106 protein-coding genes and 1 riboswitch (2 of these 107 only partly in view) are annotated in these 115343 nt (G+C 68.7%); of the genes, 43 read left to right on the plus strand and 63 right to left on the minus strand.

Translation table 11 applies throughout. From position 1 onward, the window contains the following. The 4 genes in view from RHA1_RS05085 to RHA1_RS05100 are tightly spaced (at most 54 nt apart) and all read left to right on the plus strand, a layout consistent with a single transcriptional unit that may run on beyond the window. Positions 1–529, plus strand: the end of a protein-coding gene (locus tag RHA1_RS05085) for an adenosylmethionine--8-amino-7-oxononanoate transaminase (protein ID WP_009473705.1). The gene continues 767 nt to the left of window position 1, outside the view; 529 of the gene's 1296 nt are visible here — the last part of the coding sequence; the start codon falls outside the window, past its left edge; it ends in the stop codon at positions 527–529. A 51-nt stretch (positions 530–580) separates the two neighbouring features. Then, the gene (glgX, locus tag RHA1_RS05090; RefSeq protein WP_011594204.1) at positions 581–2842 is read left to right on the plus strand and encodes a glycogen debranching protein GlgX; all 2262 of its coding nucleotides are present in this window, start codon (positions 581–583) and stop codon (positions 2840–2842) included. 13 nt (positions 2843–2855) lie between these two features. Beyond that, entirely contained in the window at positions 2856–5213 is a 2358-nt protein-coding gene (treY, locus tag RHA1_RS05095) for a malto-oligosyltrehalose synthase (RefSeq protein ID WP_011594205.1), read from the plus strand. A 54-nt stretch (positions 5214–5267) separates the two neighbouring features. Beyond that, positions 5268–6209 (plus strand): NADP-dependent oxidoreductase, encoded by a 942-nt coding sequence (locus RHA1_RS05100; protein WP_011594206.1) that lies wholly within the window; start codon positions 5268–5270, stop codon positions 6207–6209. A gap of 17 nt (positions 6210–6226) precedes the next feature. Here RHA1_RS05100 and RHA1_RS05105 read toward each other — a convergent pair whose 3' ends face one another. Further along, positions 6227–6853 carry a TetR/AcrR family transcriptional regulator gene (locus tag RHA1_RS05105; protein WP_011594207.1) on the minus strand — a complete coding sequence of 209 codons (627 nt, stop codon included), beginning with the start codon at positions 6851–6853 and terminating at the stop codon, positions 6227–6229. Positions 6854–6944: 91 nt separating this feature from the next. Then, complete coding sequence (locus tag RHA1_RS05110; protein WP_005563004.1) at positions 6945–7133, minus strand: DUF1918 domain-containing protein; 189 nt, start codon at positions 7131–7133, stop codon at positions 6945–6947. A 109-nt stretch (positions 7134–7242) separates the two neighbouring features. Here RHA1_RS05110 and RHA1_RS50365 point away from each other — a divergent pair, with 109 nt between their 5' ends. Both RHA1_RS50365 and treZ read left to right on the plus strand, forming a co-directional pair. Next, on the plus strand, positions 7243–7392 hold the full coding sequence (locus tag RHA1_RS50365; protein ID WP_005260252.1) for a hypothetical protein: 150 nt from the start codon (positions 7243–7245) through the stop codon (positions 7390–7392). 40 nt (positions 7393–7432) lie between these two features. Beyond that, entirely contained in the window at positions 7433–9166 is a 1734-nt protein-coding gene (gene treZ, locus RHA1_RS05115) for a malto-oligosyltrehalose trehalohydrolase (protein WP_011594209.1), read from the plus strand. On the opposite strand, the gene RHA1_RS05120 is transcribed toward treZ, so the two are convergent. After that, positions 9133–10698 (minus strand): MFS transporter, encoded by a 1566-nt coding sequence (locus RHA1_RS05120; RefSeq protein ID WP_011594210.1) that lies wholly within the window; start codon positions 10696–10698, stop codon positions 9133–9135. The genes treZ and RHA1_RS05120 overlap by 34 nt on opposite strands. A gap of 125 nt (positions 10699–10823) precedes the next feature. Here RHA1_RS05120 and RHA1_RS05125 point away from each other — a divergent pair, with 125 nt between their 5' ends. Beyond that, entirely contained in the window at positions 10824–11348 is a 525-nt protein-coding gene (locus RHA1_RS05125) for a TetR/AcrR family transcriptional regulator (RefSeq protein ID WP_009473713.1), read from the plus strand. Between the two features lie 4 nt (positions 11349–11352). On the opposite strand, the gene ilvA is transcribed toward RHA1_RS05125, so the two are convergent. The 3 genes from ilvA to RHA1_RS05140 are packed head-to-tail and all read right to left on the minus strand — an operon-like array spanning position 11353 to position 15010. Then, positions 11353–12705 (minus strand): threonine ammonia-lyase IlvA, encoded by a 1353-nt coding sequence (gene ilvA / locus RHA1_RS05130; RefSeq protein WP_009473714.1) that lies wholly within the window; start codon positions 12703–12705, stop codon positions 11353–11355. 43 nt (positions 12706–12748) lie between these two features. Continuing rightward, entirely contained in the window at positions 12749–14524 is a 1776-nt protein-coding gene (locus tag RHA1_RS05135; RefSeq protein ID WP_009473715.1) for a pyruvate dehydrogenase, read from the minus strand. A 51-nt stretch (positions 14525–14575) separates the two neighbouring features. Next, positions 14576–15010 (minus strand): nitroreductase family deazaflavin-dependent oxidoreductase, encoded by a 435-nt coding sequence (locus tag RHA1_RS05140; protein WP_009473716.1) that lies wholly within the window; start codon positions 15008–15010, stop codon positions 14576–14578. A gap of 171 nt (positions 15011–15181) precedes the next feature. Between RHA1_RS05140 and RHA1_RS05145 the strand changes: the two genes are divergently transcribed. After that, a complete protein-coding gene (locus tag RHA1_RS05145; RefSeq protein WP_011594211.1) occupies positions 15182–15418 on the plus strand; it encodes a hypothetical protein in 237 nt (78 codons plus the stop codon). 3 nt (positions 15419–15421) lie between these two features. On the opposite strand, the gene dnaE is transcribed toward RHA1_RS05145, so the two are convergent. The 5 genes from dnaE to lspA all read right to left on the minus strand — a co-directional run bounded on the left by dnaE (position 15422) and on the right by lspA (position 22169). Continuing rightward, complete coding sequence (gene dnaE / locus RHA1_RS05150; protein ID WP_009473718.1) at positions 15422–18958, minus strand: DNA polymerase III subunit alpha; 3537 nt, start codon at positions 18956–18958, stop codon at positions 15422–15424. Between the two features lie 98 nt (positions 18959–19056). Then, positions 19057–19974, minus strand: coding sequence for an EamA family transporter RarD (gene rarD / locus RHA1_RS05155; RefSeq protein WP_011594212.1), 918 nt, complete (start codon positions 19972–19974; stop codon positions 19057–19059). After that, entirely contained in the window at positions 19971–20648 is a 678-nt protein-coding gene (locus tag RHA1_RS05160; protein ID WP_011594213.1) for a hypothetical protein, read from the minus strand. The genes rarD and RHA1_RS05160 overlap by 4 nt, the downstream gene beginning before the upstream one ends. Before the next feature lies 1 nt (position 20649). Further along, on the minus strand, positions 20650–21576 hold the full coding sequence (locus tag RHA1_RS05165; RefSeq protein WP_029537355.1) for an RluA family pseudouridine synthase: 927 nt from the start codon (positions 21574–21576) through the stop codon (positions 20650–20652). Beyond that, positions 21573–22169, minus strand: a complete 597-nt coding sequence (gene lspA / locus RHA1_RS05170) for a signal peptidase II (protein WP_009473722.1) — start codon at positions 22167–22169, stop codon at positions 21573–21575. The genes RHA1_RS05165 and lspA overlap by 4 nt, the downstream gene beginning before the upstream one ends. Positions 22170–22220: 51 nt before the next feature. Here lspA and RHA1_RS05175 point away from each other — a divergent pair, with 51 nt between their 5' ends. Next, complete coding sequence (locus tag RHA1_RS05175; RefSeq protein ID WP_011594214.1) at positions 22221–23174, plus strand: hypothetical protein; 954 nt, start codon at positions 22221–22223, stop codon at positions 23172–23174. Continuing rightward, complete coding sequence (locus RHA1_RS05180) at positions 23174–23926, plus strand: sensor domain-containing protein (RefSeq protein ID WP_011594215.1); 753 nt, start codon at positions 23174–23176, stop codon at positions 23924–23926. Before RHA1_RS05175 ends, RHA1_RS05180 begins: the two co-directional genes overlap by 1 nt. Before the next feature lie 99 nt (positions 23927–24025). Here RHA1_RS05180 and RHA1_RS05185 read toward each other — a convergent pair whose 3' ends face one another. The 24 genes from RHA1_RS05185 to RHA1_RS05300 all read right to left on the minus strand — a co-directional run bounded on the left by RHA1_RS05185 (position 24026) and on the right by RHA1_RS05300 (position 51506). Beyond that, positions 24026–24526 (minus strand): WKL family lipoprotein, encoded by a 501-nt coding sequence (locus RHA1_RS05185; RefSeq protein WP_005247603.1) that lies wholly within the window; start codon positions 24524–24526, stop codon positions 24026–24028. 152 nt (positions 24527–24678) lie between these two features. Then, positions 24679–26028, minus strand: coding sequence for a DNA polymerase IV (locus RHA1_RS05190; protein WP_011594216.1), 1350 nt, complete (start codon positions 26026–26028; stop codon positions 24679–24681). Positions 26029–26059: 31 nt separating this feature from the next. Next, positions 26060–29227, minus strand: a complete 3168-nt coding sequence (ileS, locus tag RHA1_RS05195; protein WP_011594217.1) for an isoleucine--tRNA ligase — start codon at positions 29225–29227, stop codon at positions 26060–26062. A 261-nt stretch (positions 29228–29488) separates the two neighbouring features. Beyond that, a complete protein-coding gene (locus tag RHA1_RS05200) occupies positions 29489–29740 on the minus strand; it encodes a hypothetical protein (protein ID WP_011594218.1) in 252 nt (83 codons plus the stop codon). Positions 29741–29789: 49 nt separating this feature from the next. After that, positions 29790–30635 carry a DivIVA-like cell division protein Wag31 gene (gene wag31 / locus RHA1_RS05205; RefSeq protein ID WP_011594219.1) on the minus strand — a complete coding sequence of 282 codons (846 nt, stop codon included), beginning with the start codon at positions 30633–30635 and terminating at the stop codon, positions 29790–29792. A 102-nt stretch (positions 30636–30737) separates the two neighbouring features. After that, positions 30738–31040, minus strand: coding sequence for a YggT family protein (locus RHA1_RS05210; RefSeq protein WP_005247609.1), 303 nt, complete (start codon positions 31038–31040; stop codon positions 30738–30740). A 133-nt stretch (positions 31041–31173) separates the two neighbouring features. Next, positions 31174–31851 carry a cell division protein SepF gene (locus RHA1_RS05215; protein ID WP_005574458.1) on the minus strand — a complete coding sequence of 226 codons (678 nt, stop codon included), beginning with the start codon at positions 31849–31851 and terminating at the stop codon, positions 31174–31176. A gap of 85 nt (positions 31852–31936) precedes the next feature. Next, positions 31937–32662, minus strand: coding sequence for a YggS family pyridoxal phosphate-dependent enzyme (locus tag RHA1_RS05220; RefSeq protein ID WP_011594220.1), 726 nt, complete (start codon positions 32660–32662; stop codon positions 31937–31939). Between the two features lie 46 nt (positions 32663–32708). Further along, complete coding sequence (gene pgeF / locus RHA1_RS05225; RefSeq protein WP_011594221.1) at positions 32709–33452, minus strand: peptidoglycan editing factor PgeF; 744 nt, start codon at positions 33450–33452, stop codon at positions 32709–32711. Next, positions 33449–34648 carry a cell division protein FtsZ gene (gene ftsZ / locus RHA1_RS05230; protein ID WP_009473734.1) on the minus strand — a complete coding sequence of 400 codons (1200 nt, stop codon included), beginning with the start codon at positions 34646–34648 and terminating at the stop codon, positions 33449–33451. Before ftsZ ends, pgeF begins: the two co-directional genes overlap by 4 nt. Before the next feature lie 217 nt (positions 34649–34865). Further along, positions 34866–35753, minus strand: a complete 888-nt coding sequence (locus RHA1_RS05235; protein WP_237726847.1) for a cell division protein FtsQ/DivIB — start codon at positions 35751–35753, stop codon at positions 34866–34868. After that, positions 35750–37261: a UDP-N-acetylmuramate--L-alanine ligase gene (gene murC, locus RHA1_RS05240; protein WP_009473736.1), complete on the minus strand. Its 1512-nt coding sequence runs from the start codon at positions 37259–37261 to the stop codon at positions 35750–35752. Before murC ends, RHA1_RS05235 begins: the two co-directional genes overlap by 4 nt. Next, positions 37258–38406, minus strand: a complete 1149-nt coding sequence (murG, locus tag RHA1_RS05245) for an undecaprenyldiphospho-muramoylpentapeptide beta-N-acetylglucosaminyltransferase (protein ID WP_011594223.1) — start codon at positions 38404–38406, stop codon at positions 37258–37260. Before murG ends, murC begins: the two co-directional genes overlap by 4 nt. Beyond that, positions 38403–39938 (minus strand): putative lipid II flippase FtsW, encoded by a 1536-nt coding sequence (ftsW, locus tag RHA1_RS05250; protein ID WP_011594224.1) that lies wholly within the window; start codon positions 39936–39938, stop codon positions 38403–38405. The genes murG and ftsW overlap by 4 nt, the downstream gene beginning before the upstream one ends. Beyond that, entirely contained in the window at positions 39935–41434 is a 1500-nt protein-coding gene (murD, locus tag RHA1_RS05255) for a UDP-N-acetylmuramoyl-L-alanine--D-glutamate ligase (protein ID WP_011594225.1), read from the minus strand. Before murD ends, ftsW begins: the two co-directional genes overlap by 4 nt. A 4-nt stretch (positions 41435–41438) precedes the next feature. Then, the gene (gene mraY / locus RHA1_RS05260; protein ID WP_005247625.1) at positions 41439–42518 is read right to left on the minus strand and encodes a phospho-N-acetylmuramoyl-pentapeptide-transferase; all 1080 of its coding nucleotides are present in this window, start codon (positions 42516–42518) and stop codon (positions 41439–41441) included. Then, complete coding sequence (locus RHA1_RS05265; RefSeq protein ID WP_011594226.1) at positions 42515–44029, minus strand: UDP-N-acetylmuramoyl-tripeptide--D-alanyl-D-alanine ligase; 1515 nt, start codon at positions 44027–44029, stop codon at positions 42515–42517. Before RHA1_RS05265 ends, mraY begins: the two co-directional genes overlap by 4 nt. Next, the gene (locus RHA1_RS05270; RefSeq protein ID WP_011594227.1) at positions 44026–45639 is read right to left on the minus strand and encodes a UDP-N-acetylmuramoyl-L-alanyl-D-glutamate--2,6-diaminopimelate ligase; all 1614 of its coding nucleotides are present in this window, start codon (positions 45637–45639) and stop codon (positions 44026–44028) included. The genes RHA1_RS05265 and RHA1_RS05270 overlap by 4 nt, the downstream gene beginning before the upstream one ends. A gap of 169 nt (positions 45640–45808) precedes the next feature. Further along, positions 45809–47659, minus strand: coding sequence for a peptidoglycan D,D-transpeptidase FtsI family protein (locus RHA1_RS05275; protein ID WP_011594228.1), 1851 nt, complete (start codon positions 47657–47659; stop codon positions 45809–45811). Beyond that, positions 47656–48333, minus strand: a complete 678-nt coding sequence (ftsL, locus tag RHA1_RS05280) for a cell division protein FtsL (protein ID WP_009473743.1) — start codon at positions 48331–48333, stop codon at positions 47656–47658. Before ftsL ends, RHA1_RS05275 begins: the two co-directional genes overlap by 4 nt. Beyond that, positions 48330–49346, minus strand: a complete 1017-nt coding sequence (gene rsmH, locus RHA1_RS05285; protein WP_009473744.1) for a 16S rRNA (cytosine(1402)-N(4))-methyltransferase RsmH — start codon at positions 49344–49346, stop codon at positions 48330–48332. Before rsmH ends, ftsL begins: the two co-directional genes overlap by 4 nt. 196 nt (positions 49347–49542) lie before the next feature. Next, positions 49543–49974: a division/cell wall cluster transcriptional repressor MraZ gene (mraZ, locus tag RHA1_RS05290; RefSeq protein ID WP_011594229.1), complete on the minus strand. Its 432-nt coding sequence runs from the start codon at positions 49972–49974 to the stop codon at positions 49543–49545. 490 nt (positions 49975–50464) lie between these two features. After that, on the minus strand, positions 50465–50893 hold the full coding sequence (locus tag RHA1_RS05295; protein ID WP_009473745.1) for an SCO2097 family morphological protein: 429 nt from the start codon (positions 50891–50893) through the stop codon (positions 50465–50467). Between the two features lie 232 nt (positions 50894–51125). Next, positions 51126–51506 (minus strand): SAV_6107 family HEPN domain-containing protein, encoded by a 381-nt coding sequence (locus tag RHA1_RS05300; RefSeq protein ID WP_009473746.1) that lies wholly within the window; start codon positions 51504–51506, stop codon positions 51126–51128. 253 nt (positions 51507–51759) lie between these two features. On the opposite strand from RHA1_RS05300, the gene RHA1_RS05305 reads away from it, so the two are divergent. From RHA1_RS05305 to RHA1_RS05325, 5 genes are read left to right on the plus strand one after another with little or no spacing between them, the layout of a single operon-like run. Next, positions 51760–52371 (plus strand): GNAT family N-acetyltransferase, encoded by a 612-nt coding sequence (locus tag RHA1_RS05305; protein WP_009473747.1) that lies wholly within the window; start codon positions 51760–51762, stop codon positions 52369–52371. Further along, positions 52368–53942: a phytoene desaturase family protein gene (locus tag RHA1_RS05310; protein ID WP_011594232.1), complete on the plus strand. Its 1575-nt coding sequence runs from the start codon at positions 52368–52370 to the stop codon at positions 53940–53942. Before RHA1_RS05305 ends, RHA1_RS05310 begins: the two co-directional genes overlap by 4 nt. Further along, complete coding sequence (locus RHA1_RS05315; protein WP_011594233.1) at positions 53939–54751, plus strand: carotenoid biosynthesis protein; 813 nt, start codon at positions 53939–53941, stop codon at positions 54749–54751. The genes RHA1_RS05310 and RHA1_RS05315 overlap by 4 nt, the downstream gene beginning before the upstream one ends. 31 nt (positions 54752–54782) lie before the next feature. Next, the gene (locus RHA1_RS05320) at positions 54783–55496 is read left to right on the plus strand and encodes an LppM family (lipo)protein (RefSeq protein WP_011594234.1); all 714 of its coding nucleotides are present in this window, start codon (positions 54783–54785) and stop codon (positions 55494–55496) included. Further along, a complete protein-coding gene (locus RHA1_RS05325) occupies positions 55493–56653 on the plus strand; it encodes a glycosyltransferase family 2 protein (RefSeq protein WP_011594235.1) in 1161 nt (386 codons plus the stop codon). Before RHA1_RS05320 ends, RHA1_RS05325 begins: the two co-directional genes overlap by 4 nt. Here RHA1_RS05325 and metF read toward each other — a convergent pair. Further along, positions 56646–57653, minus strand: coding sequence for a methylenetetrahydrofolate reductase [NAD(P)H] (metF, locus tag RHA1_RS05330; protein ID WP_009473752.1), 1008 nt, complete (start codon positions 57651–57653; stop codon positions 56646–56648). The genes RHA1_RS05325 and metF overlap by 8 nt on opposite strands. Before the next feature lie 147 nt (positions 57654–57800). Here metF and RHA1_RS05335 point away from each other — a divergent pair, with 147 nt between their 5' ends. From RHA1_RS05335 to RHA1_RS05350, 4 genes are all read left to right on the plus strand, one after another. Next, positions 57801–58898 carry a polyprenyl synthetase family protein gene (locus tag RHA1_RS05335; protein ID WP_192815030.1) on the plus strand — a complete coding sequence of 366 codons (1098 nt, stop codon included), beginning with the start codon at positions 57801–57803 and terminating at the stop codon, positions 58896–58898. 10 nt (positions 58899–58908) lie between these two features. Further along, a complete protein-coding gene (crtI, locus tag RHA1_RS05340; RefSeq protein ID WP_011594236.1) occupies positions 58909–60534 on the plus strand; it encodes a phytoene desaturase family protein in 1626 nt (541 codons plus the stop codon). A 112-nt stretch (positions 60535–60646) separates the two neighbouring features. Next, positions 60647–62251, plus strand: coding sequence for an alpha-(1->6)-mannopyranosyltransferase A (locus tag RHA1_RS05345; protein WP_011594237.1), 1605 nt, complete (start codon positions 60647–60649; stop codon positions 62249–62251). Between the two features lie 7 nt (positions 62252–62258). Continuing rightward, on the plus strand, positions 62259–63200 hold the full coding sequence (locus RHA1_RS05350; protein WP_011594238.1) for a phytoene/squalene synthase family protein: 942 nt from the start codon (positions 62259–62261) through the stop codon (positions 63198–63200). A gap of 7 nt (positions 63201–63207) precedes the next feature. On the opposite strand, the gene RHA1_RS05355 is transcribed toward RHA1_RS05350, so the two are convergent. Further along, the gene (locus tag RHA1_RS05355; RefSeq protein WP_011594239.1) at positions 63208–63576 is read right to left on the minus strand and encodes an Rv2175c family DNA-binding protein; all 369 of its coding nucleotides are present in this window, start codon (positions 63574–63576) and stop codon (positions 63208–63210) included. A 110-nt stretch (positions 63577–63686) separates the two neighbouring features. Between RHA1_RS05355 and pknB the strand changes: the two genes are divergently transcribed. Next, complete coding sequence (pknB, locus tag RHA1_RS05360) at positions 63687–65705, plus strand: Stk1 family PASTA domain-containing Ser/Thr kinase (RefSeq protein WP_011594240.1); 2019 nt, start codon at positions 63687–63689, stop codon at positions 65703–65705. Positions 65706–65752: 47 nt separating this feature from the next. On the opposite strand, the gene RHA1_RS05365 is transcribed toward pknB, so the two are convergent. Both RHA1_RS05365 and RHA1_RS05370 read right to left on the minus strand, forming a co-directional pair. Next, positions 65753–67138, minus strand: coding sequence for a class II 3-deoxy-7-phosphoheptulonate synthase (locus RHA1_RS05365; protein WP_005247669.1), 1386 nt, complete (start codon positions 67136–67138; stop codon positions 65753–65755). Positions 67139–67180: 42 nt separating this feature from the next. After that, on the minus strand, positions 67181–67672 hold the full coding sequence (locus tag RHA1_RS05370) for a polyadenylate-specific 3'-exoribonuclease AS (RefSeq protein WP_011594241.1): 492 nt from the start codon (positions 67670–67672) through the stop codon (positions 67181–67183). 67 nt (positions 67673–67739) lie between these two features. Here RHA1_RS05370 and RHA1_RS05375 point away from each other — a divergent pair, with 67 nt between their 5' ends. Further along, the gene (locus RHA1_RS05375) at positions 67740–69062 is read left to right on the plus strand and encodes a glycosyltransferase 87 family protein (protein WP_011594242.1); all 1323 of its coding nucleotides are present in this window, start codon (positions 67740–67742) and stop codon (positions 69060–69062) included. Positions 69063–69075: 13 nt separating this feature from the next. Here the strand turns inward: RHA1_RS05375 and RHA1_RS05380 are convergent, their stop codons facing one another. The 6 genes from RHA1_RS05380 to RHA1_RS05405 all read right to left on the minus strand — a co-directional run bounded on the left by RHA1_RS05380 (position 69076) and on the right by RHA1_RS05405 (position 73631). After that, positions 69076–69834 (minus strand): lysophospholipid acyltransferase family protein, encoded by a 759-nt coding sequence (locus RHA1_RS05380; RefSeq protein ID WP_005260161.1) that lies wholly within the window; start codon positions 69832–69834, stop codon positions 69076–69078. 130 nt (positions 69835–69964) lie between these two features. Then, positions 69965–70978, minus strand: a complete 1014-nt coding sequence (locus RHA1_RS05385; protein WP_009473761.1) for an ROK family protein — start codon at positions 70976–70978, stop codon at positions 69965–69967. A 52-nt stretch (positions 70979–71030) separates the two neighbouring features. Beyond that, positions 71031–71432, minus strand: coding sequence for a hypothetical protein (locus RHA1_RS05390; protein ID WP_011594243.1), 402 nt, complete (start codon positions 71430–71432; stop codon positions 71031–71033). Then, positions 71429–72670: an ArsA family ATPase gene (locus RHA1_RS05395; protein ID WP_081437412.1), complete on the minus strand. Its 1242-nt coding sequence runs from the start codon at positions 72668–72670 to the stop codon at positions 71429–71431. Before RHA1_RS05395 ends, RHA1_RS05390 begins: the two co-directional genes overlap by 4 nt. Then, entirely contained in the window at positions 72667–73104 is a 438-nt protein-coding gene (locus tag RHA1_RS05400) for an SRPBCC family protein (RefSeq protein WP_009473765.1), read from the minus strand. The genes RHA1_RS05395 and RHA1_RS05400 overlap by 4 nt, the downstream gene beginning before the upstream one ends. Positions 73105–73256: 152 nt before the next feature. Beyond that, a complete protein-coding gene (locus RHA1_RS05405) occupies positions 73257–73631 on the minus strand; it encodes a hypothetical protein (protein WP_005260151.1) in 375 nt (124 codons plus the stop codon). Between the two features lie 168 nt (positions 73632–73799). On the opposite strand from RHA1_RS05405, the gene RHA1_RS05410 reads away from it, so the two are divergent. Then, on the plus strand, positions 73800–75611 hold the full coding sequence (locus RHA1_RS05410) for an AMP-dependent synthetase/ligase (RefSeq protein ID WP_011594244.1): 1812 nt from the start codon (positions 73800–73802) through the stop codon (positions 75609–75611). A 58-nt stretch (positions 75612–75669) separates the two neighbouring features. Here RHA1_RS05410 and RHA1_RS05415 read toward each other — a convergent pair whose 3' ends face one another. The 4 genes from RHA1_RS05415 to RHA1_RS44465 all read right to left on the minus strand — a co-directional run bounded on the left by RHA1_RS05415 (position 75670) and on the right by RHA1_RS44465 (position 80229). After that, a complete protein-coding gene (locus RHA1_RS05415) occupies positions 75670–76797 on the minus strand; it encodes a glycosyltransferase family 4 protein (protein WP_016880034.1) in 1128 nt (375 codons plus the stop codon). Positions 76798–76840: 43 nt separating this feature from the next. After that, positions 76841–78202, minus strand: coding sequence for a hypothetical protein (locus RHA1_RS05420; protein WP_011594246.1), 1362 nt, complete (start codon positions 78200–78202; stop codon positions 76841–76843). A 49-nt stretch (positions 78203–78251) separates the two neighbouring features. Further along, positions 78252–79304, minus strand: coding sequence for a C40 family peptidase (locus tag RHA1_RS05425; protein ID WP_011594247.1), 1053 nt, complete (start codon positions 79302–79304; stop codon positions 78252–78254). Positions 79305–79683: 379 nt separating this feature from the next. Then, entirely contained in the window at positions 79684–80229 is a 546-nt protein-coding gene (locus RHA1_RS44465; RefSeq protein WP_029537328.1) for an NlpC/P60 family protein, read from the minus strand. Positions 80230–80243: 14 nt separating this feature from the next. Beyond that, positions 80244–80408: riboswitch (cyclic di-AMP (ydaO/yuaA leader) on the minus strand. 466 nt (positions 80409–80874) lie between these two features. Between RHA1_RS44465 and RHA1_RS05435 the strand changes: the two genes are divergently transcribed. Both RHA1_RS05435 and RHA1_RS05440 read left to right on the plus strand, forming a co-directional pair. Then, the gene (locus RHA1_RS05435; protein WP_011594249.1) at positions 80875–82641 is read left to right on the plus strand and encodes a DEDD exonuclease domain-containing protein; all 1767 of its coding nucleotides are present in this window, start codon (positions 80875–80877) and stop codon (positions 82639–82641) included. Further along, positions 82638–82913, plus strand: a complete 276-nt coding sequence (locus RHA1_RS05440) for an Lrp/AsnC family transcriptional regulator (RefSeq protein ID WP_005247708.1) — start codon at positions 82638–82640, stop codon at positions 82911–82913. Before RHA1_RS05435 ends, RHA1_RS05440 begins: the two co-directional genes overlap by 4 nt. Positions 82914–82922: 9 nt before the next feature. Here RHA1_RS05440 and trpD read toward each other — a convergent pair whose 3' ends face one another. Then, positions 82923–84011, minus strand: a complete 1089-nt coding sequence (gene trpD, locus RHA1_RS05445) for an anthranilate phosphoribosyltransferase (RefSeq protein WP_011594250.1) — start codon at positions 84009–84011, stop codon at positions 82923–82925. Between the two features lie 43 nt (positions 84012–84054). Continuing rightward, positions 84055–84525: a ribonuclease E inhibitor RraB gene (locus RHA1_RS05450; RefSeq protein ID WP_011594251.1), complete on the minus strand. Its 471-nt coding sequence runs from the start codon at positions 84523–84525 to the stop codon at positions 84055–84057. Positions 84526–84652: 127 nt separating this feature from the next. On the opposite strand from RHA1_RS05450, the gene ctaE reads away from it, so the two are divergent. From ctaE to qcrB, 4 genes are all read left to right on the plus strand, one after another. Next, a complete protein-coding gene (gene ctaE, locus RHA1_RS05455; protein WP_005260123.1) occupies positions 84653–85264 on the plus strand; it encodes an aa3-type cytochrome oxidase subunit III in 612 nt (203 codons plus the stop codon). A gap of 64 nt (positions 85265–85328) precedes the next feature. Continuing rightward, positions 85329–86180, plus strand: coding sequence for a cytochrome bc1 complex diheme cytochrome c subunit (qcrC, locus tag RHA1_RS05460; protein ID WP_081437413.1), 852 nt, complete (start codon positions 85329–85331; stop codon positions 86178–86180). After that, the gene (gene qcrA / locus RHA1_RS05465; protein WP_009473777.1) at positions 86177–87319 is read left to right on the plus strand and encodes a cytochrome bc1 complex Rieske iron-sulfur subunit; all 1143 of its coding nucleotides are present in this window, start codon (positions 86177–86179) and stop codon (positions 87317–87319) included. Before qcrC ends, qcrA begins: the two co-directional genes overlap by 4 nt. A gap of 29 nt (positions 87320–87348) precedes the next feature. Continuing rightward, positions 87349–88998 carry a cytochrome bc1 complex cytochrome b subunit gene (gene qcrB / locus RHA1_RS05470; RefSeq protein ID WP_050787461.1) on the plus strand — a complete coding sequence of 550 codons (1650 nt, stop codon included), beginning with the start codon at positions 87349–87351 and terminating at the stop codon, positions 88996–88998. Here the strand turns inward: qcrB and RHA1_RS05475 are convergent. Further along, positions 88995–89951 (minus strand): DMT family transporter, encoded by a 957-nt coding sequence (locus RHA1_RS05475; RefSeq protein WP_011594253.1) that lies wholly within the window; start codon positions 89949–89951, stop codon positions 88995–88997. The two genes, qcrB and RHA1_RS05475, sit on opposite strands and share 4 nt — an antisense overlap. Positions 89952–90020: 69 nt before the next feature. Between RHA1_RS05475 and RHA1_RS05480 the strand changes: the two genes are divergently transcribed. Further along, on the plus strand, positions 90021–90623 hold the full coding sequence (locus RHA1_RS05480) for a TetR/AcrR family transcriptional regulator (protein WP_011594254.1): 603 nt from the start codon (positions 90021–90023) through the stop codon (positions 90621–90623). A 68-nt stretch (positions 90624–90691) separates the two neighbouring features. Here RHA1_RS05480 and RHA1_RS05485 read toward each other — a convergent pair whose 3' ends face one another. Together RHA1_RS05485 and ctaC are read right to left on the minus strand one after the other, a co-directional pair. Beyond that, positions 90692–91108 (minus strand): cytochrome c oxidase subunit 4, encoded by a 417-nt coding sequence (locus tag RHA1_RS05485; RefSeq protein ID WP_009473781.1) that lies wholly within the window; start codon positions 91106–91108, stop codon positions 90692–90694. A 41-nt stretch (positions 91109–91149) separates the two neighbouring features. Next, positions 91150–92217 carry an aa3-type cytochrome oxidase subunit II gene (gene ctaC, locus RHA1_RS05490; RefSeq protein ID WP_011594255.1) on the minus strand — a complete coding sequence of 356 codons (1068 nt, stop codon included), beginning with the start codon at positions 92215–92217 and terminating at the stop codon, positions 91150–91152. A gap of 261 nt (positions 92218–92478) precedes the next feature. On the opposite strand from ctaC, the gene asnB reads away from it, so the two are divergent. Then, complete coding sequence (asnB, locus tag RHA1_RS05495; protein WP_011594256.1) at positions 92479–94404, plus strand: asparagine synthase (glutamine-hydrolyzing); 1926 nt, start codon at positions 92479–92481, stop codon at positions 94402–94404. Positions 94405–94475: 71 nt separating this feature from the next. On the opposite strand, the gene RHA1_RS05500 is transcribed toward asnB, so the two are convergent. From RHA1_RS05500 to RHA1_RS05510, 3 genes are all read right to left on the minus strand, one after another. Beyond that, complete coding sequence (locus RHA1_RS05500; protein WP_009473784.1) at positions 94476–95450, minus strand: carbohydrate kinase family protein; 975 nt, start codon at positions 95448–95450, stop codon at positions 94476–94478. Between the two features lie 179 nt (positions 95451–95629). Next, positions 95630–95980, minus strand: a complete 351-nt coding sequence (locus RHA1_RS05505; RefSeq protein ID WP_005247725.1) for an iron-sulfur cluster assembly accessory protein — start codon at positions 95978–95980, stop codon at positions 95630–95632. Between the two features lie 141 nt (positions 95981–96121). Then, positions 96122–97195 carry a glycerate kinase family protein gene (locus tag RHA1_RS05510; RefSeq protein ID WP_011594257.1) on the minus strand — a complete coding sequence of 358 codons (1074 nt, stop codon included), beginning with the start codon at positions 97193–97195 and terminating at the stop codon, positions 96122–96124. 88 nt (positions 97196–97283) lie between these two features. On the opposite strand from RHA1_RS05510, the gene RHA1_RS05515 reads away from it, so the two are divergent. Continuing rightward, complete coding sequence (locus RHA1_RS05515) at positions 97284–97940, plus strand: DUF3043 domain-containing protein (RefSeq protein ID WP_009473786.1); 657 nt, start codon at positions 97284–97286, stop codon at positions 97938–97940. A gap of 3 nt (positions 97941–97943) precedes the next feature. On the opposite strand, the gene RHA1_RS05520 is transcribed toward RHA1_RS05515, so the two are convergent. Next, positions 97944–98159 (minus strand): hypothetical protein, encoded by a 216-nt coding sequence (locus RHA1_RS05520; RefSeq protein WP_009473787.1) that lies wholly within the window; start codon positions 98157–98159, stop codon positions 97944–97946. A 100-nt stretch (positions 98160–98259) separates the two neighbouring features. Here RHA1_RS05520 and cobU point away from each other — a divergent pair, with 100 nt between their 5' ends. The 3 genes from cobU to RHA1_RS05535 are packed head-to-tail and all read left to right on the plus strand — an operon-like array spanning position 98260 to position 100765. Continuing rightward, positions 98260–98907, plus strand: a complete 648-nt coding sequence (gene cobU / locus RHA1_RS05525; RefSeq protein ID WP_011594260.1) for a bifunctional adenosylcobinamide kinase/adenosylcobinamide-phosphate guanylyltransferase — start codon at positions 98260–98262, stop codon at positions 98905–98907. Next, on the plus strand, positions 98904–100022 hold the full coding sequence (cobT, locus tag RHA1_RS05530) for a nicotinate-nucleotide--dimethylbenzimidazole phosphoribosyltransferase (RefSeq protein WP_011594261.1): 1119 nt from the start codon (positions 98904–98906) through the stop codon (positions 100020–100022). The genes cobU and cobT overlap by 4 nt, the downstream gene beginning before the upstream one ends. 2 nt (positions 100023–100024) lie before the next feature. Continuing rightward, complete coding sequence (locus RHA1_RS05535) at positions 100025–100765, plus strand: adenosylcobinamide-GDP ribazoletransferase (RefSeq protein ID WP_011594262.1); 741 nt, start codon at positions 100025–100027, stop codon at positions 100763–100765. Positions 100766–100784: 19 nt separating this feature from the next. On the opposite strand, the gene RHA1_RS05540 is transcribed toward RHA1_RS05535, so the two are convergent. Continuing rightward, complete coding sequence (locus RHA1_RS05540) at positions 100785–101888, minus strand: branched-chain amino acid aminotransferase (protein ID WP_029537317.1); 1104 nt, start codon at positions 101886–101888, stop codon at positions 100785–100787. A gap of 63 nt (positions 101889–101951) precedes the next feature. Continuing rightward, on the minus strand, positions 101952–103052 hold the full coding sequence (gcvT, locus tag RHA1_RS05545; protein ID WP_009473792.1) for a glycine cleavage system aminomethyltransferase GcvT: 1101 nt from the start codon (positions 103050–103052) through the stop codon (positions 101952–101954). Positions 103053–103173: 121 nt separating this feature from the next. Here gcvT and RHA1_RS05550 point away from each other — a divergent pair, with 121 nt between their 5' ends. Next, positions 103174–104691 carry a leucyl aminopeptidase gene (locus RHA1_RS05550; RefSeq protein WP_011594264.1) on the plus strand — a complete coding sequence of 506 codons (1518 nt, stop codon included), beginning with the start codon at positions 103174–103176 and terminating at the stop codon, positions 104689–104691. A gap of 66 nt (positions 104692–104757) precedes the next feature. Here the strand turns inward: RHA1_RS05550 and RHA1_RS05555 are convergent, their stop codons facing one another. Next, on the minus strand, positions 104758–105096 hold the full coding sequence (locus tag RHA1_RS05555; protein WP_009473794.1) for a hypothetical protein: 339 nt from the start codon (positions 105094–105096) through the stop codon (positions 104758–104760). A 329-nt stretch (positions 105097–105425) separates the two neighbouring features. Here RHA1_RS05555 and sucB point away from each other — a divergent pair, with 329 nt between their 5' ends. The 5 genes from sucB (at position 105426) to RHA1_RS05580 (ending at position 110859) form a co-directional block, all read left to right on the plus strand. After that, positions 105426–107156 (plus strand): 2-oxoglutarate dehydrogenase, E2 component, dihydrolipoamide succinyltransferase, encoded by a 1731-nt coding sequence (sucB, locus tag RHA1_RS05560; protein WP_011594265.1) that lies wholly within the window; start codon positions 105426–105428, stop codon positions 107154–107156. Positions 107157–107248: 92 nt separating this feature from the next. Then, entirely contained in the window at positions 107249–108139 is an 891-nt protein-coding gene (locus tag RHA1_RS05565; RefSeq protein WP_011594266.1) for a TIGR01777 family oxidoreductase, read from the plus strand. Between the two features lie 48 nt (positions 108140–108187). Further along, positions 108188–108964 (plus strand): lipoyl(octanoyl) transferase LipB, encoded by a 777-nt coding sequence (gene lipB, locus RHA1_RS05570; RefSeq protein ID WP_009473797.1) that lies wholly within the window; start codon positions 108188–108190, stop codon positions 108962–108964. Positions 108965–109016: 52 nt separating this feature from the next. Beyond that, entirely contained in the window at positions 109017–110027 is a 1011-nt protein-coding gene (gene lipA, locus RHA1_RS05575; RefSeq protein WP_005561159.1) for a lipoyl synthase, read from the plus strand. Positions 110028–110100: 73 nt separating this feature from the next. Further along, positions 110101–110859, plus strand: a complete 759-nt coding sequence (locus RHA1_RS05580) for a DUF4191 domain-containing protein (RefSeq protein ID WP_011594268.1) — start codon at positions 110101–110103, stop codon at positions 110857–110859. A 65-nt stretch (positions 110860–110924) separates the two neighbouring features. On the opposite strand, the gene RHA1_RS05585 is transcribed toward RHA1_RS05580, so the two are convergent. Then, positions 110925–111401: an RDD family protein gene (locus RHA1_RS05585; protein ID WP_009473799.1), complete on the minus strand. Its 477-nt coding sequence runs from the start codon at positions 111399–111401 to the stop codon at positions 110925–110927. A gap of 211 nt (positions 111402–111612) precedes the next feature. Here RHA1_RS05585 and glnA point away from each other — a divergent pair, with 211 nt between their 5' ends. After that, positions 111613–113049, plus strand: a complete 1437-nt coding sequence (glnA, locus tag RHA1_RS05590) for a type I glutamate--ammonia ligase (protein WP_009473800.1) — start codon at positions 111613–111615, stop codon at positions 113047–113049. A 114-nt stretch (positions 113050–113163) separates the two neighbouring features. Here glnA and RHA1_RS05595 read toward each other — a convergent pair whose 3' ends face one another. Next, complete coding sequence (locus RHA1_RS05595; RefSeq protein ID WP_011594269.1) at positions 113164–113850, minus strand: DNA alkylation repair protein; 687 nt, start codon at positions 113848–113850, stop codon at positions 113164–113166. 232 nt (positions 113851–114082) lie between these two features. Between RHA1_RS05595 and RHA1_RS05600 the strand changes: the two genes are divergently transcribed. Both RHA1_RS05600 and RHA1_RS05605 read left to right on the plus strand, forming a co-directional pair. Next, the gene (locus RHA1_RS05600) at positions 114083–115336 is read left to right on the plus strand and encodes a multidrug effflux MFS transporter (RefSeq protein WP_011594270.1); all 1254 of its coding nucleotides are present in this window, start codon (positions 114083–114085) and stop codon (positions 115334–115336) included. A gap of 6 nt (positions 115337–115342) precedes the next feature. Then, a protein-coding gene (locus tag RHA1_RS05605; protein ID WP_011594271.1) for a putative antibiotic biosynthesis monooxygenase crosses the window boundary here: on the plus strand, position 115343 shows a 1-nt sliver of it. 980 nt of this gene lie beyond the right edge of the window; a 1-nt sliver of its 981-nt coding sequence is all that appears in the window; the start codon is cut by the window's right edge — 1 of its three bases falls inside, at position 115343; its stop codon lies off the right edge, out of view.

The raw sequence follows: 115343 nt of genomic DNA on the forward strand, positions 1-115343 counted from the left end.
CACCGGCGAACTGTTCGCCGCGGACCACGCCGGCGCCCGCCCCGACATCATGTGCGTCGGCAAGGCCCTCACCGGCGGGTATATGACCCTCGCCGCGACGCTCTGTTCCACCGACGTCGCCGAGACCATCAGCGCCGGGGACGCCGGCGGGCTGATGCACGGTCCCACGTTCATGGCCAACCCGCTCGCCTGCGCCGTCGCTGTGGCGTCGATCGAACTCCTGCTGTCGCGCGACTGGCGAGCCGAGGTCGAGGGTGTGCGCCGCGAGCTCGAATCGGGGCTCGCGCCGGCCCGGGAACTCCCCGGCGTCCGGGACGTCCGGGTGCTCGGCGCGATCGGTGTGATCGAACTCGCCGAACCCGTCGACATGCGGGCCGCCACCGACGCCGCGGTGGCCGCCGGGGTCTGGTTGCGGCCCTTCCGGAACCTGATCTACGCGATGCCGCCGTACGTGTGCACCACCGGCGACGTGCGGAAGATCACAGCCGGAATGCTTGCTGCCGCACGGAGCTCCACCCCGGGCCGATAGCCCGATCACGTCGAGCTGAGAGCAACGCCGACGCGGGCTAGTGTTCTCGATATGGAAGCAAGCGAGTCGACCGGCACCACGCCCATTCCCGTGTGGCCCGGCAGCGCCTACCCACTGGGCGCCACCTACGACGGAGCCGGGACGAACTTCTCGTTGTTCTCCGAGGTCGCCGAGGCGGTCGATCTGTGCCTGATCGCGAAGGACGGCACCGAGACGCGGATTCGCCTCGACGAGGTCGACGGTTACGTGTGGCACGCGTACCTGCCGACCGTCGTTCCCGGTCAGCGGTACGGGTACCGGATCCACGGCCCCTGGGATCCCTCTGCCGGGCACCGCTGCGACCCCAGCAAGCTCCTCCTCGACCCCTACGGCAAGGCGTTCGACGGCGAGTTCGACGGAGACCGGTCCCTGTTCTCCTACGACATCGACGCGCCCGCCGAGGCCGCCCCCGACGAATCGGAGGACGCCGCCCTACTCGTCGACACGGACGACGACATCGAGGCAGAGGACGAGGCGGGGGCCGAGCTCGCGGCGGAACCCGAGGAGACCTCGGCGCCCGGACTGCCCGGACACGACTCGCTCGGCCACACGATGACGACGGTGGTGATCAACCCGTTCTTCGACTGGGCTGCCGACCGCGCACCGAAGCACCCGTACCACGACACCGTGATCTACGAGGCCCACGTCAAGGGCATGACGGCGACGCATCCCGGTGTGCCGGAAGAGCTCCGCGGCACGTATGCGGGCCTCGCGCATCCGGTGATCATCGACCACCTCGTCGACCTCGGGGTCACCGCGATCGAACTGATGCCGGTGCATCAGTTCATGCACGATCAGACGCTGCTGGACAAGGGGCTGCGGAACTACTGGGGTTACAACACGTTCGGCTTCCTCGCCCCGCACACCGGGTATTCGTCGGCGGAGAAGCCGGGCGCCGCGGTGTCGGAGTTCAAGGCGATGGTCCGCTCGTTCCACGAAGCGGGCATCGAGGTCATCCTCGACGTCGTCTACAACCACACCGCCGAGGGCAACCACCTCGGTCCGACCATCTCGTTCCGCGGCATCGACAACGCCGCCTACTACCGGCTCGTCGACGGCGACGCCGAGCACTACATGGACTACACGGGCACCGGGAACAGCCTCAACGCCCGGCACCCGCACACGCTGCAACTGATCATGGACTCGCTGCGGTACTGGGTCACCGAGATGCACGTCGACGGATTCCGGTTCGACCTCGCGTCCACGCTCGCCCGTGAACTGCACGACGTCGACCGGCTCTCCGCGTTCTTCGACCTCGTCCAGCAGGATCCGATCGTCAGCCAGGTCAAGCTCATCGCCGAACCGTGGGACATCGGCGAAGGCGGGTACCAGGTGGGCAACTTCCCGGGCCTGTGGACGGAGTGGAACGGCAAGTACCGGGACACGGTCCGCGACTACTGGCGCGGCGAACCCGCGACGCTCGGCGAGTTCGCGTCCCGGCTGACCGGGTCCTCCGACCTCTACGAGGCCACCGGGCGCCGCCCCGGCGCGAGCATCAACTTCGTCATCGCCCACGACGGGTTCACCCTGCACGACCTGGTGTCGTACAACGAGAAGCACAACGAGGCCAACGGCGAGGGCAACAACGACGGCGAGAGCCACAACCGGTCCTGGAACTGCGGTGTCGAGGGGCCGACGGACGATCCGGAGATCCTCGATCTGCGCGGGCGGCAGAGCCGCAACATCCTGGCCACCCTGCTGCTCAGCCAGGGGACGCCGATGCTGGCGCACGGCGACGAGATGGGCCGCACCCAGCAGGGCAACAACAACGTGTACTGCCAGGACTCGGAACTGTCGTGGATGGACTGGTCGCTGGCGGACGCCAACGCCGACCTGGTCGAGTTCACCAAACGGGTGATCGCCTTGCGGATGAAGAATCCGGTGTTCCGTCGTCGCCGGTTCTTCGAGGGCACCCCCATCCGCAGCGGTGACCAGACCCGCGACATCGCGTGGCTCACCCCGGCCGGTGAGGAGATGACCCCCGAGGACTGGGACAGCGGTTTCGGGAAGTCCCTCGCGGTCTTCCTCAACGGCGAGGGCATCCCCGAACCCAACCACCGCGGCGAGCGGGTGGTCGGCGACTCGTTCCTGCTGTGTTTCAACGCGCACGACGAGGAGATCGAGTTCTCCACGCCGAATTCCGATTATGCCGACGAATGGGCGGTCGTGCTCGACACCGCCGTCCCGACGGGGGCGAAGGAAGCGGTGATCAAGGCCGGGGATCCGCTGCAGGTCGAGGCCCGGTCGCTGGTCGTGCTGCGCCGGACAGCCTGAGCCGGGGACGACGATGTCGATCACGGCCACCTACCGGCTGCAACTGCGCGGTGACTGCTTCACCCTGGCGGACGCCGCCGCCGTCGCCGACTACCTGGACGACCTCGGGATCTCCCACGTCTATCTGTCGCCGATCCTGACGGCCACCACCGGATCGACCCACGGTTACGACGTCACCGACGTGACCCGCGTGTCCCCCGCGCTCGGCGGGCGGGAGGCGCTGGCCGCGCTGTCCCGGGAGGTGCGGGGCCGCGGCATGGGTCTCGTCGTCGACCTCGTCCCCAATCATGTGGGTGTCGCGAATCCGCGTGAGAACCCGTGGTGGTGGGATGTTCTCACGCACGGTCGCCGCTCCGAGTACGCCGAGTTCTTCGACATCGACTGGAGCGACGACAACGGCGCAGGCGGCCGGCTCGCGCTGCCCGTCCTCGGATCGGACGCCGATCTCGAGTCGCTGACCGTCGACCGCTCGGGACCCGAGCCTCTGCTCGCGTTCTACGAGCACCGGTTCCCGATCGCCCCCGGCACCGACACCGCCGAGCCGACGGCGGTGCACGACGCGCAGTCCTACCGCCTGGTCCCGTGGGACTCCGGGCTCATCGGGTACCGGCGATTCTTCGCGGTCAGCGAACTGGCCGGTATCCGTCAGGAAGACCCGCGCGTGTTCGAGGCCTCGCACCGCGAACTGCGGAGCTGGGTGACGGACGAGTTGATCGACGGCGTGCGAATCGACCATCCCGACGGGTTGTCCGATCCGGCCGAGTATCTCGACCGGCTGCGCGGCGTGATCGGCGCGGACCGGTGGCTGGTGATCGAGAAGATCCTCGGCCACACCGAACCATTGGACGACCACCTGCCGATCGCGGGCACCACCGGCTACGACGCGCTGGCCGAAGTCGGCGGCGTCTTCGTCGACGCGTCGGGAGCTCCCGCGCTCACCGTCCTGTCGTCGTCCCGCACGGGTGACCGGGGTGACGCGCCGTGGATTCACGAACACGAAACCGCGATCAAACGCGACGTCGCCGGAACCATTCTCGCCCCGGAGGTCCGGCGCCTCGTCCGGGCGATCCGCGCGGAGACCGGCACCGACTGCAGCGATGCGGACCTGCGTGACGCCGTCGTGGACGTCGTCGCCGCCATGCCCGTGTACCGGTCCGACTACAGTCCGCTGGCCGGGCTGGCGAAACGGGTGATCGGCGACGTCCTCCGGCGTGAACCGCACTGGTCCGACGCGCTGTCCGCCCTCGGCGCCGCCCTGATCGCCGGCGGTGAGGCGGCCACCCGCTTCCAGCAGGTGTGCGGCGCAGTGATGGCGAAGTCCGTGGAGGACTGCCTGTTCTACCGCACCGCCCGGCTGGTGTCGTTGCAGGAGGTCGGCGGCAATCCGGCGAACGTCGGCGTCTCCCCCGCCGAATTCCACCTGGCCGCAGCCGAGCGAGCCGCCCGGTGGCCGCAGGCGATGACGACGCTGTCGACGCACGACACCAAGCGCGGGGAGGACGTCCGGGCCCGGATCGGCATCCTGTCGCAGGTGCCGGACCTGTGGGCCGAATGCGTCGATCAGTGGGAACGCATCGCACCCAGCCCCGATCCCGTGACCGGACTGTTCCTGTGGCAGAACCTGTTCGGGGTGTGGCCGGTCGACGGCCGGGCCGCGGCCGACGTGCCCGACTTCCGCGACCGCGTCCACGCGTACGCGGAGAAGGCGGTCCGCGAGGCCGGGACCCGGACGTCGTGGCACGACGTGAACGAGGACTTCGAGCGCGACCTCCACAGTTGGCTGGACACGGTGATCGACGGCACCGTCGGCAAGGCGCTCGGCTCCCTGTGCACCCAGCTGGCCCCGCACGCCTGGTCGGACTCGCTCGGTCAGAAGCTGCTGCAGCTGTGCGGACCCGGGATCCCGGACGTGTACCAGGGAACCGAGCTGTGGGAAGACTCGCTCGTCGACCCGGACAATCGCCGTCCCGTGGACTACGACATACGACGGAGCCTGCTCGCGGGGCTCGGCACCCCTCCGGTCGATGCGACGGGCGCGGCGAAGATGCACATCGTCCGCACGGCTCTGCGCCTGCGCCGGGAACGTCCGGACAGCTTCGTCGGCGGGACCTACACGCCGGTGTTCGCGTCGGGGACCGCGGCGGAACATCTGATCGGCTTCGCCCGCGGACGGCAAGGGTCGGCGCCGGACGTCGTGGCACTGGCCACCCGCCACACCGTCGGTCTGGAGCAACGTGGCTGGGGCGACACCACCGCGCCCCTCCCCGACGGCACCTGGACCGACCTGCTCACCTCCCAGACGTACACCGGCGGCGGCGTCGACACCGCGACCCTGTTCGCCCGCTATCCCATGGCGCTTCTGGCCCTGTGAGTACTTATTAACCGCCCGCGGTTGACAAGTACTCACGGGGGTACTGGCTCTTGTATGTCGCGACGTGTGGTTGCCCGGACATACGGAGGGCCGGAGGTCCTCGCGGTCGTCGACGCGGATCCGGTGAGTCCCGCCCCCGGCGAGGTGGTGATCGACGTTCGCGCCATCGGGGTCAATCCGATCGACTACAAGCTCTACAGCGGCGCGTTCGGTGCCGACCCGGACGTCTTGCCCATGGGCCTGGGCAGCGAGGCCGCGGGCATCGTCGGCGAGGTGGGTGACACCGCGGCGGGACCGGTGGGCCCGATCTCGGTGGGCGACGAGGTGATCGTGTACCCGGTGTCCGAGTCGTACGCGGACCGACTTGTCGTGTCCGGTGATTCGGTGATCCCGAAACCTGCGTCGTTGCCGTGGAACGAGGCGGCCGGACTTCTCGCCGTGGGTGCCACCGCGGTCGACACCCTCGACACGGCGAACGTCGGCGCCGCCGACCTCCTGCTCGTGCACGGAGCGTCCGGCGGCGTGGGGTCGTTCGTCGTGCAGTTGGGGCGGGCCCGCGGTGCCACGATCATCGGTACCGCGCGCCCCGAGCACCACGACTACGTCCGCTCGCTCGGAGCCACCCCCGTGTCCTACGGCGCCGGCCTGGACGATCGGGTCCGCGTCCTGGCACCGGACGGGGTGGACGCCGTGATCGATACCGCGGGCAGTGACGAGGCGATCGACGTCTCCGTGGACCTGGTGCGGGACCGGTCGCGGTTGGTGACGACCGTTCCCGGACCCCGGCCGGTCGAAGCCGGTTTCCGGATCGTGGGCGCGCTGGGGCCGGAAGGGATGGAGCCGCGTAAACGCGCCCGCGTCTTCCTCGTCGACCTCGCGGGCAACGGCGACGTGCGGGTGCGCGTGGCGCGCACGTACGCGCTGACGGAGGCGGCACGCGCTCATGCCGATCTTCGGAAGCCGCACGCGGCGGGCAAGTTCATCCTGCTGCCGTAGGCGCGACGCACCTCGGATCAGTGGAGCAGACTCGCCCGGATCGTCGCTTTCACCCAGTTCCGGTACTCGACGACATCCCACCCGCACTGCCGTCGCAGCATCGAGTACACCTGCGGCGACACGACCGTGAACAGCACGTCGGCGGCCCGCTGGACGGAGATTTCGGGACGCAGCAGTTCGTGCGCGGCGAGTCCCTCGGCGAGCGTCATCGCATTCTCGGCCGAGGCCCGCGCTCCCTCGTCGGCGAACCGCCGCATGTCGTCGTCCGCTCCCGAGGATTCGATCGACGTCGTCATCAGGGTTCCGGCGCGCTCCAGGACGTCGGTGCTGAATCCGACCATCTGGTCGAGGATCCGTTCGACGGGGTCGCCGTCCCGGGGTGCGGGCGTGTGGGTCGCGGCGGTATCACCCTCGATGGCCGTGTGCAGGGCCTCGTGGAACAGTTCCGCCTTGCCGCCGGGGAACGCGGTGAACACCGTGCGGGTCGACACCCCGGCGGCCTCGGCCACGTTCCGCACCGTCGTGCTGACGTATCCACGGTCGACGAACAGCCGGGCCGCGGCGTCCCGGACGAGGAGACGGGTCCGGCGCGCCGATTCCGCACGCAGCGGCGAGCTGTAGGACCTCTTGGCGGATTCGGGCACGGTCTCACGATAGATGCATTCGATACATCAATCGTGCAACCAATGTGGCACAGCGATTTGCCACGCATCGACCAGGCGAAGCGCCCGATACCTACGACTTCGGGTGTTCCACCCAGGCGTCGGATCCGGGAAACACGAGCGCCTCGTGGCCGTCGTCGTACCGGACGAGATAGGGCGGTGCGCCGTTCTCTCCGTGTACCTCCACGACCTCGGCGGTCGTCTCGTGCACTCCGACCACCCTCCCCTGAACGTGCAACCGGTCTCCCACTGCTACGTGCATGACTGCTCCTCGCGACGTTCGAGTCCGTACTCTCAGCTTGCTACTTCCGGAACCGGGGCGAAAGGGCCGACTCGCCGCCATCTCTGCCGCCGTGTGCCATCGTAGGGACATGGCGACGTATCGATACCTCGACAAGGACCGTAACGTGCTCGAGGAGCAGGACTTCGGCACCGTGCAGGACGCCGAGGAACACCGCTTGTCCGTTCTCGGCGCGGAGATCATCGAGGAGGTCGAGGACTCCGGCACGCCCGAGAGCTGACTGTCCTGCGCGGCCCGCCGCATCGAGGCATGCTGATCGGGTGCACACATTCGAGGTATGGGCCCCGATTCCGGATTCCGTTTCTGTGGAGGTCGACGGCCGACGCCACGACATGACCCCGTCACCGGACGGATGGTGGCGAGCCGACGTCAACGCGTCGCCGGATTCGCGGTACGCGTTCGTCCTCGACGACAGCGACACCCCACTTCCCGATCCCCGGTCGCCGCGACAGCCCGACGGAGTGCACAGAGCGTCCCAACTCCACACTCTCGACGAGAGCCTCTGGACCGACTCGCGGTGGACCGGGCGGCAGCTCGCCGGCTCCGTCGTCTACGAACTGCACGTCGGCACGTTCACTCCGGAGGGCACGTTCGCGGCCGCCGTCGACCGGCTCGACCACCTCGTCGAACTCGGCGTCGACTTCGTGGAACTGATGCCCGTCAACGGTTTCAACGGGACCCACAACTGGGGATACGACGGCGTTCTCTGGTACACGGTGCATGAGGGTTACGGCGGGCCGGACGGGCTGCAGACCCTCGTCGACGCGTGCCACGCCCGCGGTCTCGGCGTGGTCCTCGACGCCGTGTACAACCACCTCGGACCGTCCGGCAATTACCTCGACCGGTACGGCCCGTACCTCGCGCAGGGCGCCAACACGTGGGGCCGGAGCATCAACCTGGACGGACCGGACAGCGGTGAGGTCCGCCGCTACATCATCGACAACGCGCTGCGGTGGTTCCGTGAGTTCCACATCGACGCGCTCCGCCTCGACGCGGTCCACGCGCTCGTCGACCACACCGCCACCCATCTTCTCGAGGACCTGGCCATCGAGACCCGCCGGCTGTCCGCGCACCTGAGACGGCCGCTGACGCTCATCGCCGAGAGCGACCTCAACGATCCGCGCCTGATCACGTCGCGGTCGGCAGGCGGCTGCGGCCTCGACGCGCAGTGGGACGACGACGTGCATCACGCCATCCACGCCGCGGTGTCGGGCGAGAGGCAGGGCTATTACGGAGATTTCGGTTCGATGGCCTGCCTCGCCGACACCCTGCGCCAGGGGTGGTTCCACGCGGGCACCTTCTCGACGTTCCGCGGTCGCACCCACGGCAGGCCGCTGGATACCCGCCGGACCCCGGCCAGTTCGCTGGTCACGTACACGTGCACGCACGATCAGATCGGTAACCGGGCGATCGGCGACCGCCCCGGCACGTATCTCGATTCCGGGCAGCTCGCCGTGAAGGCCGCGCTCGTGCTGTGCTCGCCGTTCACGCCGATGCTGTTCATGGGTGAGGAGTGGGGTGCGAGCACCCCGTTCCAGTTCTTCACCTCCCACCCCGAACCGGAACTCGCGCGGGCAACGGCCGAGGGACGCAAGGCCGAGTTCGCGGAGCACGGCTGGAGCACGGACGACGTTCCGGACCCACAGGACCCGGAAACCTTCGAGCGGTCCAAGCTCGACTGGGACGAACTGGTCCGCGAACCGCATGCGCGGCTGCTCGACTGCTATCGCTCGTTGCTGCGCCTACGCCGGGAGCGCGCCGAGTTGACCGATCCGTGGCTCGAGAACCTGTCCGTCGACTACGACGAGGCGGAGCAGTGGATCGTGGTGCACCGCGGTGCACTTCGTATCGCGTGCAACCTGAGTGCCGAACCGGTGACCGTCCCGGTCGGCGGCTCCCCCGTGTTGTGGTGGGAGCCGCCGATGCAGGACGAAACCGCGTCGGCGACGGTGCTACCGGGTCACTCGTTCGTGGTGCTCGACAGCTCGCCCTGACGGTCGCGCAGCATCCGCAGGACGAGGATTGCGGTCGCGAACAGGATCACGGCCGTCGCGCCGGCGGCGACGTGCATGCCGTCGACGAACGCCGACTGCGCGGACTCCAGGAACACCGTCCGGGCCGTCTCCGGGAGGTGCTGGGCCTCCGCGACGGCGGCACCGAGCGTGCCCTGGGCGGGCTCGACCTGTTCCGGCGGCAGCATCGAGGTGTCGAGGCCGTTCCGGAAGATCGCCATGACGACGCTGCCGAGCACGGCGACGCCGAGCGCGATACCGAGCTCGTATGCGGTCTCGGAGACCGCGGAGGCGGCGCCGGCCCGTTCGGGCTCGACGGCGCTGACCACGAGGTCGGAGGTCAGGGTCAGTGCGATACCGACACCGGCGCCTGCGAGGCCGAAGCCGATCACGAACATCGTCGGGGCACCGTCCACGCCGAGCGTGAGCATCAGTGCCGAGCCCACAGCCGCGATCGCGAGACCGCCGCCGAGCACGTGCGAGGTGGCCCACCGGCGCACCATCCAGGCCGCCGCGAGTGCGGTGACCGCGCTCATCAGCATGCCGGGCAGCATCAGCACACCCGATTCGAACGCGCTGTTACCCAGCACCAACTGCAGGTACTGCGAGCCGAAGAACAGCACACCGGCCAGCGCGAAGATCGACAGCAGGTTGGTGAGGACGGCGGTCGAGAACGCCGGCTTGGCGAACAGGCCGAGGTCGATCATCGGGTCCTTCATCGCCTTCTGCCTGCGCACGAACACCACACCGGACACGACGCCGACGAGTCCGACGGCGAGCAGCACCGGGTCGACACCGTGCACCACGGTCTCCTTGACCGCGTACACCAGCGGCAGCATCGTCGTCATCGACAGCGCGGCGCTGAGCAGGTCGAAGCGCCCCGGGGCGGGGTCCTTGGACTCGGGAATCACGAGCGGTCCCACGGCGATCAGAATCAGCATCACGGGGATGTTGATCAGGAACACCGAGCCCCACCAGAAGTGCTCGAGCAGCCAGCCGCCGATCAGCGGGCCGGCCGCGGTACCGCCACCGGCCATCGCGCCCCACACGCCGATGGCGAGGGTCCGCTGGCGCGGGTCGACGAAGATCGTGCGGATCAGGCCGAGTGTCGCGGGCATCAGCGTCGCACCCGAGATTCCCTGCAGGACGCGGGCCGCGATCAGCATCTCGGGTGTCGGCGACCACGCTGCGATCAGCGAGGCGATGCCGAATCCGGCGGCGCCGAGGAGCAACAGGCGACGCCGCCCGATCCGGTCGCCGAGCGTGCCCATCGTGATGAGCAGGCCGGCGAGGACGAACGAGTAGACGTCGATGATCCACAGCAGCTGCGTGCTGCTGGGTTCGAGGTCGGCGCTGATGAACGGCAGTGCGAGGTCGAGCACGGTGCCGTCGACGGCGATCAGGAGGACGGCGAAGGCCAGGACGACCAATCCGAGCCAGTCTCGGCGTGATGCGGAGGACTGACCTGGCGCGCCGTAGGCGTCGTTGATCCCGCGATCCGTGGAGACAGACATTTATCTTCCTGCGACTTTCCGATTCGAGAGCTGGCACGGTGAGAACCGTCCAGCCGGTACAGTTCCGTTACTTTATCGTGAACCGTCCGGACGGTAAAGTTATTTCCCGGGTACAGTCCCTCTCCATGGCTGCCGGTACGCGCGATCGAATACTCGACGCCCTCGAGAAGCTGCTGCTCGACGTGGGGATAGCCCAGGTGACCCTCGAATCCGTCGCCGCGGAGGCCGGGGTGTCCAAAGGCGGACTGCTCTACCACTTCCCCAGCAAGGAAGCGCTTCTCGCCGCCATGGTGCGCCGGCTGGGCGAGCGGGCGGACGCCCAGCTCGCCGACGCCGTGTCCGGCGGCACCTCGCTGTCCGAGTGGTATCTGCAGGTTCCCGACGCGAGCACCACCGAGGAACTCGCCCTCTACCGTTCGACCATCGCCGCGCTACGGAGCGTCGACGGTCAGCACGACGAGATCCAGAAGGCCGTTACCGAAGTGATGCGCGGCTGGGACGAAGGTCTCCAGAGCGAGATCGACGACCCCGTGCAGGCCGAGATCGTGCGCCTCGTCGGGGACGGTATCTACCTGGCCGCTCTGCTCGGGCTCCCCATGCCGGAGCCCGAGCTGTACACGAAGGTCGTCGCGCGGCTGCTGCAGAAGTAGCGACTCAGGTGAGGTAGCGGTACGCGGGGCTCCCCGGCTCCAGGCGTTCGACCTGCATCCGGGACTGCTCCATCCGCTCGAGCAGCTCGCCGAGCCCCTCGGCCTTGCCGAGTTCGATACCCACCAGGGCGGCGCCGGTCTCCCGGTTGTTGCGCTTCACGTACTCGAACAGGGTGATGTCGTCCTCGGGGCCGAGCACCTCGTCCAGGAAGCGGCGCAGTGCGCCCGGCTCCTGCGGGAAGTCGACGAGGAAGTAGTGCTTCAGGCCGAGATTCACCAGCGAACGTTCCAGGATCTCGCCGTACCGCGAGACGTCGTTGTTGCCTCCGGAGATCAGGCACACCACCGTGGACCCCGGCTCGAACGTGATGTTCCCGAGTGCCGCCACCGACAGGGCGCCCGCGGGCTCGGCGATGATGCCCTCGTTCTGGTACAGCTCGAGCATCGTGGTGCACAGTGCGCCCTCGTCGAGGTTGGCCATCACGAAGCTCTCGGGATCGAGCCGGATCGTGGTGGACCGGTCGGACTGGCCCAGTGACGTGTGCGTCACCACCTCGGCGCCCAAGGCGGACACCACGGCGTACGGAAGGTCGCCAACCCGCTTCACCGAGGCACCGTCGACGAACGGGTCGATCTCCGTCAACGTCACGGGACCCCCGGCGACCAGGGCCGCCGTCATCGACGCCGCCCCCGTCGGCTCCACCCCGACGATGGCCGTGCGGGGTGCGTGCGCACGCAGATACGTGGCGATGCCGGCAATGCATCCGCCGCCACCGACCGGGACGAGCACGGTATCGGGAGCCGCACCGAGCTGCGCGAGGATCTCGGCGGCGATGGTGCCCTGCCCGGCCGCGGTACGGGCGTCGTCGAACGGCGCAACCATCGTCGCGCCCGTCCGCCGCACGTCGGCGGAAGCCGCAGCGGCAGCGGCGTCGTACGTCTCCCCCGTCAGGATCAGCTCGACGAACTCGCCGCCGTGCGCGCGGATGCGATCCCGCTTCTGCTTGGGGGTGTTCGACGGAACGTAGATGCGGCCGGTGATTTCCATTGTCCGGCAGGCGAACGCGACGCCCTGCGCATGATTGCCCGCACTGGCCGTCACCACGCCGGCCGCACGCTCACCGGCATCGAGCTGGGCCATGAGGTTGTAGGCGCCGCGCAGCTTGTAGGAGCGGACGACCTGGAGGTCTTCGCGCTTGAGGTAGACGTTCGCGCCGGTGAGCGACGACAGGCGCTCGCTCCGCTGCAAGGGGGTCGCGTCGATCACGTGGGAAATTCGCTCGATGGCCGCGTCGATATCGCCCACTGTCAGGGGCGAGGTGATGTTCTGGGCTGCGGTATCGGGCGATGTGGACACCCGGATATGTTCCCACTCTCCAGCCATGGGATACCAGTCGGGTTCAGCCGCGCGGATCGAACTGGGACGGTCGCGGCACATTGCGGACGTTCGACTTCGCCATCTTCACGGCCTCGCCGACACCCCCGTTCATCACCATCTTCGACAACGCCAACGCGAAGCCGGTGACCTGCCCGCCCGTAATGGTCGGTGGCAGCGACAACGCCAGCGGGTCGGTGACCAGATCGACGAGCGCCGGTCCGTCGTGATCGAACGCCTGCCGCAGGCCCGATTCGATGTCGGCCGGATCCTCGATCCGGCGGGCGAAGATGCCCAGGGCCGACGCCACCGCCGCATAGTCGACGGGTGGCACGTCCACACCGAAATCCGGCAGCCCGTCCACCAGCATCTCCAGCTTGACCATCCCCAGAGTGGAATTGTCGAACACCACGATCTTGACCGGGAGCCGGTACATCGCGACCGTCACCAGTTCCCCCAGCAGCATCGACAGCCCGCCGTCGCCCGACACGGACACCACCTGCCTGCCCGGCGCGCACACCTGGGCGCCGATCGCGTGAGGCAGGGCGTTCGCCATCGATCCGTGCAGAGCCGAGGACAGGAACCGCCGCGACCCGTTCGGCGTCAGGTAGCGCGCGGTCCAGACGTTCGACATGCCCGTGTCGGTCGTGAAGATCGCGTCGTCGTCAGCGAGGTCGTCGAGGATCGACGCCGCATATTCCGGGTGGATCGGGATTCGCTGCTTGGCGGGTTTCGTGTACGCACCGACCACCTTGTTCATCAGCGTCCGATGCTTGTCGAGCATGTCGCCCAGGAATCGGCGATCGTCCTTCCGCCGGATCAACGGGGCGAGGGCACGCAACGTGCTCGCCACGTCGCCGTGCACGGCCAGGTCGACGTTCGTTCTCCGGCCGATCCGCTGTGCAGCCCAGTCGATCTGCGCGGTGCGGACTCCGTCGGGCAGAAACTGGTTGTACGGGAAGTCCGTTCCGACGAGCAGCAGCAGGTCGGCGCCGTGCATTCCGTCGTGCGCCGCCCCGTACCCCAGCAGCCCCGTCATTCCGACGTCGAAGGGGTTGTCGTATTGGATCCATTCCTTGCCGCGGAGCGTGTGGCCGATCGGCGCACCGATCGTGTCGGCCAGGCTCAGCAACTCCTCGCGCGCCTCCCGCACACCCTCGCCGGCGAAGATCGCGACCTTGCCCGCCGCGTTCACGGCGTCGGCGAGCGCCTGCACGTCGGCCTGGTCGGGCACGATCGCCGGTGCGCCGGTCCGCGGCACCGACGGCGCCTTCCCTTCGGCGGGCCGGTCCGCAATGTCGCCGGGCAGCGTGATGACCGCGACACCGGACAGCGCGGTCGCGTGCGCGATCGCGGACGCCGTCACGCGTGGCGCCTGAGCGGGACTTCCGATCAGCTCTGCGTACCGGGAGCACTCGACGAACAGGCGGTCCGGGTGGGTCTCCTGAAAGAAGCCGAGTCCGATCTGCTCGCTCGGGATCTGCGCCGCGATCGCGAGCACCGGCGCGCCCGAGCGGTCCGCGTCGTAGAGACCGTTGATCAGGTGCAGATTCCCGGGGCCGCACGAGCCGGCGCACACCGCCAGCTTGCCGGTGACCTGCGCCTCCGCGGCCGCGGCGAACGCGGCGGCCTCCTCGTGACGCACGTGGATCCAGTCGATTCCGCCCTTCGCCGCGCCGCCCGACCGCCGGACCGCGTCGACGACGGGATTGAGGCTGTCTCCCACGATTCCGTAGATCCGCTGGACGCCGGCGTCCTGGAGTTGACGTACCAGCTGATCGGCAACGGTTTTCGCTCTCATCGGGCCTCCGGTCGGGGGACGGTCGAACGGCGAAGGACAGCGGGGCGCGTGTCAGGCGGGTTCGAGCACGAACACCGGGATCTCCCGATCGGTCTTCTTCTGGTACTCGGCGTAGTCGGGGAACGCGGCGACGGCGCGGTCCCACCACGTGGCCCTCTCGTCGCCCGTCACCTCGCGGGCCACCATGTCCTGTGTCGCCGAGCCGTCGCGGAGTTCGACGTGCGGCTCGGCCTTCACGTTGTAGTACCAGACCGGATTCTTGGGGGCGCCGCCGAGCGAGGCGACGATCGCATATGTCCCGTCGTGTTCGACACGCATCAACGGCGTCTTGCGGATTTTGCCGGATTTGGCACCACGCGTGGTCAGCAGGACGACGGGCCTGCCGCCCAGCGTCGTGCCCTTCGCTCCATCGGTGGATTCCATCAACTCGGCCTGATCTGCTGCCCACTTGGACGGACTGGGCTCGTATTCACCTGTGAGTGGCATGCGTCCAGTCAACACCTGATCCGCGAGGACGCGCCACCGATTCCGCCGAACGAGTGCACATGCGAAGAACCACATCCGTTTGTTCGTTGCGCCGAACTCCGGGTTCCGAGTACCCTGATCCCACGCGGGGGACCTCCGCTCCCCCGACCCGCGCCAGTGAGGTGACCTGCGATGACGACACACGACGCATGGGTGCGCCGCGAGATTCGCCGCGACAGCCCCGCCCGCACTGTCGATCTCGCCGGCACCGAGTGGCCCCTGTACAAACTGGAAGCGCTGGCCGTCGCACTACTGGTTTTCGTCACGATCCTCGTCGTCACCCAGACACTGCAAGTGGCCGTCCTCACCGCCGCCGCGGTGGCCGTCCTCGTGTGGTGGACGCGGCGCCTCTACCCGCCGCGCCCCTAGCCGTCACACAGACAGGCAGCTCGGTCCGAGCAGCGCCTTGAGATCACCCATCAACGCCGACGACGGTTCCACCCGGAGCACGTCGTCCACCTTCCACAACGTGACCTCGGTGCCGCCGATCAACCGCACGTGCACGTCCGAGGTGCCCGGATGGCGCGTGAGCACCTGACGCAGCGCACCGAGCTTGTCCTTGGTGCACTGACGCAGCGGAAGACTGACCGCCAGCGGCTTCGCGACCCCCACCGCCGAGAGATCCGGCACCGCAAGGTCGTTGGCGATGAGCGAGATCCGGTCGTCACGAATCGACACGCGCGCCTTGACGAGCACGACGGAGTCCTCCGTGACATCCATCCCGTAGACCGAGTAGGCCTGCGGGAAGAACAGCACCTCGATACCGCCGGTCAGATCCTCGAGCTGCGCGGACGCCCAGGTGAGACCGTTCTTGTTGATCCTCCGGTTCACCGACGCGAGGATGCCGCCGACGGTGACCTGGGTGCCGTCCTTGATGTCGCCTTCGAGGATGGTCGGGATCGCGGTGTCGGACTGCGCCGACAGCACGTGTTCGACGCCGTTGAGCGGGTGCCCGGACACGTACAGTCCCAGCATTTCCCGTTCCAGCGCCAACCGGTGCTTCGAGTCCCACTCCTCGTCCGGGATCTTCACGTTGAACACCGAGGAGATCGACTCGTCGGCGTCGTCGCCACCGAACAGGTCGAACTGTCCGATCGCCTCCGCCTTCTTGGTACCCATCACCGCGTCGATGGCGTCGGCGTGGACGAGCATGAGTCCCTTGCGCGGATGACCCAGCGAGTCGAACCCGCCTGCCTTGATCAGCGACTCGGTGACCTTCTTGGAGCAGGCGGCGGCGTCGATCTTGTTGAGGTAGTCGGAGAAGTCGACGAACTTGGACTTCTCCTTGCGCGCCTTGATGATCGAGCCCACGACGTTGGCACCGACGTTGCGGACCGCGCCCATGCCGAACCGGATGTCCTCACCGACGGAGGCGAAGTTGACCTCCGATTCGTTGACGTCCGGCGGCAGCACGGTGATACCCATCTTGCGGCAGTCCGCCAGGTAGACGGCGGCCTTGTCCTTGTCGTCACCGACCGAGGTGAGCAGACCGGCCATGTACTCGGCCGGATAGTTGGCCTTGAGGTACCCGGTCCAGAACGACACCAGGCCGTACCCGGCCGCGTGCGACTTGTTGAACGCGTACCCGGCGAACGGAAGGATGGTGTCCCACAGCGCCTTGATGGCGGGCTCGGAGAATTCGTTGGCGAGCATGCCCTCACGGAAACCGGCGTACGCCTCCTCCAGCACCGAGAGCTTTTTCTTACCCATGGCTCGGCGGAGAATGTCGGCCTGTCCGAGCGAGTACCCGGCCACCTTCTGAGCGATCTGCATGATCTGCTCCTGGTAGACGATCAGGCCGTACGTGTCGGCCAGGATCTCTTTCAGGGGCTCCTCGAGCTCCGGGTGGATGGGTTTGACCTCTTGCCGCCCGTTCTTGCGGTCGGCGTAGTCGTTGTGCGCGTTCATGCCCATCGGACCGGGCCGGTACAGCGCGAGCACCGCGACGATGTCCTCGAAGCCGGTGGGCTGCATGCGGCGCAGCAGGTCGCGCATCGCGCTGCCGTCGAGCTGGAACACACCGAGAGTGTCTCCGCGGGAGAGCAGTTCGTACGTGGCTTGATCGTCGAGCGCGAGGGTGTCGAGATCGAGGTCGATCCCCCGGTTGGCCTTGATGTTGTCGATGGCGTCACCGATGACGGTGAGGTTCCGCAGTCCGAGGAAGTCCATCTTCAGCAGGCCGATGGCCTCGCACGACGGGTAGTCCCAGCCGGTGATGATGGCGCCGTCCTGGGCGCGCTTCCACACGGGAATCGCGTCCATCAGCGGTTCGGACGACATGATCACCGCGCAGGCGTGGACGCCGGCGTTACGGATCAGGCCCTCGAGTCCCTTGGCCGTCTGGTAGATCTTCGCGACGTCCGGGTTGGAGTCGATGAGGGCGCGAACCTCCACCGCTTCCTTGTAGCGCTCGTGGTTCGGGTCGGTGATGCCGGACACCGAGATGTCCTTGGCCATGATCGGCGGCGGCAACGCCTTCGTGATCTGGTCGGCGATCGCGAAACCGGGCTGACCGAACTGGACTCGGGCGGAGTCCTTGATGGCCGCCTTCGTCTTGATGGTGCCGAACGTGATGACCTGGGCGACGCGGTCGCTGCCCCACTTGTCCGTCGCGTAGCGCACCATCTCGCCGCGACGGCGATCGTCGAAGTCGATATCGATATCGGGCATCGAGACGCGCTCGGGGTTCAGGAACCGCTCGAACAGCAGGCCGTGCGGGATGGGGTCGATGTTGGTGATGCCCATCGCGTAGGCGACGAGCGAACCGGCCGCCGAGCCTCGGCCGGGGCCGACGCGGATGCCGACCTCCCGGGCGTGGTTGATGAGGTCGCCGACGACGAGGAAGTAGGCGGGGAAACCCATTTCGAGGATGACGCCGATCTCGTAGTCGGCGCGGGCGAGGTACTCCTCGGGCGGACCGTCGGGGAACCGGCGGTCCAGTCCGCGCATGACCTCCTTGCGCAGCCAGGTGCCCTGCGTCTCGCCCTCGGGGACCGGGAAGATCGGCATCCGGTCGTGGTGCGCCCACACGTCGTCGTACGACTGGACCCGCTCGGCGATCAGCAGTGTGTTGTCGCACGCTCCGGGCACCTGGTCGTCCCACAGCGCCCGCATCTCCGCGGCCGGCTTCAGGTAATAGCCGTCGCCGTCGAACTTGAACCGGGTGGGGTCGGACAGCGTCTTACCGGTCTGGATGCAGAGGAGGGCCTCGTGGTTCTCCGCGGCTTCCTTGGTGACGTAGTGGCAGTCGTTGGTGGCGAGCGGCGGAATCTCGAGCTTCTTGCTGATCTCGAGCAGGCCCTCGCGCACCCGTCGCTCGATCGACAGTCCGTGGTCCATCAGCTCGAGGAAGAAGTTGTCCTTGCCCCAGATCTCCTGCCACTTGGCGGCGGCCTCGAGCGCCTCGCGGTCGTGGCCGAGCCGAAGCCGGGTCTGGATCTCACCGGACGGGCAGCCCGTGGTCGCGATGATGCCCTCGTGGTGGGTGGCGATGAGCTCTTCGTCCATTCGTGCCCACTTGCCGAGCTGACCCTCGATGGACGCGAGCGAGGACAGCTTGAACAGGTTCCGCAGGCCGGTCGCGTTCTCCGCGACCATCGTCATGTGGGTGTACGCACCGCTACCGGAGACGTCGTCGGACTTCTGGCTGCGGTCGCCCCACAACACGCGCTTGGTGTTGAAGCGGGACTCGGGCGCGATGTACGCCTCGATGCCGATGATCGGCTTGATGCCCTGCTTCTTGGCCTCGTTGTAGAACTCGCTGGCGCCGTACATGTTGCCGTGGTCGGTCATGCCGACCGCCGACATCCCCAGTCGCTCGGCCTCTTCGAACAGGGGGCCGACCTTGGCCGCACCGTCGAGCATCGAGTACTCGGTGTGATTGTGCAGATGTACGAACGAGTCAGCCACGTGCGCCTCTCTGAAGGTCTGGGAGCCTCACGAGTGTAGGCCCTCGGACCGACAGCACCGGTCGCCGACGGCGGGTGTCGGCGAAGTCGTGACGCGAGTTACTGGACGGGCGCCTGGGACGGCTCGGTCCTTCGCCGCTCGCGCCGGACCCGTACCAGCGCATCGGTACTGAAGATCGCGAGTGCCACCCAGATCAGCGCGAAACCGATCCACCGCGACGCGGGCATGTCCTCGTGGAGAACCGCGACGCCCCACGCCATCTGCAGCGCCGGCGTCAGGTACTGCAGCATGCCGAGTGTGCGCAACGGCACCCGTTGCGCGGCCGCGCCGAACAGCAACAACGGCAGGGCCGTCACCGGTCCCGCGGCCATCAGCAGCAGGGTGTGACCGGACCCGAACCCGAGGAACGTGCCCGCCCCGGTGAGGGCCAGGAACACGAGATAGCCGACCGCGACGGGCGCGGCCACGATCCCCTCGGCGGTGAGGCTCGTCCGCGGATCGAGCGGCACCACCTTCTTGCACAGTCCGTACAGCGCGAACGACGCGGCCAGGGTCAGCGCGATGTACGGCGGATGCCCGTAATCGACCGTGATCACGATGACCGCGACGGCGGCGAGCGCGAGGGCGACGATCTGGGCGGGGACGAGCCGCTCCCGGAAGATCACGACCCCGAGCAGCACGCTCACCAACGGGTTGATGAAGTAGCCGAGCGCGGTCTCGACCACCCGGTCCGACGTGACCCCGTAGATGTAGGTGCCCCAGTTCACGGCGATGGCGGTCGACGCGGCGGTGACCAGCAGCCAGGTGCGCACGCTCAGCCCGCGCAGCGACCGGAGCCGGCTCGAGACCGCGAGAACGACGAACATGAGCGCGAGCGTCCACACCACCCGGTGCGCGAGGATCTCCACCGACCCGGCCGGGCCGAGCAATCCGAAGAACGCCGGGAACGCCCCCCACAGCACGTAGGCGCCGACTCCACATGCGGCACCCACGGTTTCCGCGTGCCTCGCCTTCACGAACCGCTCCCCGGGACGAGCCCGTCATCGGGGCCGGGCACGACGGTCTCGACCTGCTCGGGCAACAGCGGGCGCACGGCGAACCGCCCGGCGACGGCGTCGGCTCCGAGCGCCTCGACCGCCCGGACGTCCGGGGCGGACCGCAGCGCGGTGAGGGCTTCGTGATCACCGCGGACGACGACACCGATCACGCACGCGCAGTTCCGGGCCAGTACCGCCGACGACACCGCCGCGATCTGCGCCTGCCGCTCCGTTTCGCCCGTCATCGCCTGGGCGCGTCCGGCGGCCAGGACACTCGCCCGTGCGAGGGCCGCATCGCCTGCCGCGACGGACACGGGAACGAGGGGTGTCTGCACCCGGTCCAGGGGCACGCGGAAGAGCACCTGCGACACGCGGGTGCCGGACGCAACGTCCCCGACGACGTGCGTCGTCACCGGACGCGTGAACGACACCAGCGCCCAGCGCTCTCGGCGCCCGTCCGCCGCGTCGAGCGATCGGTCCGCCCGGGCCAGGTAGTCGGCCACCACTTCCCCGTTGTCCGGGCCCAGGCTGTCCGTCGACACGGGTGCGCGCCGGACGGGATGCAGTGCTCCGAGCACGACCGTCACCGCGATCAGGACGACGGCGGTGAGCGCTGCCGGCACCGCCGGACCGCTCGGGTGCGGGACCCTCACCTCAGCTCGCCCGCAGAACCCCGAGAGCGTCCTCGAGATCCTTCGGGTACTTGGACGTGATCTCGACCCACCGCCCGTCCGCGGGATGCGCGAACCCGAGCGACCGGGCGTGCAGCCACTGCCGCTCCAGCCCGAGACGTTCCGCCAGCCGCGGATCGGCCCCGTACGTGAGGTCGCCGCAGCACGGGTGCCGCAGTGCGGCGAAGTGGACGCGGATCTGATGGGTCCGGCCCGTTTCGAGGTGGATGTCCAGCAGGCTCGCCGCCTGGAACGCCTCGACCGTGTCGTAGTGCGTGATGCTGGGCTTGCCGTCCGCGGTGACGGCGAACTTCCAGTCGTTGCTGCGGTGCCTGCCGATCGGCGCGTCGATGGTTCCGCTGCTCGGATCCGGGTGCCCCTGCACCAGCGCGTGGTATCGCTTGTCGATGGTCCGCTGCTTGAATGCGCGCTTGAGGAGTGTGTAGGCGCGTTCCGACGTGGCCACCACCATCACTCCGGACGTGCCGACGTCCAGCCGGTGCACGATGCCCTGGCGCTCGTGCGCACCCGACGTCGAGATCCGGAAGCCTGCGGCGGCGAGACCGCCGATCACCGTCGGACCGGTCCAGCCCACGCTGGCGTGGGCGGCGACACCGACCGGTTTGTCGACGGCGACCACGTCGTCGTCGGCGTACAGGATTTCCATGCCCTCGACGGGCTCCGCCTCGATGGTCAGCGGACGCGGCGGTTCGGGCAGTTCCACCTCGAGCCAGGCGCCTGCGGACAGGCGATCGGACTTGCCGACGGGTGCGCCGTCGACGAGCACCGAACCTTCCTCGGTGAGCTGAGCCACCGCGGTGCGCGACAGACCGAGCAGTCGAGCGAGTCCGGCGTCGACCCTCATCGCTTCGAGCCCGTCCGGGACCGGCATCGACCGTGTTTCCCTCACTTCTCTACCCCCTTACGTGTTCCGTCCGGTTCCAGCCCGATCAGGGTGAGCACCACGAGCAGGATCGCACCGCACACGATGCCGGAATCCGCCACGTTGAACACCGGCCACCAGCCGACGGACACGAAATCGACGACGTGACCCTGCATCACTCCCGGTGCCCGGAAGAACCGGTCGACGAGGTTGCCGAGGGCGCCGCCGAGTACCAGCCCCAGACCGAGCGCCCACCACGGCGACCGCAGCGTGCGGCCGATGCGGACGACGCCGATCACCACACCCACGGCGACGAGCGTGAGCAGCCACGTCATGCCGGTGGCCATGGAGAACGCCGCGCCCGGGTTGCGCACGAGCCGCAGCGAGACGATGTCCCCGATCAACCAGACCGGCCGGCCGGGCTCGATGTTCGCGACGGCGAGGATCTTCGTCAGCAGGTCCGTGGCCAGGACGACACCTGCGATCACGAACAGCAGCAGCCTGCGCTGATGCGTCACCGGCTGCGGCGGTGCGCTGCCGGACGGGTCATCGTCGTTTCGGTCTTCGGCGTCGGTCTCGTTCTCTGCCGTGGGGTCTTGACTCACCCGTTCATCATCCACTACGGAGGCAAGCCTCCGTTCACGCGCTCCCGCGCGCACTAACCTGGGGGCGTGCCACTGTTCTCGAACGCTCTGCGACCCGGATTCTGCCTACTCGCCGCAACCCTCTCCCTGGTCGCGCTGACCGCCGGGTGCGGAGGTGACGGCGACTCCTCGGAGTCGAGCCCCGCAGGGTCCACGTCCACTCCCGCCGAAGTGACCGTCCCGATCTCCGCGACCACCGTCGAACTGATCCAGCCCGGCGAGGAGCCGCGCGAGGTGATCCAGCGCAGACCGCCGGTGGGGGTCACACAGCAGGTGCAGTTGATCACCGACGCGCAGGTGTTCCAGCAGATCGACGACCAGCCCGCCCAGGACTTCTCCTCACCCGAGATCACACTCCCCCTCACCGCCGCCGTCGGGCAGTCCACCGACGACACGGACGGCGGCACCACCGTCGACCTCAGGCTCGGTGACGTCACCAGCCCCGACGACCGGCTCGGCAGCGCGCTCGAGGCCAGTGCCGGTTCGGGCGCCGGGTTCACCGTCGACCCCACCGGTGCGATCACCGCACTGCGACTGCGTCCGGACGCCGAAGCCCAGGACATCGCCCGCTCCGCGATAGAGCAGGCCTTCTACCAGGCCGTGTACCGCACGGTCCCGTTTCCGGCGGAGCCCGTCGGGGTGGGCGCCCAGTGGACGATCCGCCAGCAGGTGATGAGCGGCATCGCCCTCGACCAGACCACGGTGGCCACCCTGACCGCCCGGGACGGCAACCGCCTCACCGTCGACTACACGATCGACCAGAAGCCGAAGTCACCCGTCTGGGAGCTGCCCGGGGAGGCGGGCACGCTGAACGTCGACCAGTACGTGATGCAGGGCTCGGGCACCATGACCGTCGACCTCGGCCTGCCGCTGCCCGTCACCGGGACGGTGACCGTGGGCGGTGACCAGGAGTACAGCGACCCCGACGGCTCCACCCGCCTGCACCAGACCACGTCGAACTCGGTCCGGTGGGGTTCCTGATGCGCCGCGGAACCGTTGCCGCATCCTGTTCCCTGTTCGCGGTGCTCGCGCTGTCGGCGTGCTCGTCGAACGCGTCCGGCGACGCCGGTGCCGGCGCCTCACTCGCGCCGCTCGGACCGGTAGTGACCGCAGCGCCGGACGCGGCGGGCGCACCGTTCCCCGATCGGGCCGCGCTGAAGGCGGCCCTCCTCGACGCCGGGGACCTTCCCGTCGGCTTCACCCCGGTGCCCGATCCCGAGGAGGATCTGGGGCTGCCTCCGGCGTCGGAGTCGGCGGACTCCGACAAGTCGAGCACGAATCCGGCGGAATGCGGCGCCGTGCTGTCGCCCGTCGCGGATCAGCGTGCGGGCGCGGTGGCGGCGGCGTCCGGCTGGTTCACCGGCCCCGGCTTCGCGACCATCGACCAGGACGCGGCCAGTTACGGTACCGGCGCCGACGCCTCCGCGGCGTTCTCGGCGGTGCAGGACCGGCTGGCGGGATGCACCGAGTACACCGGCACGGACGCCGACGGCGTGCAGGTGCAGTACCGGGTCGGCGGCCGCGAGCAGCAGCCCGCGGGCGACGCATCGGTGGCGTTCCGGCTCGTCACCACCAGCGAGGGCGTCAGTCTGGTCTCGGATGTGGTGGTGGTCGTCGTCGGGAGCACCGTCACGCAGCTGGTCGCGACGGGCCAGGACCCGATCGACGCCGGCGTCTTCGGCGACCTGACGAGCACCGCCGTCGCGAAGCTCGCACCCGCACCCGCCGGCTGAGACCAGGCCACGAACGACCGATGCCGGTGTCCCCGAGGGGACACCGGCATCGGTGCCAGAACGCGGCGATCCGTCAGGACCGCGCGGTTCGGCCTGAAATCAGGCAGGGCATGCAGGCGAGGTCAGCTGCGCGAGCGACACGATCTGGCATGCGGTGATCTTCGACAGCTTCCACGTTCCGTTCTCGCCGGGAACGAAGATGGCCGGAACGCCACCCTGCTGGACCTGGCCGTTGACGGTCAGCTGCAGCTGGCCGCTGGCGGTGCCGTCGCCGTTGTCGATGACCGGGTCGAGAACGGTGACCTCGGCGTTGTTCGCCTTGGCTGCGGCAGCGACCTGGTTGATGAGCTCCGGATCCTGCTCCGAGCCCTCGACCATCGCGGACTTGACCTCGAGCGGCGTGGCCGGATCGAGGCCCTGCACCAGAAGCGCGTTGAGATCGGCCGCGGTGGGCACCTCGATGGCTTCCGAGGTCTCGGCAGCTGCGGAAGTCGTCGTCGTGGTCTTGGTCGCCGTGTCGCTCTCGTCGGAGCCACACGCGGACATCGTGAGGGCTGCGGCGATTGCTACTCCGGCAACCGTGATCTTACGAAGCTTCAACTCAATAACCTCTTCATTCTCGGTGTTCGTTCTCGGACGATCTGAGCATCTATCGCTACCCGGGCCAACATTACCCAAGGGTAAGCATCAGCGCCCGAGGCTACCTTCTCGTGGAGCCGGTCTCCACTCCTTCGTCCGGGCGGTGGGTCCGGTCACTCGAGCGAGCCTTCCACATCGGCCCGTTCGAGTTGCGCGTCGTCCACCTTGAAGGTCCGCGCCTTCCCCGGACCCGTTGTGCGCGTTTCGAATCGGACTGTCACGACACCGTGGCCCGCCCCCTGCACCCAGCCGTGACCGAAGTCCGGGTGCGTCACGTCGAGACCGGGATGCCACCGGGTGTCGATCGCCCGGGCGGGTGCCGGAACGGGCGCGGAGAGGCCGTCGTCGGCGCCCGCCACCGTGATCTTCGACTCCTGATAACCCGGGACGTCCAGGTCCAGTTCGGGGAACAGCGAGCCCTGGCGGACCGTCGACAGTCCGGCGAATCCCACCCCGACCAGACGCACCGGCCCGAGTTCCAGCGGATCGATCACCTGGCGCTGCGCCGCCGCGACGAGGATCTGACGGTCGAGGGTCGCGTAGGGCAGCGTCACCGAGCGCGTCACGACGCTCATGTCCGCCTTCTTCAGCTTCAGCACCACCGTCCGCGCCGCCCGGCCGTCCTTCTGCAGACGCACGAACGCGGACGCCGCGCTCGACTCGACGGCACCGCGCAACTCCGCCATCGTGACGATGTCGGTGGCGAAAGTCGTCTCCGCACTGACCTGTTTGGACTCGGCGCGTTCGGCGACCGGCCGATTGTCGATGCCCTGCGCCAACCGGTGCAGGCCCGGTCCGACCGTGGTGCCCAGAATGGACGCCACCTCCGATTCCGGGGTCCGCGCGAAACCGCCGATGGTCTCGATGCCGAGCCGCTTCAGCTTCTCCTCCGCGACTGGGCCGATGCCCCACAGCTTCCGCACCGGAAGCTCGTCCAGCACCGCATGCTGCTCGTCCGGCGGAATCACCGTGATCCCGTTGGGTTTGGCCAGACCGGACGCGATCTTGGCCACCTGCTTGCCCGACCCGGCACCGATGGACGCGACCAGTCCCGTCTCCTCGAGCACCAACGCGCGCAGTCCCTCGCAATAGCGTTGCACCGTGCCCGCATCCGCCCCGGCCAGCTCGATGGGTTCGCCGAACGCCTCGTCCATCGACAGTTGCTCGAGCACCGGCATCGGGCCGCGGAGCGCGTCGAACACGGACTTGCTCAACATGCCGTAGAGGCGACCCCGCGGCGGCAGCACCACCGCACCGGGACCCACCAGCCTGCGGGCCTGATGCATCGGCATGGCTGAACGCGCGCCGAACACCCGCGCCTCGTAGCTGGCGCCGGCGACGACGCCGCGCCCGCCGAGCCCACCGACGAGAACCGGGCGGCCGCGGAGCGTCGGCCGGGTGAGCTGCTCGACCGACGCGAAGAACGCGTCCATGTCGAGGTGCAGCACCCACCGACGACTCACCTGGTGCAAAATACCCGCCCGGTACGACAGGTCACGCCTTCGCGATCGCCGCCCGCACACCCTCACCGAGCTCGACGGCGTCGCCCGGCGCCTCGGCCAGTTCCAGTTCGACGGCGAGGATCTCGCCCGCGATCAGCTTGCGGTGCGCGAGCGCCCAGTCCCGCCGCTCTTCGGGCACGTCGAGGACGACGGTGATCCGATCGGACACCTCGAGCCCGGCGGCGCGCCGCGCGTCCTGCAACTCGCGGATCCGGTCCTTCGCCCAGCCCTCGGCTTCCAGTTCCTCGGTGACCGCCGAGTCCAGGACGACCAGACCGGCCCCGTCGGGCAGGGCTGCCGTCGACTCCGGTTCGGCGGCCACGAGCCGCTGCGTGTACTCCTCCGGCAGCAACTCGATCCCCGCCGCGACGACGACGCCGTCCGAATTCTCCGACCAGTCACCGGCCTTCACGGCCTTGATGACGGTCTGCACGTCCTTGCCGAGGCGCGGTCCCGCGGCGCGCGCGTTGACGACGAGCTCGAACCGGCCGTGCACGTCCACGTCGGTGGTGAGGTCGACCTTCTTGACGTTGACCTCGTCGGCGATGAGACCCAGGTACGGGCGCAGGCGCTCCGCGTCGTCGGACGCGACCGTCACCTCGGGCAGCGGCAGCCGCACCCGGAGGTTCTGTGCCTTGCGCAGGCCCAGCACCGTCGAGCACACCGACCGCACCTCGTCCATCGCCGACACCAACTCCGGATCCGCCGGCAGCTGACCCGCGGTGCTTCCGGGTCGCTCCGCAGGCTCCGCTCCTGCCGGCCAGTCCGCGAGGTGCACGGACCGTCCGCCGGTCAGTCCCCGCCAGATGACCTCGCTGATCAGGGGCAGCAACGGAGCGGCGAGCCGGGTGACCACCTCGAGCACCGTGTGGAGGGTGTCGACGGCGTCCTTGTCCTCGTCCCAGAAACGCGAACGCGACCGCCGCACATACCAGTTCGTCAGCGCGTCACAGAACGTGCGCAGTTCGTCGCACGCCCCGGCGATGTCGTTCGTCTCGAGCGCGCCGGTGATGGCGTCCCGGGTTCCGGCCAGCTTCGCGAGGATGTACCGGTCCAGGACGTTCGTCGAATCCGTGCGCCACTTACCGGAGGTCGGCGCGTACAGCTGCAGGAAGCTCCACGCGTTCCACAGCGGCAGCAGCGCCTGCCGGACACCCTCGCGGATGCCCTGTTCGGTGACGACGAGGTTTCCGCCGCGCAGGATCGGCGAGGACATGAGGAACCAGCGCATGGCGTCCGAGCCGTCCCGCTCGAATACCTCCTTCACGTCCGGGTAGTTGCCCTTGGACTTGCTCATCTTCAGTCCGTCTTCACCCAGGACGATGCCGTGAGCCGCAACGGTCTTGAAGGCGGGACGATCGAACAGCGCCGTCGCCAGCACGTGCAGCGTGTAGAACCAGCCGCGGGTCTGCCCGTTGTACTCGACGATGAAATCGCCAGGGAAGTGGCCGTCGAACCATTCACGGTTCTCGAACGGGTAGTGCACCTGCGCGTACGGCATCGACCCGGACTCGAACCAGCAGTCGAGGACCTCGGGCACACGCCGCATCATCGACTTCCCGGTCGGGTCGTCCGGGTTCGGGCGCACCAGGTCGTCGATCATCGGCCGGTGCAGATCCGTCGGCCGCACCCCGAAGTCGTGCTCGAGTTCGTCGAGCGAGCCGTACACGTCCGTGCGCGGGTACGCCGGATCGTCGGACACCCACACCGGAATCGGGCTGCCCCAGTACCGGTTGCGGCTGATGTTCCAGTCGCGGGCACCCTCGAGCCACTTGCCGAACTGTCCGTCGCGGATGTGTTCGGGCACCCACGTGATGTCCTGGTTCAGCTCGACCATGCGGTCGCGGAACTTGGTGACCGCGACGAACCACGACGGGACCGCCATGTAGATCAGCGGCTGCCCGCTGCGCCAGCTGTGCGGGTACGAGTGCTCGATCGTCTCGTGCCGCAGCAACTTTCCAGCAGCCTTGAGGTCCTTGATGATCACCGGGTTCGCGTCGAACACCTGGAGACCCTCGTACGGCGGCACCATCGCCGTGAACTTGCCGCCCGGATCGAGCGGCTGCACGATCTCGATCCCGTTCGCCGTGCAGTACTCCATGTCCTCTTCACCGAAAGCCGGTGCGAGGTGGACGATTCCGGTACCGGACTCGGTGGTGACGTAGTCGGCGGAGATGACGCGGTGCGCGTTCTCGTGACCGACGAAGAAGTCGAACGGCGGGTCGTAGCGGAGCCCGACGAGGTCCGCACCCTTGTGCTCGGACAGCACCTCGGGCGCCTCGCCGAGTTCGCGGGCATAGTGCCCCAGCCGATCCTTGGCGAGCACGTAGCGTTTGCCGTCGGCGCCCGTCACCTGGACGTAGTCGATGTCCGGGTGCACTGCGACCGCGAGGTTGGACGGCAGCGTCCACGGCGTGGTGGTCCAGATGATCGCGTTGGCGCCGTCGAGCGGGCCCTCGCCGTGCAGCGGCATGTCGACCGTGACGGCGGGGTCCTGGCGCATCTTGTACGCGTCGTCGAGCCGGGTCTCCTGGTTCGACAGCGGCGTCTGCTCGTACCAGCTGTACGGCAGCACACGGAAACCCTGGTAGATCAGGCCCTTGTCGAACAGTTCCTTGAACGCCCACATGACCGACTCCATGAAGTCGAGGTCCAGGGTCTTGTAGTCGTTGTCGAAGTCGACCCACCGCGCCTGACGGGTGACGTAGTCGCGCCACTCGTCCGTGTAGCGCAGCACGGAAGACTTGCAGTACTCGTTGAACTTCTCGAGACCCATGACGTCGATCTCGGACTTGTCCTTGATGCCGAGCTGCTTCTCCGCCTCGAGTTCGGCGGGCAGTCCGTGGCAGTCCCAGCCGAATCGGCGCTCGACCTTGTTGCCGCGCATGGTCTGGAACCGCGGGATCAGATCTTTGACGTACCCCGTCAGGAGGTGGCCGTAGTGCGGGAGACCGTTCGCGAACGGCGGACCGTCGTAGAACACGAATTCGGGGGCGTCGTCACGCTGGGCGACCGACGCCCGGAAGGTGTCGTCCTCGTCCCAGCCGGCCAGCACACGCTGCTCGATCTGAGGGAACCGGACACCCGCATCCTGCGAGACGCCGTAGTCGACCTTGGGGTAGGACTCGTTGCTGCTGGTCACGTTGCTGGTGTCGGTCACCGCGATCTCCTCGTGCCTGACGTACTCGGCACGGGGACGACGGAGACGCCTCCTGCGTCACCACCGCGGTACCACCCCGCTTGCACCCCGGAGGGCGCCTCTCGGTGCCGGGCTGTGACGGGCCCACCCGTTCGGTTCTACTGAGCCGGCGTGCCGGCCGTTCTTCCGAAGGCTCCCCGGTGATGGCCGGATCGTCGCCCCGTAACTCGATTACTGAATTGTTCGCTGAATGCAGTCTAGCCGCCACCGGGATACGGCAGCTCAGTCGCCCTCGTCGGATCCGGGCGTCGTGTCCGCGTCCCGTGCGGGACCGCGGTCAGCGCGAACACCGCTCGCGGGTTGCCCCGGAACGGCCGCCGCCTTCTTGCCTGCGAGGGCGCTGACGAGCAGCAGGACCGCTCCGGCGACGCATACCACGATGCATCCCCAGGCCCACACGACCGAACCGGTCATGAGAGCCACCACCAGGAGAGCGAACCCCACCGCTGCAAGAGCGAGTGTCACGACCAGCACGGCTCAACCTCTATCCGGGCCGCTGGCTGGGCAACTACCGCGCGCTCAGTCAGCTATTGCCCTTGGCGTAGGACTGGCTGTAATTGGACTGCGATCCACCCTGCGCGAACGAATCCTGACCGCCGTCCACCGGAACCGCGGATCCCCGCTGCTCCAGCTCCTCGAGCTGCGACTCCAGGTACGACTTCAGGCGCACGCGGTATTCGCGCTCGAACGTCTTGAGCTGCTCGATACGACCCTCGAGCACGGAACGCTGCTGGTTGATCGTCGCCATGATCTCGGTGTGCTTCTTCTCCGCGTCCGCCTGCAGCGCGTCGGCCTTCTCCTTGGCCTGGCGCAGCTGGGTCTCGGAACGGGTCTGAGCGTCCGTGATCAGTGCTTCCGACTTCTGGCGGGCGTCGGCGATCATCGTCTCGGAACGGGTCCGTGCATCGCTGACCAGCTGCTCCGAGTTGGTGCGCGCGTTGCCGAGCAGCTGCTCGGACTCCGTCTTCGCGTCACTCGTGAGACGGTCCGCCATCTCCTGGGCGAGACCCAGAACCTTGGCGGCCTGCATGTGAGCGTCGGCGCCCTGCGCGGGAGCGGCCGCGGCCGCAGCGGCGGGAGCCGGTGCCGGCGCGGGAGCCTTGGGCTGCTCGACGACACGAGCCGGCTCCGCCTTCGGAGCGGGAGTCGGTGCTGCGGACCCGGAGCGTGGAGCCTTCTTCGCATCGGCGAGCTCCTTGTCGAGCTCCCCTACTCGCTGCCGAAGGTCGGCGTTCTCCTCGATCAGGCGCGACAACTCTTGCTCGACGAGGTCGAGAAACGCATCGACTTCGTCTTCGTTGTAGCCCCGCTTACCGATCGGTGGCTTGCTGAACGCGACATTGTGCACATCAGCGGGAGTCAGCGGCATGGAAGGATCCCTTCACGCGTCATTTGGCGGTCTAGCAAGCATTCAGTTACAGCGCAGTCTACGTAACGGTGAATCAAGACTGGATCAATGGGGTCCATTCTGTCACACCAGACCCGTAGCACGCGCTTGTCCCTGAACGATCGACATCAGGATGAAGACGATGAACAGCAAGACCATGATGGATAGATCCAACCGCACCCCACCGAGATTGATCGGGGGGATCAACCGCCGTAGCAGTTTGACCGGTGGATCGGTGACCGTAAAAATCGCCTCGAGAATGACGACCACGACGCCGGTTGGTCGCCAGTCTCGTGCGAAGGTCCGTACGAACTCGACAATGATTCTGCCGATGAGTAGCAGCCAAAAGACAAACAGTATCAAGTAGATCACCGAGAACAAGGCCACACCTTCACTCTGCCTGAGAATGTCCGGCCGATCAAAACGAGCCGCGTGGCCAGGGCTTTCTCCGCCACAGCCGCCGCGGCCCGCGTCGTTACGGACGTTCGGATCCCGATGGTCGTTTCCCCCGCTCCCCGGTTTACTTCTGGCTGTAGAAGCCGGTTTCCGCGATGCGGCGACGCTCCTCGGCGGACACGTCGATGTCTGCGGGTGAGAGCAAGAACACCTTCGTGGCCACCTTGTCGAAGGACCCGCGCAGCGCGAAGGCCAGTCCGGCGGCGAAATCGACGAGGCGCTTGGCGTCGGCGTTGCTCATTTCGACGAGGTCCATGATGACGGGGGTGCCGTCACGGAACCGCTCGCCGATCGTGCGGGCCTCCCCGTAGTCGCGGGGGCGCAGCGTGGTGATCTTGGACAGCGGCCCACCTTCGTCGAAGAGGGGTCCGCGACGACTCTCCACCCGCTCGGACCGCGTGTCGACGGCCAGCGCGCCGCGGGTGCTGCCGCGCACCGCACCGCTCGCGCTGGGACGGGCCGACCGGACGGCCACGGGTTCGACCCGGGACGAGTGCCGGGGGCCGTCGTACCGGTCGAAGTCGTCGTCGAGGTCGTCCCGGCGGCCGGGAGCGTAGGCGGCCTTACTGAAGGCCGGCTCGGCGAAGTCACGGTCGTCGCGGTCGAGGTACGGATCACGTCCACTGTCGCGGGCCGGTCGAGCAGGCCTGCGCGCAGGTTCCGGCTCGTCCAGGTACTCGTCCTCGTAGTCGTCGAGGGGAACCATGCCGAAGTAAGCCTTGAACTTGTGCAGACTGCTCATTGATCGACCTTCCTTGGCGCGGCGGACAGGATCCAACTGCGACCGGTCGCAGCGGTGTGGACGGGTTGGCGATCACCTGGGCGATCTATTTCGAGGTTATAGGCCTCGAACCCAACAGCGCGGTTCCGACACGCACGCACGTCGACCCGTGTCGGACAGCGTGCTCGAGATCATTCGTCATGCCCGCTGAGAGGTCCGTCGCATCCGGATGGTCGCGCCTGAGCCGCGCGTGAATCTTCTGCAATTCCTCGAACGCGGCGTCCGGATCGGCATCGATCGGCGGAACCGCCATCAACCCGCGATATTCGAGTCCCGGCGACGACTGCACCTGCGCGGCAAGGCGTTCGAGGTCTGCGATCGCGGCACCGCCGCGCTGCGGATCGCCGTCCAGACTGACCTGCAGCAGCACCCGCAGCGGCTCGGGCCGCTCCCCCGCCTCGAGCGCCGTCGTGGCCGCGCGGCCGAGTGCGCCGACGAGCCGCTCGCTGTCCACCGAATGGATGGCGTACGCCCAGTGCGCGACGGCCTTCGCCTTGTTGCGCTGGAGGTGTCCGATCATGTGCCACCGCACCGACGAATCCGTCACCACGGTGCGGAACTCCGCAATCTTGGCCGTGGCCTCCTGCTCCCGCGACTCCCCGAATTCGCGGCACCCGAGGTCGTACAGGATCCGCGCGTCGGATTCCGGGAAGAACTTGGTGACGGGCAGCAGCGACACGTCCGCGGGGTCGCGACCGGCGTCCCGGCACGCCGCGTCGAGCCGTGCGCGCACGGTGCCGAGCGCAGCCTCGATCTCCCCGACCCTGCTCATCGTTTCCACTCCCACACCGAATCCTCACCGCCGTCGGCGGTCGTCGTCACACGCTGTCTTGCCCAGTATCCATCCAGATGACCGCCGCGAGCCGACCGGTCGGGGCCTCCCGGCGATGACTGAACAGTGTCCGGTCCTCGATGGTGCAGCGCGGATCCTCCGCCACCCCCGCGACACCCGCATCGAGCAGTTGCTTCCGCAGGCCGGCCCGCAGGTCGAGGCCGGGGGTTCCCTTGACGGTGCGGGTGGCGCTGCCGGGAAGGAACTTCTCGACGTCGGCCTGCATCGCCGCGGGGACCTCGTACTGTCGGCCGCTCGCCGCCGGACCCAGGAATGCGCCGATCCGGTCGATCCGTGCACCCTGCTCGACCATGACGTCGAGCACCCGCGGAACGATGCCGATGCGGGCGCCGATACGGCCGGCATGGACGGCGGCGATCACCCCGGCCTCGTCGTCGGACAACAGCACCGGGACGCAGTCGGCACTGAGGGTCGCGAGTGCGAGCCCAGGAACCGTCGTCACCAGTGCGTCCGTGGCGGGCACCGGCACGTCGGTGGGCCCGTCGACCACGGTCACGTTCCGACTGTGGATCTGCTCCATCCAGATCAGGTGGTCGAAGGCCACGCCGATGTTGTCTGCCAGTCGACGCCGGTTCGCCTCCACCGCGGCCGGATCGTCGCCGACGTGATCACCGAGGTTGAACGTGTCGTACGGCGCGACGGAGTGCCCTCCGGCACGGGTGGTGACGACCCGGCGAACCCTGAAATCGGGGGCGGACGGTGAACTCAACGACGCATGAAGGAGGGCACGTCGACTTCGTCTTCACCCTCCTCGTCGGACACCGGCACCGCGCGGGACTGACCGTTTCCCGGAAGCGGCGGCAGACTGCTCGGGCTCTGGTGGGAGCTGATCGTCTCGCGGGTCACCGACATCGGCTCGCTGTGCTGCTGGTCGGCCGACTGTCCGACCTCGCCCGCGCGCCCGGCACCGATGGCGCTGCGACCGGCAGCGCCCGACTCGACCGGCCGGCGGGCGGGGGCGCCGCCGTCGAACCCGGCGGCGATGACGGTGACCCGCACCTCGTCGCCGAGCGAATCGTCGATGACGGTGCCGAAGATGATGTTCGCGTCGATGTGGGCAGCCTCCTGCACCAGCGACGCCGCCTCGTTGATCTCGAACAGGCCGAGGTCGCTGCCGCCGGCGATCGAGAGCAGCACGCCGCGCGCACCCTCCATCGACGCCTCGAGCAGCGGAGAGTTGATCGCCGATTCCGCGGCCTTGATGGCCCGGCCCTCGCCGCGCGAGGATCCGATGCCCATCAGCGCGCTACCGGCGCCGGACATGACGCCCTTGACGTCGGCGAAGTCGACGTTGATCAGACCGGGGGTGGTGATGAGGTCGGTGATGCCCTGGACACCGTTGAGCAGCACCTCGTCGGCGCTGCGGAACGCGTCCATGAGGCTGACGGCGGCGTCGCCGAGCTGCAGGAGGCGGTCGTTCGGGATCACGATGAGGGTGTCGCACGATTCGCGCAGCGACTGGATGCCGGTGTCGGCCTGGCCGCCGCGGCGCTTGCCCTCGAAGGAGAAGGGCCGGGTGACGACACCGACCGTGAGGGCTCCGAGCTTGCGTGCGATACTCGCGACGACCGGTGCGCCACCGGTACCCGTGCCGCCGCCCTCGCCTGCGGTCACGAACACCATGTCGGCGCCCTTGAGGACTTCCTCGATCTCGTCCTTGTGGTCTTCTGCGGCCTTGCGGCCGACTTCGGGATCCGCGCCGGCGCCGAGCCCGCGGGTGAGTTCCCGGCCGACGTCCAGCTTGACGTCGGCGTCACTCATCAGCAGCGCTTGCGCGTCGGTGTTGACGGCAATGAACTCGACTCCCTTGAGTCCCTGCTCGATCATCCGGTTGACTGCGTTCACGCCGCCGCCGCCGATGCCGACGACCTTTATTACGGCGAGGTAGTTGTGCGGGGGCGTCATCGGCTCTCGCCTTCCATGAGTGTGTATCACGCTTTCGTACAGATCAGTCCAGCCTGAACCCTCAACCTCAACCATAGGGTTACGGTTATGTCAAGTGCTGCCCGACTAGAGCGAAACGCTATGCACCGGCATAGGGATACGCCATTAGGCGCGCCGAGACGCGCCGAGTTATTTGACGAACTCGCCCGCAACTCTTTCGCATCCGGGTCACGCCCCCTCACCGCACCGTCGGCAGGTCGGGGCTCGACACGTCGTACGTCTGCCCGGGCTGGGTGAGCAGCGGCAGGGTGACCGCAGCCTTGCGCTCGGACTTCTCCGTACCGCCCCACACCACGATCCGGCCGTCGAGCAGCGTCACCGAGATATCCGAAATCGACTTCGCGGCAACCTGTCCCACCTGACCGCGCAACTGAGGCGGCATCGACTCCAGCACCTCGATCGCCGCCTCCGTCGACGGGTCGCCCCACCCCGGCGACCCCGTCACCAGACGCGGCACCCCGGGCGGCGGCGGTGCGATCTCGTAGTCCACGGCCTCCGCGTCGAGCAGATGGGTGCCGCCGGGGCTGTCGACGAACACGACGGGCACCCGCTCGGTTACCGTGACCCGGATGGTGGACGGGTACACCCGCTGGACGCGCGCGGACGCCACCTTCGGGATCGCGGCCACCCGCTGAGCCGCGCCCTCCGTGTCGACACGCAGCAATGGCTGCCCCTGTGGCACCGCCAGCACCTGGCGAATCTGCTCCTCGGAGATCGACGCCGCCCCCGCGACATCAGTCTTCCGCACCGACAGCAGCGGCGTGAACCAGGCGACGAGACCGAGCGCCACGACCACGACGACACTGACGGCGCCCATCACCGCCGGCCTCCGGTACCACGGCCGCCGCGGTGTCTCCGCCACCACGGACTTCCGTGCCGCCGAAGCCGATTCGCGGGTGCGTCGTGTTCCGGGGTCGGTGACCGTCGAGGTGCGCCGACGCGAGGACGTCCGATCGCTCGCCGTCGCGCGGGCACCGGCCGCAGCCCTCGGCCGCGGACTGCGCTGGACGTCGCGGCGGACAGGGCGGTCCGGCCGCTCGGACCGGCCCCGACGCTCCCGCGTCATCGCGACGGGTGGTGGTGCGGAGCCGCACGCAGAGCGTCGAGGATCTGGTTGCCGAGCATCGTCACGTCACCGGCACCCATGGTGATCACCACGTCCCCGGGGGATGCGAGTGCCGCGACCTGCCGCGGTGCCTGCGACAGGTCGGGCTGGTAGTGCACCGGCTTCGACACCGACAGCGCGACCAGGGCGCCGCTGACGCCCGGGAGAGGTTCTTCCCGCGCGCCGTACACGTCGAGGACCACGACCTCGTCGGCGAGATCCAGGGCGTGCCCGAACTCTTCCGCGAATGTTGCTGTGCGGGAATACAGGTGGGGCTGGAACACCACGATGACCTTCCCGCTGCGCACCGAGTCCTCGGACTCGCGGCGGTCGGCCTCGTGGGGCTGGCGCACCAGATCGGCGGCGGCGCCGAGCACGGCACGCACCTCCGTCGGGTGATGCGCATAGTCGTCGAACACGCGGACCCCGTGCTCGCGGCCGGTGAACTGGAACCGGCGGTGCACTCCCCCGAATCCGGCGATGCCTTCGAGGATCTCGTCCACGTCGGCGCCTGCCTCCCGGGCGGCGAGGAGAGCGGCCAGCGCGTTGAGCGCCATGTGCCTGCCGGGCACACCCATGCGGACCGTCCTCGGCGACTGCTCCCCGGCCAGCTGGAACTGCAGTACTCCGCCGACGTCCCTGGCCTCGAAACTCAGCAGTCGCGCGCCGACCTCGACGCCGTCGACCGAAGCGAAGGCCCCGTCCGCGTCCTCGGCGCTGCCGTATCCCAGCACCCGCACACCGGGCAGCCCCCGCGCCGCCACCCGCTGCGCGAGCGCCGCGGACCCCGGATCGTCGAGACAGGCGACGAGCAGACCGCCAGGCGACAGACGGGCCGCGAAATCGTCGAACACCTGGATGTACGCCTCGGTGCTGCCGAAGTAGTCGAGGTGGTCGGCTTCGACGTTGGTGACGACGACGACGTCCGGTTCGTACTGGAGCAGCGAACCGTCGCTCTCGTCGGCCTCCGCGACGAACACGTCGCCGCTGCCGTGGTGCGCGTTGGTTCCGGCCTCGTTGAGTTCGCCGCCGACCGCGAACGACGGATCGAAACCGCAGTGTTGCAGCGCCACCACCAGCATCGACGTGGTCGACGTCTTGCCGTGGGTGCCGGACACCAGCAGGGTGCGGTGCCCCTGCATCAGCGATGCCAGCACCGCGGGTCGCAGGATCACGGGAATCCCGCGCCGGGCCGCCTCCACCAGTTCCGGGTTGTCCTTCGGGATGGCGGCGTGGGTGGTGACCACGACGGTCGGGCCGCCGGGCAGCAGGTCGAGCGCGCCGGCGTCGTGGCCGATGCGGACCTGCGCGCCGCGGGCACGCAGGGCGAGGACGCCGCGGCTCTCCTTGGCGTCCGATCCGGACACCTGCCCTCCCCTGGCCAGCAGGATCCGCGCAATTCCGGACATTCCGGCGCCGCCGATCCCGACCATGTGGACTCGTTCCAACTCCGCGGGCAGGTCGGTCATCGGGTTCCCCTTGTCAGCGCGGCCACGTCGAGCACGATGCGCGCAACCTCGGTGGCTGCGCTGCGGTGACCTGCGCCGGCCGCGCGTCGTCCCATGTCCTCGAGCTGTGCGGGGTCGCGCAGCAGAGGGATCACGGTCTCCGCGACGAATCCGGCGGACAGGTCTCCGTCGGCGACAATCATTCCACCTCCGGCGGCGACCACCGGTCGCGCGTTCAGTTCCTGCTCCCCGTTGCCGTGGGGCAGCGGCACGTATACCGCGGGAAGTCCCACCGCCGACACCTCCGCCACCGTCATCGCACCCGACCGGCAGATCACCGCGTCCGCAGCCGAATACGCGAGGTCCATCCGCGACAGGTAGGGAACGGCCACGTACGGCGGGCCGCCCGGTGTCGCGGGAACGTCGAGGGTGTTCTTCGGTCCGTGTGCGTGCAGAACGGCCACACCGGCCGCGGCGAGCGACTCCGCCGCGCCCGAGACGGCCTCGTTGAGCGACCGCGCCCCCTGCGAGCCGCCGAAGACGAGCAGCACCGGACCGTCGGCGGGGAGCCCGAAGTGTGCGCGCGCCTCCGCGCGCAGAGCCGCCCGGTCGAGAGCGGTGATCGACGCCCGGACCGGGATCCCGAGGATCTCCGCATCCGAGCGGCCGCGAGCGGAGACTCCGGAACCGGCGACCGCGGCCAGCACCCGGGCGGCGCGGCGGGCACCGATCTTGTTCGCGATCCCGGCGCTGGCGTTCGCCTCGTGCACCACGATCGGAATGCGGCGCCTGCGGCGGAGCAGTCCGGGCCCGGCCGCCAGATATGCGGGCAGCGCGACGTACCCGCCGAACCCGACGACGACGTCGGCGCCGGTCGCGTCGAGCACCTCGCGGGTGCGGCGCACCGACGCGCGCACCCGGCCGGGAAGCCGCAGCAGGTCGAGGGTGGGTTTACGGGGCAGCGGCACCGGTGGAATGAGCTCGAGCGGGTAGCCCCGCTCGGGAACCAGGGTGGTTTCGAGGCCGCGCGCGGTGCCGAGAGCGGTCACCACCGCGGTGTCGTCGATCGCCTTGATCGCATCGGCCACTGCCAGAGCCGGTTCGATGTGCCCGGCGGTACCACCACCGGCCACGATCACCGACAGGGTGGACTTGTCGCCGTTCACCTACGAAATCCTCGCTCTCCTGCTCGGCCACCCGAGCTTCGCTGTTGACGTGCACCTCGTTCGGGGGTGCGGCCCTTGCCGCGTTCGGGGCGGCCCTTCTCGTATGTGACGCTGCGGGTGCGCGGGGCCATCTCGCGACCGGCCCGTCGGCGGGCTTCGGCGCGGCGCACCGCCTCGGCGCGTGCCGCGTCGGCCCGCACCGGCGAATACGCCTCCGGCTTGCGGAGGCGCAGAAGGCGACCGAACGGGCCGTCCTGCCCGGAGTGCAGCGCCGCGACCGCCTCCGGTTCGTGCCGCGCCGCGTTGGCGACGAGGCCGAACATGAACAGTGTGGTGGCCGTCGACGTTCCGCCGGCCGATACCAGCGGCAACTGCAGGCCGGTGACGGGCAGCAGCCCGATCACGTACCCCACGTTGATGAATGCCTGTCCGGTGATCCACACCGTCGCCGTTCCGGTGAGCAGGCGCAGGAACGGGTCGGCGGATCGGGCCGCGATGCGCAGGCCCGTGTACACGAACAGTCCGAACAAACCGAGGACGGCGGCGCCGCCGAGGTATCCGAGCTCTTCGCCGATGATCGCGAAGATGAAGTCGTTGTGGGCGTTCGGCAGGTAGCTCCACTTCGCGCGGCTCTGCCCCAGCCCTCGCCCGAGGATCCCGCCGTCCGCGAGCGAATACATCGCCTGCCGCGACTGGTACCCGATGCCCTGCGGGTCGGAACCGGGATTGAGGAACTCGCGCACGCGAGCGGAGCGGTAGCCCGCGGTGAGCGCGAGGATCACGATTCCGCCGAAACCGGTGCCGAGGATGGCGACGAACAGTTTCAGCGGCAGGCCCGCGAACCACAGCAGCGCCATCAGGATGATGGCCAGCGAGACCGTCGTGCCGAGGTCGGGCTGCAGGATGATCAGGACGAACGCGACGAGCGCGGCCGGCACCAGCGGAACGAGCATGTCCCGGATACTGGAGATGTCGCTGCGCCGCGACGCCAGGATGTGCGCACCCCACACGGCCAGCGCGATCTTGGTGAGCTCGGCGGGCTGCAACGAGAATCCCGCGACGACGAACCAGCCGCGGGTGCCCTGGGACACGGTGCCGATACCCGGTATGAGGACCAGGACCAGCAGGATGATCGTGACCGCGAAGGCCGGGAACGACAGGGCGCGCATCACCCGGACCGGGATCTGCAGCGCCGCGTAGAACAGGCAGAGCCCGAGAGCCGCGAACAGCGCCTGCCGGGTGAAAAGGGTGTACGCCGAACCGTCGGAGGCGTAGGCCTCGACGCTCGAGGACGACAGCACCATCACCAGGCCGAGGACCGTCAGCAGAAACGCGATGGTGACCACGAGGTGGAACGACGCCAGAGGCCTCGACAGCCAGGCCCCGATCCGGGTGCGCGGGCCGCGCGGAGGCGCCGTGCGGGTACGGGGACCGGACGGTGCACGCTTCGCCACACCGGGGGCGGCCGCCGTGCGAGCCGGGGACCGCTGTCCCTCGGGGGCGCGTCGGGTGCGGGCTCCGGCGGAGGTCATCGCAGCGTCCTGGAGATGTCCGACGCGTCGAGCCTGCCTACGGCGTCCGTGAAGCTGTCCCCCCGGTGGCCGTAACTGGCGAACATGTCGAGCGATGCCGCCGCGGGCGCCAGGACGACGGAATCCCCTGCCGTTGCCAGCGCCGCCGCCTCACGCACGACGACACCCATCACGGCGTCGCTGTCGGTGTCCGCCGGCAGCACCACCCGGTGCGTCGCGGTCTGCGGGACTGCACTCACACCTGCATCGTCTCCCGTTTCGACAGTGACCACGGGAACCTCGGGGGCGTGTCGCGCAAGGGACTCTGCAATCTGCATCGCATCGCGGCCCAGCAGGACGGCGCCGGCGAGGCGACTAGCCACCTCCCGGACGAGGTCGTCGACCCGCGCCCCCTTCAGCAGACCACCGGCGATCCACACCACCCGCTCGTGGGCGAGGATCGACGGGCGGGCGGCGTGCGGGTTGGTGGCCTTGGAGTCGTCGACGAACGTCACGCCCCCGACCTCGGCGACGAGTGCCGCGCGGTGCGGGCCCACGACGTGGGCGGCCAGACCGGCGGCGACGGCGTCCGGCGGAACTCCGATCGCCCGGGCCAGAGCCGCCGCGGCCAGAGCGTCCATCAGTCCGGCAGGCCCGGGCGGGGTGATCCCCTCGGCCGGGGCCAGCCGCTCGCCGTCCGCGAACGCGCGGTCGACGAGATACCCGTCCTCGACACCCAGTTCGCCCGGCGCCGGCACGCCCAACCGGAAACCCACGGTCCGGACTGCGGGGGACGAGGAGAACAGGGAGGACGCAACCTCGTCGTCGAGCCCCAGCACCGCGACCTCACCGGTCAGGGCGCGGGCCTTCGCATCGATGTACGGCTGCATCCCGCCGTGCCAGTCCAGATGATCTTCGGCGATGTTGAGGATCGCACCTGCGGTCGGCCGGACCGACGGCGCCCAGTGCAGCTGGAACGACGAGAGTTCGACCGCCAGCGCCTCCGCCCGGGGCTCGGTCTGCCGCAGGGCGTCGAGGACCGGAATCCCGATGTTGCCGCAGGCCAGACTCGGCAGCTCGGCCGCCTCGAGGATGGACTGCAGCATGGAGGTCGTCGTGGTCTTGCCGTTGGTGCCGGTGACCACCAGCCACCGCCGCGGCGGGCCGTAGAGCCCGGCCCGGTCCACGTGCCACGAGAACTCGATGTCACCCCAGATCGGTACCCCGTCCCCGGCGGCGAGCGAGAGCAGCGGCGCGTCCGGGCGGAACCCCGGGCTCGTCACGACCAGCGCGAACTCGGCGACCCGGTCCCGCTCGGCGAGCAGATCGTCGATCGGGACGGTCGCGGCGCCGAGCCGCGCGCACTCGGCGAGAGCGTCGACGTTCGCGTCGGTCACGGTGACGAGCGCACCGAGGTCACGAAGAGGTTCGATGGTGGCCCGGCCGGAGACACCCGCACCGGCGACGAGGACGCTGCGACCCCGCAACCAGTCGAGCCCGCCGTGTTCCTCTGCCACGTCGTCAGCCCCCGATCGCAGCCAGGTACTCGCTGTAGAACAGCGCGAGCCCGATCGCGGAGGCGATGGCGGCCAGCAACCAGAACCGGATGATCACCGTGGTTTCCGCCCACCCTGCAAGTTCGAAGTGGTGGTGGAACGGAGCCATCCGGAACACTCGTCTTCGGCTCGACCGGAACACGGCGACCTGGATCACGACCGATGCCGCCTCTGCGACGAACAGCGCACCGATCACGACCATCAGCAGTTCGGTGCGCGTCGTGATCGACAGTCCGGCGAGCATGCCGCCGAGTGCCAGCGAACCGGTGTCACCCATGAAGATCTTGGCGGGCGCCGCGTTCCACCACAGGAATCCGATGCACGCACCCGCACCGGCCGCGCAGATCAGGGCCAGGTCGAGCGGATCGCGGACGTCGTAGCAGCCCTTGCCGGGGCTCGTCTCGCACGCGTTGCGGTACTGCCAGAACGTGATGATCACGTACGCGCCGAGGACCAGGCTCATCGACCCGGCAGCGAGACCGTCGAGGCCGTCGGTCAGATTGACCGCGTTCGACCAAGCGCTCACCAGGAGGTAGCAGAACGCGACGAACACGACGGAGCCCATCGTGACCGTCGCGATGTCACGCACGTACGACAGGTGCTCGCTGCCCGGTGTGAGGTCGTTCGCGCCCCGGAACTGCAGCGCGAGAATGCCGAACGCCACTGCCGCGATGAGCTGTCCGACCAGCTTCGCCGTCTTGTTCAGTCCGAGGTTGCGCTGCTTGCGGATCTTGATGAAGTCGTCGAGGAAGCCGACCCCGCCGAGCGCCGTCGTGAGACCGAGAACCAGCAGTCCCGATGCCGACGGCCCGTCCGCGTTGTAGCCGATGCCGATCAGGTGCGAACCCCAGTAGCCGGCCCACAGTCCGGCGAGGATGGCGACGCCGCCCATCGTCGGGGTGCCGCGCTTCGACTGGTGACTCGCCGGACCTTCGACACGGATCTCCTGACCGAACCCCTGACGGGAGAAGGCCTTGATGAGAACGGGGGTCAGCAGAATCGAGACGGCCAGCGCGATGCCCGCCGCGAAGAGGATCTGTCTCACCGCGTAGCCTCCGAACCCTTCTGTCCCGTGCTTCCCGCCAACACCGTGTCCGCGACCTCCCACAATCCGATGGACTGCGACGCCTTGACCAGCACCAGGTCACCCGGTGCCAGTTCCGCTTCGAGCAAGGCGACCGCACCGGCGATGTCGGGGACGAGGATCGACTCCTCACCCCACGAACCCTCCATGACCGCACCCTGATGCATGGCGCGGGCGGGCCTGCCGGTTCCCACGATGATCAGCCTGCTCACGTCCAGCCGGACCGCGAATCTGCCGATGGCGTCGTGTTCGACCACTGATTCTGGACCCAGCTCGGCCATTTCTCCGAGCACCGCCCAACTCCGGCGCGCCGCACCCCGGCCCGACCGGGCCATCGACACCAGCGCCTTCAGGGCGGCCCGCATCGAGTCGGGGTTGGCGTTGTACGAATCGTTGACGACAGTCACACCGTCCGGCCGATCGCGGACGTCCATCCGGCGCGCCGAGACCGCGGCGGCACCGGAAAGGGCCTGCGCGATCTGCTCGAGGTCCGCCCCGCATTCGAGTGCCACCGCCGCGGCGGCGAGCGCGTTGCCGACCTGGTGTTCACCGTGCACGGCGAGCTCGACGGCGACACTCCCGGTCGGCGCCGTGAGAGTGAAGCGCGCCCTTGCCTTCTCGTCGAGCACGATGTCGGTGGCCCGCACGTGCGCGGACTCCGACCGGCCGACGAGGACCACCCGGGCCGATGTGCGCGGCGCCATGGCTGCCACCAGCGGATCGTCGGCGTTGAGGATCGCGACACCACCCTCGTCCGCCGAGGGCAGCGACTCCGCGAGTTCGCCCTTGGCAGCGGCGATCGCGTCGCGGGAACCGAATTCGCCGAGGTGCGCCGTACCCACGTTGAGGACGACCCCGATCTTCGGGGGTGCGATGTTCGCGAGGGAGGCGATGTGCCCGCGGCCGCGGGCCGACATCTCCAGAACCAGGAATCCCGTGTCCGCGTCCGCACGTAGTGCGGTCCACGGGTGGCCGAGTTCGTTGTTGAACGATCCGGGTGGCGCGACGACAGGACCGAGGGGGCGCAGGACGGCGGCGAGCAGATCCTTGGTCGACGTCTTTCCCGCCGATCCGGTGACGCCGACGACGGTGAGCCCCTTCGCGGTGAGGCCGTCGACGGAGGCGCGCGCGAGCTTCGCGAGGGCTGCGAGCACGGCGGCGCCCGATCCGTCGGTGTCGTGTTCGAGTGCCATCGCCTTGCTCGGGACGTCGCTCGGCGTCGGGGTGACGACGATCGCGGGGACACCGACCGGGCGCGCGGCCAGGACGGCGACCACACCGGCCTCGACCGCCGAGGCCGCGTGATCGTGGCCGTCCACGTGGGCGCCGGGCAGGGCGAGGAACAGCCCGCCGGCGGTGACCTTCCGCGAGTCGAACTCGACCGTTCCCGTCACCTCGGCCGACGGATCGGCGACGTCGTGCAGTTCGCCGCCCACGATCTCGGCGATGCGAGCGAGTGTCATCGGGATCATCGCGTTCCTCCGACCTGTCGCTCGATCGCGTCGCCCAGTACGTCGCGGTCGTCAAATGGGTACTTCACCCCGTGTATCTCCTGACCGATCTCGTGTCCCTTGCCTGCGACCAGAACCACGTCGCCTGCCTGCGCCCAGCCGACGGCGTCGGCGATCGCCTTCGCTCGGTCCGCTACTTCCCACACCTGTCCCCGCTCGGATTCGGGCACTCCGAGAGCGCCCTCGCGGACCGCGGCCCTGATCTTCGCCGGGTCCTCGCTGCGGGGGTTGTCGTCCGTGATGATCAGCAGGTCGGCACCACGCGCGGCCGCGGCACCCATCAGCGGCCGCTTGCCTGCGTCGCGATCGCCGCCCGCACCCACGACAACGGCGACGCGACCGCGTACCTGCTCGCGCAGCGTCGCGATCACGGCCTCGACCGCTGCGGGTTTGTGGGCGTAGTCGACGACGGCGAGGAAGTCCTGTCCCCGGTCGATCCGCTGCACCCGGCCCGGCACGTCGACGCCGGCGATGCCCTCGACGGCGTCGCGCGGATCGACACCCAGCGCCGCGCACAGCGCGACGGCGAGCGAAGCGTTGGCGACGTTGTACTGCCCCGGCAGACGGAGCTCCACGTCGAGTGTCGTGCCCTCGGCCGTGGTGAGCGCGAAGGTCTGCGAGCCCGAGGGCGACACCGTCGCCGGGCCTGCCGTCCACACCGCGCCCTCGCTGTCCGGTGTGGTCGCGACTGTCGTCACGATCGAATGCGCACCGCGGGCGACGTCGGCCATCCGCTGTCCCCACACGTCGTCGATGCAGATGACGGCGTGCTGGGCGTGCACGGACGAATCGGCCGCGAAGAGCCGCGCCTTCGCGGCGAAGTAGTCCTCGAAGTCGCGGTGGAAGTCCAGGTGGTCCTGGGAGAGGTTCGTGAACGCGCCCACATCGAAGCGGACTCCGTCGACGCGGCCGAGCGACAGCGCGTGGCTGGACACCTCCATCACGACGGTGTCGATCCCCTGCTCGAGCATCACGGCGAACAGGGCGTGGAGCTGCGGCGCCTCGGGGGTCGTCAGTGCGCTCGGCACCCGGCGGCCTCTCATCCGGGTCTCGATGGTGCCCACGAGACCGGTCGTCCGCCCCGCGGCGGTGAGCGCGGCTTCGACGAGATACGAGGTCGTCGTCTTACCCGATGTCCCGGTGATACCGATGACCTGCATCTTCTCGGAGGGCCGGCCGTAGATGGTTGCCGACAGCTCACCGAGGACGCCGCGTGGGTCGTCGTGGACGAGCACCGGCATGTCCGAGCCCAGTGCGGACACCAGCGCGAATCCGGCCTCGTCGGTGAGGATCGCGGTCGCGCCCCGTGCGAGAGCGTCGGCGGCGAATTCCGCGCCGTGCGCGCGGGCCCCGGGAAGGGCCGCGAACAGATCGCCCTCGACGATCCCCTGGGCGCGGAGATCCACCCCGGTGACGATGACGTGCTCGGCGGTTCCCGTGGGTGCCTCGACCCTCGCTCCGGCGAGCGCTGCCAGAGCGCTCACCGTGGTACGGACCGGCTGGGCGGGGCGAAGACTGTCTGTGACCTTCACCTCCACTGACGCCGACTGCGGGCGGGACGGAACAGGCACCGGGCTCCTCTCGGATGTCGACTCTCACTGACAACGGCTTAGTGCACGGATCTATACAGCGTGCTACCTCGGCAGTTCCCTGCGTCCACGGGAAAGTCCGTGTCCACTGAACGGCCGACGTGTCAGATTACCGCGAGTGCTCTCGGAACCCGATTCGGCCGACCTTCGCTCAATCGGCCTGCAGCACCAGCCTGCGTCCGGGGTCCGGGGACATCGGCACGCTGTCGCGCTGCAGCATCCAGGACGCGATGTTGTGGAACAGCGGCGCGGCGGACTGGCCGCCGGAACCGTCCGCGCTGCGTGTCGGCGCGTTGAGCATGATTCCGACGACGTACCTCGGGTTGTCGGCCGGGGCGATCCCGGCGAACGTGATCCAGTAGTTCGAGTTCGAGTAGCACTTGCAGGCGGGATCGACCTGCTGGGCGGTGCCCGTCTTACCGCTGATCTGATACCCGTCGACGGCGGCCTGCACCCCGGTACCCCGCTGGTTGCCCGTGTCGTTCTGGGTGACGGACCGGAACATGTCGCGGACGGTGGACGCGGTCTGCGGGCTGACCACCGTCACCTCGTCGGGCGCCTCGGTCTCCGTCCGGTTCCCGGCCGCGTCGACGGTCGCCTTGACGATGCGAGGCGGGATGCGAACGCCGTCGTTGGCGATCGCCTGGTACATGCCGGTCATCTGCAGCAGCGTCATCGACAGGCCCTGACCGATCGGCAGGTTCGCGAACGTGCCCCCCGACCACTGGTCGCGGCTGGGGACGCTGCCCGCGCTCTCACCGGGTAGTCCGACGTCGGTGCGCTGGCCGAGACCGAACCTGGACAGCATGTCCGCGTAGCGGTCCTCCCCCACCCGCTGGGCAAGCATCAGGGTGCCCACGTTCGACGACTTCCCGAACACGCCCGTGGCCGTGTACGGGGCGACCCCGTGGTCCCACGCGTCCTTCACCGACACACCCGACATCTGAATGTTGCCGGGAACCTCGAGAACTTCGTCCGGTGTGGTCAGGCCGTACTCGATCGCGGCAGCCGCGGTGACGATCTTGTTGACGGAGCCCGGTTCGAACGGCGTGCTCACCGACAGGTTGCCCATCTCCACGGTCCGCGGATTGTTGCCCACCCCGATCGCCGGGTTGAACGTGCTGTCGTTCGACATCGCGAGCACCTCACCGGTGTGGGAGTCGAGCACGACCGCCGACGCGTCCTTCGCACCGGACTTGTCCTTGGCCATCTGCACCTGCTGCTGAACGTAGTACTGCAGGTCGGAGTCGATGGTGAGCTCGACGCTCGACCCGTCCACCGCCGGTTGCTTGTCACGCCAGCTGCCGGGAATCACCGCGCCGTCGGAGCCCCGGTCGTAGGTCTGGGACCCGTCGGTGCCCGCGAGGGTGGAGTCGAGGGAGTCCTCGAGACCGAGCAGTCCGTGACCGTCCCAGCCGGTGGCGCCGACGAGGTTGGCGGCTAGGGATCCGCCTGGGTACTCGCGGATGTCCTGGCGTTCGAGTCCGACCTCCGGGAACTTGTCGCTGATCTGCGCCGCGATGTTGGGGTCGACGCTGCGCGCGAGATAGACGAACGTGTCGTCGCCGTGCAGTTTCTCCTTCAGATCCTTCTCGGGTGCGGCGTCGCCGAGCCGGTCGTGGATCTCCTTCGCGATCGCGTCGAGACGGGAGTCGACGTCGGGGGCGGTGTCGCTCTTGGCCTTCGCCTCCTCGAGTTCCTTCCGCACCCGTGCGGGCTGGAACGTCAGGGCCTTCGCTTCCATCGTGAATGCGATGGGGTTGGAGTTGCGGTCGGTGATCGACCCGCGCAGAGCGGGATCCACCTCGGTGGTGGTGCGCTGGTTCGCCGCTTCCGCGGACAGTTGTGGTGCGTCGATGACCTGGATCCACAGAAGCTGCACTGCGGCAAGGCCGAGCGCCAAGAACATCACCAGGCGTCCGTACCGTTGCCTGAACGGAAAGGACGCCGAACCGGCGCCCTTGGGGCGCCGGGGACGACTTCTCGGTGCGCTTCGATTCACCGGCGACCGCCGGACGGTGGAGCAGTCGTCGGAGCGGTGGTCGAGGGGATCACGGGAACCAATTGTTCACCCTGAGCTTGGATCTCCGTGCCATTGCCGGGCTGCGGCGTGGCGCGCGGCGCCTGCGTCGTCGTCCCGCGGTTGGGGGCGGTCGCGACGGCGTTGCCCCGCTGGGTGGGCGGGACGGCGACGTCGAGCGGCGGCACGGGTGCACCCGACGCCGGGGCCGGCTTTCCGACGACCTCGACGCTGCCGTCGGGGTGGACGACGAGGCGAGCGGGATCATTGGCGGGCACCATGCCGAGCTTGGCCGCTTCCTCCGCCAGTTTCGGGGCAGAGTTGGCGGTCTCGACGTCACGCTGCAGCGCCGCCTTCTCCTCCGCGAGCGACTGGTTGTGAGCGCGGGCGGCGCTCAGCTGGTACGAGTCCTCGGCGGAGCGGGTGGTCAGCAGCAGTGTCATGGCCAGACCCATGGCGAGCAGAACGAGGATCGTCGCCACGAACGGGATGCGGGCGGTGAGCGTACCGGCGCGGTTCTTGCCGGAGACGGCGATCGCGGATCCACTGTGCACGGCCGCGCGCTGGGTGCGCTTCTTGTACGCCCGCTCAGCCGCGCCCGTCCGGTTGGCCCCCCGCGCGGGCCGCATTTCGGTGGAACTCACCTGAACCGTCATGCCGCCGACCTCCTGGCAATTCTTTCTGCAGCGCGCAAACGCACCGGGGCTGATCGTGGGTTCTCTTCGACTTCCTGTTCGGACGCCCGCTCCGCCCCTCGTGTGAGGATCCGGAACTCCGGTCCCATCCCCGGTAGTTCGACAGGAAGCCCCTCGGGGCTCTTCGACTTCGACCTGGGAGTGATTTCCTGCTTGACGACCCGGTCTTCGAGGGATTGGTACGACATGAACACGACGCGTCCCCCGACGGTCAACGCGTCGAGTGCAGCCGGGACCGCGGCGCGCAGTGAATCGAGCTCGCCGTTGACCTCCACTCGAAGGGCCTGGAACGTCCGCTTGGCGGGATGTCCCCCGGTACGGCGGGTCGCCGCAGGAATGGAGCGGTACAACAGTTCGACCAGTGCTGCGCTGGTGGTGAACGGCTCCTTCGCGCGCTGCCGGACGATCTCCGACGCGATCTTGCCCGCGAAGCGCTCCTCGCCGTACGTGCTGAGGATGCGAGCGAGATCTCCGTGGCTGTACGTGTTGAGGACCTCGGCCGCGGTGATGCCGGTGGTCGGGTCCATCCGCATGTCGAGGGGCGCGTCGATCGAATACGCGAACCCCCGATCCGATTCGTCGAGCTGCATCGAGGAGACGCCGAGGTCGAAGAGGATCCCGTGCACGGACTCCTGCGCGGGCAGCCCCGCTTGGTCGAGCGCGTCCTCGATGCCGTCGTAGCGGGTGTGCACGAACGTGATGCGATCGGCGAAGGGCGCGAGCCGGCCGCCGGCGATCTCGAGCGCGTGCGGATCACGGTCGAGGGCGATGAGCCTCAGCTGGGGGTAGGTCCGCAGGAAGTGCTCGGAGTGTCCGCCGAGACCGAGGGTCGCGTCGATCATGACGGCTCCCCCGCCCTGCGGGTCGTTCACGGTGAGGGCTGGGCCCAGCAGTTCGTCGGCGCGGTGAAGCAGAACCGGAATGTGACCGAAACCATCGGTGGGCGAGGAATCTTCCCCCTCGTGATCCACCATGATCCCTCCGGCTCCTGCTCTGTGGTGCGGGTGAAGTGCCCGATGCCGGGGTTCACTGCTCGAACTTCTCTTGTCGGCCAGTTGCCGTGGCGAATGCTTCGAGGTCCCTGCCCGAAATGAAAACCTGGCGCTGGGGAAGTGCGTCAGGGTTCCGTCGGACAGAGGCCTCGCGGCATTCGCGGGGACGCTGCCACGCTCAGACGATCTCGCCGAGCGCGACTCCTGTTGCCTGCGAGTAGTTCTCCTCGTTCGCCTCGACGTAGGTCTGCCAGGCTTGCGCATCCCAGATTTCGAGGAAATCGACCGAACCGATCACTACGCAGTCCTTGGAGAGACCCGCGTAACGACGGTGATCTGCCGAGAGGGTGATGCGCCCCTGGGCATCTGCGTGCTGCTCGTCGGTACCTGCCGCCAGCCCACGAACGAAGGCTCGCGCCTCCGGATCGCTTCTCGACGCGGCCGCGGCCTTGCGTGCGAGTGCCGTGAACTCTTCCCGGGGATACACCGCGAGGCTGTGATCCTGACCCTTGGTGACCATCAACCCTCCCGCCAGCGCATCCCGGAACTTTGCGGGCAACGTGAGCCGCCCCTTCTCGTCGAGCTTCGGCGTGTAGGTACCGAGAAACACTCGACACCTCCCACCGCGTTCATATCGAACGCCGTATGCCCGGGCGGTTCACCTTCGCTCCCCGCTGCGCACCACAGTACCCCACTTTCCCCCACTCACAAGGTGGATAACGGCGTGTTGTTCACCAATTTGCCCGATACTTGCTGGTCAACGCTCATTGCGGATGGTGGGGGAAAATTCCCGACGTGATCACCGACACGAGCAGAGCCGATCAGGTTCGGCCCCACAACGGCGCAGGATGGCGCAAAAGCCCAGGTGAAAGCGCACCGCGAGGGGGCGGCACCCCTGCCTCGCGGTTCATCGCGGAGCGGAGGGGGGAAAGTGGGGAAACAGGGTGGGTGAGGGTGGGGAATCGTGGGCGGGACGGTTCACTGGCCCCACCGGATCGACCCCCGCCTACGCACCCGGCGATCCTGGACCGAGCCCCGACACAGCAGTGGCGGCGTGGCATCACATGCCACGCCGCCACTGGGCTGCTGAGCGGGTAGTACTACTCCTGCTCGAATCTCTTCTTGAAGCGGTCTTCCATTCGCGACGAGAATCCGCCACTCTTGCGCCCGCTTCGGGGCTTACCGCGATCGGCACGGCCGGTCTCACCTTGCGTGGTCGAGCCACCACGTGAGGACTGTCCGGACTTGCTCTTACCTCCACCCCACAGGAGGAGGACTCCGGCACCGAACATGACGATGAAGCCGATCAGGCTGATGACGGGAAAACCGCCAGGCTTGATCGGAAGGGCGACGCCGGCGATGAGCAGGACCAGCCCCAGAACGAACAGGGCCACCGCCTGCAATCGACGACGACTCGATGCCGCACGCATGCGACCGCCTCGCACAGTGGAGGCGAACTTGGGATCCTCGGCGTAGAGAGCGCTCTCGATCTGGTCGAGCATGCGCTGCTCGTGCTCGGAGAGTGGCACGGTACCTCCCCCGGCACTGGGTGTTGGCCACCGCCTCACGGTGCGAGACGGTGGGTAACCGACTTTGGCGGCTACCTAGATTTAATAATACGAGCAGTTCGATCCCCGTACCACCTACTCCACGTACGAGTTCCCCACCAACCTTACGGACTCCCACACCGAACCCCGTCCGGGGCACCGCAATGTCGCGGACGCCTCACCGTTTTCCCGCCGTTTCCGGGCCCGCCGCCGATTAGGACGCCCGCAGATCGAGACCTGCGCCACGTCCGATGTGATCTTCGACGGCCTGGAGAAAGCGTCCGACCTCGACGAAGAACTCGTCGGCCTCGAGATCGGTGAGGGTTCGCGACATTCCCGCCTCGATCGCGGCACGGGTGGCCGAGTGCCCGGCGAAGTAGTCGGCCCAGTTCACGAATTCGGGCGCCGCGTCGGCCATGAGAACCCAGGCGTTACGCGTTCGTGTCCGTCTGCGCCCCGCCGCAGGCCCCTCGACGGCGGCCAGCACTGCGCCCGCCCCGCGGAGCGCGGCCAGATACGCGCTGTGGAATCGATCCGCCGGCCCACCGGCACCCACCGATTGGGCGAGGAGCGCGTCGGCGCGATCGAGCAGCACCGAACCCCGCCTGGAGCCCGGGTGGCGTACGTCACCCGGTCGGCGTGAGTTCCCAGAGGTCGGTCCCGTGACCGGGTTCGTCATCACTTCGCCTCCAAAACCCCGGTGCAACCACCCCGCCGGGCGTAGTCAGGTCGTGAGTTCGGGGGCCGGCGATGCTCGCTTCCCTCGAGCATCGCCGGATCCCCGCTATCGAACATCTGTTCGACCTATTCAATATAGCTGGACCCACCGACACGTCGTCAAGAGAAAGGTGAGACCGGTCGACACGAACGCTGACCAGACTCCGCTCGTGGTCGAACTCTCGGCCACCGAGTTCCGCGACCGCCTGCACGAGGCGCTGTCGATCTACGTCGCCGCCATGGGCTATCCCCACGGCACCGAATACCACCGGGCGCCGATGTGGAACGAGCACCTGCAGCGATCGGGGTGGCGGGGCGTCGGCGCGCTCGTCCCGGCCGGTGACGGATCCACCGACAACGCGGCCGCCCGCCTCGTCGCCGTCGCCTACGGCTACCGCGGGGCGCCCGAACAGTGGTGGCACCAGCAGGTCCGTTCGGGTCTGCGCCACACGGGGTGGACCCGGGACCAGATCGACGTGATCCTCGGCAACTACTTCGAACTCACCGAACTCCACGTCCACCCGGACGCCCAGGGACACCGGCTCGGCGAGACCCTGCTCCTCCGCCTCCTCGAACGCAGGCCCGAACGCGGGGTGCTGCTCTCCACCCCCGAAGTGGCGGACGAGGACAACCGCGCCTGGCGGCTGTATCGCCGCCTCGGCTTCAGAGATGTCCTGCGCCACTTCCGATTCGCCGGGGACAACCGGCCGTTCGCGGTGCTGGGACGCGGGCTTCCCCTGTGATCGACGCGGTGGTGGTGGGGTCGGGACACAACGCCCTCGTGTCGGCGTGTTACCTCGCGCGATCCGGGTGGTCGGTCGAGGTGATCGAACGCGACACCGTGCTCGGCGGCGCGGTGTCCACGGTGGAACGCTTCCCCGGGTACAAGGTCGACCGCGGGTCGTCCGCGCACATCATGGTCCGTCACACGGGGATCGTCGAGGAACTCGATCTCGGCGCGCACGGACTGCGGTACCTCGACTGCGATCCGTGGGCGTTCGCCCCCGCCCCGGCGGGTTCGGATCGGCCGGGCATCGTGTTCCGCCGCAGCCTGGATGCGACGTGCCGGTCCATCGAGGAGTCGTGCGGCGCCGCGGATGCCGACGCGTACCGCCGGTTCGTGGCGGTGTGGGGTCCGCGCAGCACACGGGTCATGCGCGCGTTCTCGAATCCGCCGACCGGGCCCGCGCTGCTCTCGTCGTTCTGGGGGCTCGACACGGGCGGCGGCGGTAGCGACCTCTCCCGGCAGTTCCTCGGTTCCGGCGATGCGCTGCTCGACGAGTACTTCGACGACGAGCGTCTCAAGGCGGCCCTCGCATGGTTCGGCGCCCAGTCCGGTCCGCCGATGTCGGAGCCGGGGACGGCGCCGATGGTCGGATTCGCGGCGTTGATGCACACCATTCCGCCCGGCCGTGCCGTCGGCGGCAGCGGAGCCCTGACCGCGGCCCTCGCCGCGAGGCTGCGGGCCGACTCCGGGACCGTCTCGCTCGGCGACGCGGCGGTCTCGTTGAGCCGCGACGGCGACTCCTGGACGACGCGGACGGCGTCCGGCCGGGAGATCCGCTCACGGGCGGTGATCGCGGGCTGTCACGTGCTGACCACGCTCGGCCTGCTCGAGCGCGGCGGGTACGACGCACAGACCCTCGACCGGTGGCGTCGCCGGATCCGCGTCGGCCCGGGGATCGGGATGGTGGTGCGGCTGGCCACCGACGCCCTCCCCGCCTATCCGAGTGCGCCCGACGCCTCGGTCACCCACGGGCTCCAGCTGCTGGTCTCGGATCGCGCGCACCTGCGGCTCGCGCACGGCGCGGCCCTCGCCGGGGAACTCCCGCCGCGGCCCGCGGTGCTGGGAATGAGCTTCAGTGGCCTCGACCCCACCATCGCACCCGAGGGCAGGCACCAGGTGACCCTGTGGTCGCAGTGGCAGCCGTACCGGCTGAGCGGCGGCCGGCGCTGGAGCGACCTCGCCGGACCGGAGGCCGATCGGATCGTCGCCGAGATCGACGCGCTGGCTCCCGGTTTCGGTGAGTCCGTCCTCGACCGGCACGTGCAGTCGCCGCAGGACCTCGAAGACGAGATGGGGTTGCTCGGCGGCAACGTCATGCACGTGGAGATGTCGCTGGACCAGATGATGATGTGGCGTCCCCTCCCCGAACTGTCCGGGCACCGGGTGCCGGGTGCCGACCGCCTGTACCTCACCGGCGCCTCCACCCACCCGGGCGGCGGGGTGTCCGGGGCGAGCGGTCGCAGCGCCGCACGCATCGCGCTCCACGACGACCGGCGGGGCCTGGGACGCCTGCGACGCCGGCGATGACCTCCCGCCTGCCCCTGATCCTCGCGTGCGCGGCGGTCGCGGCGCAGATCGTCTACCCGCTGGTGCACGGCGGGATCCGCGACGTGGTCACCGTGCTCGTCGTCGCGCTGCTGGCCGCGGCGTCCGTCACCCATGCGGCGGTGACCCGGGGTGCCCGCTGGACGGTGGGACTGGTGGTCGTCACCGCGGGGCTCGGTCTGTGCTCCGAGGTCGTGGGCACGGCCACCGGCTTCCCCTACGGCTGCTACGACTACAGCGTCGACCGTCTCGGGCCGGCACTCGCGGGGGTGCCTCTGGTGGTGCCGTTCGCGTGGACGGCCGGGTTCTATCCGGTGTGGTGCGTGGCGTCCGTACTCGCGCGGGGTCCGCGTCGACGGCTGACGCGGATCGCGCTGACGACGATCGGTGTGGTCGGCTGGGACCTGTACCTCGACCCGCAGATGGTCGCGGACGGGCAGTGGCACTGGTGTGTCACCGATGCCGGCCTGCCCGGTATCGAGCACATTCCGTTGACCAACTACGCCGGGTGGTTCGTCGTCGCGGCCGTGATGGCCATCGCCGTGGACCGCATCGACCGTCGACTGGACGCCGGGCACCGGCACCGTGACGGTGTCCCGATCGGGTTGTTCCTGTGGACGTGGCTCGGTTCGGCGCTGGCCCATTCGGTGTTCCTGGGTGCTCCCGAGTTGCGGTATTCGGCGATCTACGGGTGGTTGGCGATGGGAATCCTGGGAGTTCCGCTGCTCGTGTCGCTGCTTCGGCCGCGCGTCCGGCGACCCGGGACCCACGACACGCACCCTCACACCTGACACCGATCCACTCCCCTGGCACGATACGACTGTGCAGCCGCCCTCAGTTCCGACCTCGACCCGCTCGCGGAGGGCTTTGTCCCTCGCGGCCCTCGGCCTCCTCCTCGTGCCCCTCCTCGCGGGATGCCTGCGGGTTCAGGTGTCGATGGGGGTGTCCGCCGACGACCGGGTCTCCGGCCAGATCGTGGCCGCCGCCGTGCCGGCGAACGATCAGGACAAGGGCCCGCAACTCACTCCGCCCGACTCGCTGTCGGGCAAGGTGCGCGTCCAGGAGTACAAGAAGGACGGGTACGTCGGCAGCCAGGCGTTCTTCAGCGACCTGACGTTCGGCGACGTGCAGCAGCTCGGCACCATGTCGGAGCAGGCCAACGGAAGTTTCCAGATCTCGCTCCAGCGGACCGGCGACCTCGTGACCCTCGACGGGAAGGCCGATCTCAGTTCGGTCCCCGCGCAGGGCACGGACGTGCAGTTCACGATTGCCTTCCCGGCGCGCGTCGCCACCACCAACGGCACCCGTGAGGGCGACTCGATCGTGTCGTGGAAACTTCCCGCCGGCGACACCTCGACGATCCGCGCCGAGGTGCGTTACTCGGACCCGAGCACCCGTAGCTTCGCGGGCTGGGCGGGCATCATGGCCGGTGTGACGCTGGGCGTCGCCGTGATCGTCGGTGCGCTGGCCTGGTTGGCCCGCAACAGGGATCCGGTGATCGGCAGCGGTCGCGCACGGGACCACTCGGAGGTGTGACCTCTCGCCCGATCGAGCGGGTCGTCCGGGTCGGCTCCCTGATCTCGGTTCTCGGTCTCGCCACCAGCGTCGCCAACCTGTGCCGCGCCCCGCGGCTCCCGGCGGCGGCCCGCCCGGTCACCGAACCCGTCACCGTCTGCATTCCGGCCCGGGACGAGCGTGACCGGCTGCCGGACCTGATCGGCGACCTGCGCGAACAGCGAGGGGTCGACGATCTGCGGGTGTTCGTCTACGACGACGGCTCCACGGACGGGACCGCCGAGGTCGCGGACGCCGCGAGCGGCGCGGACCCCCGCTTCTCCGTGATGCGGGGAACCGCGGAACCGCCGCCGGGCTGGGTGGGCAAACCCGCAGCCTGCCACCGGGTGAGTGAGCACGCCTTCGCCCGGGGCCGCGGTGACGGGGGGATACTCGTGTTCCTCGACGCCGATGTGCGGTTGCGTCCGGGCGCCCTGAACGCCGCGTGCGCCGCGCTGCGCGAGTCCGGGGCCGCGCTGGTCTGCCCGTGGCCGTTCCAGCAGGCGGGGTCGGTGACCGAGGGGCTGGTGCAGCCGCTGCTCGCGTGGTCGTGGGCGGCGACGCTGCCGATCCGCGTGGCCGACCGGTCGCGGCGCCCGTCGACGGCGGTGGCCTGCGGGCAGTTCATGGTGTTCGATTCCGCCGCGTACCGCAGGGTCGGGGGTCACCGGGCCGTCGTGGACAGCGTGACGGAAGACCTCGACATCGCGCGACTGCTCCGCACTCGGGGTCACGCGACCACACTGGTCGTGGCCGGCCGGTCGGCGTCGTGCCGGATGTACGAGGACGCGGGCGCGCTGCGCCGCGGTTACGACCGCTGGCTGTGGACGGCATTCGGCTCCCGCCTCGGCGCCGCGGCGGTCCTCGGTGCGGCGAATGTGGCGTTCGTCGCGCCGCCGGTCGCGTTCGCGGCCGGACGGGGACGCGTGCGCCGGTGGGGGGCAGTGGGGTATCTCGCGGCCACGACGTCCCGGCTGTGCGCCCGGGCACTCGAACGCGGTGACCGCCTCACCGCCGCCGACGTCGCAGGCGCGGTCGCACACCCGCTGTCCGTCGCCGCGGTGACGGCACTGACGGTGTCGTCACATCGCAGTCACCACCGCGGGCGCACCCGGTGGAAGGGGCGGAGCCTCAGCTGACCCGCGCCGGGGTGACCGGGGCGGGATCCGCCACACCCGAACCGACCTTGTCGCCGAGCCTGGCAAGCACCTCGCTCGTGGCGCGCGCGAAGTTGAGGGTGATGAAGTGCAGGCCGGGTGCCCCCTCCGCGATGAGGCGTTCGCTCATCTCGGTGGCGACGTCGATGCCGATCTCGCGCACGGCGGCGCGGTTCTCCTCGGGACCGTCCCCGGCGGCCGTGGCGAGACGCTTCTCGAGGTGCGCCGGGAGACGCGATCCCGACAGTTCGAGCACGCGGCGGACCGACCGCAGCGACGTGATCGGCATGATCTCGGGGATGATCGGCTTGGCGCCCTGTTCGGGGTCGTACGCCGACACCCGGTCGCGCAGTCGCAGGTAGTCGTCGACGTCGAAGAACATCTGGGTGATCGAGTACTCGGCACCTGCCCGCAACTTCGACACCAGGTACCGGGTGTCGTGCGCGAGATCGGGTGCCCGGTAGTGGCCTTCCGGGAACGAGGCGACGCCGACGTGGAAGTCGCCGAGGTCGCGGACGAGCCGCACGAGGTCCTCGGCGTACTCGACGCCGTCCGGATGCTTCTCCCACTCGCCCAGCGGGTCACCGGGCGGGTCGCCGCGCAGGACCAGGATGTTGCTGATTCCGCGGTCGGCGTAGGCACCGACCATCGACCGCAGTTCGTCGACACTGTGCGACACGGCCGTGAGGTGCGCGACCGGCAGGAGGGTGGTCTCCTCGGCGAGCTGACCGGTGACGCGGACCGTGCGGTCGCGCGTCGACCCGCCCGCGCCGTAGGTCATGGACACGAAGGCCGGACCCATCCGCTCGAACTCCCGGACGGCACGCCACAGACGAGCCTCGGCGGCCTCGTCACGCGGCGGCGAGAACTCGACGGAAAAGGGGACCCGGCCGTCGCTGGACGACCGGATCCGGTCGACGATGGACGGAGTGCGGGTTACCCAACCTTCGCTGGCCCGCCCCCTGACGGAATCGAATGTCACCCGTCCAGCATAGGTAGTGCCCGGGGCATTGCACCCACTGCGTCTGCGCGGGCGGCGGGAGCCGGGAATCCGGCCACCCGGGAGGGCGCCCACTATGGTGGTGTCGACGCCTGTCGCCGGTCTCGGCGCGCACGCGAGAATTCGATCCTGGAGGCAACACTGTCCGTTGGAACGCGCCCCGCCGCCCTCGCGGCCGAGGTCGAAAATGCGCTTCGCGACTTCTTCACCAGCCGGCAGGACCTCGTCGACTCCGTGGGTGGTGGTTACCGCGAGGCCGTGACCACGCTCGAAGACTTCGTCTTGCGCGGAGGCAAGCGGGTCCGCCCGGCCTTCGCGTGGACCGGTTGGGTCGGGGCGGGTGGCGACGCTCGTGGCCCCGACGCCGGACCCGTGCTCCGCGCCTGCTCCGCGCTGGAACTGGTTCAGGCCTGCGCGCTGGTCCACGACGACATCATCGACGCGTCCACGACGCGTCGCGGGTTCCCGACCGTCCACGTCGAGTTCGCGGAACAGCACCGCGCCGGGGCGTGGAGCGGTGATTCCGCTCACTTCGGCGAGGGCGTCGCGATCCTCCTCGGCGATCTCGCGCTGGCCTGGGCCGACGACATGATCCGCGAATCCGGAATCACCCCGGACGCGTCGGCCCGCATCTCCCCCGTCTGGTCCGCGATGCGCACCGAGGTGCTCGGCGGGCAGTTCCTCGACATCAGCAACGAGGCCCGGGCGGACGAGTCGATCGTCGCCGCCATGAAGGTGAATCGGTACAAGACGGCCGCGTACACCATCGAGCGGCCCCTACACCTCGGTGCGGCGCTCGCAGGCGCCGACGACACCCTGGTCTCGGCGTACCGCCGATTCGGCACCGACATCGGTATCGCCTTCCAGCTCCGCGACGACCTGCTCGGCGTGTTCGGCGATCCGGCCGTGACGGGGAAGCCCTCCGGCGACGACCTGCGGGCGGGCAAGCGCACCGTCCTGTTCGCAATGTCGCTGCAGCGCGCCGACGCCGAAGACCCCGCGGCGGCCGCGCTCCTCCGCGAGGGCATCGGCACCGACCTGTCAGATTCGGACGTGGACACCCTCCGGACCACGATCACGTCCCTCGGCGCGGTCGCGGACGTGGAGAAGCAGATCGAGGAACTCGTCGGGAACGCGCTGTCGACGCTGGCGGCGAGCACCGCCACTACCGAGGCGAAGCAGCAGCTCACCGAGATGGCCGTCGCCGCGACGCGCCGCGACTACTGAGGGTCCGGGGATGGCCCGCGCGCTCCGGACGGTTCCCGGCCGCACCGATCACGTCGTGGTCGTCGGCGCGGGTCTAGCGGGTCTCTCGGCCGCTCTGCACCTCGCCGGATCGGGCAGGCGTGTCACCGTCCTCGAACGGGACTCGTCGCCGGGCGGCCGGGTCGGCACCTACCGTGGTCCCGGCTACGACATCGACAACGGTGCCACCGTCCTCACGATGCCCGAACTGGTCGGCGAGGCCCTCGCCGCCGTCGGCGCGGATTTCGCGTCCACCCGGCCGCCGCTTGTCCTGGAACGGCTGGCGCCGGCGTATCACGCACGGTTCGCCGACGGGTCCTCACTCGACGTGCACTCCGATCCCGACGCGATGGTCGCCGAGGTCAGCCGGGTGTGCGGGCCGGAGGAGTCGGCGAGGTATCTGCGGCTGCGGCGCTGGCTCGGCCGGATCTTCGACGCCGAGTACCACCGGTTCATGGATGCGAACTTCGACTCGCCGCTGGATCTCGTCTCATCCCCGGCGGCCGCGCGGGATCTGCTGACGCTCACCGCCCTGGGCGGGTTCGGCAGGCTCGGCGCCCGCGTCGACCGTACGATCACCGATCCGAGACTCCGCCGGATCTTCACGTTCCAGGCCCTGTACGCGGGGGTCGCGCCCGCCGACGCCCTCGCGGTGTACGGCGCGATCGCCCACATGGACACCTCGCTCGGCGTCTACTTCCCGCGCGGCGGGATGCGCTCGATCGCGCTCGCCCTCGCCGACGCCCTCTCCACAGCGGGCGGCGAGATCCGGTTCGACACCGAGGTCGCGGCACTCGAGCGAAGCGGCGACCGCGTCGGCACCGTCGTCACGGCGGCGGGTGACCGCGTCGACTGCGACGCGCTGGTCCTCACCCCGGACACCGCCGTCGTCGACGCACTGCTCCGCCCGGTGACACGCCGGACCCCCCGGCGGGTGCGGGTGTCGCCGTCCGCCGTGGTCCTGCACGGGACCGTCCCCACCGCGGTCGCCTCCCAGTGGGCCGCCCAACGACACCACACCATCGATTTCGGTCACGCGTGGAAGCGGACGTTCGCGGAGATCACCGCCCGCGCGGGGCGCGGACGGCTGATGACGGACCCGTCGCTGCTGATCACCCGGCCCGCCCTGTCGGATCCGGGCCTCGCCCTGGACCGCGCTGGGATTCCCTCGGAACCGCTGTCGGTGCTCGCGCCCTGCCCGAACCTGCACAGCGCACCGCTGGAGTGGTCGTCGCTGACCGGCCCGTACGTGAACGAACTGCTGCGCGAACTCGAGACGCGCGGGTACCGCGGGATCGCGGAGCATTTCACGATCGACCGCGTCGACACCCCCCTCACCTGGCTCGGCAAGGGCATGGCGGCGGGCAGCCCCTTCGCGGCGGCGCACGTGTTCCGGCAGACCGGGCCGTTCCGGCGCCCCAACCTGGTCAGGGGCCTGGACAACGTCGTGCTCGCCGGTTCCGGCACCGTCCCGGGTGTCGGAGTTCCGACCGTCCTGCTGTCGGGGAAGCTGGCGGCCGCCCGCATCACCGGGCCCACCGCAGCTCGAAGCGCGGAAAGACACACCGGAGCACGAAGTGCGGAAAGACACACGGAAGCATCAAGTGCGGGAGGATAGGGCGAGGCGTGGCGGGAACTGGTGCCGACAGCAATTAAACTGGGTCCTCGACCATGCGATGCGCACGCCGACGACCGCAACCGAACTCACCTCGGGGGAGGAATCTGCACTCATGACGTCCTCTGCCCCGCAGGCGACCGTCGCCGCTGCGACGACCACGCCGCAGCGGTCGTGGCCCCAGACCACGGCCGGCTTCCTCCGCAGCCCGGAGGGGCACGCCGCCATCCTCGGGTTCGCGGGCGCCGTGATGATCACGTTCGGTGGATTCGGTGCGGGCAGCGTCCGCCGCGAGGACCCACTCCTCGAGGCGATGCACCTGTCGTGGCTCCGGTTCGGTCACGGTCAGATCCTGTCGACGGTCATCGTCTGGGTGGGTGTGGTCGCGATGATCACGGCGTGGGTGCGGTTGGGTCGTGCCACGCTCGGCGGCGACGTCACCCTCCGGCAGTTGCGGATGATCGTCCCGGTGTGGACGGCGCCGCTGCTCCTCGCAGTGCCGATGTTCAGCCGCGACGCCTACTCCTACCTGGCGCAGGGTGCGCTCCTGCGTGACGGGTTCGACCCGTACGCCGTCGGGCCGGTGGTCAACCCGGGAGTCCTCCTGGACAACGTCAGCAACGTGTGGACCACCACCACCGCGCCGTACGGTCCGCTGTTCCTGCTCCTCAGTCAGGGGATCACGGCGCTGACCGGCGACAACGTGATCGCCGGGACGATGCTTCTGCGCGTGACGATGCTGCCCGGACTCGCGCTGATGGTGTGGGGGGTTCCGCACCTCGCGCGGCACCTCGGCGGTAATCCGGCGATCGCCCTGTGGCTCGCCGTGCTCAATCCGCTGGTCCTGGTCCACCTCATCGGCGGGGTTCACAACGAGCTGTTGATGGTCGGCCTGATGATCGCCGGCATCGCTCTCGTCCTCGAACGTCGCCATCTCGCCGGGATCGCCCTCGTCGCGGTCGCGGTCGCGATCAAGGCGACCGCAGGCGCCGCGCTGCCCTTCATGGTGTGGATCTGGATGCTCCACGAGAAGGAGAAGGCCGAGGCGGAGGGGCGCACACCCGCGTCGCCGCTCGCGTCGTTCGCGAAGACCGCGGGCGCGGGGTTCGCCGTGTTCGTGGCCATCTTCGCGGCCGCGTCCGCCGTCGCCGGTGTCGGGCTCGGCTGGATGACCGCGCTGTCCGGTTCGAACAAGATCATCAACTGGTTGTCGCTGCCGACGATCCTCGCCCACATCGTGACCGTCGGAACGTCGTGGTTCGCGGAGCTGCGGCTGGGTGAGGTGCTGGCGATCACCCGCCCGATCTGCGCGGTGGCCCTGGTCGCGATCGTGCTGGCGGCCTGGTGGCGCTACCGGACGACCGAGCGTGACGCGATTCTCGGAATCCTCATCGTCCTGGTCGCGATCGTGATCCTGTCGCCCGCGGCGCTGCCCTGGTACTACTCGTGGCCGATCGCCATCGCGGCCGGCTTCGCGTTGTCGACCCGGACCCTGATGATCCTCGTCGGGTTGTCCACCTGGTTGATGCTGGTCTTCCAGCCCGACGGCTCGATCGGCCTGTACACGTTCCCGCACGTCGTGCTCGCGACGTTCGCTGCGGTCGTCGCGGCCGTGTCGCTCCGCACGGTCGACCCGCTGCGGCTGCGCACACCCCGGCCCGTCGAGGACGAGCGCACCGCCGACCTCGCAGGTGCTGCGACGGCGCCGCGCGTCGAATGACCGGTCGATGACCGACCTGGCCGGCAGTTACCGGTACTGCGGCGCGGTGACGGCGGAGCACGGTCGCACCTATCATCTCGCGACCCGGCTCCTTCCCGAGCGCCGCCGGGCCGCCGTGCATTCCCTCTACGGGTTCGCGCGCACGGTCGACGACATCGTGGACGTCGATCCCAGCCGGACGGCCGGCGACTGCGCCGCCGAACTCGATCGGATCGACGCGGCTCTGCGAATCGGCTTCACCGACCGGACCGCGGTCGGTCCGGATGCGTGTTCACGGGAGATGCGGCGGGTCCTTCCCGCGTTCCTCGACACCGTCGCGTCGTTCGACATCCCCCACGACTACTTCTTCGCGTTCCTGCAGTCCATGCGGATGGATGTTCCGGGGACCGTCGAGCATCGGTCCGAGTACGGCACCATGACCGAGCTCCGGACATACATGTACGGATCGGCCGTCGTGATCGGGTTGCAGATGCTGCCCGTCCTCGGAACCATCGGGCCCGTCGCCGATGCGGAACCGCACGCTGCGGCTCTCGGTGAGGCGTTCCAGCTGACCAATTTCCTTCGCGACGTGGGCGAGGACCTGGATCGGGGCCGGGTCTATCTCCCGGCCGACGAATTGGCCGCGTTCGGTGTCGACACCGAACTTCTCGCGCACAGTCGCCGCAGCGGCACGACGGACCAGCGGATCGTGCGGGCCCTCGCCCACCTGATCTCGGTCACCCGGTCGGTGTACCGGGACGCGGAACCGGGCATCGCGATGCTGGACCGGCGGGTGCAACCGGGTATCCGGACCGCGTTCGTGCTGTATTCCCGCATCCTCGACGAGATCGAGCGAGGCGGTTACCGGGTGCTCGACCGGCGCGCCACCGTGTCCCGGAGAAACCGGTGGGCGACGGCGCTGCCTCAGTTTGCCCGGCTCGCGGTGCCTGCCCGTGGCCGAGTGCGATGACCGGCGGTCAGAATCCCATCGCCTGAGCGCGGCGGATCACTTCGCGGGCGAGATCGCCGTGCAGGGCCTGGACGGGCGTGCCGGGGAGGCTGTCGTCCTCACGGAACAGCCACTGCAGGATCTCCTCGTCCTCGAATCCGCCGTCGTGGAGCACGGCGACGAGACCGGGCAGCCATTTGACGATCTCGCCGGTCTCGTCGAAGAAGAGTTCGGGAACACCGAGGACGCCGTCGCGGCGGACGGCGATCAACTGCTGATCGCGCAGAAGCTGCTGCACGCGGGTGACGGCCACACCGAGGTTCTTCGCGACGTCCACTAACTGGAGGAGCGAGACGGAAGGGTCCAGGACATCGTCACAGTAAGGGATGGCACTCACTTCCCTAACGTTATCTGGTCGCTTCCGGCGTGGCGCTACCGGTCGGTGTCGCTGGCTACGATTGAGGGGTGCGTGGCCGGGCTGCGCGCTCTGACGGGGGAACGGACACTGTGCACGATGGAGGTCAACGTTTGATCGGCGAGCTGCTCGACCGGCGCTATCGGGTGGATGCCACGATCGCGCGTGGCGGCATGTCCACCGTCTACAGGGGGCTCGACACGCGTCTCGACCGTCCGGTGGCCATCAAGGTGATGGATCCGCAGTTCGCGGCCGATCCGGCGTTCGTCACCCGGTTCGAGTTCGAGGCCCGCTCGGTCGCGCGACTCAAGCACCCCTCCTTGGTCGCGGTGTACGACCAGGGACACGACCGCGAGCACGCGTTCCTGGTGATGGAACTCGTCGACGGCGGGACGCTCCGCGAACTCCTGCGGGAACGCGGGCCGATGCCGCCGCACGCGGTGGCCGCGGTCGCGGGCCCGGTTCTCGACGCGCTCGCCGTCGCCCACCGGGCCGGTCTCGTGCACCGCGACGTCAAACCCGAGAACATCCTGATCTCCGACGGCGGTGAGGTGAAGATCGCCGATTTCGGTCTGGTGCGGGCCGCCGCCGCCTCGACCACCACGTCGAACAGTGTGATTCTGGGCACGGCGGCGTACCTGTCGCCGGAGCAGGTGACATCCGGGATCGCGGACACTCGCAGCGACGTCTACTCCACCGGTGTCCTGCTGTTCGAACTTCTCACCGGGCGGACACCGTTCACCGGGGACACGTCGTTGTCCGTCGCGTATCAGCGGATCAATCAGGACGTTCCGCGGCCGGGTTCGTTCATCGCAGGTGTCCCGCCCGAGTTCGACGAACTCGTCGCGGAGGCCACCCATCGGGAGCCGTCGCACCGCTTCGCCAACGCCGAGCAGATGGGCTCGGCCCTGCGCAGCATCGCGGCGGCGCTCGACCTGCCCGCGTACCGGGTGCCCGCCCCGCGACGCTCGGCGCAGCACCTCAGCGCCGCGGCCGCCGCGAGCGCGCCGCCCTTGAGCGCGCCGCCGGGACCCGTCGCACCACCCACGGTGCACCTTCCCCCCGCCCCGCCGTTGTCGCCGCCCAGCCCGCTGCCGGCGCAGCCCGGTGTCCAGCACACGCGGGTCGTCACCACGCAGACTCCGCGCCCGCCGATCGACGAACCGTCGTTCGCGGTGGAGGACGAACCCGACGACGGCTACCACTACCCCGACTTCGCCGCCGAACGGCAGCGGTCGCGCCGGACGACGATCGTGTGGCTGCTCGTGATCCTGATGCTCGCCCTCGCGGTGGGTTTCGGTGGCTGGTGGATGGGCTCGGGACGTTTCACCGCGGTCCCGACCACCGACGGTCTCGATCGCGGTGCGGCGGTGACGGCGATCGAAGCGGCCGGACTGTCGACGGAGATCCGCGGGCAGTACTCGGACACGGCTGCGCTCGACACGGTGCTGGGTACCGATCCCACCGGCGGCTCGCGGATCTCTCGCGACGGCACGGTGGCACTGCTCGTCTCCCTCGGGAGGCCGACGGTCCCGCCGCTGCCCGCGGGCGGTGAGCGCGCCGGAATCGAACAGGAACTGCGGAACCGCACATTCACCCCGGTCGACGGTGGTCAGGCGTTCAGCGCGAAGGTTCCGATCGGGGCGGTGGCCGCACTCGACCCGGCACCGGGTACCGAGCTCGCGACCGGGTCCACGGTCAAGCTGATCGTCAGCAAAGGTGCACCGCCGGTGGACGTTCCCGATGTGAAGGGCATGTCGGAGGCCGAGGCGCGCGCCTCACTCGAGGCGGTGGGGATCGTCGTGCAGGACGTGACCACCGACTTCGACCGGAACGTCGCCGCCGGAGACGCGATCGCCACCAGCCCGAAGGCGGGCGCCCGCGTCAATGCGGGCACCAGCGTCACGTTGAGTGTGTCGAACGCGGTGCGAATTCCGTCGATGCTGGGCCGGACGGTCGGATCCGCGCGGGACGAACTGAGCCGTCTCGGACTCGAGGTGAAGGTGCGTCAGGTGACCGACACGGACAGGTCGTTCGTCATCAGCCAGAACCCCGGCGGCGGCGATCTCGTGAAGCCCGGGACCACTGTCACCCTGGTCTCACTGCCCTGACCCCGCAGGTGCAGGGCAGTGAGTCCCCCTGAATGTACGCCCTGCGGTCAGCCGCGGAGCATCTCCGCGACGAGGAACGCCAGTTCCAGCGACTGCTGGGTGTTGAGGCGGGGGTCGCACGCCGTCTCGTAGCGGCCGGACAGGTCGAGGTCGGAGATGTCCTGCGCGCCGCCGAGGCATTCGGTGACGTTCTCACCGGTGAGCTCGACGTGTATGCCGCCCGGGTAGGTGCCGAGCCCGTTGTGGACCTCGAAGAATCCCTGGACCTCGTCGACGATGCGGTCGAAGTGGCGGGTCTTGTATCCGGTGGACGCCTCGTGGGTGTTGCCGTGCATCGGGTCGCACTGCCAGATCACCTGGTGACCGGTGGCCTGGACCTTCTCGATGATGGGCGGCAGCAGGTCGCGGACCTTGTTGTTACCCATCCGCGAGATCAGGGTGAGGCGACCCGGCTTGTTGGTGGGGTCGAGCCGCTCGACGTATTCGACTGCCATCTCCGGTGTGGTGCTGGGCCCGATCTTCAGGCCGATCGGGTTCGACACGAGTTCGGCGAATGCGATGTGCGCCCCGTCGAGCTGGCGGGTGCGGTCGCCGATCCACAGGAAGTGGGCGGACAGGTCGTACAGCTTGGCGTGGTCGTCGTCGTTGTCGAGGCGCAGCATCGCGCGCTCGTAGTCGAGGACGAGCGCCTCGTGGCTGGCGAAGATCTGCGCGTGGTGCAGGCTGGGATCGGTGACGCCGCAGGCGTTCATGAACTGCAGACCGCGGTCGATCTCCGCGGCGAGTGCCTCGTACCGGGCCCCGGCCGGCGACGACGCCACGAACTCGCGGTTCCAGTCGTGCACCTTGTGCAGGTCGGCCATGCCCGCGCCGGTGAGCGCGCGGACCAGGTTCATCGCGGCGCTGGCGTTCGCGTACGCCCGCACGAGCCGCGACGGGTCGTGGGCGCGCACGGCCTCGTCGGCGACGAGGGAGTTGATCATGTCGCCGCGGTACGACTGCAGGCCCAGGGCGTCGACGTTCGACGACCGCGGCTTGGCGTACTGACCGGCGATACGGGCCACCTTGACGACGGGCAGGCTCGCTCCGTACGTCAGGACGACGGCCATCTGCAGCAGGGTGCGGATGTTGCCCTTGATGTGCGGCTCAGTGTTGTCGGCGAACGTCTCGGCGCAGTCACCGCCCTGGAGGAGGAACGCCTCGCCGCGCGCGACCTGAGCCAGCTTCTCCTGCAGGGCCACGACCTCGCTGGCCACCGTGATCGGGGGCACGCTCTCGAGGACGGTTCGCATCGCGGCGGCCTGCCCCTCGGGCCATTGCGGCTGCTGAGCAGCGGGCTTGGCCAGCGCTGCATCGAGACGCTCACGCATCTCGGTGGGCAGCGGCGGGAGTTCGGGCAAGCGGTCGATCGGCACGTCGACAGTCCAGTTCACCCATACAGGATATTCGCTCGACCGGAGCGATGGCGAGTCAGGTCACCGGAGCGAGCGCGCCGCCTGAACTGCCTCGAACTTCGCCAGGTTGTGCCGGGCGTCGGCGAGGGCGTCGTGCGCGTCACCCGGTGCAGGTGGGAGCGCCGGACTGCCGTGCTCCTCCCAGTACTGGCGGAGTTCCCGCGTGTACCGGGGCAGCGACTGCGGCAGCTCCGTCATGTCCCCCCACAGCTGGCAGAGGGCGACGTGGTCGTAGGCGGCCACCCACGCCCACAGTTCTGGGACGATGCCGGGGCGGGGAATCAGGAACGCGTAGAGGTCGTCGCGAATGCGGGCGCGGCTCTTCCAGAGGGGCGACGACGGCTGCGGCAGCTTCGGCAGCACGTTCCTGCGCACCCACTTGCCCGCACGGTCGGGATCGAACTCGGTGGACACCGCGTAGAATTCACGTCCGTCCTCTGCGACCACCCCGATCGACACCAGGTCGATCGTGCGACCATCCTCGATGAACTCGCAGTCGTAGAAGTAACGCACGCCCGCAAACTATGCCTCACCCGTTGGCGTCATCCGGATCCACCCCTACCTCGTGAAGGAGGCCTCGGTGCGCTCAACCTCCGACGGTCGACAGTCCGCCACCCCTGTCGCGGACCCGCTCGACTCCCCGCGGGTGCCTCCGCATCTCCGCGTCGGTGGTCTCGTCGTCCGGGTCCTCGTCCTCGCCGGGCTCGCGGTCGGATTCGCCTACAACCTGCTCGGACTACCCGGCCTGCGGGACTTCGGCAGCTACTACCGGCTGGATCTCGACGTCTACCGCCTGGGCGGTTCGGTGTTCCTGCACGGCCCGACCCTGTACGGGTCGATGCCTGCCACCCAGATGGGCAACTTCCTGCCGTTCACGTACCCGCCGCTCGCCGCCGTCGTCTTCAGTCCGCTGTCGACGGTGTCGCTGTCGACGGCCGGGACCGTCGTGACGGTGTTGTCGCTGATCGCACTGTTCGGCGTCCTCGTCGTCACGCTCGACTCGCTGGGCATCGCACCCCGCACCACGCTGGTGTGGACGGCCCTCGGCGCGCTCGCGGTGTCGATGGCCCTCGAACCCGTTTCCTCGACCCTGGACTACGGGCAGATCAACATCCTGCTGATGCTGCTGGTGGGGGCGGACTGCCTGCCGAAGAAGACGCCGTGGCCGCGCGGCGTGCTGATCGGCCTCGCGGCGGCGGTGAAGCTGACGCCTGCCGTGTTCATCCTATACTTCCTGGTGCGCAAGGACTTTCGCTCGGCCGTCGTGACCGCGGTCAGTTTCCTCGCCTTCAGCGCCGTGGGCGCGATCGCGACGTGGAACGACTCCGTCACCTACTGGACGCACACCCTCTTCGATTCCGATCGGATCGGCACCCCGGCATATCCCGCGAACCAGAGCATCACCGGTGTGCTGGCCCGGCTCGGCCTGAGCGACTCGGTGCGCACCCCGATCTGGCTGCTGCTGAGCGTCGTGGTGCTCGCACTCGTGATTCTCGCGATGGTGCGGGCGCTGCAGTCCGGCGAGACCGCGCTCGCGCTGGGACTCAACGCCGTCCTCGGACTGCTCGTCTCCCCCGTGTCCTGGTCGCACCACTGGGTGTGGTCGGTACCGGTGATCCTCGTGCTCGGGGTCCTCGCCTACCGTCGCCGGAGTGTCGCCCTGGCGGTCACGGCCGTGGTCGGCGTCGTCGTCGTGAGGCTCGCCGCGCACTGGAAACTCGGGGTGGGACGGTGGAGCGGAACCCACTGGAATCTGTGGGATCAGTTTCTGGCGTCGTCGTACGTGTGGTGGGGACTGGCCGTGGTGCTGGTCGCGATGTTCGCGTTCCGCACCCGCCGCTCACAGTCCGACGAGGACGATCGTTCGGAGACCTCCGACGATCTCACCGTCCCCGTCGGCTGAGAGGTCGCGGCGGTCAGCTCGCCCGCGTGTCCGGCAGTCTCGTGACGGTGGTGGCGTCGCTCGCAGGCGCCACATCGGCCACCGAGGCGTCGGCGGCGGGCGCCTTCTTCTTCAGCGTTGCCGCGTAGATGTCGACGTACTCCTGACCCGACAGCTTCATCAGCTTGTACATGACCTCGTCGGTGACGGCCCGCTCGACGAACCGGTTGCCGCCCATGCCCTCGAAACGGGAGAAGTCGATGGGCTCACCGACGCGGATGGTGACCTTCGAGGGACGCCACACCCGGGAGCCGATCGGGTTGACCTTCTCCGTACCGATCATCGCGACCGGGATAACCTTCACACCGGACTCCAGAGCCATGCGAGCCAGGCCCGTCTTGCCCTTGTAGAGGCGGCCGTCGGGCGACCGGGTGCCCTCCGGGTAGATCCCGAGCAGCTTGCCCTGCGAGAGGACGCGCAGCCCGGCGTTCAATGCATCCTGCGCGGCGTCGGCGCCCGTCCGGTCGATCGGCACCTGACCGACCACCGAGAAGAACCAGCGCTGGAAGGCGCCCTTGAGTCCCGTCCCGGTGAAATACTCGCTCTTGGCGAGAAAAGTGATCCTCCGCGGCACACGCAACGGCAGGAAGAACGAATCCAGCACGGCCTGATGGTTACTCGCCAATATGGCCCCACCCTCCGCCGGAATGTTCTCCGTACCCTCCACGGTCGGCCTACCCAGCCCCCAGAGAACCGGCCCCAAAAACACGTACTTGAAGAGCCAGTACCACATGGCGTCCCTCCCGTTCACAACCCAAGCTTCGTTCGGGTCGACTCTACTTCGGGTGGGTGAGGGTCGCTACACACGGCCGGGAGGCCCGCACAGCATCACACTCTGCGGGTTTACAGCAGTGGGCCGGACGTCAACCCACCCGATCGGGCAGGACGGCCCGGGCGAGTTCCGCCGCTCCGATCATGCCCGCCGCCTCCCCCAGCTGAGTCGGCCGGATGCGGGCCAGCGGCCGGTGCCCGGCCCCCGTCGTCAGCGCCGCGTAGTGCCCACGGGCCTCGTCGATGAACAGCGGTGAGGAACTCGCGACGCCCCCGGCGATCACGACGAGATCCGGGTCGTACACGTCCCCGATGAGTGCCAGGCCGACGCCGAGCCACCGGGCGAACTCCCGCATGGTCTCCAGTGCCAGCGGATCGCCGTCCTGTGCCGCGCCCGCGATCCGCCTGCCCGTCAGCGCACCCGGATCGACCGCCACGTCCCGCGCGAGGACCGTCGACGTCGCCGGATCCGCGGCCAGAAGTTCGATCGCCGTGTCGACGAGGGCCGTCCCGCTGCAGTACCGCTCCCAGCAGCCGTGCTTGCCGCACGCGCACGGCCGTCCGTCCGGGACCACCTGGATGTGGCCGAGTTCGGGTGCGACGCCGTGGCTGCCGCGGTACAGCCGACCGTCTGCGAGAAGCGCCGCCCCGATGCCCGTGCCGATGGCGAGCATCACCACGTTCCGGCCGCCTGCTGCCGCCCCGAACCGGTGCTCGGCCCACGCCGCCGCGTTCACGTCGTGCTCGAGGATCACCGGCAGACCGAGACGCTGCCCGAGGTCCCGGCCGACCGGTGCACCCACCCACGGCAGATGCGGCGCGAACCGCACCGTCGTGCGGTCGGGGGTGATGAACCCGGCGACCGCCAGCCCCACCGCGGCGACGTCGTGCCGTGCGGACAGCTCCCGGACCGCCCGGTCCAGGCCGTTCTCGAGTGCCTTCGCCGACGCCGGGGTCGGCGACTGGAGCGAGTCGAGCACCTCACCGGCCGAGTCGACCACCGACGCACGGATGCTCGTTCCACCCACGTCGATGCCGATGGTCAGCGCCGCGCTGCCGCCACGTTCGCTGCCCGTACCTGTGCTCATGGAGATGATTGTGCCCATGCCGGATCGCCGACGTGCACGAGTCCGGCGATCCGGCCCGCGCGGGGCACGCTCAATGTTTGATGGTGACCGTGATCGGTTCGAACGCCGAGCCGCCGTCCGCTTCGGACGTTCCGCCGCCGGGGCCGGGTTCCGGAGCGTCGGGACCGCCGGGCCCCGGGGTGTCGTGAACGGCGTGCTCGTCGAGGACCTGCCGCAGCACCGCGATCAGCACGGACGCCTGGCCCGCGAGCACGGTCACGAGATCGTGCTGCTCGCCGCGGATCAGCGCCGCGAGCGCGCACACCGGGCACCACGTGCATCCCGACCACTGCCCGGTTCCGGGGATCGCGTCCTCGGCGCCGGCCTGGGCGTGCGGCGCCGCCGCGCGTTGGAGAAGCGGCTCGAGACGGTCCAGGGCGGTCTCGGCGAGTGCCCGCAGCTCAGCCACCAGCTGTGCGTGGTCGTCGTTCATACCGGCCACACCTGCGGGTCGGGCGTGAAGCGCACGACCAGATCACTTCCGTCGAGTTCTGCCCCCGCGACGACGCACCGGCGCAGGACCGAGGCGAGGCGGACCCGGCGGCGCACCCCTTCAGCTCCCACGACCAAGTCGTCCTCCACTCGACCCAACGTGAGGGTCGACGGGTTCACGAGCGGCAGATACATCCGCATCGTGTACACAGAATCCACACCGGCCCCCGATTCCAGCCCCACCCGCACCGCAGGTGGGTTCTTCCCCAGCACCGCAACCGCGTCAGTGTCGTCGGCATACAACTCCCGGGCGATTCCGCCGAGATCGGCCCACCCTACCGGCTCCGTCACCGACCGGGTCACCGAGAGGATCACGGTGGCGCCCGCGGAGGCGGTCAGCTCGGCGAGGACCCGTTGCTGCAGGGCTCGCCGCCTGATCAACCATGCCACACCGGGATCGTCGTGTCCTGCCGGCGAATCGAAGTGCGGCAGAAGGTTGTTCACGAGGATGGCATCGACGCGCAGGCCGGACAGTGCGGCCACCGCCACGGTGCGCCGGGTCTCGGTCAGCACCACCCGCTCCGGTGTCGTCACCAGTCGCACAGTGGTTTTCGCCCGGTTCGCGAGCATCTCCCGGACCTCGCCGACCGTGGCGACGACCTGCTCGATCAGCGTCACCAGCATCACGAGGCGGGGATCGGAACCCAGGAGCGCGGCGATGCGGCGATGCTGCGGCCACACCCGCTCGATGTACTCGAGAGCCGTCGCGGGCGCGGCGAGCGTCCGCAGGCAGTCCGCGGTGGGCGGGCAGTCGACCACGACGGCGTCGTACTCGCCCTCGGTGGCGAACCGGACGACTTCACGCAGGCCGAGCACGTCCTGCACGCCGGGAAGCCCGGTCAGCTCCTCCGGCTCGAGCGCGGACAGCTGGGCACCGTGGTCGTGCGTTCCTGCGGCCGCGAGAACCGCTGTCAGACTCCGGAATCTGTCCTCGAGCAACGTGAGGGTGTCGAGTTCCAGGACATCGAGGGTGTCGGTCACGGGCACGAGGTCCCGGGCGGCGGCGATCCCGATGACGTCGGCGAGAGAGTGCGCCTGGTCGAGCGAGACGAGCAGAGTCCGGTGTCCGGCCTCTGCGGCCGCCTGTGCCGTCGCGGCCGCGAGCGTCGTCTTCCCGACGCCCCCCTTCCCGACGAAGAACTGGACCCGCGCAGGTCCGGCACGACCCTCGCTGCTCAGCCTTCCACCCGTTTCTTGAGTTCCTTGAGGGCGGTGTCGGTGATCGCCTTCTCCGCCTTGCGCTTGAACAGGCCGATCATCGGGATGGTGAGGTCGACGGTGAGCTCGTACGTGACGGTGGTGCCGCCGCCCGGTTCGTCCTCCAGAACGTACGAACCGAACTGCGACTTCTGGATCTCACCGGACTCGAGTTCCCAGCTGACCGATTTGCCGTCGGGCGCCCAGTCGTAGCGGAGTACGTACGTGTCCTTGACCATGCCGGCGTCGAGCACGAACCGCACCCGGTCGGCCCGGCCGCCCTTGCCGGGTTCCATGACCTCGACGGACTTCGCGGCGGTCACCCACGCCGGGTACGCGTCGAAGTCGGCGATCACATCCATCACCCGGGCGGGCGGCGCCTCGATACTGATCGACCTCTTGGTCCTCTCGGGCATGGAGTGAACGCTTCCTTTCGCCTGGCCGACCCGCTCGTCGATCGCGGGGCCACGCCGTTACCGGTTTCGTATGTCTGTGTTGTGCCCGACTATCACACACGATCTCGGCGCTCTGACACAATGCCGACCCTGCCGCGGCGGGCGGATCCGCCTCAGGACGGCGGTTCTCCCGCAGCGCGACCTGCCTCGAGTTCCTTCTTCACTTCGAAGGACATCACTTTTCCCTCGACGCGCCTGCGACGGTTCAGCGCGGCCAGATCGGGGGTGCCCTCGCTGCGGGCCGGTTCGGCGTGGAGGAAGTAGTGGACGATCGCTCCGTCCAGCACCGGCTCGAGCCACACTTCCATGGTTCCGGTGAGCGGTCCGGCCACCGTCCACCGGATGCCCTTCTCGGCCCGGTCCTCGCGGACGGCGAGGGTGAGATCGGGCCACCACCGGCGCCAGCGGGCTGGCGGGGCGATCGCCGCCGCGACCTGCTGCGGTGGGGCCGCGATGAACGTCTGGTCTGCGACCTGAATGCTGCTCACGGCGACTAGCTTCACATACCGCCGTGGGCGGTGGCCGCGGGGTTCCGCGGCACCTCGCGGACAGGGCTCTGACCACCCTTCTTCGGCCAGGAAGCAGACCGGGCCGGGGAAGGTCTAAAGTTGGGACCGCAATCCTACTCGTCAGTATTTTCAGTGTCGGAGGTTTTCGTGCCCGAGTTCAGCGCGCCACAGTCGTTCACGATCGCGGAGGACGCGTCCGCGGTCGACTCGGTGTTCGCCCACGCCGCGGCCGACCCGACGCTGGTCGTGTACAAGCGCAAGATCGGCGGACGCTGGACCGACGTCACGGCCGCCGAATTCGCGGCTCAGGTCACCGCGGTCGCGAAGGGCCTCATCGCCCTCGGCGTCCAGCAGGGCGACCGGGTGGCACTGATGTCGGCCACCCGGTACGAGTGGCCCCTCGTCGACTTCGCGATCTGGGCGGCGGGCGGCGTCACCGTCCCGATCTACGAGACGTCCTCCGCCGAGCAGGTCCGGTGGATCCTCGAGGACTCCGCCGCGATCGATCTCGTCGTCGAGAACGCGACGCACGCGGCCACCGTGAAGGCCGTCGCCGCCGAGGCGACCGCGCTCCGCGGCGTCTACCAGATCGAGGCGTCCGACGGCGGCCGTGGCGTCGTCGAGGAACTGACCGAACTGGGCGCCGACGTTCCCGACGCCGAAGTCCGGGCCCGCGTCGCCGCGCTGAAGTCGAGCGATCCGGCCACCCTCATCTACACCTCCGGCACCACCGGCAGGCCCAAGGGCTGCCAGCTCACCCATTCCAACCTCATCGCCGAGTCCAAGGGCATCCTCGATTCCAGCCTCGGCACCCTGCTGAAGACGCCCGGCGTCAGTACCCTCATGTTCCTGCCGATGGCGCACGTGCTGGCGCGCGCCGTCAGCATCGCGTCGTTCGACGCCGGCGCCGCACTCGGACACACCAGCGACATCCCGAACCTCGTCCCCACGTTCGGCGAATTCCGCCCCGACTTCATCCTGTCGGTGCCGCGGGTGTTCGAGAAGGTGTACAACAGCGCCCGCGCCAAGGCCCACGGCGAGGGCAAGGGCAAGATCTTCGACGCCGCCGCCGAAACCGCCATCGCCTGGAGCGAGGCTCAGGACAAGGGCGGGCCGGGACTGGTCCTCAAGGCCAAGCACGCACTGTTCGACAAGCTGGTGTTCTCGAAGCTGCGGGCCGCGCTCGGCGGCAAGTGCCAGCTGGCGATCTCGGGCGGCGCACCGCTCGGCGCCCGCCTCGGCCACTTCTTCCGCGGCATCGGCATCACGATCTACGAGGGCTACGGCCTCACCGAGACGTCCGCGGCGTTCGCGGTCAACACGATCGGCGAGCAGAAGGTCGGCTCGGTCGGCAAGCCGTTGGCGGGCAATTCCGTTCGCATCGCCGACGACGGCGAGATCCTGCTGTCGGGGCCGGTCGTCTTCAGCGGCTACTGGCGCAACGAGAGCGCGACCGCCGACGCGATCGAGAACGGCTGGTTCCACACCGGCGACCTCGGATCGGTCGACAAGGACGGGTACATCACGATCACCGGCCGCAAGAAGGAGATCATCGTCACAGCGGGCGGCAAGAACGTCTCCCCCGCCCAGCTCGAGGATCACCTGCGTGCGCACCCGCTGATCAGCCAGGCCATCGTCGTCGGAGATCAGCAGCCGTTCATCGGCGCGCTCATCACCATCGACGCCGACGCACTGCCCGCGTGGAACGAGCGCACCGGCAAGCCCGCAGGGACGACGGTCGCGGACCTGCTGACCGACGCCGACCTCACAGCCGAGATCGACGAGGCCGTCGCGGAGGCCAACAAGCTCGTGTCGCACGCGGAGGCCATCAAGAAGTTCCGGGTCCTGCCCGTCGACTTCACGGAGGAGACCGGCGAGCTCACGCCGACGATGAAGCTCAAGCGCAACGTGGTGCACGACAGCTTCGCCGACGACATCGCGGCCATCTACGCCAAGTAATGCCTTCGGCTCGTGAGTACTTGTCAACCGCCCGCGGTTGACAAGTACTCACGGGCGGTCACGCAAGTAATGCCTGCAGCTTGGCGGCGAGCACGTCCCATCGCCACTCCGCCTTGACCCATTCGCGGCCGGCCGCACCCATCGCGGCTGCGCGGTCGCGATCCGACAGCACCGAGATCACCGATCGCGCCACCTCGGCCACCGACGTGCCGTCCACGACCATCCCGGTTTCGTTCTGCCGCACCGTTTCCGGGGCACCACCGGACTGTCCGGCGATCACCGGCACACCGGTCGCCGACGCCTCGAGGAAGACGATGCCGAGGCCCTCGACGTCGAGTCCCGCGCCTCTCGTGCGGCACGGCATCGCGAAGACGTCGGCGATCGTGTGGTGCGCCGCCAGCTCCGCGGACGGCACCGTGCCCGTGAACACGACGTGGTCCTCCACCCCGACCGAGCGCGCGAGCGAGCGCAGACGGTCCTCGTAGGGGCCGCCGCCGACGATCACGAGCACGGCGCCGTCGATGTGCTCGCGGATGCCCGGGAGCGCCTTGATGAGGATGTCCTGGCCCTTGCGCGGCACGAGACGCGACAGGCACAGGACCGTCGGCCGCTCCCCCAGCCCGTAGCGGGCCCGCAGTTCGGCCCGCGCCCCGCTGTCCGGGGTGAACAGGTCGGTGTCGACTCCGGGCGGCAGGTGTTCGAGCGCGGCACTCGCGCCGAACGCGGACGCGAATCGTCCCCTCGTGTACCGGCTGACGTACGTGACGACGTCGGTCCGGTCGCCGATCCGTCCGAGAGCCTGGCGGGCGGCGGGGAGCATCGACCAGCCGACCTCGTGCCCGTGGGTGCTCGCGACCACCCGTTCCGCCCCGGCGCGGCGCAGCGTCGAACTCAGCAGCGCGAGCGGGGCCGCTGCGCCGAACCAGACGCCCGTGCAGTCGTGTTCGGCGAGCAACTTGGCGGCACGGCGGGCGACGAACGGCGTGGGCACCATCAAGGTGGTGGGGTGCCGGACGACCTGAAACGGTTGCCGCGCATCGAACTTGATGTGCGAGTCGCCGCGCCAGCGCGGAGCATAGACGACGAAGTCGTCGGCGGGCAGGTGCTTGGCGAAGGTGTGCAGGTACGACTGAATTCCACCGGGTCGCGGCGGAAAATCGTTCGTCACCAACAGGGTTCGGCGCATGTGATCACCGTAGGCGGTGGACCGTGCGTAGGCCGACGCAGGGTCACCCCAGGTGAGCGCCCACCCAGTCGGTCCAGCGGCCGCGGAATTGATCGGCGTCGACGCCGAGGACGTCGGACAGCCGTCCGTCGACCGCCTCCGGGTCTCCCTCCCCCACGGCCAGCGTCCGGTACAGCTCCGTGAGCCTCGATTCGCCGTACTGCTCCGCGACGAAGGCGTTGATCGACCACGCCGTCTCGTAGGCGACCGAGCCGCGTTCGCCGTATCCGGAGAAGTCGGTGTCCTCGGGGAACTCGGTCGGCGGACCCTCGGCGCCCACCTGCGCGGTCAGCGCCGGCGCGATCTGCCGTTCGGCTTCGCCGGTACCCCGGTATGCCGCGTACTCCGCGTAGCCCTCCAGCACCCACATCGGTGAGCGGTCCACCGTCTCGGCGCGCGCCGCCACGTGGATCAGCTCGTGCCGCAGGATCGCCCGCCGGGTGACCTCGGTCAGCCGGTCCGCGGATGCGGGGCTGAACACGATCCGCTGTCCGGTGACCGTGGCGGCATCGGGGTCGACGGCGTCCGAGATGGCGACGGCGGCGATGTCGCGTCCGTCGTGATTCGGGCCGACGAGCGCCGTGAACTCGTCCTGCGATCCCGCGACCCACACGAGCGCGCGGCCCGCCCAGTTCGAACCCCACAGCTGAGTGGCGTTGACGACGGCGGCGGGAAGTTCGTCCGCCAGCCGGTCGACCATGGTGGCGTTCTCGGGATGTCCGAGCACCACCGACGTCCGCCCGTCACCGGTGTCGACGCGGCGCGACACGACGGGTCCGAAATCCCACGGTCCACGCCAGGTCCGCCGGTCGCCGTCCACGGTGGCGCTGTCGCTGACCAGTGCCCAGCGCTCGCCGCGCCGGGCGACGACGAGAGCCACCGGCTTTCGGGTGGGACTCTCGTCCGCGATCGCGTAGCGGAGCTGCACGGCGGGGGCCCACACCTCGTCGGCCCCGAGCGCGTCGACGAGACTCGACGGCACCGCCGTCTCGGCGCCCTCGGCGATCTCGTAGCCCCAGTCCGAGAATTCCACCCCGGCAACGTTGCCCGCCCGCCGCGTCTCGGCGGCCAGGAATCCCGGTGCCGCCGCCTGATCCATCAGACCGGACAGCCGGGCCGCGTCGTTCGTCCGCACGGCCGACGCCCACGTGTCGAGGAGCGTCTGGACGGCTGCCGCACGCGCCTCGGCGTCGGCTTGCGCGGTGCCGACGGCCCCGTCGGCGTCCCGCTCGGTCCGGGAGAACCCCGTCAGTGCGAGTACGACGACGACGGCGAGGACGAGTCCGGCCAGTGCGGCCAGCTCCCACGGGCGCGCCTGACGGCGCGAGGTCGGATCCGTTGCGGGAGACGGGTCTGAAGCGGGCACGCCGGTGAGTGTATGAGCACACCCGGCCGCCGCTGTCGGACGGTCGCCGTCAGTAGCGGCGCGCCCCGTAGAAGGGGAACTTCGCCATCGACTCGATCTTCACCGGAACACCGAACGTCGAGGCGTGGAGAATGTTGCCGTTGCCGGCATAGAGGCCGACGTGGGACGCGTCGTTGTAGAAGAGGACGACGTCGCCGGGCTGCAGGGCGTCGCGGGACACCGGGGTGCCGCCGCTGGCCTGCGCCTGACTGGACCTGGGCAGCGTCTTGCCGATCTGCTTGTACGCCCACACGACGAGTCCCGAGCAGTCGAATTCGTCCGGACCGGTGGCGCCCCACACGTAGGGGTCGCCGATACGGGTCATGCCTGCCTGCAGCGCGCTCGTGCCCGAGCCAGGGGTGAGATGCGCGAGGATCGTGTTCGGGTCGAAGCCGGGCGGGAACGGCGTCCCCGCCAGCTGGTCGCGTTCGGCGCCGGTGAGATCTCCGAATGCCTTGATCACGTCGGCGATCTGCGCCTGCAGGTCGCTCTGCTTGCGTTGTAGATCGTCGCTCACCGCTTTCGCTTGCTCGGTCGCGGAGCGTGCGGCATCCGCGGACTTCTTCGACGCCTCGGCGGCCTTCGTGGCTTCCGATGTGGCGGACTGGAACTGCGCGACCTGATTGCGGGTGTCGTTGGAGATGGCGTCCAGAGCGGACATCTGGTCCAGGAGCTGCTGCGGCGAATCGCTCACCATTACGGCGAAGAGGCGATTGGTCCGTGCGCCCTGGTAGTTGGCGGTGGCGAGCTTGTTCACGACGGGCTGGAAGACGGCGACGCGCGCGTTGGCGGCGTCGAGCACACCCTGGTCCGCCGCGAGCTCGGCGTCGGCGTCGCGTTGCGCCGACTGCTTGGCCTCGAGATCGATCTGCGCGTTGTGGAGTGCCTCCGACGTCTGCTCGGACTGCCGGGACAGGTCACCGAGCTTTGTCAGCGCGTCGGTCGGGTTGGTGGTGACCGGGTCTGCACCCGCCTGGATCGCGGGCAGCGACACGAGCGCCACCGACAGCACGCCGGCGGTCAGCACGCTGCCCAGGGAGCGCTTCATCTTGTGTGAGGCCACGGAAATGCAGTTCTCCGATCGTCGCTCTCCACCAGCCGGGTCGGGTGTCCGATGCGCGGCTCAGGGATTTCCTCGGCCGATGCGACCGTGGAGTGCCGAAGAGGTGGTGACCCGCGTTGCCGCCCGGTTGGCGCGACAAGACTTCGCAAGGTCTCGGATAGGTTACGGAATGGCATACGTTTGTGTCCACCTGTGTCACGAACGGGGTGGCGGGGACCACCCGACGGGTGAACGACACGCTGTCTGCCTGGGGCGCAACGACATCGAGGGTGGGTTCGAATCGTGATTCGAACCACCCTCGGTGGTCGTGCGAGATCCTACGAAGCTACCCCGTGCATCCCCGCGCTCGACTCGGTGGATGCCTCGCGTCGCGTGTGGATCAGTAGCGGCGTGCGCCGTCGAAAGGCATGGACGCGATGGGCGCCAGCTTGACGGGCTGCCCCTCGGTGGAGGCGTGGATCACGTTGCCGTTGCCGGCGTAGATGCCCGAGTGCGATCCGCCGTAGAAGGAGACCACGTCGCCGGGGCGGAGATCGGACTGCGACACGGGAGTGCCTGCCGCCGCCTGCGCGTAGCTGGTGCGCGGCAGGTTCAGTCCGGCCTGCTTGAACGCCCACTGCACCAGACCGGAGCAGTCGAACGAGTTGGGGCCGGCGGCGCCGTAGACGTACGGCGAGCCGAGCTTGGTCTGTGCGGCCTGAACGGCCTTGTCACCTGCGGTGCTGGCCGGCGCCGGGGGCGCAGGCAGGTTCGGGACACCGGGGATCTGCGGGATGACGACACCCGGGATCTCGAAGGTTCCGACTCCGGGGATGGTGACGGGATCTGCGGCCGCGGGGGCCGCGGTAGCGGTGAGCGCTCCGACTGCGAGCGCGCCGGCGACGACTGCCCGTCGCACATTCCGCTTGGAAACTTGTGACGCCACGAAAGGGGTACTCCGTTTCTTCCATTCATCCGCCGACCGAGTTAGCTGACGGGTTCGGGCTGGGAAGATCAGCCCTACCCACCGGTGCGTGAGGACGTCCCGGCGGGATTCACCCCAGTAGAAACTTGGGTTCCCGGTACGGCCACTCTCGCGAGAGACCGATTAGGCGGTGACTAGCGATGCTGCCCCGGTGTTGGGGCTGCGAGACTCCGCTAGGTCTCAGGAAGGTTACGAAATGGAATACCCCGATGTCGACCGGGACACGCGGAAAGTGTCCGTTTGGGCCGATTTGGGCTTCGCGGGCGCGCGATACCCACATTCGGTAACGACTGGATAACAGGCGGTTGGTTTCCGATCCCTTTTCGATAGCGGGAGTGGGCATTTTCGCGGAGCCTGACGACTCCCCGATGTCTTCTCGACCAGTGTTCCTGCTGTTCAGCGGGGTGCCGCGGACCGCACCCGCCGCACGCGCCGGACCTGCCGGCACCGGTCCCCGCCCCGTCCGGACCCCTCCTTCGCGGTCGCGCGCCCGACCCTCGCACCGCCCGCGACCGTCGCCCGAGGCGGGCAGTGTGATCCTCGTCTCTCCGGGCTCTTCGGGCTCGCCGGGCGGTTCTGTCGGTGCCCGTCCATACGCTCTGAGCCGTGAGCGTCCCCGGTGTACCCGAACAGCTGAGATTCGACGAGCTCGACACCCCACTGCGGGACACCACGTTCGTGGTGGTCGATCTCGAGACCACCGGAGCGCGGCCGGGCGAGGACGCCATCACCGAGATCGGCGCCGTGAAGATCCGCGGTGGCGAGGTGATCGCCGAAATGGCCACCCTCGTCGACCCGGGGCGGTCCATTCCCCCGCACATCGTGGAGATCACCGGCATCACCACCGCCATGGTGATCGACGCCCCGCGGATCGAGCGAGTGCTGCCGGCGTTCCTCGAGTTCGCACGCGGGGCGGTGCTCGTCGCGCACAACGCCCCGTTCGACACAGGCTTCCTCAAGGCCGCCGCGTCCGCGACCGACACCCCCTGGCCCAAGTTCACCGTGCTCTGCACCGTCAAACTGGCCCGGCGCGTCCTCAGCCGCGACGAAGCGCCGTCGGTCAAGCTGTCGTCGCTGGCCCGGCTGTTCGACGTCGGGACCACTCCGACCCACCGCGCACTCGACGACGCCCGTGCCACCGTCGACGTCCTGCACGCCCTCATCGCGAGGGTCGGCAATCAGGGAGTGCACAGTCTCACCGAGCTCGTCGACTACCTTCCCGACGTCTCCTCGCACCAGCGGGCGAAACGCTCGCTCGCCGGCCATCTCCCCCATGCCCCCGGCGTCTACCTCTTCCGCGGACCGTCCGACGAGGTCCTGTACGTCGGCACAGCCACCGATCTGCGCCGGCGGGTGCGCAACTACTTCACCGGCTCCGAGACGCGCGGCCGGATGAAGGAGATGGTGGCGCTGACCACCCGGATCGACCACGTCGAGTGCGCGCACGCACTCGAGGCCGGTGTGCGCGAGCTCCGGCTGCTGGCAGCGCACACGCCTCCGTACAACCGGAGATCCAAGTACCCGAAACGCGGCTGGTGGATCACGCTCACCGTGGAGGCCTTCCCCCGGTTGTCGGTGGTGCGTACCCCGACCGCCGACTCGCTCGGTCCGTTCCGGTCGCGCTCGACCGCCGTCGACCTCGCCGACGTCCTCGCCGAGTACTGCATTCTCCGCACCTGCACGAGCCGCATCCCGAAGGGAAGGGAGCACGGTCCGCAGTGCCCACCCCGCGAGCTCGCAGGCTGCCCGGCGTCCGTCCACGACCGCGCCACGGAGGACGCCTACCGTCCCGGACCGGAACTCTTCCGGCAGTTCCTGCGCGGCCTGGACGACGCGCCGCTGCACCGCATGCGCGCACAGGTGGAGGAGCTGGCCGCAGGCGAGTTGTTCGAGAACGCCGCACGCCTGCGTGATCGCACCGCCGAGGTCGTGCTCGCGTTGCGGAGGATGCAGCGCCTGGCCGCCCTCACCGCGCTCGATCAGCTCGTGGCCGCTCGCCCGGCCGCGACCGGCGGCTGGGAGTTCGCGGTGATCCGTTCCGGGCGGCTCGCGTCCGCGGGCTGCGCGCGGCGCGGAATCCACCCGATGCCGGTGGTCGATGCGCTCGTCCTCACCGCCGAAACCGTCGTTCCCGACGCAACTCCGCTCCGCGGCGCGTCCCCCGAGGAGGCCGGACTGCTGGCGCGCTGGCTCGACCAGGAGGACACCCGCATCGTCAGCGCCTCCGCGGGCTGGTGCGAGCCCGCACGGGGCGCCGGATCCTGGTCCGAGTGGTGCGCACTCGCGCGAGCGGGGAGCGCGTCGACACGGGACGCCGAGAGCCGACCACCCGCACCGGGTTCCGCCGACCACCGCTTAGGCTGGCGATCATGATCAACGCCATCGTCCTGATCCACGCCGAAGCCCACCGCATCCCGGAGACCGCTCAGGCCGTCGCCGACATCGAGGGCGTCGACAAGGTCTATTCCTGCGCAGGCGACGTCGACCTGATCGCGATCGTGCGGGTCCGGGACCACGCGAAGATCGCGGAGGTCGTCACCGAGGGAATCAACAAGGTGGACGGCGTCTCCCGGACGGCGACGCACATCGCGTTCCAGTCCTACTCCAGCGCCGACGTGGAAGCGGGCTTCTCGATCGGCGAGTAGCTCCGCCGGCTATTTGCTGGTGGCCAGTCCCGACGTGAGTTCGGCCCACCGCGCGAGCAGCGTCGCGGCCGCTCCGCTGTCGATCGACTGCGCCGCCGTCGAGAGTCCGTCCGACAGCGCGTCTTCGAGCGTGCGGCCGCCGAGTCCCCGGAACGCGGCGATCGCCGCCGCGGCGTTGAGGAGGACCGCGTCGCGTACGGGTCCGGTCTCACCGGCGAAAAGTCGCCGCGCCACCGCCGCGTTCACCTCGGCATCGCCGCCGCGCAGTTCGTCGAGCGACACCCGCGCGATCCCGATGTCCCTGGGGTCGAGCTGACGGGTGGTCACCGCCCCGTCCGCCACGATGTGCACGGTCGACGTGGTCGACGTCGTCAACTCGTCCAGGCCGTCGTCACCGCGCACCACGAGCGCCGAGTTGCCGCGCTGCGCGAGCACACCGGCCACCACCGAGATCAGGCCCGGGAACGCGCAGCCGATGAGGCCGGCCCGCGGACGCGCCGGATTGGTGAGCGGTCCGAGCACGTTGAAGACGGTCGGGATGCCGATCTCCTTGCGCGGCGCGCCCGCGAACCGCAGGGCGGGATGGAACACCGGCGCGAAGCAGAAACCGATGCCGACCTCCCGGACGCAGCGGGCCACCTCGTCGGGGCCGAGATTGATCTTCACCCCGAGTGCCTCGAGAACGTCCGCCCCGCCGCTCTTGGACGACGCCGCCCGGTTTCCGTGCTTGACGACGCGAATGCCGGACGCCGCGACCACGAGTGACGCCATCGTGGAGATGTTCACGGTGTTGGATCGGTCACCACCGGTGCCGACGATGTCGACGACGTCGTCGTCGACGGGGACCTTGCGCGCGTGCCCGAGCATCGAGTCCGCCAGTCCGCGCAACTCCTCCGGTGTCTCGCCCTTCATCTTCAGGGCCACACCGAACGCCGCGATCTGCGCGGACGTGGCGTTGTCGGACATGATCTCGTCCATCGCCCATTTCGCCTCGTCCACCGACAGGTCACGTCCGTCGGTGAGCGTGCCGAGGACCGACGGCCACGTGCGTGCCGGCCGCACACCGTCGTTCGTCCCCTGAGCAGTCGGGCTCTGCATCGTCGTGTCCCCTTGCACTAGTGGCGGATCCGGTCCTGGCAGCCTAGTCACCGGGCGGATCGGACTCGCGCGCCGGTTGCGTCGCGTCCCAGCCGTCGACCGAGCCACCGAGCCGCTGCGCCAGCCCGGCCATTCTCGACCGTTCCTGAGAACAGTGCAGCGCATCGAGGATCTGGACTCGCTGCAGCACGAGTCCGACCGTCGCACCGTCCTCGGCCGGGGATGCCGGACCGTCCGCATCCTGCGGTCGGTAACCGTCCTGCGCGGCGATCGACACGGCGTCGGCCACGGACGACGCGGGCAGCCGCAGATGGTGCCGCAGCACCGCTTCCGCGTCGGCGTCCCACCGCGGATCCTCGGCGGCGGCGCGGTCGAGCGCGGTCGAGCACGCCTCCACGTCGTCGAAGCTCGAGGCGACGACCACGAGGTCGGGTCGATCCTGATCGAGGGGGGCCGGTTGCCGACTGCCGAACAGCCTCCGCAGCCACCCCGTACTGTTGTCACGAGAGCGCATGGCTCCACCCTTTCACGGTCCGCCACCAGGGCTGTCAGCAGGGAGAATCGGACAAGCGGGGCGCGTTGACGCGCCGAGGGTGGACCCGGGTAGTCGTCTCTTACGACGAAGCGTCATACTTCTGTCTGTGACGAGCGCAGTAGGGACTTCAGGATCAGCAATCACCCAACGCGTGCACTCGCTGAACCGACCTAACATGGTCAGCGTTGGCACCATCGTGTGGTTGTCAAGTGAGCTCATGTTCTTCGCAGGGCTCTTCGCCATGTATTTCGTGGCGCGAGCACAGGCGAATGGGAACTGGCCGCCGGAGCCGACCGAGCTGAATCTGTTCCTCGCCGTACCGGTGACGCTGGTGCTGATCGCCTCGTCGTTCACCTGCCAGATGGGTGTGTTCGCGGCCGAGCGCGGCGACGTCTTCGGCCTCCGCCGGTGGTACCTCCTGACGCTGGCGATGGGCACCTTCTTCGTCCTCGGCCAGGCGTACGAGTACATCCACCTCGTCGAGCACGGCACCTCGATCTCCAGCAGCGTGTACGGCTCGGTGTTCTACATGACCACCGGCTTCCACGGCATGCATGTGATCGGCGGCCTCATCGCGTTCGTCTTCCTGATCGCACGTACCAAGGTCAGCAAGTTCACGCCCGCCCAGGCCACCGCCGCCATCGTCGTCTCGTACTACTGGCACTTCGTCGACATCGTGTGGATCGGCCTGTTCGCCACGATCTATTTCATCCGTTGATCAGCTGAACGCCCCAGGCAGCCCCCTGACGTCCAGTCCGTCCCGACATACCAAAGGGATACAGATGAGTTCATCCCCCCCTCCCGCATCCGATACCACAGCGTCTGCCTCGAAGGCACGCCGCCAGCGGAAGCTCCGCAGGCGCGTCACGGGCGCCCTGGTCCTGATGATGGGACTGGTCAGCGCCGGTTTCCTCGCGTCCGCGTTGACGCCGACCCCGCAGGTGGCCACCGCCACCGACGATCAGGCAGCACTGATCCGCGAGGGCAAGCAGTTGTACGACACCTCGTGCATCACGTGCCACGGCGCGAACCTGCAGGGTGTGCAGGATCGCGGACCGAGCCTGATCGGTGTCGGCGAAGCAGCCGTGTACTTCCAGGTGTCGTCGGGACGCATGCCGGCCTCGCGTAACGAGGCCCAGGTCGAGCGCAAGCCCGTCAAGTTCGACGCCGAGCAGACGGACGCCATCGGCGCGTACGTCCAGGCCAACGGCGGCGGCCCCACGGTCATTCGTGACGAGAACGGCGAGGTCGCCCAGTCGTCGCTGCGCGGCGGCGACATCGGACGCGGCAGCGAACTGTTCCGCCTCAACTGCGCGTCCTGCCACAACTTCACCGGGCGCGGCGGTGCGCTCTCGTCCGGTAAGTACGCGCCGGTCCTCGACCCGGCCAGCGAGCAGCAGATCTACACCGCGATGGTCACCGGCCCGCAGAACATGCCCAAGTTCTCGGACCGTCAGCTGACCCTCGAGGAGAAGAAGGACATCATCGCCTACATCAAGTCTTCAGGCGAGACGAAGCAGCCCGGCGGCTACGGACTCGGCGGCATCGGTCCCGCCTCCGAGGGCTTGGCCATGTGGGTCATCGGAATCATCGCTGTCGTCGGTGCAGCACTGTGGATCGGAGCAAGGTCATGAGCGACGCTGGCCAGCCGGGCGGCGCCACGCCAAAGAAGTACACGGATGCAGAACTCGAGAACCTGAGCCGCGACGAACTGGTCGAGCTCGGCACCAACCTCGACCACGTCGACGTCGCGTTCCGACGCAACCGCTGGGCGGTTCCGGGGACGAAGGCCGAGAAGCGCGCAGAGCGGTCGGTCGCCTTCTGGTTCGCTCTCTCCGGCATCTCGGCGATCGCGTTCATCGCGATCTACCTTTTCTGGCCCTGGGAATACGCAGGCGCCGGCGAGGAGCACTACTCGGCCTACAGCCTGTACACGCCGCTGATCGGCCTCACCATGGGTCTCGCCATCCTCGGCCTCGGTGTCGGAGCGGTGCAGTTCACCAAGAAGTTCATCCCCGAAGAGGTGTCCATCCAGGACCGCCACGACGGTGGATCGTCCGAGGTCGACCGCAAGACGATCGTCGCGGAACTCGGCGACTCGTTCGACACGTCGACGCTGGGACGCCGCAAGCTCCTCAAGCGCACCCTCATCTTCGGCGGCGGTGCCCTCGGCATCATGTCCGTCATGCCCCTCGGTGGTCTGATCAAGAACCCGTGGGCCAAGCGCGACGACTCCCCGCTGTGGGTCTCGGGATGGACCCCCCGCTACGAAGGCGAAACCATCTACCTGCGCCGCGACACCGGTCGCCCCGAGGACGTCGTCCTCGTCCGCCCGGAAGACCTGGACGCCGGCGCGATGGAAACGGTGTTCCCGTTCCGCGAGTCCGACCGCGGCGACCACGACGCACTGCTCGAGGCGCTGCGCGGCATCCGCAACGCGACCATGCTCATCCGCCTCCGCACGGAGGACACGGCGCGGGTCACCAAGCGCAAGGGCCAGGAGAGCTTCAACTACGGCGACTACTTCGCCTTCTCGAAGATCTGCACCCACCTCGGCTGCCCCACCTCCCTGTACGAACAGCAGACCAACCGAATCCTCTGCCCGTGCCACCAGTCGCAGTTCGATGCGCTGACCTACGGAAAGCCGATTTTCGGTCCGGCCGCTCGTGCACTTCCGCAGTTGCCTATTACAGTGAACGAAGAGGGTTTCCTAGTCACAACGGGTGACTACATCGAAGCTCTCGGCCCGGCATTTTGGGAGCGTCGACCGTGACCGACAACAAACCGTCCAAACTGAGCGCGATGGCCACCGGCCAGGCCGAAGCGATGGACTCGCGCTACCACCTCGCAGCGGGAATGCGGCGGCAGATCAACAAGGTCTTCCCCACCCACTGGTCGTTCCTGCTCGGCGAGATCGCGCTGTACAGCTTCGTCATCCTGCTGATCTCCGGTGTCTACCTGACCCTGTTCTTCGATCCGTCGATGGCGCACGTCGTCTACAACGGTGCGTACGAGCCGCTGCGCGGCGTCACGATGTCCCGCGCGTACGAGACCACGCTGAACATCTCGTTCGAGGTCCGCGGCGGTCTGTTCGTCCGTCAGATCCACCACTGGGCCGCGCTGATGTTCGCGGCGTCGATCGTCGTGCACCTGATGCGCATCTTCTTCACCGGCGCCTTCCGGCGTCCGCGTGAGGCCAACTGGGTCATCGGCTGCCTGCTGCTGATCCTGGCGATGTTCGAGGGATTCTTCGGCTACACGATCCCCGACGACCTGCTGTCCGGCACGGGCCTGCGCGCCGCGTTCTCCGGCATCACGCTGAGCATCCCGATCGCAGGCACCTGGATGCACTGGCTGATCTTCGGCGGCGACTTCCCCGGCGACCTGATCATCCCCCGCCTGTACGTCGCGCACGTCCTGCTGTTCCCGGGCATCATCCTCGCCCTGATCGCCGGTCACCTCGCGCTCGTCTGGTACCAGAAGCACACGCAGTTCCCCGGCCCCGGCCGCACGGAGAACAACGTCGTGGGTGTGCGCATCCTCCCGGTGTTCGCCGTCAAGTCGGGTGCGTTCTTCGCGATCACGTTCGGTGTGCTCGCCGTGATGGGTGGCGTGCTGCAGATCAACCCGGTCTGGACCATCGGCCCCTACAACCCGTCGCAGGTGTCGGCAGGTTCGCAGCCCGACATCTACATGATGTGGACGGACGGCCTGGCCCGCCTGTGGCCGGCGTGGGACATCTACCTGTTCGACCGCTACACCATTCCGTCGGTGTTCGCCGTCGCGTTGATCATGGGTCTGGTGTTCACGGTGCTGATCGCCTACCCGTGGATCGAGAAGCGTCTGACCAAGGACGACGCTCACCACAACCTGCTGCAGCGTCCGCGTGACGTTCCGGTGCGTACCGCGATCGGTGCGATGGCGATTGCGTTCTACGCCGTCCTGACGATCTCCTGCATCAACGACATCATCGCGTACCACCTGAGCATCTCGCTGAACGCGATGACGTGGATCGGCCGCATCGGCATGGTGTTGCTGCCTCCGATCGCCTTCTTCGTGGCCTACCGGTTCTGCCTGGGTCTCCAGCGCAGCGACCGTGAGGTTCTCGAGCACGGCATCGAGACCGGCATCATCAAGCGGATGCCGAACGGTCAGTACATCGAGATCCACCAGCCGCTCGGCCCGGTCGACGACCACGGTCACCCGATCCCGCTCGAGTACCAGGGTGCGACCGTCCCGAAGAAGATGAACAAGCTCGGTTCCGCCGGCAAGCCCGGTTCCGGCAGCCTCGTCACCGCCGACCCGGTCGAGGAGAGCCTGGCGCTCGAGCACGCCCTGCACCACGGCGAGCACGAGCAGCTCACGATGCTGCGGGAGTACCAGGACCGCGCCCACGGCAACGGTTCGTCGGCATCCGGCAACGGATCGTCCGGCAACGGCGAGGCCCACTAGCCTCGCCTCCGCACTCGAGCAGAGCCCCGAACCACTTCCGGTTCGGGGCTCTGCTCGTCTGTGGGCGTCGTGCCCGCTCCCCTCCCCCGCGGTTGCGCGCGGAACACGAGCGCGACCGCCCCGAGTCCCAGGAGAAGACCGAGCGCGGTGAGGATCCCGAACGGCTCGCCGAACATCACGGCCCCCCAGATCGCCGTCACCGGTGCCATCAGGAACATCAGGGCATTGACCCGGGTGACGCCGCTCCGTCGCAGCACGAGCCAGTACAGGCCGTAGCCGCCGAACGTGGACAGGGCGATCAGCCAGGCCACCGACCACCAGAACGCCGCCGCCGGCGGCGGCGACACCTGTCCGGCGCACGCGGCGAGGGCGGTGAAGAGCACGGCGCTGGTCGCGCAGTGCACGGTCATGGACACGACGGGGTCGCTGTCGGTCGGTGAGCGACTCTCCAGGAAGGTCGCGGCCACCAGCGACAGCATCCCGGCGAAGGGCACGAGGTACGCCCACCAGGACACGCCGGACGCAGCGGTGGCGTCGCCTGCGGTGACGATCACGACCCCCGCCAGTCCGAGCAGCAGCCCCCACCATTGCTTGGGCGCGACGTACTGACCCAGCAGCGGGCCGGCCAGCACGGCGACGACCAGGGGCTGGGTGCCGTCGATCAGTGCCGTGGTGCCGGTCGAGACGCCGAGCCCGATCGCCTGGTAGACGGTCAGCAGATATCCGGTCTGCGACAGCGCGCCGACCGTCACCTGACGACCGAGTGCACGGGACCCGAGTCCCCGCCACCGTGCTCGTCCGAACAGCGCGGCCGCCAGGGCGAGTGCGATGGCGAGTGGCAGGAACCGCCAGGTCAGTACGGTCAGAGGGGCCGCGTCCCCGGCACCGAGTTTGGCCCCGATGAAGCCGGAGCTCCAGCACAGGACGAACATCACGGCGAGAAGCGCATTCACGTCTGACCACCACCCAAGTAAACAGATCGGTATACCTCCCTAACCTATACCGATCTGTATACTTTTGTCATGGAATCTGTACCGTCACCGCGACGCGTCGTGCTCACACCGGGAGCGAGGCGGGCGCTGGACGCGGCCGGCCGCCTCTTCTACGAGCGGGGAATCCACGCGGTCGGCGTGGATCTCATCGCCGCCGAGGCCGGTGTCACGAAGAAGACGCTCTACGACCGTTTCGGTTCGAAGGAACAGATCGTGGTCGAGTACCTCGCCGACCGGGACGAGCGGTGGCGGGCGTTTCTCGCCGGCCACCTCGACACCGCCGGTGACTCCCCCGGACGGCGCCTGACCGCGATCTTCGACGCATCCCGGGAGTGGACCGCGGAGAACAGCGCGAAGGGGTGCAGCATGGTCAATGCGCACGCGGAGATCAGCGACCCGGCACATCCGGCGTACGCGGTCATCGTCGGCCAGAAGCGGTGGATGCTCGACCTGTTCACCGGCGTGTGCCGGGACGCGTCGGTGCGCGACCCGGAGACACTCGCACGCACTGTCATGCTGCTCCACGAAGGGGCACTGGTCTCACATGGGTTGCAGGTGTTCCCCGAGGCGGTGCGACTCGCATCCGATCAGGCGTCGGCACTCCTCGCCGCGGCGGCCGGCCCGGCCCGTTAGGGACGACAAAGAGGAGGCGCCGAATCCCACCGGGATTCGGCGCCTCCGCTGTTCGAATATGGGTGGAACTAGTGCTTCTCGGGCCCGACGTAGTACTCGAAGACGAGACCCGCTGCGGCCGCGAGCACGGCAACCACGGCGACCACGATCATCCACGGCTGGAAGAACGCCATCGCGACTGCGACGAAGGCAGCAGAAGCGGCAAGCAGGATCGGCCAGTAGCTACCGGGGCTGAAGAAGCCCAGGTCGCCTGCACCATCGGCGATCTCCGCGTCCTCGTAGTCCTCGGGACGGGTGTCGAGGCGACGGGCGACGAACCGGAAGTACGTTCCGATGATCAGCGTCAGTCCCGCCGACAGGCAGATGCCCGTCAGACCCGCCCACTCGATACCGGTTCGTGAAACGGCGGTGAAGACGCCGTAGACGATCGCGACGAGAATGAAGAATACCGTCAGGATCTCGAAGAGCTTGGCTTCGATCTTCATATCAGCACTTGTCCTTGGTCAGTGAGGTATCAGCAGCAGGTTCAGTTACCTTCGACACCGCTCGCCTGCTTGTAGCCGCGATCGGTGGTGAAGGGAGACGTCGACGTCGCAACCGGGGACTCGCCGATGGCCTGCAGAGCCTCCGCCGTGGTCAGATCCCGGCCGCCTTCGCTCGCCGGCTTGCGCAGCTCGATGTACTGCGCGAACTTGTCGGGGCTCACGGCGCGAACCTCGAAGTTCATCATCGCGTGGAACGTGCCGCACATCTCGGCGCAGCGCCCGACGAAGGCACCTTCCTTCTCGATCTCACTGATCTGGAAGACGTTGTCGGAGTGGTTCTCCTTCGGGTTCGGGTTCACGTCGCGCTTGAACAGGAACTCCGGCACCCAGAAGGCGTGGATGACGTCGGCCGAGGCCAGTTCGAACTGGATCCGCTTGCCGGTCGGCAGAACGAGGATCGGGATCTCGTTGCTCGAGCCGATCGTCTCGATCTTGTCGTAGTGCAGGTAGGACAGGTCCTGGGGGGTCTTGCCGTGGATCGGACCGGGCTGGGCGTGCTCACCCTCGGCCTTCGCCTCGGACGCCGGTGCGGACTCGACCGCAGCCTGCGCTTCCTGATCGACGCCGTCATACTTGCCGCCACCCTCGCCGAGGTCGATGGAGCGGTAGCCGAACTTCCAGTTCCACTGGTACGCAGTGACATCCACCACCACGTTGGGGTTGTCCTCCTTCTCGAGGACATGGTTCTGCACGATCACCGTGAAGTAGAACAGCACGGCGATGATGACGAACGGAACCGCGGTGTACGCCAGCTCGAGCGGCACGTTGTATGCCGTCTGCCGCGGGAACTCGGGTGAGTCCTTCTTCTTACGGTGGAAGATCACCGCCCAGAAGGTGAGTCCCCACACCAGCACACCCATGACGAGGGCGGCGATGACCGACCAGGTCCACAGTTCACGCATGCGGTGCGCCTGCGGGGTTACGCCCGAAGGCCACCCGAAACGAAGCACCTCGTTGTCGATTGAACAACCCGACAGCAGCAAGGCAGCAATGCCCAAAGATACTGCCAACCCTGCCCGCCGAAGGATCCGACCTTGCGCCACGTTCACGCCTTCCTGATCGCCGCAAATTCCACTAGGGCACACCCGATGGGAAGGCCCAATTACTACGCAGCGTAGACCAAAGGCGGCGGCTCTCCATCCTCGGGTCGGGCGACGTGTCGCTGCCGGTGCCGCTGTTCGAGCCGGGGCACCGTCACCGGCGGCCCGAACCGGCCGCTCCGGGAATCTGCGGCATACTTTCCGGCAGAGATCCCTGACCACTCCACCTCGTGGAGCCTTCCAAGATTCTGAATTGAGGTACCGGACGCTGTGTGCGGACTGCTCGGGCTACTGACCTCTGGAGAAACCAGCGACAACGCCGTCTCACAGGTCGACCAGGCGATGCACTGCCTGCGGCACCGTGGGCCGGACGAGCACGGGACCTGGCACGACGACCATCTGGTCTTCGGGTTCAATCGGCTGTCGATCATCGACATCGAACACTCCCACCAGCCGTTGCGGTGGGGTCCGGCGGAGAATCCGGAACGCTACGCGCTCACCTTCAACGGCGAGATCTACAACTACCTCGAGGTTCGCGCCGAACTCGCCGAGCAGTTCGGTGCGCAGTTCGTCACAGAGGGCGACAGCGAGTCCATCGTCGCCGCGTTCCACTACTGGGGCGAAGACGCCGTCCGTCGTCTGCGCGGCATGTTCGCGTTTGCGATCTGGGACACGGAGACGCGGGAGCTGTTCATCGCGCGCGATCCGTTCGGGATAAAGCCGCTCTTCCTGGCCACGGGCACCGGCGGCACCGCGTTCGGTAGCGAGAAGAAGAGCCTGCTGGAGCTGGCGAGCCTGATCGGTATCGGCACCGAACTCGATCCGCGGGCCGTCGAGCACTACACCGTCCTGCAGTACGTGCCGGAGCCGGAAACCCTCCACAAGCAGATCCGCCGCCTCGAGTCCGGTTGCTTCGCCCGCGTGCGCCCGGGCGAAGAACCCGTGATCACCCGCTATTTCGCGCCCACCTTCCCGGTGCGTCCGTTCGCCGCGGGCACCGACCAGGCCCGATACCGCGAGATCGCCGAGGCACTCGAGGATTCGGTCGCCAAGCACATGCGCGCCGACGTCACGGTCGGGTCCTTCCTGTCGGGTGGCATCGACTCGACGGCCATCGCGGCGCTCGCGATGCGCCACAACCCGAACCTGATCACGTTCACCACCGGTTTCGAGCGCGAGGGCTACTCCGAGGTCGACGTCGCAGCCGAATCCGCCGAAGCGATCGGCGCGCGCCACGTGGTGAAGGTGGTGAGCCCGTCCGAGTTCGCCGCCGCCATCCCCGAGATCGTGTGGTACCTCGACGACCCGGTCGCCGATCCCGCGCTGGTTCCGCTGTGGTTCGTGGCCAAGGAAGCGCGCAAGCACGTCAAGGTCGTGCTGTCCGGTGAGGGCGCCGACGAGCTGTTCGGCGGGTACACCATCTACCGCGAGCCGATTTCGCTGAAGCCGTTCGAGTACCTGCCCAAGGGACTGCGGCGGGCCGCAGGGAAGCTGTCCGAGCGCATCCCCGAGGGCACCCGGGGAAAGAGCCTGCTCAACCGCGGTTCACTGACCCTGGAAGAGCGGTACTACGGCAACGCGCGCAGCTTCAACGACGCACAGCTGCGCGCCGTCCTGCGCGACTTCCGGCCGGAGTGGACGCACCGCGACGTCACCGACCCGATCTACGCGCAGTCGCAGGGGTGGGATCCGGTGGCCCGGATGCAGCACCTGGACCTGTTCACGTGGTTGCGCGGCGACATCCTCGTCAAGGCCGACAAGATGACGATGGCGAACTCGCTCGAACTGCGGGTGCCGTTCCTCGATCCCGAGGTCTTCAAGGTGGCGTCGCAGGTGCCGTTGGATCAGAAGATCACCAAGAGCACCACCAAGTACGCGCTGCGTCAGGCGCTGGAGGGCATCGTCCCGGGGCACGTGCTCCATCGGGCGAAGCTGGGCTTCCCGGTGCCGCTGCGGCACTGGCTGCGCGGCACGGAATTGTTCGATTGGGCACACGAGCAGATCGCGGCGTCGGGCACCGATCACCTGCTCGACAAGGCCGCGATCACGAAGATGCTGAACGACCACCGGGACGGGGTGTCCGACCACAGCCGTCGCCTGTGGACCGTGCTGATCTTCATGGTCTGGCACGGCATCTTCGTCGAGAACCGCATCGTTCCGGAGATCGCCGAGCCGGCGTACCCGGTCTCGCTGTAGGCGCTTCGCGCCCGTGAGTGGTTGAGGAGTCCAGGGACTCGTCAACCACTCACGGGCGGCGGAGCCGCCTGTTACGGCAGGAGGGCAGCGATCTCGTCGGCCGCGGTGGAGCCGTAGGCGTCCGCGAGGCGCTTGACGGCCTCGTCGCGGTCGAACGTCCATTCCTGGGTTCCGACGGTCTCCAGCACGAGCACGGCCACCAGCGACCCCAGCTGTGCGGAGCGCTCGAAACTCAGGCCCGCGCTGTGCGCGAGGAGGAATCCGGCCCGGAATCCGTCACCGACACCGGTCGGGTCTACCTTCGCCTTCTCGGGGACGACGGCGACCCGGGTCCAGTTGCCCTCGGAGTCGACGATCTCGACGCCCTTGGAACCGAGCGTCGTGACGCGGACGCCGACCTGAGCGCGGATCTCCTCCTCGGACAGTCCGGTCTTCTGCTGTAGCAGTCCCCATTCGTACTCGTTCGTGAACAGGTACTTCGCGCCGCGGATCAGCGCCGACGCCTCCTCGCCGTTCAGTCGGGCGAGTTGCTGCGACGGGTCGGCGGCGAACGGGATGCCCTGCCGGCGGCATTCCTCGGTGTGGCGGATCATCGCCTCGGGGTCGTTGGCGCCGATGAGGACCAGTTCGAGCGGTTCGGCGTCCTGCCCGATCCCCGACAGCTGGATCTCGCGGGCCTCACTCATCGCACCGGGGTAGAACGACGCGATCTGCGCCATGTCCTCGTCGGTGGTGCACACGAAACGCGCGGTGTGCGCGGTGGTCGAGATCCGGACGGCGGTGCAGTCGACACCGTTGCTCTCGAGCCACCGGCGGTAGTCCGCGAAGTCGGCTCCGACAGCCCCGACCAGCAGCGGAGATCCACCGAGCACGCCCATGGCGTAGGCGATGTTGCCGCCCACTCCCCCGCGCCGGACTACGAGGTCGTCGACCAGGAAGCTCAACGAGATGTGGCTGAGCTGATCGGCGAGCAGTTGCTCGGCGAACCGGCCCGGAAACCGCATCAGGTGGTCGGTGGCGATGGAACCGGTTACCGCAATTGTCACGGGCGGATGCCTTTCGATGAGTTCGGTCGGGATTTCTCACCGTACCCCGGAGTACCACCATGATCGGTCGGCAGCACGGGACCCGGGTACGTGGAGATCGGGCACGAAAAAAAGTCTGACGCGGCAGCCGGTCGGCGCCGCGTCAGACTTGTCGATTCAGTTGTACTTCGGCCCGGGACTCAGTTGAAGGAGTCGCCGCAGGCGCACGAACCGGTCGCGTTGGGGTTGTCGATGGTGAAACCCTGCTTCTCGATGGTGTCGACGAAGTCGATCGAGGCACCCTCGACGTACGGCGCGCTCATCCGGTCCACCGCGAGGGCGACGCCGCCGAAGTCCACGATCAGGTCGCCGTCCAGGTTCCGGTCGTCGAAGAACAGCTGGTAACGCAGTCCTGCGCAGCCGCCGGGTTGCACGGCGATACGCAGTGCGAGGTCGTCACGACCTTCCTGATCGAGCAGCGCCTTCGCCTTGGCGGACGCGGCTTCGGTCATCTTGACGCCGTGGACGGCGGTCTCGTTCTGCACAGTCATGGGCTCTCCCTGTAGTTCGTAACAAACCCGTGAACGCTTCAACGGTACTCCGCGCCCGACTTATTCCCGGGTTCCATTCCCTGCGGCAGCCTCCGCAGATCGATCCACGTCCATGGTATCCGACGCCACGGATTCGGGTTACTACCCTGCGGCCACACCTTCCCAACCCCGGGCCGCGGCCGCGGCGAGGTCTCTCAGCTGCGCGTATGCGTCCGACATCGCGAGTTCGACCGATCCCGCGTGATCGACCAGGGACAGTGCGTCGTCGATGCCCGCGCTGTCGAGGTCCGCGGCGTCGAGGAGTACCTGCCCGGCCAGGACGAGCGTCGCAATCGACCGCCGGCGGGCGGCAGCGGCGAGCGCGATCACGAGTTTCCCGCGCAGCGACTGCTGGTCGAGGCGGCCTTCCCCGGTGATCACGAGCTGGGCGGAGGCGAGTTGGCGGTCCTGCCGGGTGCGCTGAGCGACCACGTGAGCACCGGATTCGCGGGTCGCGCCGAGGGCGAGCAGCGCGGCGCCGATGCCACCGGCGGCGCCGGCACCGGCCTCGGCGGCGACCTCCCGGGCCGTCACCCGCTGCAGTTGCCCCGCCCACGCGGCGTTCCTGTCCTCCAGGAAGGCGACGGTGTCGGGGTCGGCACCCTTCTGCGGTCCGAACACGCGGGCGGCGCCGTGCTCGCCGAGCAGCGGGTGCTCGACGTCGGACGCGGCGACCAGTTCCACCGAACGTAGGCGGGCGACGGCGGCGTCCGCGCTCCCGAAGCCCTGCGCGAGGGCTTCGACGACGCCACGGCCGCCGTCGGTGCAGCTGCTGCCGCCGAGGCCGACGACGATTCTGCGCGCTCCGGCGTCGAGGGCCGCCACGACGAGTTGGCCGACGCCTCGGCTGTGCGCGTCGCGGGCGGTGCGGGGCGTCGGCGGTCCGCCCAGCAGTCCGAGTCCGCAGGCCTGGGCGGATTCGAGGTAGGCGTCGGTGCCGTCGAGGAGCCAGCGGGCGGTGACGTCGGCGCCGAGCGGCCCTTCCACGACCGCGGTCCGGACGGTGCCGCCTGCTGCGGCGATCACGTCCACGAATCCGGGGCCGCCGTCGGACTGCGGCGCCTCGATCAGCTGGTCGTCCGGGCGCACGGCCGACCATCCCGCCGCGATCGCAGCGGTCGCCTCGACGGCGGTCAGCGTTTCACCGAAGGAGTCCGGTGCGATCATCACTCGCATCGGCGAAGTGTATGGCGACGGGCGCGACCCGGCATTTCGATGTGAGGGCGGTTTTCCTCCCGGTGGCGTCTTCCCATACTCTGGAAGGGTGAAATTGCTACGCCGCGGTGATTCGGACAATTCAGACAAGCGGGACGTCGAGGTCGCCGAGTCGTCCACGGCCCCGGAGGCGGAGTCCGCCGAACAGGCAGGCAAGGGCCGCCCTACCCCCAAGCGACGCGACGCCGAGGCGAGGCGTCGCGGACCGGTCGCGCCCGCACCCCTGACGGCGAAAGAGGCACGCGCCCGTAAGAAGGCCACCCGCGGCAGCAAGGAAGAGCGCAAGGTCGCCGCGGCGGAGCGACGCGCCACCGCCGCCGAGCGACGCGCCCGCATGCTCGCCGGCGAGGACAAGTACCTCCTCCCCCGCGACAAGGGCCCGGTCCGCGCGTACGTCCGCGACATCGTGGACGCCCGGCGCAACCTGGTCGGCCTGTTCATGCCGCTGGCCCTGGTTCTCATCATGGCCATGTTCGTCAGCCCGGCGCTGCAGGCCATCGTGACGCTCGCCATGCTCATCATGATGATGTTCATGGCCATCGAGGGCGTCTGGCTGGGCCGCAAGATCAACAATCAGGTGCGGGAGCGTTTCCCGGACACCCCCGACGGCGGTTTCAAGCTCGGGTGGTACGCGTTCGTGCGTGCGTCGCAGATCCGCAAGCTGCGGGCCCCCAAGCCACGGGTGCGCCCCGGCGACGCCATCTGACGGTCAGTTGTGCGGCGCGCGGTGCGTCTCGGCGAGCAGCCGCCCCAGTTCGGCGTCGCGGTCGTACGACAGGTCGGTCATGGGATCGGCCGGTCGGAAGAAGTTGTCGCGGTAGCTTTTCCGCAGTCGCGGCGGGAGTGATCCCAGGTGCCGACCGGCATACGTCACGGCCGCATGCAGCACGAGGAGAAGTGCAACGAGGACGAGGAATTCGGTCATGGCTGAAATTTTCCGCCCATTCACTTCCCGCCAACAGTGGCGGAATTGACGTTCTTCGTCAAAATACTGCCACTCCGGTCGGTTGGTAGCGTTTCCCACCGTGCCCACCGCCGATTCCCCGGACCGCCCGAGCCGTCCGAACCCGACGTCGCGAACGCTGGTGCTCGGCGGTGCACGCTCCGGAAAATCCGCTCACGCCGAGGAACTGACCCAGGCCCTGGCCGGTGCGGGCCGGGTGCGCTACGTCGCCACCAGCCACCGCGACCCCGACGACCACGACTGGGAACACCGCATCGCTCAGCACCGCGATCGGCGCCCCGCCAGCTGGCTCACCGTGGAAACCGCGCACCGGCTCGACCTCGCCGGCCAGCTGCGTTCCCCCACCGAGGCTTCGGCCACCCTCGTCGACGATCTCGGCACCTGGCTCACCGTCGAACTCGACGGCGCCGCAGCCTGGGACTCGCCGCGGGGCACCATCACCCCACGCACCGACGAACTCGTCGCGAGCGTCCGCGACTACCGCGGCGCACTCGTGCTGGTGACTCCCGAGGTGGGTCTCGGGGTCATCCCCGAGACCCGGTCCGGTCGCCTGTTCCGCGACGAGATCGGCGCCCTCAACGCGCGACTCGCCCAGGTCTGCGATCGTGTCGTCCTCGTCGTCGCCGGGCTGACCATGATCTTGAAAGATGATCCCGCACGCGAGTCGTGCGGGGCAGAAGTGTCCACTCGAACGAGAGGCCAAGCGTGACCAGCGAGTCCGTGAGCACCGACCCCGGTCGGTTCGAACCCGTCACCCCACCCGACGAAGGGGTGCGCGCACAGGCCGAAGCCCGTCAGTTGCAGCTCACCAAACCGGCCGGCTCGCTCGGACGCCTCGAGACGCTCGCGTGCTGGGCAGCGGCCTGCCAGGGAGTCTGCCCGCCCGTCCCCTTCGCGCGGGCGCGGGTGGTGGTGTTCGCCGGTGACCACGGGGTGGCCCGGACCGGCGTCTCGGCGTATCCGCCCGAGGTGACGGCCCAGATGGTCGCCAACTTCGTCGGCGGCGGGGCAGCCGTCAACGCCCTCGCGAACCGGGCGGGCGCAAGCGTGCGCGTCGTCGACCTGTCCGTGGACGGCGACACGGATCCGTCGGTCTCCGCGTTCAAGATTCGCCGCTCGTCGGGGGCGATCGACCGCGAGGACGCGCTCACCCACGAGCAGACACTGCAGGCCATCGAGGCCGGACGTTCCATCGCCGACTCCGAAATCGATTCCGGTGCAGACCTGTTGATCGCCGGCGACATGGGAATCGGCAACACCACACCGGCCACCGTTCTCATCGCCGCGCTGACGGACACCGAACCGGTGGCGGCGGTCGGCCGGGGCACCGGTGTCGACGACGCCGGCTGGATCCGGAAGACCGCAGCGATTCGCGACGCGATGCGCCGCGCCCGGCCGGTGGTCCGGGACACGGTGGCGCTCCTGCGGACGGTGTCGGGCGCCGACCTCGCCGCGATGGCCGGCTTCCTCGCCCAGGCCTCCGTCCGCAAGACCCCGGTGATTCTCGACGGCGTCGTCGTGACCGCGGCCGCCATGGTCGCGGAGGAACTCGCACACGGCGCCCGCGCGTGGTGGCTTGCCGGTCACCGTTCCACGGAACCGGCGCACACGATCGCGCTGAAGCATCTGCAACTCGATCCCCTCCTCGAACTGGACATGCGGCTCGGTGAGGGGTCCGGCGCCGTCGCCGCGCTGCCGATCCTGCAGGGCGCCGTCGCGACGCTCGCGGAGATGGCGACGTTCGCGGAGGCCGGCGTCAGCACCCGCGGCGCCGAGGACGGCGACGGCACCGAGACCGGCTCCGCCGCCGATACCGCGGGCTGACCGTGTCGGGGGTGCTGCTCGCGTTCTCCTGGCTGACGGTCCTCCCCCTGCGCGGACCGGATTCAGTGGACCGCGTGTCGGGTCGCCGCGCGATCCGGGCGGCGCCGGTGACGGGGATCGCGCTGGGAGTCCTGGCCGCGGGGCTGCTGTGGGCACTCGTGTCCGCCGGTCTCGACCCCGCCCTCGCCGGCCTGATGACGGTGGGTGCCCACGCCCTCGCCACCCGGGGCATGCACATCGACGGTCTGTCCGACACCGTCGACGGGCTCGGCTGTTACGGGCCTCCGGAGCGGGCGCGGGCCGTGATGCACAGCGGCGGCGCGGGCCCGTTCGGGGTGTGCGCCCTGGTGATCTGCCTGGGCGCTCAGGGACTGGCGTTCGGATCTCTCGCCGCCGCAGGACAATTCGCGTGCGCCGCCGTCGCCGTGGCGGCCGGGCGGGTGGCGGTCGTCTTCGCCTGCCAGCGCGGAATTCCCGCGTCGTCGACGGAAGGCTTCGGCGCACTGGTCGCCGAAACCCAGTCCCCGTGGACCGGTATCGCCTGGACCGTTCCGCTCCTCGCGGCGGCCGCGTGGTGCACCTTGCCGTGGTGGCAGGGACCGGTCGTCGTAGTGGTCGCGCTGACGCTCACCGCGTTGCTGGTGGCCCACTGCGTCCGGCGTTTCGCCGGCCTGAACGGCGACGTACTCGGCGCCGCGCTCGAGATCACCGTCACCGTCGCGGCAATCGGTCTCACCTTCTGAGCGACCGCCGGAACCGAGCTCAGCGCAGTTTGGTCATCCACCCGTGTGTGTCGGCGAACGTTCCCCGCTGAATGCCGGTCAAAGTGTCGCGCAGGGCCATGGTGACCTCGCCGGGCTCGCCGTCGGCGATCGTGAACTCACCCTCGGCCGACTTGACCCGGCCGACGGGCGTGATGACCGCCGCCGTACCGCACGCGAACACCTCGGTGATCTCGCCCGACTTGGTCTTGGTGCGCCATTCGTCGGTGCTGATCCGACGCTCCTCCACCGCGAAACCGGCGTCGGTCGCGAGGGTCAGCAGCGAGTTGCGGGTGATACCCGGCAGCAGCGAACCGGACAGGGACGGCGTCACGAGCCGGGCGTCGGAACCGGAGCCGAACACGAAGAAGAGGTTCATGCCGCCCATCTCCTCCACGTACGACCGCTCGATCGCGTCGAGCCACACCACCTGGTCGCAACCCTCGTCGGCGGCCTGCGCCTGCGCGAGAAGCGACGCCGCGTAGTTGCCCGCGAACTTGGCGGCGCCGGTGCCACCGGGCGCGGCGCGCACGTACTCCGTCGACAGCCACACGCTGACCGGCTTCACTCCACGCGGGAAGTAGGCGCCGGCGGGCGAGGCGATCAGCAGGTAGCGGTACTCGTCTGCCGGACGCACCCCGAGACCGGCCTCGGTGGAGAACATGAACGGGCGGAGGTACAGCGCGTCCTCGCCGCCGGCGGCGGGCACCCATTCGTGGTCCAGCTCGAGCAGTTCGGTGATCGACTTGACGAACAACTCCTCCGGCAGCTCCGGCATCGCGAGACGGCGAGCCGACGTCGCGAGTCGTTCGGCGTTCGCCTCGAGGCGGAACGTCGAGATACCGCCGTCGGGCTGCCGGTACGCCTTCAGCCCCTCGAAGATGGCCTGCCCGTAGTGCAGCACCATCGCGGCGGGGTCGAGCTGGAGCGGCCCGTACGGTTCCACCTTGGCGTCGTGCCAGCCGAGCTCCGTGGAGTACGTGATCGACACCATGTGGTCCGTGAAGTACCGGCCGAATCCGGGCGCCGCCAGTATCTCTCGCCGTACCTCGTCGGAGGTGAGGGCGGGATGCGGGACGCGAACGAACTCGGTGACACCTGTCATGCCCGTGATCTTATCGAACACCTTCCGCCGCCCCACGGCCGACAGGTCCTCCGCGACAGGCGCTTACTTGGTGTTGATCTCCACGAACGGCGGAGACACCACCTCGGCGCGCAGCGAGCGTCCCCGGACGTCCACGGCGATCTCGTCTCCCGCCGACACGCCGGCCCCGGAGTCGAGCAGCGCCAATGCGATCCCGACCTTCAGCGTGGGCGAGAACGTGCCCGACGTGGTCTCGCCGATCGACTCGCCGTCGCGCAGCACGGTCTGACCGGCGCGGAGAACCCCGCGGTCCAGTGCCTTGATGCCCCACAGCTTGCGCGCCGGGCCGGACTCCTTCTCGTCGGTGAGCGTCTCCTTGCCCCAGAACTTCGGCTTCTTCCACCCGATCGCCCAGCCGCATCGCGCCTCGAGCGGGGAGATCTCCAGCGACAGTTCGTGCCCGTGCAACGGGTATCCCATCTCGGTGCGCAGCGTGTCCCGCGCCCCGAGACCGGCGACCTGGCCGCCGTGCGCGCGGACCAGCTCGACCGCGGCCCGGAACAGCTTCTCGCTGTCCTCCCAGCGCGGCAGCAGCTCGAATCCGACCTCTCCGGTGTACCCGCTGCGGCAAACGCGGACGGGAACCCCGTCCCAGGTGGCGTCGGCGAAGGCCATGTACTCGATGTCCGTCGGCAGGCCGAGCGCGGTGAGCACCTCGGCCGACTTCGGGCCCTGGACGGCGATCACACCGAAGTCCCGGTGCTGGTTCTCCACCGTGACACCCTCGGGCGCCGTGGCGGCCAGTGCCGCGACCACGTCCGCGGTGTTGGCCGCGTTGGGGACGAGGAATACCTCGTCGGGGCTGACGAAGTAGGCGATCAGGTCGTCGATCACGCCGCCCGACGGCGTGCAGCACAGCGTGTACTGCGCCTTGCCTGGCCCGATCTTGTCGAGATCGTTGGTCAGAGCCGAGTTGACGAAGGCGGCGGCGCCGCTGCCCCGCACGAGGGCCTTGCCGAGGTGGCTGACGTCGAACACCCCCACCGATTCACGCACCGCGGTGTGCTCGGCGACGACACCGGCGTACGAGACGGGCATCTCCCAGCCGCCGAAGGGAGCGAACGTGGCCCCGAGTTCGACGTGAACGGCGTGGACGGGGCCCTGCGACAACTGCTCCTCGGTCATGGGCCTCAACTTATCCGACCCCCGGGCGCACCGGGTAGGCGACGGCGGACGAGCACTACCATCGGGACGGACGTCGGCCATCCGACACCACCCGATCCCGAACCGCTGCAGGAGAGACACCGTGAGCACTCACACAGCCCGACCCCTCGGACCACAACTCGCCCTCGCCGGCACCGTCGGCAAGCGGGTGGACGTGCTGGTGATCGGGCTGACGTCGGCCTCGGACGGCCCCGAAATCGCGCTCGGCGACGGCATCGTCGACGAATCGGTGCTGACCGGTCTGCTCGACACACTCGTCGCGGTGGGGGCCTCCGGCAAGGCGGAGGAGACGACCCGCATCCCTGCACCCGACACGCTTCCGGTCGACAGCGTGCTCGCCGTCGGGCTCGGTTCGGCCGAAAAGCTCGACGCCGAGCAGATCCGTAAGTCCGCGGGCGCCGCGGCGCGGTCGCTCAGTGGTGTGGGCACCGTCGCGACCACCCTGTCCGTACTCGATCTCGGTGCGGCAGCCGAAGGTTTCGCCCTCGGCGCGTACCGGTTCAACGAATTCAAGTCCGCGAAATCCGCCCCCGGCCCCGACGCACAGCCCGTTTCGCGGGTGGAGCTGCTGGTCTCGTCGCCGCGCGCGAAGGAGTCGAAGGAGACCCTGGCGCGGTCCGCGGCGATCGCCGAAGCCGTCGCCACCGCCCGCGAATTCGTCAACACTCCCCCGAGCCACCTCTTCCCCGCAGAATTCGCCGACCGCGCAAAGGCTCTCGGCACCGATGCCGGACTGAAGGTCGAGGTCCTCGACGAGAAGGCGCTCGAAAAGAACGGGTACGGCGGCATCCTCGGGGTGGGCAAGGGCTCGTCCCGGCTGCCGCGACTCGTTCGGCTGAGCTATTCCGCCAAGAAGCGGAACGCCCCCAAGGTCGCGCTCGTCGGCAAGGGCATCACGTTCGACACCGGCGGCATCTCCATCAAGCCCGCCGCAGGCATGGAGAACATGACGTCCGACATGGGCGGCGCCGCAGCCGTTGTCGCCACCGTGGTCCTCGCCGCCAAGCTCGGTTTGCCCGTCGACGTCACCGCCACCGTCCCGATGGCGGAGAACATGCCGTCGTCCACCGCGCAGCGTCCCGGCGACGTCCTCACCCAGTACGGCGGAACCACGGTAGAGGTCATCAACACCGACGCGGAGGGACGCCTCGTCCTCGCCGACGCCATCGTCCGCGCGTGCGAGGACGACCCCGACTACCTCATCGACACCGCAACCCTCACCGGCGCGCAGATGGTGGCGCTGGGGAACCGGACGCCCGGTGTCATGGGCACCGACGAGTTCCGCGACCGCGTCGCCGCCATCTCCCAGGAGATCGGCGAGAACGCATGGGCCATGCCGATGCCCGCCGAACTGCGCTCGGACCTCGATTCGAAGGTCGCCGACCTCGCCAACGTCACCAACCACCGCTGGGGCGGCATGCTCGCGGCGGCCCTGTACCTGAAGGAGTTCGTCGCCGACGGCGTCCAGTGGGCGCACATCGACGTCGCCGGACCGGCCTACAACTCGTCGGGACCGTGGGGATACACCGGCCGCGGCGGCACCGGCGTGCCCGTGCGCACCATGATCTCGGTGATCGAGGACATCGCCGCCAACGGATAGGCGCTCCGCGCCCGTGCGCCTTTCTCGTTGTTGCAGCTACCAGAAAGGCGCACGGGCCCGAAGGGCCTACAGGTCGCGCTCGCGTTCCCGTTTGCGCTCGATGCGGCGCCGCGCGTCGTGGTCACGCATCCGCTGCGGGTAGCCGGTCTTGCGGACGTCGTACACGGGGATGCGGAGATCCTCGCCGAGTTTGCGGGCGCCGCGTTCACCGCCCACCCGGCGCCGGGTCCACTCGCCGTCCGCCGCGACGAGCACGACAGTGACTTCCGTCACTGTCGTCCGAGGCTCCACGTAGGCCTCCACACCGAGGTGCGTGCGAGTCCAGTTCGCGAGATACGCGGCGTCCTCCGGGGACGCCTGAGATCGGCCGGACCGAGGCCGCGAGAATCGGTCGAACAACCCCACGTCGAGCCTCCTCGAGTGCGTGCGCCCGGCGATGCCGGCGACTGTCCTCCAAGTTTGCCAGCGAACGCCCGGTTTCCGCGGCACACGAAAACTACTGGCCGGTAGCGATTACGTCGCGACACACCGGAGTCCCCGACGGGTGCCCCTCGGCGGACACGCCCGCCGGATCAATGGAAAGATGTGGAGCGCCGACACAGCGAGTGGGTGACGACGAATCGGAATTACCTGCAAGTAGACGCAAGACACGTGCATCTCGAAGCACAATGGTTCACGACCACAAGTCGACAAAATTCAACAACCCGAACACAACTGTCGAGGAGTCAAAAGACATGGCCTTCTCCGTCCAGATGCCAGCGCTTGGTGAGAGTGTCACCGAGGGAACTGTCACGCGGTGGCTCAAGCAGGAAGGAGACACGGTCGAAGTTGACGAACCCTTGCTCGAAGTCTCCACGGACAAGGTGGACACGGAAATCCCGTCTCCCGTGGCCGGCGTTCTCAGCAAGATCGTTGCTCAGGAAGACGACACCGTGGAAATCGGTGGCGAGCTTGCCGTGATCGGCGACGCCGGTGAGGCTCCTGCCTCCGACTCCGCTCCCGCACCCGCCGCCGAAGAGCCCGCCGCCGAGCCGGCTCCCGCCGCGGAGGCGCCGGCCGACGAGCCTGCGCCCGCAGCATCCGGCAACGGTTCCGCCGAGGGCACCGCCGTGAAGATGCCCGAACTGGGCGAGTCCGTCACCGAGGGCACCGTCACCCGCTGGCTCAAGGCCGTCGGCGACGAGGTTGCCGTGGACGAGCCGCTCGTCGAGGTATCCACCGACAAGGTCGACACGGAGATCCCGTCCCCCGTCGCCGGTACTCTCCTCGAGATCAGCGCCGAGGAAGACGACACCGTCTCCGTCGGCGGTCAGCTCGCCGTCATCGGTTCGGGTGCACCCGCCGCCAAGCCGGCCGCGGAACCGAAGCCCGAGCCGACCCCCGAGCCCGCTCCGGCCCCCGAGCCCGCGAAGCCCGAACCCGCGAAGAGTGCCCCAGCCCCGGCCGCCGCACCGGCAGCATCCGCACCGGCTCCCGCAGCCGCCGCGCCCGCTCCCGCGGCCACGTCCGGAGACAGCACCCCGTACGTCACTCCGCTGGTGCGCAAGCTCGCTGCGGACAACAGCGTCGATCTGTCCTCGGTGACGGGCACCGGAGTCGGTGGCCGTATCCGTAAGCAGGACGTCCTCGCCGCCGCCGAGGCCAAGAAGGCACCGGCCGCCGCTGCCGCGCCTGCTGCCGCACCGGCCGCCGCCGCTGCTCCCGCAGCCGCCTCCGCCGGGGTCCGCCCCGAACTTGCCCACCTGCGCGGAACCACGCAGAAGGCCAACCGGATTCGCCAGATCACCGCCACGAAGACGCGGGAGTCGCTGCAGTCCACGGCGCAGCTCACCCAGACCTTCGAGGTCGACGTCACCAAGATCGCGGCCCTGCGCGCGCAGGCCAAGAACACCTTCGTCGAGCGCGAGGGCGTCAAGCTCACGTTCCTCCCGTTCTTCGCGAAGGCCGTCGTCGAGGCGCTGAAGTCGCACCCGAACATCAACGCCAGCTACGACGAGGCGAACAAGCAGATCACGTACTACGACGCCGAGCACCTCGGCATCGCGGTCGACACCGACCAGGGCCTGCTGTCCCCCGTGATCCACAACGCCGGCGACCTGTCGCTGGCCGGACTGGCCCGCGCTATCGCGGACATCGCCAAGCGCGCCCGCTCCGGTGGGCTCAAGCCGGACGAGCTGTCCGGTGGCACGTTCACGATCACGAACATCGGCAGCCAGGGCGCCCTGTTCGACACCCCGATCCTCGTGCCCCCGCAGGCCGCGATGCTCGGAACCGGTGCGATCGTCAAGCGTCCCGTGGTCGTGACCGACGAGTCCGGCAGTGAAAGCATCGGTGTCCGCTCGATGTGCTACCTGCCGCTCACCTACGATCACCGCCTCGTCGACGGTGCCGACGCCGGCCGCTTCTTGACCACGATCAAGCAGCGTCTGGAGCAGGGAGCGTTCGAGGCCGACCTCGGGCTCTGATCCGACACCGGACTTCGAGCCGTACGTAGTTTCGCAGGGGCACCATTTCCAGCAGGGATGGTGCCCCTGCGCTGTGAAGGAGGCTGTTGCACATGCGAGTGGTCATCGCCGGTTCCTCCGGGCTGATTGGCACCGCTCTCGTCTCGTCTCTCCGCGGCGACGGTCACGACGTCGTCCGCCTCGTCCGCCGGTCGTCCGCGGGTCCCGACGAGTCGCGCTGGGATCCGCAGAAGGACAGGATCGACACGGGGATCCTCGCGGACGCCGACGCGGTCGTGAATCTGTGCGGCGTCGGGGTCGGCGACAAACGCTGGACCGGGGCGTACAAACAACTGATCCGGGACAGCCGCATCGCCGCCACCGACGTCCTGGCCGAGGGTGTCGCCGAGGCCGGGGTGCCCGTGTTCGTGAATGCGAGCGCGGTCGGCTACTACGGCGACACCGGCGACCGGGTCGTCGACGAGACCTCGCCCTCCGGGACGGGTTTCCTCGCGGACACCTGCCGCGACTGGGAGGCCGCGACCGCCCCCGCCGACACCTCGAAGGTCCGGACGGTTCTGTTGCGGAGCGGCATCGTCCTCTCCCCTCACGGCGGCCTGCTCGGCAGGCTGAAGACACTGTATTCGTTCGGGCTCGGCGGCCGGCTCGGCAACGGCCGCCAGTATCTGTCGTGGATCTCGTTGGAGGACGAGGTCGATGCGATCAAGTTCGTCCTCGCCCGCGACGACGTCGCCGGTCCCGTGAATGTCACCGGTCCGGCGCCCGTCACCAACGCCCAGTTCAACGGCGCGGTCGCGCGGACGCTGCATCGCCCCGCGCCGTGGATCGTTCCCGGGTTCGCCCTCAGTGCGTTGGTCGGAGAGTTCGCGCAGGAAGGCATTCTGGCCGGACAGCGCGCGATACCCACGGTGCTCGAGAATGCGGGATTCCGGTTCCGGCACAACACCATCGGGGAAGCGCTCGACGCCGCTCTCGTGCGGTGAACCCAGGTCGTGGCGGTGCCTCGGCTGCCCCGGCGTAACCTCTAGCGCATGAGCAGCGCGACACAATCCGCCCGTTTCAGCCCCTCCCCGATTTCCGTCGAACACCTCGGCACGATCGGGTACGTCGACGCCTGGGATCGACAGCGCGAGCTGGCGGCCGAACGCGCCGAGAACGTGGGCACCGACACGCTGCTCCTGCTCGAACACCCGGCCGTCTACACCGCGGGGCGCCGGACCGAACCCGAGGACCGTCCGACCGACGGCACTCCCGTCATCGACGTCGACCGCGGCGGGAAAATCACCTGGCACGGTCCGGGACAGCTGGTGGGCTACCCGATCGTCAAGCTGGCCGAACCGGTCGACGTCGTGCGGTACGTGCGCCGGCTCGAGCAGGCGCTGATCACCGTGTGCACCGACCTCGGCATCGTGTGCGGCCGGGTGGACGGCCGCTCCGGTGTGTGGCTGCCTGCGTCCTTCGACAACGGGCAGTGGCTGCCCGAGCGCAAGGTGGCGGCCATCGGGGTGCGGGTACAGCGTGGTGTGGCACTGCACGGCTTCTCGCTCAACTGCAATTCCGTTCTCACGGGTTTCGACGCGATCATCCCGTGCGGTATCCGCGACGCCGGGGTCACGTCGCTGTCGCGGGAACTGGGCCGCGACGTCACGGTCGAGGAGGTCACGCCTGCCGTGACTGCGGCTGTCGTCGCCGCGCTCGACGGCGAACTTCCGGTGACCGAACACGACATCGAGCGGGTGACGTTCGACTCCGCCGCCGCCGGGACGACGTCCTCCGCTCCCACTTTTACTACTGTTCAGTACGGTTGACGACCGCTCCCCGGCCCGCCGGGTGCGACGGGCCGGGCGTACCATCGACCGCGTGACTGTGGCCCCAGAAGGACGCAAATTGCTCCGCCTCGAGATCCGAAATGCGGAGACTCCGATCGAACGCAAACCGAACTGGATCAAGACGAGAGCGAAGATGGGCCCGGAATACTCCGAGCTCAAGAGCCTCGTCAAGCGCGAGGGTTTGCACACCGTCTGCGAAGAAGCCGGCTGCCCCAACATCTACGAATGCTGGGAAGACCGCGAGGCGACCTTCCTCATCGGCGGTGAACAATGCACCCGCCGCTGCGACTTCTGCCAGATCGACACCGGCAAACCCGACGACCTCGACCGCGACGAACCCCGCCGCGTCGCCGAATCCGTCCAGGCGATGGGACTGCGCTACTCCACCATCACCGGCGTCGCCCGCGACGACCTCCCCGACGGCGGCGCCTGGCTCTACGCCGAAACCGTCCGCCTGATCCACCAGCTCAATCCCGGCACCGGCGTCGAACTGCTCATCCCCGACTTCAACGCCAAGCCCGATCAGCTCGCCGAGGTGTTCTCCACCCGCCCCGAGGTGCTCGCCCACAACGTCGAAACCGTCCCCCGCATCTTCAAGCGGATCCGGCCCGCGTTCCGCTACCAGCGCAGCCTCGACGTGATCACCGCCGCCCGCGAAGACAACCTCGTCACCAAGTCCAACCTCATCCTCGGGATGGGCGAAACCCCCGACGAGGTCACCCAGGCGTTGCACGACCTGCACGACGCCGGCTGCGACATCATCACCATCACCCAGTACCTGCGCCCCTCCCCCCGCCACCACCCGGTCGAGCGGTGGGTCAAGCCCGAAGAGTTCGTCGAGCACTCCAAGACCGCCGAGGAAATCGGATTCGCCGGCGTCATGGCCGGACCCCTCGTCCGCTCCTCCTACCGCGCCGGCCGCCTCTACGCGCAGGCGATGGCCCACCATGGCCGCGAATTGCCTGCAGGACAGGCACATCTCACCGAAAGCGGCGATGCGTCGCAGGAGGCGAGTTCCCTCATGGCGCGGCTCGCCCGCTGACCTCCACGCGTGCGCGGTGGTCGACACCGGACGGGTCATCACCGCGCACGGCCAGGGACGTATCCTGAAGAGCATGGCGAACGGCACTAAATCCGGTAAAGCGGGCAAACCCAGCAAAGAAGCAAAGGCAGCCGCCAAGGCAGCCCGCAGGCAGGCGTCGAAGGAACGCAGAACTCAGCTCTGGCAGGCGTTCCAGATGCAGCGCAAGGAAGACAAGCTGCTGTTGCCGCTCATGCTCGGCACGCTCATCGGACTCGCGGTGGTGTTCTTCCTCGTCGGTCTGATCTGGGGCCTCCAGTGGTTCCTTCTCCCAATCGGTCTCCTCCTCGGCGTGCTCGGAGCGTTCATCATCTTCGGCCGGCGCGTCCAGAAGACGGTGTACGGCAAGGCCGAGGGCCAGGCAGGCGCGGCCGCCTGGGCACTCGACAACATGCAGGGCTCCTGGCGCGTGACCAGCGCGGTCGCCGGCACCACGCAGCTCGACGCCGTTCACCGCGTGATCGGGCGACCCGGCGTCATCCTCGTCGCCGAGGGGTCGCCGCAACGCGTGAAGTCGCTCCTGGCCCAGGAAAAGAAGAAGACGGCGCGCCTCGTCGGCGACACCCCGATCTACGACATCGTCATCGGCAACGACGAGGGCCAGGTCCCGCTGTCGCAGCTGCAGAAGCACCTGAACAAGCTCCCGAAGAACATCGACACCAAGCGGATGGACGCCATCGAGTCGCGGCTCGCCGCGCTCAGCAGCCGCGGTGGCGGCGCCGCACTGCCCAAGGGTCCGATGCCCGGCGGCGCGAAGATGCGTGGCGTGCAGCGCACCATCCGTCGTCGCTAGAAGCCTGTCGCCCCACTACTCCGCCCGATGTCGATCCGACATCGGGCGGAAGACGTTCCGAGGGGTCAGCGCGTGCGGATCAGGGCGGTGCCGGTGGCCCGGTCCTGCATGCCACGACCGTCGATGTCCGTGATGGTTCCGGGCACGACGAACACGAGCAGCGCCTGACGCACCAGGGCCCGGACGAAGCCGACACGGGCGGGTCCGTCCACCCGCGCGACCTGCATGCCGAGGAACAGCTGCCCCGGTGTGAACGAGAACAGCGACACCGTGGCGACCCCGACGACGAACCAGACGAGCAGAGTGACGGTCGAGAACGGACCCTCGAAGAAGTTGTCGCCGATGATCAGTGCCGCGACGCCCGCCGACGACACCCAGTCGATCATCAGAGCGGCGAGACGGCGTCCCGTGCTCGCGAGTGAACCGGGACCTTCCGCCTGCAATCCGAGGCGCTCGCCGCGGAAGGACTGCGTCGTCTCGTCCGCGCCGTTCGGCAGCGCGGCCGAAGGTCCGGAAAGCCAGGAACCGGTGATACGTGCCATGCTGTCCAGGATAGGCGTCGCCTCTCCGAGGACCTCACACCGGACGTTTGGGCTGTGTGCGCAGTCACAGCCGGTGTAAAAGCCCAGGAAGATTCGACGCGTAACACGGGCGAAACAAAAGGTTGACCAGCGGGCAACACCAAGTCCTTACCGTCTGGCTCGACGAATTCGCCAATATCCACTTGGCTGAAGCGACTTAAGGAGCACAAGCGTGGCGTTCACCACGGCCGAAGAGGTCATCAAGTTCATCAAGGACGAGAACGTCGAATATGTCGACATCCGGTTCAGCGACCTGCCGGGCGTGCAGCAGCACTTCTCGATCCCGGCGTCCGCGTTCAACCAGGACGTCTTCGAGGACGGCCTCGCGTTCGACGGTTCGTCCGTCCGCGGCTTCCAGTCGATCCACGAGTCGGACATGATGCTCCTCCCCGACGTCGCCACCGCCCAGCTCGACCCGTTCCGCGCGGCCAAGACGCTGAACATCAACTTCTTCGTGCACGACCCGTTCACGCGTGAGTCCTACAGCCGCGACCCGCGTAACGTCGCGCGCAAGGCCGAGGAATACCTGAAGTCGACCGGCATCGCCGACACCGCCTTCTTCGGCGCCGAGGCCGAGTTCTACATCTTCGACTCGGTCCGCTACGACTCCGGCATCAACGGCGCGTTCTACGAGCTCGACTCCATCTCGGGTTCCTGGAACACGGGCAACGACGTGAACGCCGACGGCAGCCCCAACCTGGGCTACAAGGTCCGCCCCAAGGGTGGATACTTCCCCGTCGCTCCGTACGACCACTACGTCGACCTGCGCGACGAGATCTCCACCAACCTGCAGAACGCGGGCTTCGAGCTCGAGCGCGGCCACCACGAGGTGGGCACCGGCGGCCAGCAGGAGATCAACTACAAGTTCAACACGCTGCTCGCGGCCGCGGACGACCTGCAGCTGTTCAAGTACATCGTGAAGAACACCGCCTGGCAGCACGGCAAGTCGGCCACCTTCATGCCGAAGCCGCTGTTCGGCGACAACGGCTCGGGTATGCACGTCCACCAGTCGCTGTGGAAGGACGGCAAGCCGCTGTTCCACGACGAGGCCGGCTACGCGGGTCTGTCCGACATGGCGCGTCACTACATCGGCGGCATCCTGCACCACGCACCGTCGCTGCTGGCGTTCACCAACCCGACGATCAACTCGTACCACCGTCTGGTGCCGGGCTACGAAGCCCCCATCAACCTCGTGTACAGCCAGCGCAACCGCTCGGCGGCCGTGCGTATCCCGATCACCGGCAACAACCCGAAGGCCAAGCGCCTCGAGTTCCGCGCCCCCGACTCCTCGGGTAACCCCTACCTGAACTTCGCGGCGCAGATGATGGCCGGCCTGGACGGCATCAAGAACAAGATCGAGCCGCAGGCTCCCGTCGACAAGGACCTCTACGAGCTCCCGCCGGAGGAGGCCCGCAACATCCCGCAGGCTCCCACCAGCCTGTCGGCCGTCATCGATCGCCTCGAGGCTGATCACGACTACCTCACCGAGGGTGGCGTGTTCACGTCCGACCTGATCGAGACGTGGATCTCGCTGAAGCGTGAGCAGGAGATCGCTCCGGTCAACCTGCGTCCGCACCCCTACGAGTTCCAGCTGTACTACGACGTGTGAGTCGGTAGCTTCAGTCGAGCCCACTCGCGCCGCGATCACGACACCGATCGCGGCGCGGGTGGGCTCTTCTGCGTCCGGTCGCAGGTGGCCGCCGCGGTCGTCGGGTCGAACCTTCTATTCGCCGCCCTGTCGGCGCACCATCTCGGTGATCCAGATGGGCGCGAACGGGGACGTGCAGCCCGGGGAGGTCGGGTAGTCCTTCAGCACCTCGAGGCGCTCACCGATGTCGAGTGCGCGGGCGCGGTACTCGGCGTGCTCGATCCCGATCTGGGCCAGGCAGTGGTTCATCGCCCACTGCAGGCGATCCGGGGCGTCCTTCATCTCCGCCTCGATGACGTCGAGCAGTCCCGCGAGGTCGAGGCCCTCGGGCTTCTTCGCCACGCGTTCGGTGGTCAGCGCCCAGCCGGCACCGGCGACCGCTGGATCCGGATCGACGGACCACGCCCGGCGCAGGTCCTCGGCGTGCGGGTTCTTTTTCACCACGTAGTTCACGAGCCAGTCGTGCACCTTGGGTGCGCGCGCCTCGCGCAGCATGGCGTCCAACTCGTCGCGCTCGAACGCCTTCGGGCGGCAGATCAGGATCGCCAGCAGTCGTGCCGCGGTGTCACCCGTCTCCCACAGCCGGTACGCGAGTTCCTGCTGCGTCTTCAGCCTCTTCGCGAGCGCGCGCAGCTTGCCGAGGTTCACCCCGTGATCGTCACCGTGCTTCTCGTTCACCTCGCGTGCCCTCGGGTCCTCGAGCTCGGCCAGCTCGGCCATCACCTGGGCAACCGTGGTCTCCGTCAGCGCCGTCTCGGCCACCTGAGTCTCCTGTCCGTCACATGGGGGATTCAGCCTACGACGGACGCCGGCCCCCGCCGTGTGGTGTCTCGGCCCCCTGCCGGGCGGTCCGGAACCCGCCCGGGCGCCGCGGGCCGCGTCGTATGATCCAGGGAACCGACCACACGGACCGTTGCGAAACGTGCGGTCGGAGCCTTTCGGGATACTTGCTCCGTTCTCCAGCCCCCTCGGGTCGAGAAGCAGGTGATGCGGGATGTCAGTGCCCACGACGTCGTCCGGTGTGCCGGTTCCGCGCCGTGTGGTGGTCATTCTGCTGCTGGTGATTCCGCTCAGCCAGATCCCGCTCGACATCTACACTCCGGCGTTGCCGCAGATGGTGCTCGATCTGGACGCGTCCGCCGCCGTCGTGCAGAACACGGTGACCGCCTACATGCTGGGCATGAGTCTGGCGTTCATTCCGGTCGGCCTGATCGCGGATGCGGTGGGCCGCAAACGAACTCTGGTGACCTGCCTGGCGATCCTCGTCGTCACCAGCGTGGGATGCGCACTCGTGCAGAACATCACACTGCTGCTCGGTCTGAGATTCGTGCAGGGTATCGGCGGGTGCGCGTGCCTCGTCCTCGCTTACGCGATCGCCGCCGACTGCTACCGCGGCGCCCGGCTCACATCCGTGTCCGGTCTCCTCGGGGCCGCGTGGGGGCTGGCGCCCGTTGTCGCACCCGCGGTGGGCGGGGTACTGGTGCAGTTCATCTCGTGGCGTCTGGTGTTCGGGCTGAACGCGCTTCTCGCGGCGCTCGCCGTTCCCCTCGTCGTCGCGGGACTGCCGGAGACCCTTCCGCCGGATCTGCGGGCACCGGTCGACGTCGGCGCCGCGGCGCGGGTGCTGGGTGCGGCCCTGCGTCACCGCATCTTCGTGGGGTTCGTGCTCGTGTTCGGTCTGATGGCGTCCGCTCAGATGGTCTTCGGTGTCGTCGCTCCCTTCCTGTACCAGCAGATCCTCGGCTTCTCCCCTGCCGCCTACGGTGCGGTGGCGCTGGTCGTGGGCGGCGCGAACCTCCTCGGCGAACTCGCCTGCAGTGCGCTGGCTGTTCGGGTCGGAACCCGCCGGCTCGCGTTCGGCGCGTGGTGGGTGTTCGTGTCGGGCGCACTCGTACTCACCGTCACGGCCGGGTTGTCCGTCGTCACCGCACCGGCCATCACGATCGGCGCCTGCCTCGCGCTCGCCGGATGCGGAGTGCTCTGTCCGCAGATGTACGGGCTGGCCCTCGGACTGTTCACCCGCAACCTCGGACTGATCGGCGGTGTCGTCACCGCGGCCTGCTATCTCGTCGTCAGTGCGGCGATGGCCGTCGCCGGAGTGCTGCCGGAGAACAGCCAGGCACCGCTGGGCTGGCTGTACCTGACCCTGGGCGCGGGAGCCGGGATTTTGCTGCTCCTCACCACGTCCACCCGGCGGTCCCAGGGTTCTCCCTCCGCCGCACCCGCACCACGACCAGAACGGAGGTGACCTCACG

The organism is Rhodococcus jostii RHA1, assembly GCF_000014565.1.
Lineage (GTDB): Bacteria > Actinomycetota > Actinomycetes > Mycobacteriales > Mycobacteriaceae > Rhodococcus_F > Rhodococcus_F jostii_A.

Bases quoted from the DNA above. Each gene is read 5' to 3' on its own strand.
- glgX (WP_011594204.1), top strand. From the start codon at position 581: ATGGAAGCAAGCGAGTCGACCGGCACCACGCCCATTCCCGTGTGGCCC.
- treY (WP_011594205.1), top strand. From the start codon at position 2,856: ATGTCGATCACGGCCACCTACCGGCTGCAACTGCGCGGTGACTGCTTC.
- RHA1_RS05100 (WP_011594206.1), top strand. From the start codon at position 5,268: ATGTCGCGACGTGTGGTTGCCCGGACATACGGAGGGCCGGAGGTCCTC.
- RHA1_RS05110 (WP_005563004.1), bottom strand. From the start codon at position 7,133: ATGCACGTAGCAGTGGGAGACCGGTTGCACGTTCAGGGGAGGGTGGTC.
- RHA1_RS50365 (WP_005260252.1), top strand. From the start codon at position 7,243: ATGGCGACGTATCGATACCTCGACAAGGACCGTAACGTGCTCGAGGAG.
- RHA1_RS05120 (WP_011594210.1), bottom strand. From the start codon at position 10,698: ATGTCTGTCTCCACGGATCGCGGGATCAACGACGCCTACGGCGCGCCA.
- RHA1_RS05125 (WP_009473713.1), top strand. From the start codon at position 10,824: ATGGCTGCCGGTACGCGCGATCGAATACTCGACGCCCTCGAGAAGCTG.
- RHA1_RS05135 (WP_009473715.1), bottom strand. From the start codon at position 14,524: ATGAGAGCGAAAACCGTTGCCGATCAGCTGGTACGTCAACTCCAGGAC.
- RHA1_RS05140 (WP_009473716.1), bottom strand. From the start codon at position 15,010: ATGCCACTCACAGGTGAATACGAGCCCAGTCCGTCCAAGTGGGCAGCA.
- RHA1_RS05145 (WP_011594211.1), top strand. From the start codon at position 15,182: ATGACGACACACGACGCATGGGTGCGCCGCGAGATTCGCCGCGACAGC.
- RHA1_RS05180 (WP_011594215.1), top strand. From the start codon at position 23,174: ATGCGCCGCGGAACCGTTGCCGCATCCTGTTCCCTGTTCGCGGTGCTC.
- wag31 (WP_011594219.1), bottom strand. From the start codon at position 30,635: ATGCCGCTGACTCCCGCTGATGTGCACAATGTCGCGTTCAGCAAGCCA.
- RHA1_RS05215 (WP_005574458.1), bottom strand. From the start codon at position 31,851: ATGAGCAGTCTGCACAAGTTCAAGGCTTACTTCGGCATGGTTCCCCTC.
- RHA1_RS05220 (WP_011594220.1), bottom strand. From the start codon at position 32,662: ATGAGCAGGGTCGGGGAGATCGAGGCTGCGCTCGGCACCGTGCGCGCA.
- ftsZ (WP_009473734.1), bottom strand. From the start codon at position 34,648: ATGACGCCCCCGCACAACTACCTCGCCGTAATAAAGGTCGTCGGCATC.
- RHA1_RS05235 (WP_237726847.1), bottom strand. From the start codon at position 35,753: ATGACGCGGGAGCGTCGGGGCCGGTCCGAGCGGCCGGACCGCCCTGTC.
- murC (WP_009473736.1), bottom strand. From the start codon at position 37,261: ATGACCGACCTGCCCGCGGAGTTGGAACGAGTCCACATGGTCGGGATC.
- ftsW (WP_011594224.1), bottom strand. From the start codon at position 39,938: ATGACCTCCGCCGGAGCCCGCACCCGACGCGCCCCCGAGGGACAGCGG.
- RHA1_RS05265 (WP_011594226.1), bottom strand. From the start codon at position 44,029: ATGATCCCGATGACACTCGCTCGCATCGCCGAGATCGTGGGCGGCGAA.
- ftsL (WP_009473743.1), bottom strand. From the start codon at position 48,333: ATGACGGTTCAGGTGAGTTCCACCGAAATGCGGCCCGCGCGGGGGGCC.
- rsmH (WP_009473744.1), bottom strand. From the start codon at position 49,346: ATGGTGGATCACGAGGGGGAAGATTCCTCGCCCACCGATGGTTTCGGT.
- RHA1_RS05315 (WP_011594233.1), top strand. From the start codon at position 53,939: ATGACCTCCCGCCTGCCCCTGATCCTCGCGTGCGCGGCGGTCGCGGCG.
- crtI (WP_011594236.1), top strand. From the start codon at position 58,909: ATGGCCCGCGCGCTCCGGACGGTTCCCGGCCGCACCGATCACGTCGTG.
- RHA1_RS05345 (WP_011594237.1), top strand. From the start codon at position 60,647: ATGACGTCCTCTGCCCCGCAGGCGACCGTCGCCGCTGCGACGACCACG.
- RHA1_RS05350 (WP_011594238.1), top strand. From the start codon at position 62,259: ATGACCGACCTGGCCGGCAGTTACCGGTACTGCGGCGCGGTGACGGCG.
- RHA1_RS05380 (WP_005260161.1), bottom strand. From the start codon at position 69,834: ATGTGGTACTGGCTCTTCAAGTACGTGTTTTTGGGGCCGGTTCTCTGG.
- RHA1_RS05385 (WP_009473761.1), bottom strand. From the start codon at position 70,978: ATGGGCACAATCATCTCCATGAGCACAGGTACGGGCAGCGAACGTGGC.
- RHA1_RS05390 (WP_011594243.1), bottom strand. From the start codon at position 71,432: ATGAACGACGACCACGCACAGCTGGTGGCTGAGCTGCGGGCACTCGCC.
- RHA1_RS05400 (WP_009473765.1), bottom strand. From the start codon at position 73,104: ATGCCCGAGAGGACCAAGAGGTCGATCAGTATCGAGGCGCCGCCCGCC.
- RHA1_RS05415 (WP_016880034.1), bottom strand. From the start codon at position 76,797: ATGCGCCGAACCCTGTTGGTGACGAACGATTTTCCGCCGCGACCCGGT.
- RHA1_RS05440 (WP_005247708.1), top strand. From the start codon at position 82,638: ATGATCAACGCCATCGTCCTGATCCACGCCGAAGCCCACCGCATCCCG.
- trpD (WP_011594250.1), bottom strand. From the start codon at position 84,011: ATGCAGAGCCCGACTGCTCAGGGGACGAACGACGGTGTGCGGCCGGCA.
- RHA1_RS05450 (WP_011594251.1), bottom strand. From the start codon at position 84,525: ATGCGCTCTCGTGACAACAGTACGGGGTGGCTGCGGAGGCTGTTCGGC.
- qcrC (WP_081437413.1), top strand. From the start codon at position 85,329: ATGAGTTCATCCCCCCCTCCCGCATCCGATACCACAGCGTCTGCCTCG.
- qcrA (WP_009473777.1), top strand. From the start codon at position 86,177: ATGAGCGACGCTGGCCAGCCGGGCGGCGCCACGCCAAAGAAGTACACG.
- qcrB (WP_050787461.1), top strand. From the start codon at position 87,349: ATGGCCACCGGCCAGGCCGAAGCGATGGACTCGCGCTACCACCTCGCA.
- RHA1_RS05480 (WP_011594254.1), top strand. From the start codon at position 90,021: ATGGAATCTGTACCGTCACCGCGACGCGTCGTGCTCACACCGGGAGCG.
- RHA1_RS05485 (WP_009473781.1), bottom strand. From the start codon at position 91,108: ATGAAGATCGAAGCCAAGCTCTTCGAGATCCTGACGGTATTCTTCATT.
- RHA1_RS05505 (WP_005247725.1), bottom strand. From the start codon at position 95,980: ATGACTGTGCAGAACGAGACCGCCGTCCACGGCGTCAAGATGACCGAA.
- RHA1_RS05510 (WP_011594257.1), bottom strand. From the start codon at position 97,195: ATGCGAGTGATGATCGCACCGGACTCCTTCGGTGAAACGCTGACCGCC.
- RHA1_RS05520 (WP_009473787.1), bottom strand. From the start codon at position 98,159: ATGACCGAATTCCTCGTCCTCGTTGCACTTCTCCTCGTGCTGCATGCG.
- RHA1_RS05540 (WP_029537317.1), bottom strand. From the start codon at position 101,888: ATGACAGGTGTCACCGAGTTCGTTCGCGTCCCGCATCCCGCCCTCACC.
- gcvT (WP_009473792.1), bottom strand. From the start codon at position 103,052: ATGACCGAGGAGCAGTTGTCGCAGGGCCCCGTCCACGCCGTTCACGTC.
- sucB (WP_011594265.1), top strand. From the start codon at position 105,426: ATGGCCTTCTCCGTCCAGATGCCAGCGCTTGGTGAGAGTGTCACCGAG.
- RHA1_RS05565 (WP_011594266.1), top strand. From the start codon at position 107,249: ATGCGAGTGGTCATCGCCGGTTCCTCCGGGCTGATTGGCACCGCTCTC.
- lipB (WP_009473797.1), top strand. From the start codon at position 108,188: ATGAGCAGCGCGACACAATCCGCCCGTTTCAGCCCCTCCCCGATTTCC.
- RHA1_RS05580 (WP_011594268.1), top strand. From the start codon at position 110,101: ATGGCGAACGGCACTAAATCCGGTAAAGCGGGCAAACCCAGCAAAGAA.
- RHA1_RS05585 (WP_009473799.1), bottom strand. From the start codon at position 111,401: ATGGCACGTATCACCGGTTCCTGGCTTTCCGGACCTTCGGCCGCGCTG.
- RHA1_RS05600 (WP_011594270.1), top strand. From the start codon at position 114,083: ATGTCAGTGCCCACGACGTCGTCCGGTGTGCCGGTTCCGCGCCGTGTG.